The following is a 115,343-nucleotide window of genomic DNA, read 5'->3' on the forward strand; positions in this document are numbered from 1 at the left end:
TCTGAAGATCTGCAGCACGTTGGTAAGGATGGAGCGGTTGGTCAGCACAACACCGGCTGGGGTTCGGGTGGAGCCAGAGGTGTACTGCAAGAAAGCAGTGAGATCGATTGGTGCGGATTGACGCAGCGCAGCCAAACGACGACCGGCTTCAGTCAGCATGGGGTTCTCATAAGATTCCGCCAAAGAATCAGGCAAGGAATCTACGGAAAGGATGCGAGGGCGTTCGGCTGCTGGCAGGTTGGAAAAGTGCTTGCGCACCGCACCTGCGGATTTAGCATTAGTTAGGACAACTACTGGTTCGCTGTCTGCGAAAACTGCGTTGAGGTGATCGGCGTGGCCTGGCTCATTTGGGTCATAAAGTGGCACGGGAACCATGCCTGCGTAGATCGCGCCAAGGAAGCTGAAAATGTATTCCGGGCTGTTGTTTGCCAAGATTGCTGCGCGATCACCAATGGTGGCTACCTGCTGCAAACGGCCTGCAACTGCCTTGATGCGGGTATCAATTTCATTGCGGGTGTATTCAATCAGCTTGCCGTCACGGTTTTCGGAGAAGTCCCAGAAATGCATACGTGGTTCATCTCCGCCGCCTTCTGCGATGTCAGCCTGGTACATGAACTCGCCCATGGCTGCCAAAGTAAGGAATGGAGGAAGGTTGATTTCTCCATTTTCGTCGAAAAATGAACCAATAGCTTTATCTAAATCCATGTGAACCCCTCTTAAAATCTGTTTATGACTATTGTGATCATCGCCGAAGATGAACATTTCATTACTTTTGCAAACTAACACTACTTGAGTGGGTGCCTGTTCCTTAACCCAAGATCGCGCCGGGGAGGGGCGCGTCGACAAGCAAAAAATCTTTAACCGTTGTCGATGAGGTTTGTTGCCCAATCTACAATCCACGCGTTGGTGGTTGTGCCTGGGAAAACGTCCGGGTTGGTGGCGTATTGCGCGTGCACGCCATTGGCGGCAACCATGGCCATGGCGCGGTCAAGCGCGTTGCCGACGTTGACGGGGGCGTCACAAATCGCATCGTTGGGGGCGCAGATATCTTGCACGCGATCGTTAAGTTCGCCGAAGCCGCCCACACGGCCTCCGCGCATGGTCGCACCTGGAACGATGGGCTGAACCAGCAGGTTGAGGGGCTGCAACGCAACCTCCGCGCCAATACCGTTAACGAAAGTGCCTGGGAACTGGCCCACACCAGGCTCCCTGCGGCCATCAGCAACCAGGGCGACACCCCTGATGCTGTCAGCCGGAATGGCTCCTTGCCCCGAACCGATCTGCGCTGCCACATCGCCTGCAATGACCGCACCCTGGGAGAAACCGACGATGATGAACTCAGTTGCCGGGCAGTCGCGGTGCATGCTGACAAGCTCACTGGTCATCTTCGACAGACCCTCGTTGCGCGAATCGTCATACGTCATCTCATTTTGTGAGTTGATGTTGCGGAACTGCGCGGTGTACGGCAGCGTCCACACCTTGACGTCGTCAGCAGAATAGCGCTCCTGCAGTGGCTGCGTGATGGTCAACATGAACGACAACGGATTGGCAGTTGGGTTGATCGGATCATCATTAGCAGCCGATTCCCACGTGCCCGGCGCGGACAGGAACTCAACGTCCGGGCACCAATCAGGTTGAGCTGGTGGCTCCGTTGTTTCAGTTCCGGTTGGTTCGCCTGGTTTACCAATGAAATCGGAATCATCGGATGTGTTCACATACTGCACCACGCCCACGCCAATTAAGACGAGGACAATAAGTACAGCAATAACGGTGATGGTTTTCCTCATCGGTTAACAATACGTCCGATCTGCCGATTCCTTCAGCAGCGTAGAAATCTCCGCTGCCTGTTCTTCCTGCACGCTGGTGCGTCCCTGCACGATAAGTTGGCCCGCAACTGCATCAACGGTGACATTTTCGTCCTTGTTTTCAGAATTGCAATAATTCTGCGCGGTTGCGATCAGCTGATCTTCCACACCAGAGACGTCAATGTTTTTATCTGTTAGCTCATCCAGGAACGCTTGTGCCTCCGCGCTGCGTTCCACCGTCGCCTCGGGCAGGCCGTCGATTTCCTCGGCTGCGCCGTCCCGGGCTGTGCTTCCATTGCTTTGCGACGCCTGACCGCTTCGTTCCGACGTCCTTTCGGTACTGCTAGACCCGGAGGATTGCTCCTCAGTGGGCACTGTGCCGGTGGCATTACCGGTGGTGTCGTCACCTTCCACAGTGACGCCACCGCATGCGGCAAGACTGACACTCAGCAGTGCAGCTGCAAGGGTTGCTAGGATGCGCTTCACTATTAGCGAGACTCCTCAATTCGGCCGTTGACCTGACGGATGGTGCCGTGCTCAAAATCAATGGTTTGTCCGCCAGCGGTGATTGCTGACTGATCAGAGGTTGGGAAACCGTATTCGCCCTGCTCCCAGCCCTTAGCGCCCCACGCGTTAAAGATATCGCCGTGCAGAATCACGTGCGCGCCGGTGTTTGCAGACCAGTAAACGTTGCCCTTTTCAAATTCCTGGAAAGCGCCACCGTTGATCAGCTTCTCGTTGCCGGTTGGGAAACCAAGCTTTTCGAAGATGCCCTCTTCTGCATACTTCTTGGAGATCTCTCCACGCACCCAGTAGGACTGGTTGTTGGACGTGCGGAAGACGTAACCGCCCTGGAACTGCTGGCGCAGGCCACCGTTGTACTCAAGTGCTGCACCAGTTGGGTAGCCCAAGCTGCCCTTCTCATAATCCTGGGTGCCCCATGCGGCGATCATATCGCCAGGGATTTCCCATGGGCCGGTCTGTGCGGTCCAGTAGATGGAGCCATGCTCAAAGGTGACGTAGCGACCATTTCCATCTGGAGTGGTCAGCTCATTAGAGGTTGGGAAGCCCAGCCAAGAATCAGGTCCACCGAGCTCAGAGTAACGAGCATTGATGCGTCCAACCAGGCCATGTGCACCGGTGTTTGCGGACCAGTATGCGCGACCGTTAGCAAAGTCCTGGGCCTTGCCAGATGCAGCATCGTACTCGTTGGTCAAGCAGGTGCCCATGAAACCAGAAGCAACGGCCTCGGCAATAGCTCCAACAGGTGCGCACTCGGTACCGCGATCCTCGGTAGTCATGCCAAGTGCATTAGCGATGTGAGGGAACGCCTGAGTCATCTCAAATTGCCAGTACTCCCATGAGTGCACACCAGATGGGCGGAAGCTGGAAATAACATCCACGCCAGCCTGACCCGCGGCGTTAACGAAGGTCTGGGAGGTCATACGGGAGATAACTTCCAGGCCAACACCTGCCGCATTAGCAGGCCCAATGGCTACAGAACCCTCTTTACCGAAGTCGTCTGCACCGTTACCGGCAGAAACATAAATGGTCTTGCCCTTGAGCTTGGCCACGTTCGACTTTGGATCATTTTCTTTCCAACGCTCAGAACCTGCAGGTCCCCACATAGCGTTGACATCATATCCGCCTGCATCCGCTAGCGCTGCAGAAATAGCAATTGGCATACCAGTGGAGGTGGTGTCCAAGTAGCCGGAGAAGGAACCAACGAACTTGAACATGTCTGGGTAGTGGGAAGCAATGTTAGCTGCCGCGGTACCACCCATGGAGATACCAGTGATCGCACGGTCGGTGTTGGAGCGGAAGCCCTTATCCAGAATCGGTGCGAGTTCCTGGGTGAGGAAAGTCTCCCACTTGTAGTTCTTGCCGTTGTTTGGCTCATTCCAGTCAGAGTAGAAGGAGCTTTCACCACCAACAGGAAGCACGACAATTGCGTTCTTATCCGCGTAGTACTGCTCAATGTTGGTCTCAATGGTCCAGCCGCTCTGCTGTTCAATTGCACGCAGACCATCGAGGGCCCAAATTTCAGGGAACTCACGATCAGGTGATGAATACCAATCACGTGGAAGCAGCAACTGCACCTTGATTGGGCTTTCAGGCATAGCAGCAGACTGGATGGTCAAAGTGACATGCTTGGAGGTTGACCACTCCGCGCTGATCACGCGCACGCCCTCAGGCAGGCCAGCGATCTCTGGGTAGGTGATTTCACCTGCAGGAATTTCTTCAACGCGTGGCTTCAGGTAATCAGTCAGGCCATCGGTGATTCCACCAATAACAGCGTCTGAGGAGAGGTTGCTGGACTGAGCCATCGCCGCTGGTGCGGCCAGGGACATGCTCAACGCGAGTGCGGTTGGAACAGCGCCAGCTGCAATCCAGAGGGAACGGCGCCTGGACTTAGATGTGGCCTTGGCCTTGGTGGAACGTGCGGTGTCGCGCATGAAGTTTTCCTTCTCATTTGTTTTTTGGATACTGCAACATAGCCCGGCAATGAGTTAGGTTCGTCCCGAAAGTTCCCCGCTTCCGGCCCGACAAACACACGTGTGGGCTATGCCTTGAGAGTCTTCAGTTCTTTTCAGTCTGTCGTGATCTTAGATCAGAAAGTTACACATGTGGGTGTGCAATTCCCTTAATACAGGTCACAACTTCAGATTGCCCTCAATCTTAAGTTCAACTTTAGACTTTTTTCAATGCCACGCCGAAGTTTTTACATAGTTCCGTAAATAGCGCTTGCATCTTGCTGATACAAAAAGAGCGTTCGGGCGACATGTTTACTTAATTCGATTTTCACCCCCATTTTGGCTCAAATAGTATCCCCATTACGATTCTTAAATAGCACTTTTAGGGCTTTGTGGAGCCACATATTTTACTTTGATAGGAACACACTCAATGGACATCCTCCATCTCTTATGGGTGGTGTTAGGCATCGGCCTCATGCTGCTGCTCAACATCAAATGGAAAATCAACGCCATGCTGGCATTGCTGCTCGCAGCTTTGCTCATCGGCGTACTCGAGGGCTTCCCACTCATGGATATCCTCGACACCATTCAGACCGGGTTCGGATCCACCCTTGGTTCGCTGGCCATCATCGTCGTTTTCGGCGCGGTCATCGGCAAATTACTCGTGGATTCAGGTGCAGCCTCCCAGATTGCAGATACTTTGATCCGCAAAATGGGCGTGGGCAAAGTCAAAATTGCCATGGTTATCGCCGGAACTGTTTTCGGTTTGGCCATGTTCTACGAGGTGGCCTTCATTATCCTCGCACCACTCATCATTGCGGTTGCTGTGGAAGCCAAAGTCCCGTTCATGAAGATTGCGATCCCCGCAGTCGCAGCAACCACCACTGCTCACTCACTGTTCCCACCGCAGCCAGGACCTGTAGCGCTGGTTGATTCTTACGGCGCTGACATCGGAATGGTCTACATTTTGGGCATTGTCGTTGCAGTGCCCACCATCGCGATCACAGGTTGGGTGCTGCCAAAGTTCCTTGGAAACCTCGACTATCCAGTGCCAAAATTGTTGCGCACTGAAGATCCCGTCCCAGAAGACGAGCGTCCATCGTTCGCTATTTCCATGTTCGTGCCCCTGATTCCGGCTATCCTCATGATCGCCGCAACCATCTTGAACATTTGGCTCAGTGAAGGCAGCCTCGCCCACTCCATCGTCAACTTCCTGGGCTCTTCGGTTGTTTCCGTATCCATCGCGATGATCGCTGCTTTCTACTTCTTCGCCATCCGCCCCAAACGAGGCATCGACTGGGCTATGGACAGCTTTGAAGGTGCGATCAAGTCCATCGCCATGGTTGTCCTTATCATTGGTGCCGGTGGAGCTCTGAAACAGATCATCATTGATACAGGTATCGGCGACTACATCGGCAGCCTCATGAGCGCCACCTCCCTATCTCCGTATCTGATGGCGTGGTTGATTACTGTCCTAATCCGTTTAGCCACTGGCCAAGGCGTGGTGTCTGCAATTACTGCCGCTGGCATTATTTCTGGCGCGCTGATGGATCCCACCGGCACCCTTGTGGGCGTCAACCCAGCACTGCTCGTTTTAGCAACAGCGGCAGGCTCCAACACCCTCACCCACGTCAACGACGCCTCATTCTGGCTGTTCAAGGGCTATTTCGACCTCTCTGTCAAAGACACCCTCAAGACATGGGGCCTCCTCCAGCTCTGCAACTCACTTGTAGGCCTTGGCGTAGTCATGCTGCTTAGCATCTTTATTGGGTAAGGTACAGCGCCCACCACTTTTGGTTGTGGATAGTTTCGCTGTAAGCAAGGCCGTTCTGTGGATAACTTCGTAGCCCCTTGTTTTCTCTGTTAGCCTGCGGTTATCTGGGTTGCAATAGCAATCAGAAGGGGGCGGCGGTGAAAGAAATTGAAGCGATCATGCAGCGCATGGATGTTCTTATCGCTGACCCCTCTGATGGGGCGTTCAAAGAAGTCCTGCCGTTTGCCGAACTGCTTGAAAAGCTACAAAACAAAAAAGCGCTTTTCGACGCCGCCCTCGCCAAATCCGCCGAGCTCTCAGATGCCGGACGCATCATCGGAAAAACATCCCATATTGATGCCTTGGCGTATCTTCTAGATATCTCCAAGGCGGAAGCATTCAGACGAGCACAAAGGGCGGAAGAACACTACGGAAATCCCAGCCCCGAGCTGTCTGAAGAAGACCTTGCCAAAGAAACTCCCGCTGAAAAAGAGGCACGGGAGCAAAAAGAACGCCAAGACAAGATCAAGCAGGCTGAAGCAAACAAGCTTGCCCTCGATCATGGGATCTCTGCCGAAAAGCAAGACACCATCCGGTATGAACTGGAAAAACTCAACAACAACACGTCCTTGTCCAGAGCAACCTTGCGTAAACTCGCGATGAAAGAAGCCACAAACCGCTCCTTGGAAGATCTCCGAAACTGGACTCGTAACAAAGTCACCCGGATCAATCCCACTGCTAAAGATCCATTAGCGGCAGTAAAGAAACGTTCTTTAAGTATTGGACGCCAAGACCATGACGGCGGAGCTAGAGCATCACTGTATTTAGATCCCAAAGGTTTAGCGCTTTTGAAATCACTCATGTCCAAAGCTAAACCGGGGCATTTGCTTGAAGATGTACTCGACGACCCAGGCAAAGAAGACAAACGTACAAAACAGCAACGCCAATACGATGCCTTCGCTGATATTCTCCACCGAGCACACAGTGGCTTGCTTCCCGGCAGAGCTGGAGTGGGCACCATCGTGGTGTCTTTGTCTGCAAAGGATGTAGCCAACCTTGAAAGCGCGGGACCAGACCGCCGCTACCCCACCAGCACCGGCGTCAAACTAACTCCTTTGGAAATCCTGCGACTGGGAGCAGCAAAATATGATTTCGCCGCAGTCTTAGATTCCGATTCCGGGCGTCCCCTTCACCTAGCGCGCACCCAGCGCACCGCAACGCTATACCAACGCCTGGCACTTTTCGCCTCCGAGCTTGTCTGCACCCGCGAAGGCTGCGACTCCCCCTTTGATGAAAACGAAATACACCACATCAGATCCTGGTTAGATGGTGGACCAACAGATATTGAAAACCTCACCAATATTTGCACCCACGATCACGGAGCCAACAACGATCAGCGCGATGGCAAAGACAACATGGGCTATATGGATGTAGATCCCCAAACCGGTCGCGTTGGCTATCAACCCGCCAACCGACGAAGACCCATGCGTTTTAACGATTCCGCAGCAGCTACTGAATCAGGTGGAGCTCAAGCTAGGGTCTGATCTGCTTGGTTTATGCATGCTTGGTTGATGCATGCTTGGTTGATGCATGCTTGGTTGATGCATGTGAAAACCCACTGCCTATGGGCGGGCAGTGGGTTTTTAAGTGCTGGTGTTTACCAGGCGTTCATGACGTTGAGAACGCGTCCCTGGGTCTTTTCCAACTGAGAGTTGAACTGACCCCATCCATGGATACCAAACGCTGGGTAGTCCGCGGTTGGGTTTAGACCTTGTAGTCGCGCCTTGGCCTCCCAGATTCTGGTGGAGGTCATAGCCACGAATTCCAGTACAGAACCAGTCAGGCGGTGGTCTACACGAGTTCCGTCGTCTTGAGGGCTCCACAGGCCGGAAGCTGCAGAGATGTAGACGTCAGTGTTAGCCAATCCGCCCATGTTCCAGAAAGGATCGTTTTCAAAACGACGTGGGCTGATGATCGATCCATACATTGCGTTGACGTTGAAACCACCGGTATCCAGCATTGCTAGACGCAGCAGAGTCTGCATGCCAGGTGCAGTGGTGTTCAAGTATCCGGACCAAGACATCGCCTGGCGGAACTGTCCTGGGTGCTTTGCAGCAAGGTTCAGTGCAGCAGTGCCACCCATGGATAGACCCGCGATGGAGTTGTTGTTTCGCGCAACACCGAAGTTTTGCTCAAGGTATGCAGGAAGTTCCTGAGTCAGGAAAGTCTCCCACATGTAGATAACAGGATCTGAGGAGGAAAGAGATGCCTGTGAGTTCCAGTCTGCGTAGAAGGAACCTGCGCCACCAACTGGCATCACCAGGGTGATGTTGTGTGGGGCGTAAAGGCGTGCCGCGTTGGTATCTACAAGCCAAGCATTGGAGTAGTCGGTAGCACGCATACCGTCGAGCAGGTACAGACCAGCGTTGCCGCCGCGCTCTGCCGGTTGGATCTGAACAGGGATGTTGCGACCCATTGCTGCGGACCACACATCACAACGCTGAACCCAGTAACCCACACCATCCCAGTCACATGCACCGGTGTTGTCGGCGCGCAGCCAATCTCGGTTTGCTGCTTGTGCGGTTCCAGTTCCAACAACCATGAGGGCTGCCGCGGTGGCGATGGCCACTACTAGGGCGACGAGCTTGCGGCTTGCCTCACCAGCTCGTGTAAATACGGACATAATTCTCCTCCGGCAAAAATCAATATATCTCCATCGGCGGCGCGGACCGCTGATATCTCTAGATGCCTATCTTGTTTTTCCGACCACACGTTACCAAGTTGTGACACTCTTGGGTAGTTATCAAAGCCCAATGATTTGTGAATAAGTGTTTACTGAGAGCTATATAAGGGTTCTCCACGCGGTTCATCCAGGTTTATTTCCGCTGGCCAGGCAATAGTTTCTTGCCCTTCCTGGATTTCTGCTGGCATTGGATCAAATTCTTTTAAAAGATCTTCTGGATCATCAGAAATTTCCAACGTTCGTCCGGTAGTGAGTGCGTATTTAATATTGTCCACAAACCTGTGATAGCTCATTGGCTCACGATAAGTTTGGAAAAGATGTATCAACTCTGGATGGCGCAATGCTTGGCGTGCCTGATAGGTCTTTTCTGGATCAATCCAACCAGGAGTATAAGCCAGTGGTGTTGCTGATTCTGCGACCTGCCATTCAAGGTCCATCAACTTATCGTGGCCAATTCTTCCTCCCTCGATGCGAGGTTGGCGGGCAGCCAATGGTGTTGCAAGCCCAATTAGGTCAGTGACCCGAACATTAAGTGGTGCGTTCATAGAGGTCATGCCAAGATTTACGTGGAAAATTGTTGGTGGAATATTGGCCAGGTCTCCAGCTTCAATACCTTCCACTCGGGGGGTAGTAATCCAGGAATAGGTATCAGGATCAGCAGTTGCCAAGATATTTAGCTGCTGGCCTGTTGGGAAGACCAGAGTTTGATCGCGCATTACTTCTGCGTAATCATTCATGGAATCTACAGTGAGGAAATCCTCAGCATATAGCGGTGGATGATCTTTGTCTCGGTTGGTGAAATCGATCCAAAAATCGCGCTCATCAACAACATGCTGTCCGGTGTTTTCCCACTGATGCCCCTGGACAAAAATTACCGTCGACCACACCCAGGTGGAAAATATGAGAGCGAGCGCCACAAAATCTTGCCAACCACGATCAATGAGATTCACCGGCACCACGGAGACTGGCAATAAAATGGCAAACAATGGAAGCAGCAGCATGCGCCCGTGCATGAAGTCGCCACCAACGCGTATGACATAAAGGAAATGAACAAGTGCACAGATCACAAGAAGTGTGATGGCCATACCAGGTGTGCGCAGCCCTAATCTGCCACGGGGAAGTACCAACTGCTTATCTGTCTTCCATACGGTTAATGCGCCTGCAGCCAACAGCAAGGCCAACCCAAGCCACAAATTGTAAGGGCCAGTGAAATCTTCGACGTATTCCCAGCCTGTTCCCCACACTGCATCTGAAGCTGATTTAGCAACTGCGGTATGAGGGACCATAAGGCCGTAATAGCCCATGCGGAAGATTTGGTAGGCACCTGGAACTGGAATCGCTACGGCTAAAATTCCCAAAGCTACTTTCCATTTAGGTGCAGTAAGTAGGAGCAATACCCCAGTCAGGCCACCGTAGAGCGCAAGTTCTGGGCGCACCAACCAACTTAAACCAGACCAAAAGGCCAGGGCATACGTTAAAACACCTGTGCCCATCAGCTTATTCACCACTGACCCGGACGGCTTATTCTCAGCGGTCGCCCACAGCACTAACAGCAGCCACTGAATGGAAATCCACATCAATGACAAACCCCACTCCAGGCCTGAAGTGGCGAAATCTCGGGCAGGCGAAAGACTGAAGTATCCAATCACACCAGCAGGCAGCAAGAAGACGATGCGTTTGCGATGCAGGTGCGCGGTGCCGAGCACACCGATGATTGATGCGGCGGTGGTAAACAGCAGCGCAAGCCAAAGAGCAATATCTTCTAGCCGGTAGTCAGTAACTAAAGCAACAAGATATATGCAGTATTGCCACAGCGTGGAGGTGTTGGCTTCAACTCTTTCGCCAGCATTAAACACTGGCCCGTTTCCAGCGAGGAGATTGCGGACGGTTCGAAGGACAATCAGTCCGTCATCGCTGATCCATTTTCGGGTCCATCCAGCCCAGAATGCGAAAATTCCTGCTGTTAAAGCCGCTAGAAAGGTGGTAATCAGGGTGTAGTTTGGCCCCGATGAACTTCCAACATCGCTGTTAGAAGCATGTTCTTTTTCGGTTGCCTGAAGTGATGATTCGGTTTCTGAATCTGGCTGATTACCGGGCTCTATCTCCGGACGCTGTGGACTAAACGTCATGAGGCCACATGGTATCACCGCTAGTGGCCTCTAACGTTAATGGACATGCTGGTCAGAGCATGTCTATTCCTAAATAATTAAAACATCGGCATGATGTACACGGCCATCACGATGCAGAATACCCACGCGAGGGCAAGCACCTGCAGAACTCTGTCGCTGAGTGCTACTTCATCAGGTGCACCTCCATCGCCGGTGTCTACGCCTGCTGCGTAACGCAAAATCGCGATGGTAAACGGCACCATGGAGATTTGGTACCACGGGCCTGCGTCTGTGGACTGCTGAGAAAGGTCAAAGCCCCACAGCGCATAGGACATAACCACGGCGGTGGCTGCCATGGTCCACACGAATCGAAGGTAGGTCGGGGTGTAGCTTTCCAAAGATTTACGGATCTTTGCGCCGGTGCGCTCGTGCAGGAGGATTTCTGCGTAGCGTTTGCCGGAGGCCATAAATAGGGAGCCAAATGCTGCAACCAGCAGGAACCATTGGGATAGTTCGATGCCTGCTGCCACACCACCGGCCATTGCACGGAGCATAAATCCAGAGGAGACCAGCGCAATATCGATCACTGGCATGTGCTTCCAACCAAAGCAGTAACCCAACTGCAAGGCGATGTAAACACCAATGACGCAAGCAAGAGCTACGCCGTCAGTGGCCAAAAATGACAGACCGATGGCCAAGACGATAAGTGCCACTGCCATGCCGTAGGCCATTCCTACTGGCAATACACCTGCAGCAATCGGACGGAAGCGCTTGGTTGGGTGCTCGCGGTCAGCTTCAACATCGCGGGCATCGTTGACCAGGTAGATAGCAGATGCGCCGAAGCAGAACACGATGAACGCAATGGCAACGTCGACGAGTGTGCGCTGGTGGAAGATGGCATCTGCACCTGCAGCTAGTGGCGCTGCTAAAACTAGGGCGTTTTTCACCCATTGCTTTGGGCGTAGCGCCTTCACCATGCCATCGGCGAGGTTTTTTGGCGGTTGGCGTTTCTTATTGTCTTCGAGTGCCGTGGTGTGTGGCTCAGAAGTTAAGAAGTTTTGGGTATCACGGTGATCTTGCGAGGCGTGTTCGCTCACTTCGTTGCCCTTTCAATCTTATGGACGGCCTCTGCGGTTGCAGCTCCAAGCAGTGCGCCAGCTAGCACATCCGTTGGGTAGTGTACGCCCAGCACCATTCGTGACAATGCCATGATTGGAATTCCAAGTAGTGGCACGGGTGATTTGGTGATGCGCGCAAGATACACCATTGTGGCGGTCGTTGAGGTCGCATGTGAAGAAGGAAAGCTTAGCTTTGAGGGGGTGCCCACGCCAATTTTGATGGCTGGGTCATGTGGTCTTGCCCTGCGTACGACGCGTTTGATAATTACTGACGCTGCGTGGCTTGCCAGGGCCGCAACAAACAGCCCTGCCCAGGAACGACGACGCTTTTTATCTAGCACTGCGCCACCCGCACCGAGTGTTAGCCATCCTGCAGCGTGCTCGCCGAGCAAGCTTAGGCCTCTTGCAGTTGGCAAGATTCCTGGGGCATCCATCAGTTGATCTTGGATGCTTACCAAGATCTGTACTTCTTTATTGCTCATCAAAGACCTTTCCCCAGGCTTCGCGGCTGACTAGCTCAGGATGAGCTGCGCGGTATTTACGGCTGAGTTCTTCGAATCGCTCTGCTACCTGCTTTTGCAGTGCGCGTGCTTCTTTACCTAGTTCTTTGGCTTTGTCACGGTCGCGTTTGCGATAGACCACGCCGCGTCCATCTGCTGTGGTGACGGTTGCGCCGTCTACTCGGGACAAGCTGAACCAGCGAGCTTCAATGGGAGCAAAGTTTGCCTGTGGGACTTCGTGGTGGGAGGCATCTTCTTTAGACAGCGAGTGCTTTAGTCCCTTTGCTAGCCACATCGCCTTTTTAATTGGCGCGAGACGTCCACCGATGTCTTTGGTGGGAACTCCCGGCGCGCCGCTAGGCCTTGGTAGTTCCGTGGCGCTTGGTAGCACAACGGCGTCTGGGTAGGTTTTGCGGATTGCTGCGATGCGAGGCAGTGAGGTGTCCAGGATGGAGAACAGCTGGTCAGGGCCTGCAAGGAAGTCCTTCATCGCTTCGTTCTGGATTGCCACGGTGGAGTATTCCAGGCAGAGCAGGTGCTTGAAGGTGGCTTTTTGCATTGAACGCACAATGCCATCGACGCTGCCCTCGTGGTACATCGCTGCAACTACGAGGCGGTTGCGGAGATGGAAATAGGCTTGCCAGTCGATGGCGTCGTCTTTGTCTGACCATGCCATGTGCCAGATTGCGATTCCTGGCCACGTTGCAGTGGGGAATCCTGCTTTGCGGGCACGCAGTCCGTATTCGGCGTCATCCCATTTGATAAAGAGTGGGAGTGGTTGTCCGATTTGTTCTGCTACGACGCGTGGGATCATGCACATCCACCAGCCGTTGAAGTCAACGTCGATGCGGCGGTGCAGGTCGCGGGAGTTTGGTGCGTCTGGTTTATCGTCAAACTTGCCGCGATCGTGCAGTGGGTGTGTGGAGAAGTCGTGGTCGTAGTGCACGTGTGGTGCAGCAGTCCACATGAAATCGTGTCCGCCTACGACTTCACCCATGGTGTGGAGGTGGCTGCGCTCTTGGAGGTTGAGCATTTGTCCGCCGACCAAAATGGGTGACTTGGCGTAGCGTGCCACTTGTAGTGCACGCAGCACTGAATCTGGTTCGATGGCGATATCGTCATCCATGTACAGGATGTATGGGCTTTGGGCTGCACCGGCAGCGCCTTTGCCGTCCACTCCTCCTAGAGCTTCGAACATGATTCGGGAGTAGCCGCCTGATCCACCGAGGTTGCCTTGGCGGAATTCAAAGAAGCGATCGCCAAAATGCTCAACGGCTGCTTTGTAGCCAGGCTCATCAGCGGGGTGTTTATTACCCTGATCAGGCATGATGACGGTATCGATAACTGCATCAACTGCTGGGTCTGAGGCTAGTGCTTCCAGTGCTGCAACCGCGTCCGCTGGGCGGTTGAAGGTGGGGATGCCGACTGTTGCGCGGGCTTCGAAGGGGCCAACTTCGGTTCCATCTGGCATCACCTGTGCTTTGGGTGCGCATGGTGCGAACCAACCTGCTTCTTCGACGGTCGCATCTGTTTCGGCGGTGAGGTCGAACCAGATCCAGCCACCATCTTCGAAAGGCGCTAAGGAGACTTCGAATTCGATGTAGTCATCTTTGACTACGGATCCGGTGATTCCGATGCGCGCTCCATCGATCTTTGAGCGGTACAGGTCGACGCGTGCTTCGCCAGAGACTTTCAGTTTTAATACGACGGAGTCGAGTTGTGACCAGCGCCGCCAGTAGCTTGCAGGGAATGCGTTGAAGTAGGTCTGGAAAGACACTTCGGCACCTGCGGGGACGGATACGCTAAAACGGTCGTCCCATTCCAGGCGTTCTTTATTGCTTTCAGCTTCAAGCAGGTACAAAGACCTGACATCCGCTGGTTCGCCGCGCCTCGGCAGGAGCACTCGCTGTAGTTGCTCAACCGCCAGGTTTGTTGCGCTCATTGACGTATCTTCACCCTTCATTGAACTCACAATTTATCTTGCCTAAGCGTAGTATCCGCACCCCGCATTCACAGAACTTACGCGCCGAATTCCTCCATGGAAGATCCTGGCAATTATATGAAATTTCCGGTTTAGCTGGTCAATCTTTAAAAAATTTTGCTTTTCGACGCCCCAACCCGCCAATGTTGAGATCTGGTCACAATGTCAGTTTTTGATAGATTATTGCCCTTTGTCGGACGTACCCTGGCGGGCATGCGACTTCTTTCACTGCCCAAAACCAACAACACTGTTGCTGGACTTGCAGCAGGAACTTTGCTGTTGCTGTCCATTCCTTTAGCCCCTGATGCTGCTGCGCAAACCGCTGTCCAGGACACTGTTGAGATAACAGTGCTGGATATGGCGGATGAAATTGCGCCCGAGGATGAAGATTTTCTCAGTACAGAAACACCGAAGATTGATTTTCCTCCTGAAGTCTCGGCAGTCCGCTACATTACTTTCGAAGACAACTCCGACAACCTCAACGATGATGTTGAAGAGTATCTGCGGGCAGAACACCCAGAGTGGATCCAATCAGATTCTTTTGCTCCAGGCGAAGTCATTATTGCTGTCGGCTTTGACCCAAACACCATGGGCGCTTATGCAGGCAATGACGTTGCAGCTGCCACGGGAATTGCTGAACAAGACCGGATAGACGGCATTAATGATTCCATGCGTCCCATTCTTCAAGATGGCCGTACTGCGTTAGCCATGTACGAAGGTGCAAAATCCGTTGCTGATACTTCGGTTGTTGCAGAAAAATCTAGCGCTAGCGGTGGAGTTATCGCTGCTATTTTTGGTGGCATTGCAGCTCTTGTCGCCATAGTCGTAGCGTGGGCAGTAGGTTATGAACGCAAGAAAACTGCAGAAAAAGCACGCACAAAATTTGATTATGCATCAAATCATTATGGTGAAGTCGCCCAGCAACTCGACGGCATAAACGTTCGCGCCCACTCATTGACATCGCCTTTGGCTAACGATGAGTTGCGACGCCAGTGGGAAGACGTCAATACTCGTTTCCTTGAAGTCAATGAAATTTTCGGCAATCTAGATGGTTTGTCACATGCTTCGAGCAACAAAGCTTTCAGAAAAGCAGCCCCCGAGATCGAGAAAGCTCACACTGCGGTAACACAGATGGAGACCGCTCAGAAAAACATCGACACTCTCTACGATATGGAGCACGGCAACGAAGATGTTCGTCGCCGTGAGTTGACTCGCTTGCGTTCCGATATGCAGGAAGCTCGTCAAGATATCAATGACAAAGATGCGGTTGTTGATGATGTCCTGCGCACACTCATTCAACGCACGGAAACTATCACCCCAGCAGCCCCAGACTTCATGGATCAATATGCCCGTTTGATTCGTGATTACGCAGTCGCGCTCAAGGGGGTGGAGAAAAACTTGGAAGCAGTTGAACAGACCACTGATCGCACTACCCCAGCAATTTATGATGACAACTGGCGTGTGGGTACGGGCTATAACTCGTGGGTTCCGTACTCCATGATCAGCACGTGGCATGCCGCTGATGCCAGTGCAGCCTCTTCTGCTTCTTCCTCTGGTTCTTCCAATACCACGTTTAGCAGTGGGTTTAGCGGCGCCGGAGGTAGCTCCAGCTGGTAATGACAATCACGGGGATCACTGCCCCGATGGCCCAGCCCACAAGCACATCGCTGGGCCAATGGACACCTACATAAAGCCTGGATAGTCCCACGAGGAGAGCTAACACCCACAGCATTATTTTCCACCATTTGTTCGCAAAATAGCCTATTGCAACAGCACACGCTGCAACCCCCACAGCGTGACCTGAAGGCAGAGAAAAGTTTGTTTCTTCTACCAGGTGAAAAGCTATATCTGGGCGTGGTCTTTCCAATAGTTTTTTCAGAAAATGGCTTGCCAGGTTAGCAAGCCCCACAGCAAGTGGTGCGATGACATTTTTCTGCCACACACCCCACACCAATGAGTAGATAAACATCAGCGTCGGCCCTGTGAGCTGAGTAAATAAAATAATCATTGGTGTCAGCACAGCTATCCGAATGTCGATGAGTACATCTAGAATTAACTGATCCACTAGCGGTCCCTAGGTGAGAATGAACGCATAGCTCACAGCAACAGCGACTATGCCGGCCACTACTCCGGCGCAAATTTCAGCTAATGTGTGGTGCTTAATTTTCATACGTGACCAGGCTGTTACGGGAGTAAACAACAAAGCTAGAAGCCACCACATAGACACTGTTAAACCTAAGAAACTAACGAGGCAGACCCATAAGCCCACATGCACCGAGGCTTTAATTTTCATCGTCACCGCACTAAACACTGCAAGGAAAATCAGGGCAGAAAATACCCCATCCCATATCAGTTGCGGTGTTTCAAGTACTCCCAGCAGGAAAAGTAAGACGATGACGCACACAATGATCCCAACAAAAATTAGCCCCCGTTGAGATCGTGCAGTGACGTGGTGGTTTCCTACTTTGCCAAGGCGCATGAGGCTAATGATCAAGATCATGGGGACAACGCCTGTTCCCAGTGCCGCCACAATTCCTAATGTCCAGGATCTGGTCACACCACCCAAGATGAGGAAGAACACGATATTTAGTACCCACGGTGCACAGATTTCGCTGACCACTCGCGCAAATAATTCGCTTTGGTTTTTATGCTTCACGGCTGTTGTCACAGTATTCACCATATAGTGCCTGTTTTGTTCCACTCTGCGGACTGTGGTTCAACCACAGGTTTTATTCAGAACTCCTTCACTGGGGGTAATTGCTTAAGGCTATATTTTGCCAATTTCCCCATCAAGTGCTCGTGAAACGCATGCAAAGCATCATTTGCAGGAATCACAAACGGGGGCAAGTTGAATGAGCTGTGACACGTTATTGAGTAGAAAGTGAGTCAGAACACTTTCCATTGAAGGAGGATGCTTTGCCGGAACAGGACTTAACCACCTTAGCTACCAATTGGCTTCAATCTTTTGAAAAGGCCACCACAAGCTCCAGCGCTAATGAAGCTGCGGATGCTGTCATTGAGCTTTTTGAAGACGATGGCTACTGGCGTGATCTTTTAGCATTCACGTGGAATCTCACCACAGCAGAAGGCGTGAATGAGATTGCCGACATGATTCGAAACACTTGGCCATCAAGCAAGTTGCACAAGGTAGAACTCACCGACACCCCTGCTGATGAAGGCGACGGCGTGACCCGTGTGCATTTTTCTTGCGAGTCCGCAGACTTCAAGTGCACCGGCATTGTTCGCCTTCGAAATGGTAAGGCGTGGACACTTTTGACCTCTGCTCGTGAACTTTTGGATCATCCAGAACCAAAGGGACGCAAACGCGAATTGGGGGCAGTCCACGGACAAAGCGAGGACAATCGAAATTGGACCGACCGCAAGAATGACCGCCAGGCGGCCTTGGGAGTCACCGAACAGCCCTACACGTTAATTGTGGGTGGTGGACAAGGCGGAATTGCATTGGGTGCACGACTTAAACGTCTGGGCGTACCTACCTTGATTATCGATAAAGCCTCACGCCCCGGCGATCAATGGCGGAGCCGCTACCACTCCCTGTGCCTGCATGATCCAGTCTGGTACGACCACCTCCCATTCCTCCCCTTCCCAGATCACTGGCCCGTATTTACTCCAAAGGACAAGATGGGCGATTGGTTGGAACACTATGTCGGGATTATGGATCTTGATTATTGGACTCACACAGAATGCCTTCGCGCCGCATTCAATGAGGACACCAAGCAATGGGATGTCACCGTTAATAAAGATGGTGCTGAAACAACGTTGCACCCGACTCACTTGGTGATGGCTACTGGCATGTCTGGTAAACCGAACCGTCCTACTCTTCCTGGCCAGGGCAACTTCAAGGGAGAAATTCGCCACTCCTCCGAGCACCCTGGTGGAGATGTAGATCGCGGCAAGAATGTAGTAGTCCTGGGTGCTAATAACTCAGCGCATGATATTTGTGCCGACCTTTATGCCAACGGTGCACACCCAGTGATGATCCAAAGGTCATCCACCCACATTGTGCGCTCTGATTCGTTGATGCGAGAGGTATTCGGCCCTCTATATTCAGAAGATGCAGTGGAAGCTGGAATTGATACTGACACTGCTGATCTTTTGTTTGCTTCATGGCCGTATAAAGTTTTGCCAGGTGTCCAGAAGCAGGCCTTTGACAAAATCCGTGAAGACGACAAGGAATTCTACGACAAGCTTGAAGCAGCTGGGTTCTTGTTAGATTTCGGCGATGATGATTCGGGCTTGTTCTTGAAGTACCTGCGCCGTGGCTCTGGGTATTACATCGACGTTGGTGCATCTGAGCTGGTCGCCGATGGAAAGATCCCAGTTCGTTCCAATGTGAACATCGCAGATGTTAAGGAAAACTCTGTGGTTCTCTCCGATGGATCCGAACTGCCCGCAGATGTGATCGTTTTAGCCACAGGCTATGGAAACATGAACAACTGGGTGGCAGAGCTGGTGGATCAGGAAACTGCGGACAAGGTTGGCCCATGTTGGGGTCTTGGCTCCGATACCACTAAGGATCCCGGCCCCTGGGAGGGCGAGCTGCGCAATATGTGGAAGCCAACCAGCGTGGAGGCGTTGTGGTTCCATGGTGGAAATCTCCACCAATCACGCCACTACTCGCGGTACCTGTCCATGCAGCTAAAAGCTCGCTACGAAGGCATGGATACCCCTGTATACAGCAAGTAAAGTAAAAACTCTCCCACCTTGTGGGAGAGTTTTTTAACTTTTAGTGTCCGCGTTCTTGCTCGAGCGGTGTTCCATCTTGGAAGTATGGAACCAGCTTGTTGTCAAACATGCTGAGCGCAGAACCGATAGCCATGTGCATGTCGAGGTATTGGTAAGTTCCTAGTCGGCCACCGAACAGTACCTTATTAGTTGCAGCTTCTTCAGCGGCTAGAAGGCGGTACTGCTTCAGCATCTCGCGGTCATCTGGGGTGTTGATGGGGTAATAAGGTTCATCGTTGTTATCTGCGAAGCGGGAGAACTCTCGCATGATGACTGTTTTGTCTTTAGGGTATTTTTCTTCACGTTCTGGGTGGAAGTGACGGAATTCGTGAATGCGGGTGTAAGGAACATCTGCGTCGTTGTAGTTCATTACTGGGGTTCCCTGGAAGTCACCGGTTTCTACGACTTCGGTCTCGAAATCAAGGGTGCGCCATCCGAGTTTGCCTGCCGAGTAGTTGAAGTAGAGGTCTAGTGGACCAGTGTAAACAACTGGGGCATCTGGGTTGTTTGCGCGGAGTTCATCGCGGACATCGAACCAATCGGTGTCAAGGCGCACATCAATGAGCTCGTGGTCTGCCATGCGCTCTAGCCACGCTGCATAGCCGTCTACTGGGAGACCTTCATAGGTGTCGTTGAAGTAGCGGTTGTTGAAGTTGTAGCGAACTGGCAGGCGGGTGATGTTGCCAGCAGGCAGGTTTTTAGGGTCGGTCTGCCATTGTTTTGCGGTGTAGTCGCGGATGAAGGCCTCGTAGAGTGGGCGGCCGATCAGGGAGATGGCTTTTTCTTCGAGGTTGGTGGCGTCGGCGGAATCGATTTCTGAAGATTGCTCTTTAATGAGCTCACGAGCTTCATCTGGGCTGTAGTACTTGCCAAAGAATTGGTTGATCAGACCCAAACCCATGGGGAATTGATAAGCGGTGCCGTTGTGCATCGCAAACACACGGTGCTGGTAGCCAGTGAACGAGGTGAATTGGTTGACGTATTCCCACACCCGGGTGTTTGAGGTATGGAAGAGGTGTGCTCCGTATTTGTGGATCTCAATGCCAGTTTCTGGTTCTGCTTCAGAGTAGGCATTGCCACCGAGGTGGGAGCGGCGTTCAACGATGAGGACTTTTTTACCCAGCTGGCTCGCTGCGCGTTCTGCCACTGTGAGTCCGAAGAGGCCGGAGCCTACAACGATTAAGTCGTAATTATTCGATTCCGTCATGCATTCGACACTAACTTACATTCGTCGTGGTGGACATTTCAGACACCCTTTTTAAGGCCAGTTTCTCCAGTTAGCAGCACATATCTACGCCCAGCCACCTTTTTAAATTTCACAGACTATTACCAAGTTGCGACACACCCTTCGAAACTTCAGTCACATAGGTACCATTATCCCCAGAAGTGCACTAGGCTTCTCAGTTGTTTCATATAGTCTCAGCCGCACCAATATCATCAGGGAGAACATCGTGCAGCAACGACGCCGCATCAGCGAAGCTCGGAAGAAACCGATGCTCGCTATTATTTTGACTGCCGTATTGGGTGCCTCCGGCTTAGCAGCAGCCGGCACCCAATACTTGAATACGCAGGGCGAAGGCATCGGGCCAGTAGCCGTGCAAAACACCAGTGAATCGTTTAACTCCGGTTCCAATGTGGTTGTTGATGACCCAGCCATTACCGGCCAGGGTGAGGGCGAAGGTGCCCGAACCGTTAAGGAATTTCAAAGGGATGAGCAATTTTCCAGCTTTGCTCTGACTTGGACCGGTCAAAAAGACGTGACCGCGTTTGTTCGCGCCGAACAGCCTGATGGTTCCTGGTCTCAGTGGTACGACATGGAACCACTGACCAATGAGGATTCAGGTATCAACGGAACCGAGCTGATCTGGCACGGTCCGACCAACAAGGTGCAGGTATCTACCCTCAATATCGACCTGTTTGAGCAAGACGCAGCAGCAGCTGATGAAAATGGCCAGGACATCCCGGCCGCGGAACAAGCCTCCGAACCAGCTCCAGAAGCGCCGGAGATCCCAGTCGAGCCAGCTCCAGCAGCTGACGCCCCCGCAGAGATCCCCACAGAGATCCCTGCCGAAGCTCCTACTGCCGACTACTCCGCTGACACTGGCCTAGCCCCACTTCCGTCAAACTATGGCGATATCCAGCCTGTGGCTGATATTGATGAGGGCTTCAACGCTGTGTTCATTGACGGTAATGCTGACGCAGGCGTTGGTGTTGGCAATGTTGCTGATACTGACGGCATGCCTAAGGTAATTTCTCGTGCGGGCTGGGGTGCTGATGAGAGCTTGCGCTGCTCCAACCCAACTATCGATAATGGTGTTTCTGCGATCACGATTCACCACACTGCGGGTTCCAACAACTACACCGAAGCTCAGGCTGCTGCGCAGGTTCGTGGCGCATATAGCTACCATGCCAAGACTCTTGGTTGGTGTGATATTGGTTACCAGTCTTTGGTAGATAAGTTTGGCAATATCTACGAGGGTCGTGCTGGTGGCATGACCAAGGCTGTTCAGGGTGCTCACGCAGGTGGGTTCAACCAGAACACTTGGGCTATTTCCATGATGGGCGATTACTCTTCGATTACCCCGTCTGATGCAACCATTAATGCTGTTGGTGAGCTTGCTGGTTGGCGTGCAAAGGTTGCTGGTTTTGATCCAACTGGCAGCGATACCCATTACTCTGAGGGTACTTCTTACTCGAGGTATGGATATGGCCAGCGGGTTACGTTGCCTAATATTTTTGCTCACCGTGATGTTGGTTTGACGTCGTGTCCTGGTGATGCGGGTTATGCGCAGATGGATCGTATTCGTCAGATCGCTAAGACGAAGTACAACAGCTTGCAAAGTGGTAATAGTGGCACCACGACTCCGGCGACTTCAACGAAGCAGACGTCGACAAGCAATGCCCCTACAACCACCAACCAGCCTGCAAGCCCGGCTGAGCCTGAGCAGTCGAGCGAGGAGGATGTCCTGGCTACGCTGCTGACCGGCGGATCTTCCGGTGGCGCTGACTTGCTCAATGGTGCGAACTCTGAGCAGCTTCTGACTGGTCTTGGTTCTATCGCTGCGGTGCTGCTTGCTGCGTCTTTGGCTGATGGCAGCCTAAGTGGGCTGATCGGTAATGTGGGCAACAACAATGGTGTACCGGTTTTAAATGATGTGAAGCTCAATGAGATCATTCCGATCGTTGATACCGTGATCAACCTAACCGGTGATAACAAGTATTCACGTGGCTGGAATGAACTAAACAACACTCTTGGACCTGTGTTGGGTGCTGCAACTGGTGGCGAAACCACGGTGCAGTACGCAAGTGATCAAAACTCTGAGGTGTCGTTCGTGCCGTTTGAAAATGGCATCATGGTCTCTTCCCCTGAGGCTGGAACCCATGGTCTGTGGGGCGTTATCGGTGATACGTGGGCGCAGCAGGGCGCTGACTTAGGCCCGTTGGGACTTCCAACCAGCAATGAGTACCAGTCTGGTGATCAGCTGCGTGTTGATTTCCAGAACGGTTACATCACTTTTGATCCTGCGACTGGTAAGGCTGACATTCACCTAAACTAGCCCCACCATAAAGCTTGAGCCCCGCTACTTTCCCTGAGGTAGCGGGGTTCAACTTTTCCTGAAGCGCCCAAACCCCCAAATTAGGCCTGGTTATACGAGTGCTCCACCGCTTTGTTCCACGCGGCGTAGCGGCGCTCTCGTTCTTCCTCGCTCATGTCGGGATTCCACACTTTTTTCACCGCGATGAGTTGTTCGATTTCTTCGGTTGATCGGAAGAATCCTGATCCAAGTCCTGCTGCGTAGGCAACACCAACGGCGGTGGTTTCTACGTCGTCGAGGCGCTGGACATCGATGCCAAGGAAGTCGGCTTGCATTTGCATGAGCAGATCGTTTTGGACCATGGCGCCGTCAACGCGGAGGGATTCGAGGGTTTTCCCGGCGTCTTTGGCCATGGCGTCTACTACTTCGCGGGTTTGGAAGGCGTTGGCTTCAAGGACTGCGCGTGCGATGTGGTTGCGGTTGGCAAAGCGGGTGAGGCCGGTGATGATTCCGCGGGCGTCGGGGCGCCAGCGTGGTGCGAATAGGCCGGTGAATGCGGGGACTACGTGTACGCCGCCGTTGTCTTCTACTTCTCGGGCGAGGTTTTCAATTGCCGGTGCATTGGGGATGAGCTGCAGGTTATCGCGCAGCCACTGCACCAGCGAGCCGCCCATGGAAACGGAGCCTTCCAGCGCATAGAGGGGTTCTTCGTCCTGTTTTTGATATGCGATGGTGGACAGCAGTCCGTGCTCGGAGATTTTTAGGGACTTGCCGGTGTTCATCAGCAAGAATAGGCCAGTGCCGTAGGTGTTCTTTGTGGCGCCTTCGTGGAATCCGCCCTGGCCAAAAAGGGCTGCCTGTTGATCGCCAAGCACTCCTGTGATGGGGACATCGGCAAGCGTGCCGCGGTGGCGTACGGATCGGAATTCGCCGATGGAGGGGCGGATTTCTGGGAGCATCGACATGGGGATATCTAAGGCTTCGCAAAGTTCTGGATCCCATTGCCCGGTGCGGATATCCATGAGTAAGGTGCGGGAGGCGTTGGTGATGTCAGTGACGTGGAGGGCGTCTTCGCCATCATCACCACGCACGCCGCCGGTGAGGTTCCACAGCACCCAGCTGTCCATGGTGCCAAAGAGAAGGTCACCGTTTTCTGCGCGCTTGCGGGCACCTTCCACATTGTCCAGGATCCATTTCACTTTGGGACCTGCTGGATAGGAGTTGATCAAAAGGCCGGTGCGGTCGAGCCATTTATCTTGGCCATCTGGGCCTGCAATTTCTTGGCAGATTTCAGTTGTGCGGGTGTCTTGCCACACAATGGCGTTGTAGACCGGTTCGCCGGTGTGTTTATCCCACACAACGGTGGTTTCGCGTTGGTTGGTTAATCCTACGGATGCCACTTCGTGCGGGGTGATGTCGATGGACACCATCGCTTGGCTGACAACGGATCGGATGTTGTCCCAGATTTCTTCCGGGTCGTGCTCTACCCAGCCTTGCTGGGGGAAGATTTGTCGGTGCTCTTTGGAGGCAGAAGACACCACTTTTCCTTGGGCATCGATGAAGATGCACCGAGTGGAGGTGGTGCCTTGGTCAATCGCTGCAACGTACGCATTGGCCTTTGAGGTTCTCATGTGCACTATTTTTACACGTATCAGAACAGAAAACCTCTAAAACCACCATTCCAACACATCGGCCACGCCGGCGTCGTCGTTGGTGGCGGTGATGTGGTCGGAGACTGCTTTGACTTCTGGGCGAGCATTGCCCATGGCTACTCCCCTACCTGCCCATTGCAGCATCTCGATATCGTTGGGCATGTCGCCGAACGTTATAACGTCCTCGCGCTCAATACCTAAGCGCTTGGCCAGCATCGATACGCCCAACGCCTTGGTCACGCCGGGCGCTGCGATCTCAATCAGGCCACCGGACATGGAGAAGGTCACGTGGACTTGATCGACGGGGACGGCCGCGCGGACGATATCGAAAAGCTGCTTGGATTCCAGATGGTCGCTGCGCATCAACAACTTGGTGGCAGGTTTGGAAAGCACCTCATCTTCCGACACGGTTCCGTGTTCGGTTGAGGGCCAGGCGTGGCTGTATTCCGGGGTCACCAGAAACAGTTCTTGGGATGGATCGTAGGCGGATTCTCCGGCGCGCTCGGCGGCAATGCTGACGCCACCATGGGCTTCCAAAGCGGCACGCGCAGCCATGACGGTGTCCGTCATAACGGTTGGGCTGAGCGTTTGAGCTGCAAGGATCTCATCGGTGGCGGAATCATAGAGCACCGCGCCATTTGCGCAGATACAAATCGGCTTGACGGTTAATTGGTCCAGCACGTAGTGAATCCAGCGGGGCGGGCGGCCAGTGGATAGCGCAAAGGTTACGTCCTGATCGGTCATCCGCGCGATCACCTCGCGCAGGCGCTTGGGCACGCGCTCAGAGCTATTAATTAACGTGCCATCAACATCAGAGGCAACCAGCTTGGGCGCTGGCCCCGGGGCAATCATTTTTTAAAGAGTTTCCTAATCAAGGGGGTGCGTTTTTTGGCGGCCTTAGCGGCGCGCTTTGCTTGTCGACGTTCCTTTTCGGCGATTTCCAACATTTTCGCCTGCTCTAACGTTGGTGCGCCACCGCCAAGAGACTGTGGTCGCCATAATTCTCCACCGTCGAATGGGCCATATTGTTGTTCGTAGGCGGTGCGGGTTTCGTCGAGAAGCGTTTTCATCGCCTCATAGAGGCGCTGCGTGGCTTCTTCTGGATCGCCGCTGGGGTCGACGGGTTCGCCCACGCTGATAAATACCGGAATGTGTGAACGTCCCAGGTCGCGGTCGATGTCTTTGGTGATGATGCGCTGCCCGCCCCAAATAATTAGTGGCAGCAGTGGAACTTGGGCCGCGTCTGCGATGCGTACGGCGCCGGTTTTTAGTTCCTTAATTTCAAAAGACCTAGACACCGTTGCTTCGGGGAAGATGCCGACGAGGTGGCCGGCGTCGAGACGCGTTTGTGCCTCTTTCATCGAGCTTGCCCCGGCGGATCGGTCCACGGAAACGTGCTTCATCCAGCGCATCAGCGTGCCTACGACGGGGGTGTCAAAGATTTCTTTCTTTGCCATAAAGCGCACCAGGCGTTTGCCACGCACAAAAGCGGGGATTCCGCCCAAAATGAAATCGTAATAACCAGTGTGGTTGATGGCCAACAAAGCCCCACCGGTGGTTGGAATGTTTTCTGCACCAAAGATGGAGATGCGTACATCCTGGGCTTTCAACACCGCGCGAACTGCGTTGATGATGGTGCGCCCGTAAAATGGCTCCCGTGATTCGCTTGGGTGCGGAGGAACTTTAGCTAAAGAATCCTCAACAAAAAAGCCATTCCTTTTGATCATTGTGGCCACGCGCTTTCTGCTTATTTAACTGGCTTGAGCACATCTTTGCCCACGAATGGACGCAATGCCTCAGGAACAATCACAGAACCGTCTGCTTGCTGGTTGTTTTCCAAAATGGCAACAAGCCAGCGGGTGGTAGCCAAGGTGCCGTTCAACGTAGCAGCGATCTGTGGCTTGCCGTTTTCATCGCGGTAGCGGGTTTGCAGGCGACGTGCCTGGAAGGTGGTGCAGTTAGAGGTCGAGGTCAACTCGCGGTAGGTGTCCTGGGTTGGCACCCATGCTTCCGTGTCGAACTTCCGAGCAGCCGATGCACCTAAGTCTCCACCTGCGACATCGATAACACGGTAGGGAACCTCAATGGCAGCGAGCATTTCTTTTTCCATGGCAAGAAGCTGCTGGTGGACATCTTCAGCCTCTTCGGGCTTGCAGTAGACAAACATCTCTACCTTGTCGAATTGGTGCACGCGCAAAATACCGCGGGTGTCCTTGCCGTAAGAACCGGCCTCACGGCGGAAGCAGGAGCTCCAACCGGCGTACTTTACTGGGCCTTCATTAAGGTCAATGATTTCATCTTTGTGGTAACCAGCTAGAGCAACCTCGGAGGTACCAACCAGGTACATGTCATCGCGCTCAAGGTAGTAGATTTCCTCGGAGTGATCGCCTAAGAAACCGGTGCCGGCCATGATTTCAGGGCGCACCAACACAGGTGGGATCATCATGCTGAATCCGGCTTCGCGGGCTTTTTGAGCAGCCAACATGAGCATGCCCAGCTGCAGCATCGCGCCATCACCAGTCAGGTAGTAGAAACGAGCACCCGATACCTTGGTGCCGCGCTTCATATCAATAAGACCTAAGGATTCACCCAGCTCCAAGTGATCCTTTGGCTCGAAATCAAACGTCCGAGGCTCACCGATGGTCTCTAGAACAACGAAATCATCTTCACCACCGGCAGGTGCACCAGCAACCACGTTGGAGAGCTTCATTTGCAGCTCATTGACCTTTTGCTCCGCAGCTTCCTGCGCAGCCTCGGCTTCTTTCACCTTGGCTTTAAGCTCATTGGAGCCCTCTAGCAGCGCGGGGCGTTCCTCCGGAGAGGCCTGTCCGATCTTCTTTCCAAATGCTTTTTGCTCAGCGCGCAGATCATCGGCAGCCTTGATGGATTCGCGTCGAGATTCATCAGCACTAATCAGTTCGTCCACAAGCGCGGGGTCTTCGCCGCGAGTGATCTGGGAGGTACGAACAACGTCCGGGTTTTCACGGAGGAATTTCAGATCGATCATAAAGAACAATCTACCGTGATCATTAGACATTTGGACACTTAGGGCTTTGTTGGTTTGTTAGTGATCTTTAAAACTTGCCTCTCCAACCTCCTGTCTGGTTATGACCAGATGGGCTAAAATGAACACCATGCCTGCAGAACCCCTCAACAAGGACGCACTCCCCACCGCATCCGATGGGGCGGTACCTGACACACCACGTGCGGATGACCTTCCCAACCACGTGCTTGTCGACGGCCTCAAGCCCAAGCACCAACAGCTGCGCGAAATCCTAGAGGAAATCTGCACAACCCAACTCCACCCTGGGGATATGCTTCCTGGTGAACGCATCCTGGAGGAAAAATACGGAGTCAGCCGCATTACGGTGCGTCGCGCTATTGGCGATTTGGTTGCTTCCGGCAGGCTCAAGCGCGCCCGAGGCAAAGGTACTTTTGTGGCGCACTCCCCTTTAATTTCCCGCCTGCATTTGGCGTCTTTTTCTGCAGAGATGGCCGCCCAAAATCTGTCTGCAACCAGCAGGATCTTAAGTTCTTCCAGAGGTCCAGCCCCAGATGATATTGCGGATTTCTTTGGCACCGACCGAACGTCCCAGCACATCACGCTGCGTCGCCTCCGCTTAGGAAATGGTCGCCCCTACGCAATTGATCACGGCTGGTACAACTCCGAATACGCACCTGACCTGCTAGAAAACGACGTGTACAACTCCGTGTATTCCATCCTGGACAGGGTCTACGGTGTCCCGGTCACCCAGGCCGAGCAAACGGTCACCGCGGTTGCCGCGGACGAGGACACCGCAAAGCTTCTCGACGTCACCCCCGGTGCCCCTTTGCTCCGGATCCTAAGACAGTCACTTTCCGGCGACAAGCCCGTGGAATGGTGCGTTTCCCTGTATCGAACCGACCGTTATTCTCTAAAAACATTGGTCACACGCTCCGAAGATCTCTGACGTGAGCACATTTTGGTGGCATGATGGTGACAATCATGAGTACAAACATTGACACCTCGACGTCTCCAGAGGGTGAAACCAAGAAGAAATCTTCTTTCCGCACCGCGGCCTCTGTGCAGACCATGCTTGTTGCAGCATTAGCGGCAACAGCTGCTGTTGGCGTGTACTCCTACAACACGGATACTTCTGCAAACGGCGGGCAATCCCCTTCAGGAACTGAAACAAGCACAGTCGCCTCCACAACCACTGTTGCCTCATTTACCACCGCTGATGTGGGGCAATGTGCAACCTGGGATGTTAATGATCAAGGCCTTGTGTCTGGTTTTGAACAAACAAGCTGCGACCAAGAACACCGCTTTGAAATCTCCACTCGAGAAAACTTAGCTACCTACCCCAGCTCTGAATTCGGACCCGATGCAGAGCCCCCAAATTTAACCCGCCAGGCACAATTACGTGAAGAACTCTGTCAAGCGCCCACTCTTGCATATTTAAATAACCGTTTCGATCCATCCGGTCGCTACACCATCGCCCCAATTTTGCCCCCTGCCGAAGCATGGGCGGCTGGTGATCGCACCATGCTGTGTGGTTTGCAGGCGACCGACGCATCAGGCACACCCCAACTAACCGTGGGTCCAGTTGCTGCCAATGACCAAGCACGCGTGTTCAACACCGGCGCATGTGTAAGAGTGGAATCTTCAGCCGAGTTCCGCGAAGTAGATTGCGCAGAAGACCACCACCTAGAATCCATTTTGACCGTCAACCTTGGCGTACCATTTTCCCAAGGCGTACCCAGCACCGATGAACAAAATGGCTTCCTCGGAAATACCTGCACCCAAGCAGCCATTGATTACCTAGGTTCGGAAGAAGCCGTCTACCAATCCACACTGCAGATGTTCTGGCCCACCATTACTTCTAATTCCTGGTTGGGTGGATCCCATAGCGTGAACTGCTATTTAATGTCTCCTTCCACCGAGGGTGACGCAACATTTAACACCCTCAATGGATCAGCAACCGGCACGTTCACCATCAACGGTGAAGTTCCTCCACCACAGCCAGAGCGTGATCCACTGCGCGAAGATGCTAGTGCAGCTGCCGCAGATGTTGGTGTTCCAGTAGAAGAGAATTCTCCATGATTGAAGTCAGCGACGAACGCTTTGAAGAGCTGGTGGATTTAGCCTTCGACCAGGTTCCCCAACAGTTTTTAGATCATATGCGCAACGTGGTTTTGCTCATTGAGGATTTCAACCCGGATTCCCCCTATATCCTGGGCTTATACCACGGCGTTGCCCTCACAGAGCGCACCTTCAACCATGGTGGTTTGCCTGATTCCATCACGATTTACAAAGGTGCGCTGCAAAATTATTGCCATTCAGAAGAACAACTAGTGGAGCAGGTTCGGGTAACCGTGCTGCATGAGATTGGTCATTACTTCGGGCTCGGAGAAGAAGACCTGCATCGTCTGGGTTATGCCTAAGCCCATTGCTTCTCAACTAAATTTCTGCGGAGCCGTTTAAGCCGAACACGCATGCCACAACTTCGTGACGCCTGCTTAACCCCCTCAAGATGCCACCAAAAAATCAAGCTAAAACCCTGAAGCCGGTGCCCTGAAAGTGGCTATATCTTTGTACCTGAAATAGGTTTAAGATCAAAAGCAATAGCACTCGTGCAGCACCTTCTTGAGAAAAGAGATTTGCCATGAAACCTAAGCTCATCACCGCTGTTGCAGTTTTCTCGTTTTCTTTCGCACTAACCACCCCGCTGGCTCCATTCGCACAGGCCGCAACTGTTGCCATCAACGAAGACTATTGCTCCTACAACCTTGAAGCTGGGGACTACGAACTGATCGTCGCCGCAATTGAAAATGCCGCCTCCACGGATCTCAAACGGCTTTATCCTGATGAGTTCATTGATCAAGCAATCAGTGATTATCGGATGGTTGTGGTGGGAGCGTGGCCAGGTAGGGAAGAATTCCTCGCCGAGTTAAAGGACAGCTTGGAGGAGGCTGGTTTCACTAATGACGATTTCAGTATTTTGGACGACGCAGTATTGGGGTCAAAGAACGTCTTCTACTGGGTCCCTGGAGCCACCCCAGCTGAAGCTGCGCAGAACGTAAATCTCCTCGCTGATGAATCCATCGATGCTAGTCGCTATCCAAATACGCATCGTGTTCGCACAGCATTGAACACTGCCATCAAGACAGCGAACCAGGCGTGTGTGAATGGGGAGGAAATAACATTTTCCACTGATCTCACTCAGCCCGAGCTACCTACACCGGGCAGTAATGATTTCAGTTCTAGTACGTTTCGTTTTGGAAGTAGCCAGGCACTTCCATAACTGACAATAACTAACCTAACTATTCTTGCCACGGCAGCGGGCTATCAGTCCAGCGCACAACGTCCCATTGGCCAAATTTTTTCCCGTTGGGTTCTAGCACCACAAAGCGGCAGTTGCCCAGGTAGGTGTTGAAGGCAAAGTTGGGATCAACTCCGGTGGCATGTGTTGCCACAATGCGGATGACAGCACCGTGGCTGACAACTGCGACGTCGCGGTCATCATCCAAATCGTGGCTGTCCATGATCCGGTCAAGGGTTGGTTGGTAGCGGTTGAGTACGTCCTGATAGGTTTCACCACCAGGAAGACCTGCGGTTGGGTCGCCGTGGAGCCAGCCGTTAAGAGCGCGGGAGTAGTTCATGTGGGCTTCTTCATCGCCACGCATTTCAAAGTCACCGACATTGATTTCTTGGATGCCTTGAACAACATCAAGGGGAATCGCACCGGCGTGCAGGTCACGAGCCTTTTCAAAGGTGGAGGTGGCTAGCACTGCGGTTTGTTGGGCACGAAGCACAATTGAACTGTAGACGTGGGCTAGGCGTTCACCGGAGTAGGTGGCTAGTTCGTGGCCTACCTCGAGAGCTTGTTTACGGCCTAAGTCGGTGAGTTCCGCTCCCGGTGGGCGGGTGTCTAGGAGGTGTTTGACGTTGTTGTGGGTTTGCCCGTGTCGTAGCAAAATGATGCGGCCGGCCATGGCTAGTTAAGTTTCCTTCCTTCGCTTGCTGCGCGAACCCATTCGTCCGCCTTTTGTAGCTTAGCTAGTTGGTCGGTTTGTGGCGTGCTGTCTTCTGCGCGGTTAGACGGCCAGGATCCAACGAAGACGAGTTCTTCGGCGTGGAGATACAGTGCGCGGAGTGCTTCGGCGACGGGGATGTCGCGGATGTGGCCTGCGATGTCGAGGTGGAATCGGTAGGTGCCAAATACTTTGCGGGTGGGTCGCGATTCAATGCGGGTGAGGTCAACGCCACGGTTAGCGAATTCATTAAGCGCACGCACGAGACTGCCCGGCACATTAGGTAGGGAGAAGATAACTGAGGTTCGATCGTGTCCGGTGGGTTCCGCGACGGCGGTTTGCGCACGCACGGCAACAAATCGGGTGCGGGCACCGCGCACATCGGCGACATCATCTACCAGGCGTTCAAGGCCAAAAAGTTGGGCGGCACGCGAAGGTGCGGCGGCGGCATCAGCGGTTCCTTCGGCCACCATTTGGGCACCGGCACCATTGGAGCTTGCTGAAAGGTAGGTGGCTTCTGGAATGTTGGTTGCCATCCAGTTTTTGACTTGTTGGTACCCAACGGGGTGGGTGGCCAGGGTTTTTACGTCGGCAAGCGTTGTTCCAGGCCGGGCCATGATGGAAAAGGCGATGTCGAGTTCTTCTTCGGCGATGATTTGCACGTTGGAGCCCTGGTCAAGGGCGTCGAAGGTGGGGGTGACGGGGCCGTCGACGAAGTTTTCGATAGCAACCACCGCAAATTGCGCGACACCGCTGCGCACAGCGTCGACTGCTTCTTGCGGCGATTTCGCTGGTAGCTGCTCAATCTCACCGTCGCCGAACACTCCGGCGTCGGCAAATTTGTAGAGGGCTTCTTCGGTGAAGGTTCCGGCTGGCCCCAAATAGGCCACAACAGTTGGTGCGTCGCTCATGGTTACACAGCTTAACCCGCCGAACTAAGGTGGGTGTCCATGTCCGTTGCTCAATTAGCCAACCGCTTAGCCCAGCTGTCTCCCGCCGAGCATGGTTTTGAATGGTTCGACCCTGAAATCACCGCTGGCCATGGCGTTGGCCCGCTGCATGGCATGATCATTCCGGCGAAAGACTTAAACGATGTGGCAGGCATGCCCACGGCGTTCGGCAACGTCACCCGGCGCGCGATGGCAACGCAGACGGACCCGTTTATCCAACGCCTCATTAACCGCGGCGCGATCATCGCAGGCAAAACCCAAACCAGCGAGCTCGGCATGACAGCGTACTGCGAACCCATCGGCATGGAGGCTCCCGACAACCCCATCCTGCCTGGTCATACGCCCGGCGGATCGTCTGGTGGTGCAGCCGTTGCTGTTGCCAGATCGCTTGTCGACGCCGCCCACGCCTCAGACGGCGGCGGCTCCATCCGGGTTCCGGCCGCCGCATGCGGACTGGTCGGGTTTAAACCCGCCCACGATTCCAGCGGCGCAAACCCCTCCACGCAAGGGTTTATTACCCGCGATGTTGCCACCCAGGCGCGGCTGCACGCAGTTCAACCACGAAACCGGCGCCTGCGCATCGGCGTTCTCACTGAGCCCATCCACGCTAATTCGCTTGTCGACGCCTCCTTCCTGAGCATCCTCGAATCCACCGCCCACCTACTGGAGAAAGCCGGCCACGAGATAGTGTCCGTGCCCCTCCCCTATGGCGCTTGGGCGTTTGAAGCTTATACAGAAGTGTTCATGATGAAATCCGCTGGACTAACCAACCTGGGCAGCCCCATTACAAGATGGTTGAGTGAACAAGGCCGAATGCTTTCCCCCTCTGCACGACAGTCATGTATTGGCGCTTTTGATTCCGTGGCTGAGACTGTACACGGAGCATGGGACATCGATGTTTTATTGACCCCTACCTTGGCTTTTAGCCCTCCGAAGATCGGCCACTTTTCTTCCATGCCACCTGAGGAAGACTTCCGCGCGCAGACGCAATGGACACCATGGGCAACGCTGTTCAACATGACTGGTGACGCAGCAATCAGCATCCCGGTTGATGGTGTGGGCATTCATCTTGGCGGAGTGCGCGTAGGAAATGAAGACATCCTTGGGTTGGCTGCATTTGTGGAAGGAGCTGTGGCATGAGTGATTCAGTAATGTCGCCACGTCGGATCAAGGCGGAAATACTAATCGTTTTAGCCATCACCTTTGGCATGAGCGGTCTGCGATCAATCCTGCGCCTCATCGATGACTTGCTTGCACCGGTCGCGCTCAACGATCAACAAGTTGCGCTGAATGCCTCGATGGCTAACTCAACGTGGTTGGATCTTGCTCTGCAGCTATGTTCTGCCGGTGTGCTGTTTTTCTGGGGAGCACTGGCAATCTTCCTGCTTGGTGAGAGATTTCACTGGATCAAACCCAAAGATTGGGCATGGGGTGCAGGCCTTGCAGCGCTCATCGGCATTCCCGGGCTGATCTTCTACGCGAGTGCTGTTCACCTGGGACTCTCAAAACAGGTCGTGCCCACCACGTTGGAAACCTGGTGGGAAATCCCCGTGCTGCTCATATGGTCAGCTGCCAATGCCTTTGGTGAAGAAATCGTGGTGGTCATGTGGTTCTTCGCTAGGCTGCGTCAACTGAAATGGAGCGTGCCAGCAGTCATTGTGGCGTCTTCGGTTTTACGCGGTTCCTATCACCTCTACCAAGGATTGTCCGCTGGTTTCGGCAACATCATCATGGGTGCGGTGTTCGCCTACTTCTATCACCGCACAGGCAAAGTCTGGCCGCTAGTGATCGCGCACTTCTTGATTGATGCGGTGGCTTTTGTGGGCTATTCCGCCATCGGCGGGAATCTGAGCTGGTTGGGACTATAGCTTTCGAGCACATCCAAGTCAGCCGGGGACGGTCTGATGTCTGAGTATCCGAGAGGATAGATCACCGGCACTTAAATAAGACGTGATGGCACCAAGCTCTCACACCACCAAATACCGATTAATTAATAGGGTTAATCCCAACGAGCGCAGTTATGTAAAACATTAAGTTCTTTAATAAAATCCCAAGGTAGCCATCTAGAATTTTCTTAAAAATGGCCGCATGGACATTACTTTCCTGAGAGACAGATGTCCACCCAAGCAGTAAAATCTCGCCCGGCTTTGGCAGATTTAAATTGTGTGACCACCCCTAATACACACCCCCACCGATATTAGAACTTCATTATTTTTGCAGGTGAAGTGAGTTGAACATATTTGACTATACTCCGAAGCAATTTCCAGGTTATTTTAATGTGCAGATACGCAAAGTTTCTAATACGATCCTCATTGTTCACCAAAATTAAAGAATCAATAGGAAAACTCGATCCGAAGCTTCTTTTTTCGATACGCAGTGCTCCGACCTGACTCCACTCTTCGAATTTAGGAATGCAATGAACCCGACCTCCAAGCGGATCTCCGCCGCCGTCCTCAGCCTCGCTCTCGGATTCACCCTCGCAGGCGCCCCCATGCTCGCCCCAGTTGCTTCTGCCCAGATTTCGATCACTGCTGGCGAAGCGTCCACCGTTACACTCGGCAGTAACGTTTCTCTAACGATCAACAAGTACGACGGACTCCCTGTTACAGATCCTGCTGATCTCGCAAATCTGGCACCACTAGATGCAACATTCACGATTGAAAAGGTTCTTCTAAACAACAACCTCAACACCCTCGCCGGTTGGCAAGAGCTGTCAGGATACACACCGACTACTGCACCCAAAGACACTGCATTCACACCAATCTCGGTGACTACAGATGCTACAACTGGTCGAGGCGTAGTTAGAACCACAGATGATGGAACCATCATTGACGGTACTGATGTCGTGGATCCGACCTTCGTTGTTGGCGCCTATGTAGTAACAGAAGTTGCTAAGGCCGGATATTCTATTGCACCACCATTCCTGGTCACCCTGCCATTCACAAATTCAACTAACAACGACTGGAACTACAACCAGGTCGTTCACCCAAAGAACCAAGCTGATATCACTGTCGAAAAGGGCGTCGAAGACCTTGGCGCAACAATCGGCAGCACCCTGAACTACACTATCTCTGCACCACTTCCTGCTGGTAACCTAACCAGTCTCGAAGTGCTCGATGATCTCCCAGACGAACTGGGAACAGCCACCAACATTGTCGTGTCCACTCGAATTAACAACGGTGCACCACTTGTGGAACTACCTCTCATCGACACCACTCCAGTAACAACTGGTGGCACCGATGCAGTTCCAAATAATCTCTCCATTGTTTTCGGAGAACTTGATCGCGCCGAGCTCGAGAGCCGACGCGTTGGCAACCCAGGACTAGAGCTCGTTGTCACATTCAGCGCCGTGATCACTTCGCTCCCAACTAATGGAACCATCGTCAACCACGCTGTCATCAACCTTCCTGGCGGTTTGACCTTTAGCACCGATGATCCAAATGATCCAGACGATGGCGCACAGACCCACTTGGGTGATCTGATCATCCGCAACGTTAACAACGAAGAACCAGCAGTTCTCATCACAGAAGGTTCCGCAACCTACGAATTGTGGCGCTGCCAAGCCAACGGCGCTGGTGGTTTCAATGTGATTTCCCAGGTTTCCGCAGCTACTGATCCTGCTGGCCCAGCTGTCGATACCTTCACCACCACCGGAGGCACCATCACTCTTTATGGTGTTCAGGCAATTGACTGGGTCAATGGCGCTGCCCCAACTGCAGCAATTGGCCAAGATCTCTGTGTTGTTGAGCTGGAGTCTCCTGACGGATACGAGCTAAACCCAGAGCCAACTCAGGTTGAATATGTGGACCCACCGGTTGGCTACAACATGGAAGCTGATGTTATTCACCTCGCAAGCGATGATGTCATCACCCTCCCAGCTACCGGTGGCAACGGCACCATGATCCTGATCGGCGCCGGTGTTCTCGTGGCAGCTGCTGGTGGAGCTGCTGCGGTTCGTGGAAACCGAGCACGCAAGAACTAACATCCACTCCCTGATCAGATGCAGTTTCTATAAGTAACAGTGTTTGATCAGCCATCGCGCGACTAGATTCCCTGGTCGCGCTTCCGGCTTTAAGTGTTGAGAGATTTTTAAATGGGCGCCCACACAATTCCAGCTCCCAAGCCTGCTTCTTCTAGAAAAAGCACGCTTGGTTATCAGCTGCGCTTTGTGGTGGCGCCCATTGTTCTTGTTTTGGTTGGCTTGAGCATCATTCTCACACCTGTTGTGTCCACTCAGTTCCACAATTGGCAGCAGGCGCAAGAAGCGCAAGAGTATTCAGAGCGCATTCAGCGGCAGGAAGCTGAAGTCCTCAACGCGGAGCGCAGCCAAGCTAATGATTGGAACGCAGTCCCATCAACCTCAGCCGCAGTTGATCCGTGGTCTGGCCAGGTCGATCACAACACTCCGGAATATCAGCTTTACCTCGAACAACTCAATACTCTTCCAACTATGGCTAGGGTTCGTGTGCCTGCTGTTGGTATTGATTTGCCTGTGTATCACGGCACTGATGAGCACACCTTGGCTCAAGGTGTCGGCCATTTATTTGGAACTGATCTGCCTCTCGGCGGGGTTGGTAACCATGCAGTTTTGACCGGCCACACGGGAATCACAACGGCAACGCTTTTCGACAACCTCATCGATGTCACAGACGGCGATCTCATTGCCGTCGATGTCCTCGGTGAAACCTTGACTTACCAGGTCAACGACATCACGGTCGTCACTCCCGACCAAGTCGATGCCTTGTCCGCGGATTCTGACCGCGACCTTCTTACCCTCATCACATGTACTCCTTACGGCATCAATTCGCACCGACTGCTCGTCACCGGTGAGCGCGTTTTTGGAGCCGAACTCCCCGCCCAAAATTCCGCCATCTTTTCTTCTTGGATGTTGTGGGCGTTGGGCTTAAGTCTCGCAATCATTCTGATCACTTTGCTGTGGATCGTCCGACGCAAGAAAGGCCCTCAATGAAACGGGTTTTCCTTCTCTTCCTTGCATTTTTGGTGCTGTTCCCCTCAAATGCGCACGCGCAGAGCCCTCAAACCGGCTCCATCACCATCCATAAGGAAGCAAGCAGTTTCGATAGCCCGGGCTTAAGTCTCGCCGGAATCGAATTCCAAATAAACCGCCTCAGCGAGATCGATGTGATGAGCGAAGCAGGCCGCAAGGCCCTAGAAACGCTCAGCGTTGCTGACGTGCTTAAAGGGCAAACGCTTATCGACGCCCCCCTCTACCAACAAACCACCCTCGAGGGCAGCATCGGTGTCGCACGATTCACCGACCTCCCCATCGGCGCCTACTTGGTTCAAGAGCTTCCCAGCCGAACTGGCGATGTTTCACGAGCCATCACTTCCCCATTTTTTGTGAGCATCCCTTACTTCAGCGTCGACGGCACCTACTACAACGTTGAGGGCAAGCCGAAAATCCAGCCGATCACCCTCACCAAAAGTGCCGACGTCAGTTATATAAACGCAGGTGACAAGTTTGATTACACCCTCGATGCCGTCGTCCCGCTTCCCGATACCAACAGCGAGCTCCACCGCTTCGTCATCAAAGACACCGTCCCCGACGGACTTGAAGTCAACGATAACCCCCGAGTCACGATGCGCGGCCTTAACTACCAGTCCACACTGCAACAAGGCACTCATTACAGCTTTACCGTGGACAATAATCGCGACGTCACTTTACGATTCTCCCCCAACGGCCTCACCGAGCTAGCGCGCGCACGCCAACAGCATTTCGATCTCACCGTGCAATTCACCTTCGAATCCACCGCCTCCAAAGATCTAGCCGACGGCACCCGCCTCCACAACATCGCCTACTTCTATCCCGACGGCTACCCAGACACCGACGACTCCCGAAACATCCCCTCCAACGAAGTCATCCTCGCCGTTCGAAAAGACGACAACGGGATCATCGTCCCACCAATCCCGACGGTCCCTACCTTCCCCAGCACACCGGACACCCCTGGCTACGCCCCCGATCCAACAGATCCCACTGGCAGTACCAACGCTGAAAAAGTCCCCGAAAAGCGAAACATCCTGGCCTCCACAGGCGCGAGCGTTATCGCCATGATCGTCTTCGGCCTAATTCTTGCCACCATCGGTGTCGCACTGATCTGGAAGAGGCAGAGCAATGAACAGTAAACGATTCAATTTTCCGTCCAAAGAGGTCAAAATGTTTCGAGCAAAGATCACACGATGTATTGCAACAGTTCTTAGTGTGTTCTTGATTGCTGGTATCGTCACGCCTACAGTTTCTCAAGCCCAAACTTCTAGCCCGTACGACCCGCTGTCAACTTATCTAGACGATGCTTACTCATATGGCTATGGAGGCCTATTAGATCTTCGATTGTTAAATCAACATCTACGAATAGGTCCAGATAATCGTGCTCTTACCGTGGCGGAGCTGAATGGCGTAAACCAACTTTGGGAAGCGCTAGAAGATGACACTAATAATGAAGAGCCCAACACTTCTTCGATCAATCTTGGACTTTTAGAACTCATTAACGTCAACCTTGGCCAAATATCTCTTCCCCTATTGGGCGATGGAGGACTGCTTCAATTCGTCCTAAACGACGCCCAAGTTGGTGTTCTTAGAGAATTCGCTCATGCACCTTCGGTGAATCATGCGATTGGTGCAGTAGGTGTCGTAAGTGATTCGGGTGGTTTGGAAGTAACACAACCAGGCGAAGGCGCAAATGCAGAAATAAATATCCTGAGCTTGCTCGATCTTCAAAGCACTATTATCGCAGACACAGTTATCGATGAAGCCCACCTTTCACTCGGTGCATTAAGCGCTGGAGCAATTAAGCCTGACCAAAATCTTAATGAACTTCCTGCGCTAAACTGCGCCGCAAATTACACCGAATTTGATTACAACAAGCTTGACCCAAGCGAGGATCTTTTCGGAACACCGTCCGTACTTGAACAAGAAGATGGCCGAATCTGTAGCTCTTATCAAATCGCTGATGCTGAGCTAGTCATCAGTGCTCCTCTAGTCGGTGGCCTGGTGACTGAACTGGGAAGCACACTGAGAACACTTTTAGGCGGAGTCGAAAACACACTCAACTTGCTGCTCGGCTCTGACGGGGTACTAGAGGTCCTGGGTCCAGTTCTGGATCCAATTCTTTCTGTCACCGCTGAAGCTAGTATCGATGAAGACACCATTGTTAATTCGCTTCTAATCGATCCCCTGACTTCTTCGGATGAACTGGTAACAATCGATCTCGGCACAGGATTGATAAAAGTAGATCTTGAAAAACTACATACTGACGGTTTAAGCAATTTAGAGCCCAATACATCACTCTTGACTGCTGCGCAGTTGGCAAAAATCACAGATACTGTGACAAACCTCTTGACAGCAAGTGCCGTAGAAGAGCCAAACGGTCTCAACGCAAAACTAGATAAAATACTGCGTGGAGAAAATAAGCAGGGTGGTTTATATGCAACGGAACTTACCCTCGACGTATGTGTGCTTGGGGTTTTGGTTGACTGCTTGCTAGAAGTTGAGCTAATTGCCACCCTCGGAGGTCTGCTCACTGGAGCTACTGGAACCACTGACATAGACGAGTATCGAAATGACCCTTATGGAAAATACTATCGCTCCGGAGCTCTCGGTCTCATCCTCGGACCAGTTGTTGCAACACTTTTGAGCACAGTTGGTGGAATCGTTGAAGGCCTTCTCTTCGGAAACGATGACAATCCATCTGGTCTCTTGGGCGGCCTCCTAGGTGATCTCCAAACAGCAGTCATCAGTCCGTTACTTTCAACGCTGAATCCTGCATTAGTTCTAGTACTAGATCCGATTGCCAATATCATCATTAACCGACAGACTTTAGTAGAAGTTGAGCACGGCACAGTATTCACCGTCTCTGCGCTTGAAGTTAATATTCTGGATCTAGGAACATCTGCGAGCGATGTAATTCATCTACCATTGGCCACCGCATCTGTCATGGCACAACATTGGAAGCCATTCGAGATACAGCTAAACGTCGCCAAACAAGGTGATGGTCGTAATTTGCATAGCGGTGGTTTCACTTATGATCTGCAATGTGTCGATGGAACTACGCCGGTTTTCGAATCTGAACTAGTGGAATACACATCTAACAAAGTCGGAGAAAGATTTGAATATTCATCTGCTCAAAACCAGTTGCAATTAGTTGGCGCTACAGGGTTAACAAGCACTGCTCTACTTCCCGCAGGTTCTGAATGCCAATTGATGGCGAATCCTTCGTTGGCAACTGAGAAGTTTTCAGCTCTTCAACCGACAGGCACAACTCCTACAAGAACTCCATACACTTACTTCCTTGACACTAGCGATCAGGGCCTTCAGGTGTCGGCCGGAGAATCATTGTGGGAAACGATCACGGATCTAGATAGTCTCAGTTCTTATTCTGTTGAAGATGCGTGGAAGCAGCACTCCATCACTATTACGGTTCCTGAACAAGGGGATAAAATTCCTTTCAATATTGTTCACTCCTACGACATTGACACTCGAAATATTGAAGTCGTTGCAACGACCGATGGTGTGGCTCCAACTGATCCTTACGTCTTCGAATACTCGATTGACAGTGGTGCCACTTGGACACCAGTTGTGGATAATCTCATTTCAAATGTCCCGTTCATTGATGGGACTAGTTTGGAACCAATTCAGGTTCTTGTTCGCGAGCAGCTACCCACACCAGTACCCGATGTCTCTTGGATGATCGCGGATCCAGAAACTCAGTTAGACAGCACAGTAGAAAATGGGTATTCAACTGCTAAACAATTTGCTGCTGGGTATGGCCTCGATGCAGATTCCTCGACAACTCCGAATCTTCAACTCGTGGCGGCCAACGGAGTTCCCGTCGAGATCAACTTTGAAGCCATGCTTCCAAAGACCGGTCAGACAACATTGGTGTGGGTCATTGGTTTGGGACTACTCACAGCACTCGGTGCAGTGATCATGTACGTGCGGAGCAGGAAGCAGTAATTGTCTAAACATCAAAAGGTAGCCAAGGCCGGTAGTGCGGGGCGTGGGTCTCGTATTACTTCGTTGGTCTTGCTGATCGTAAGTTTGGCTCTGCTGTCGTATCCGGTGGTTGCTACAGTGTTGGCGGATTACAACAATAGTGAGAATGCTCGTCGATACGCGGAGGAGATTACGGAGTCCGCGACGCCAGAGACGATCCAGCAGCTGCGCAGCAAGGCGGAGGATTACAACGCTGACCTGTGGGCTACTGGGCACCCGGTGCGGCAGGAAAATCCGGAGGATCCTGCGTACCAGGGTTATAAGGAGCAGTTGCTGACTTCGGATCGCTCAACCACGATGGCTCGCATTCAGATTCCGGATGTGGGTATTGATCTGCCGATTTATCACGGTACGACTGATGATGTTTTGTACCGAGGTGCTGGCCATATGTACAATTCTGACCTACCGATTGGTGGAGAGAGCAGTACTTCGGTGATTACTGCGCATACGGGCATGGTGAATGCGAGTATGTTCGATAACCTGGGAAAACTTAAAGAGGGCGAGCCTGTTTACATTAATGTTCTTGGTGAGACTCTGCGCTATCGGATGACTGGCTACGAAGTGGTGAAGCCGGAAGATTATGATGCGGTGACGTACGAGGATGGGGTGGATAAGCTCATTCTGATTACCTGTACTCCGTACGGCATTAACTCGGATAGATTGCTGGTCACTGCCGAGCGAGATCACTCGCCGATTGAAGAAGGTGAAGTTCCTGATGGTTGGCGTTTACAGCTGTCGTGGTGGATGAAGCTGGACTTGGCGATTATTGCCACCATTATTGCGATTGCGTTGTGGTCAACAATCCGCCGGAGGAAGAATCTCAAAGTAGAAATTTCAGGATAATCCCTTAAATACATCTGTCCCGCCTAGGCGCTACTCTATTAACCATGGATTCACCAGGACAGGGCGAGATTGCCCGCGATAGTCAAGGACGCCCGATACTGGACCGGTATGGTCGGCCGGTTCGGGTTCGTCCGCAACCGCGGCAAACTCCCCCGGCTCCTCGAACCCCTCCGGTGAATGAAACGCGGGTCTATCAGCCAAGGCAAACGCCACCGCGCCAGACTCCTCCAAGGCAGACACCTCCACGACAAATGCCTCCTAGGCAAACCCCACCGAGGCAGGTTCCCCCACAACAGCATTACCAGCAGCCTGGTCAGATCGGACAGGTTCGTCCACAGCCGCCGGTGATTGCAAATGGTGGAGGGAGACGTCGAAAAGCAATATCTTTTAAGCCCCGTGGCTGCCTTGGCTCGCTCGCGGGCCTGGTGGCTGTGGTGCTGGTGCTCGCTTTTGTGGTCGCGCTGTGGGCGGATGCCAAGCTGAATCGCGTGGATGCGACGCCGGCGACGCAGGTGGCGAACACCGCTGGAACGAACTGGCTGCTGGTGGGTTCGGATTCACGGCAGGGTTTAAGTGATGAGGATATTGAGCGGCTGGGTACCGGCGGCGATATCGGTGTGGGGCGTACGGACACGATCATGGTGTTGCATATGCCGCGCACCGGCGAGCCGACGTTGTTGTCGATTCCGCGTGATTCTTATGTCAATGTCCCTGGTTGGGGCATGGATAAGGCGAACGCCGCGTTTACCGTGGGTGGCCCGGAGCTGCTCACGCAAACCGTGGAAGAGGCCACTGGCCTGCGGATTGATCACTATGCGGAAATCGGCATGGGTGGTTTGGCAAACATGGTCGATGCGGTAGGCGGCGTGGAAATGTGTCCCGCTGAGGCCATGTATGATCCGCTGGCGAACCTGGATATTCAGGCTGGTTGCCAGGAATTTGATGGCGCGACCGCGCTGGGTTATGTGCGCACCCGTGCCACTGCCCTGGGCGATTTGGACCGCGTGGTGCGCCAGCGTGAATTTTTCTCCGCGCTGCTGAGTACCGCCACATCCCCGGGCACGCTGCTGAATCCGTTCCGCACCTTCCCGATGATCTCCAACGCAGTGGGAACATTCACGGTGGGCGAAGGCGATCACGTATGGCACTTGGCAAGGTTGGCGCTGGCGATGCGCGGTGGAATCCAGACAGAAACCGTGCCGATCGCATCATTTGCCGACTATGACGTAGGAAACGTGGCGATCTGGGATGAAGCTGGAGCCGAAGCATTATTTAGCTCCATGCGCTAAAACCCCAGCTAATTACTCACAGGAAGTGTTCAGTGAACTTTTGGGCTAATTAATTATCTTCCCTAGAATCTTGGATACTTCCCTCCACGGATCGCTAACGAAGCAGTTTTATCGTTGGACTCATGAAAAAGCACCTCATGATTCCAGCGGCTCTGCTCATCGGTTCCCTCGCGCTTGTCAGCTGCGCACCGACGCCTGCCACGCAAAACGTCGAAACCGTCTCCGCCGCCATGACCGACACCCCGACCTACACCTCCTCATCACGGTCCGTGGAATCCACCGCCGGCACGGTCGCCGCCACCGAGGAAGCCGCGCTCACCCTGCAGGCCAACAGCCCCGGGGTGCCCGGCGCCGGAGGCACAAGATATAGCTTTAATTCACTTACGGTTTCCGAACAGGCCGCGGCAAGTGCCGTGCTAAAAGCCTTGCTTAACGACGCCTCCTCCCAACACTTCGCACACCCCTCCTACCTCGACATCTCAGGAACGCCTTCGGCGGATAACACCTGGGGAGTATCTTTCAGCGGAGACGCCGGATCAGCTTCGGCAATTTTCTCAGGCGGTGGCGTGGAAATCTCCGCCGTTGATATGCCACTATCCGCCGACTCCCTGCCCCAGATGAATTCCTTCTACAGCAGCCTGACTCAAGAGCAATTGGATGGTTTGGAATCCGGTATAGCTGTTTCTTCACTGAGCGCTGGCCAACAGGACGTGCTTTTAGATATGGTGGCTACCTCTGTCGGTTTGGCAGACAGTGAAACCACCGACACGATGATCACCAAGATCCGCGATTCCTTATCCGATACGTATCTATTTGGCACCGCCGATGAACTTTCGATAAGCGGCCCAGAGGTAGATTTCGAGGTTTCCCGCCAGGGCAGTGCGTTGAAGGTGACTTACCGAGACCCAAGCACCGATAGTTTGATCGCCGAAGAACGAGTGGACATTTCCGGTGTGGCTGCTGCACCCCCTGAGGTTGTTTAGGGTTTCTTGGTTGTTATGGTTTTTGTGGTTTGCAGGCGTTGATACTGCATTGATACTGCATATACGACCAAATCCATAGGTGTTCTGAGAATTCTTGGTCGCCAGTGCAAGTTTACTGGTCTAGATAACGCCGCATTTGACCAAAGCTTGCTCTCAGAACAGCTCGCTTGGTCGCCAGATGAAGTGAGGTGCAATTGTTGATTTTGAGCCCAGAAAAAGTGACCTCACAGAATCGCGTGTGAGAGCCTTTCCGGTCCAGGGTGATGCAAATACTCATCTGGAAAACCCGGTCGCTTAAATTGGCTGTCATGGACAGAAGAACAGGTTAAGGGAAAATGTGTGCTTCCCGCGGTCACCACTAGAGCCGTACATTACACAACAAGATATTGGCAAAATGGAGGCCAAAATCGAGAAATCTTGTTGTCTTATGTACATCAGCCTTCTGCCAAGACCCTCCCCTTTTCAACGGTCAGGGGTTGCCGGATCGCATTGTCGTGAGATCATTTCTTTGGCCTACAAAAAGCACACACCTCCCCCTCTTGTAGGAGAAATGGCAGCTCAACACACACAGAAACTGTTCAGCAATCATGCAGATACTTCCCTTTTAGCTTTCATCACCTTGCGAGCATGAAGTTTCAAGTTAGTTCTCATGCGCCTCAACAAACGAATCCCCGCAGCACTTTCCGGACTGCTGCTTTCCACTGCCCTTCTTGCCGGTTGCTCAACTTCTGGAACCGACGAGACCACGACAACGACCGTTTCCTCTGCTGCGGCATCAACCATCACTTCCACTTCTTCAGACTCTTCGGACTCTTCGGCCTCAAGCACAACCGCAGAGACCATCTCCAACACTGCGGACGCTGCCCAAGCATTTTTGGATACTTTGTCCACTGAAGAACAAGACGCCGTTCTCTACGACTACGACGCCGAAGAAAAGTCCACCGGCTGGTCCAACTTCCCCGTGACTTTCGTTGAACGCTCCGGTGTAAACCTCACTGATCTCACCGAAGAACAGCAGGCAGCAGCACTCAATGTTCTAAAGAACCTGCTCAATGATGACGCCTACCAAATGATCGAGGAGATCATGGCTGGCGATCAGTACCTCAACGATGAAAGCAACTCCACCGAGGATTCCCTTGGCCAGTACTACATCGCATTCTTCGGCGATCCAAGCAGTGATTCTGATTGGGCAATCCAATTCGGTGGCCACCACATCGGCATCAACGCCACCTTCTCTGATGGTGAGATCACTTTCGCCCCAACTCACCTTGGCACCCAACCTTCCAAGTGGACCAATGAAGACGGCGAAACCATCTCCGCTCTGGGCAATATGTACGACACCGCTTTCGCCTTCTACGACAGCCTGACCGAAGAGCAGCAAGAAGCTCTCTACCAGGGCGAAGAACTTGATTCCATGGTGTGCGCACCAGGCAGCACGTGTGACTACCCAACCGGTACTGGCTTGAAAGGTTCCGACCTCACTGATGAGCAAAAAGAATTGCTCATTGATGTCATCGCAAACTGGGTTGGTCTAGCCGATGAGGAAACCACCGAAACTGAACTCGACGCGATTCGTGAAACCTTGGATGACACCTACATCAACTGGTCTGGTGCCACCGAATACGACACCTCCACCGGCGAAGGCATCTACTTCCAAATCAGTGGTCCAAAGGTTTATATTGAGTTCGCTAACCAGCAGGGATCTGCAGGTGCCGATATTGACGGCGTCATCACCGCTGGTTGGGGGCATATTCACACCATCTACCGTGATCCAACCAATGATTACGCTAATTCTGTCACCCAGGAAGAAGCCAGCGGAATGATGGGCGGACCTGGCGGTGACGGTGGCGAAATGCCTTCCGGAATGCCTGGTGAAGCTCCATCAAATTAACAAGGCACTAGAATGATCCGCCGCTAAGTTGCACACCAAACTAGGCGACCAAATCCATAGGGGCTAACACGGTTCTTGGTCGCCAGATCAAATCTGCAAGCCTGGAAAACGTCACACACGACCAAAAATCTCCTTTGGATGAGCTGCCTTGGTCTCCAGGTGAAGTGAGGTGCAAATCTTAAAGATTGGGGCCAGAAAAGTGACTCCACAGATTCGCGTGTAAAGCCCTGGCAGAGCTTGGGTGATACAAATACTCGATCTCAAAATCCAGTTGCTTAAAAACCGTATTAGATCCCAGACAAAAGCGCGCACCCCATCACAGAAAAGGGGCACGCGCTTTTGGTGTGTTTATGTATTTTAGCGGATGGTCACCTGGCGGGACTTGATGTTTTCAAGCTGGCGGCGCTCATCGGCGTTGAGCTGTGCATCGTTGTCTAGCTCAGCAACGATCTTCTCGTTCAGTGCCACCAACACATCGGCGTAGTCGGTGTGTGAACGCTCAGGATCGAGATCCCACACTGGGACGACGATGCCGTGGGTGCGGAAAGCGCCAGCAAACTTGGTTTCTTCGCCTAAGTTGAGCTCGCCACGAGCTGCGATGCGTGCCAAAGCGTTGAGCAATGCGGTTTCGTTTTCGGTGCGTACCCAGCGGATATGCGCCTTGCCACCTGGGTTGACCCACCACACGGCACCTGGAACATCTGCTTCAACTTCGTAGGAAGGCAAGATGGAATCATTAGCTGCCTGCATGTGCTGTGCAACTTCTGGGGAGAGGTTGTCGTTGTCAGCCAACCACCAGTTGAAGTCTTGGTGGGCGGTGATGTTGAGGAGGGAGGCGTCGTTAAGCAAGCTCTTTAGCTCTGGCTGCGTGCCATCCGCTGTGGCGGTGGCCAGTGACTCGCCGGGTTTTGCGTTGATGACCCAGTTCAGCGCGAACGCGAGGTCCTTGCCCGGGTTGTTGGAGCGGATCGCCTGCTGCATTGCAACGAATGCCTCGCCGCCGAATGCTTCCTCGCGCACGAGCGCTGCGGCTGCACCTGGGAGGACGGTGCACAAGGTGATTTTGCGGTCGGTACCTGCAACGGTGATCGGTGCTGTTGCAGATGGAATGAATTCCTGCAGCGCCACCAGCTGTGGCTCCATTGCCAAGCCATCAAACGGGCGTGGTTCACGCTCAAGCGCTGCACGTTCAGCCGCGCGGGCTGCAAGTTTTGCCTGACGACGGCTCATGCCCTCCGGCAGCTGTTCATTCTTCTTATTCTTCTTTGCCATGCGCATTAGCGTACATGGCAGGCTCCGCGTCTGCGTTCAGAAGCTCCGCTGCACGGTCAGGATAATTAGTAGCCAGCATGTCAACGCCCTGGTCGCGCGCCCACAGCATGTCTTTTTGCTTATCGACGGTGAAAAGATAGGTGGGTAACCCCTTGGCCCCAATAATCTTCGGCTCCAATTTCGCCCGCTCCAGCGACAACCCCAAACCGGTGGGCACACCGCAGCGCAGATCACGTGGATTACCCCACCGCTCCCACGACCTGCGCAGATGAATCCGATCAAGGTGTGGGGCAAGGCGAGCCATGCGATACATCGCGGGAAGTGCAAAAGAAATGATGTGGATGCGTGGATCTTCCGTCAGCCCGCGATATTTTAAAATTTTTGTGATTTCTTCTTCCAGCATGACCGCGTAGCGCATCGGGTGCTTGGATTCTATATAAAGGTGCTTATCTGGATAATCCTCAAGAATGTCCAACAGATTGTTTAGAGTAAGCACCTTTTCTGGGGCTTCTTTGGTGCCAAAGTTCAAGCTCAGCAAGGATTCCAAATCTAAACGCGACACCCTGCCACGACCATTGGACACGCGATCCACAATGGGGTCATGGACGTTGACCACTTCGCCGCATTTAGTTAGCCGGACGTCAGTTTCAATTCCATGAATCGGTAACTCCAGAGCCGCCCGAAACGCAGACTCTGTTAACTCGGGAAAGCGAGACGATAAACCTCGGTGCGCAATGATCTTCATGAACACATCTCTCTTGGCTTTAACTACCTGCTATCGCCTCTAGTATCCCTCCAAACCGCACTCCTTGCAGCGTGAACGGAAATAAGTACACTGAAGCATTTTTGTGACTTGGACTACTTTCGCTTTTGATGGCTGGGGGCGGGGTAGGTGAGGAAGATTTTCGGACAACCGGATACAATCCCAAGATAGCAATCGATTGCATAGATTCTTGGGAAAGTTTGGCCGGTAATTTACCTGCCCGATTGGGTGGCAAAAATCCGGTTAGACGCAGCAGCAGGCGTAAATTATTCAGTGACAACCATTGGGTTTTAAAAAAGTTGTGGCTTAAATCTCAAGTTCTGTGTACTTTGATCATACTTATTCATTCGGATTTCTTACGAAGGATCACCTCCATGGACACTTGGGAACAAACACTTGGAGCAGGGCCACTGCTCGGCATCGCAGCCGGAGCCATTGCCCTCATCTTGGTTCTCGTCATCGTTTTTAAACTGCACGCTTTTCTCACACTGGTACTGGTGTCAATCGTCACCGCACTCGTTGCCGGTATTCCTGTCACCGCAGTTGTCGATACTTTGCTCGATGGTTTTGGTGGAACGCTTGCCTCGGTCGCCCTACTGGTGGGTCTGGGTGCAATGCTTGGTCGATTGGTTGAAACATCAGGTGGCGCAAAATCTCTAGCCGACACCATGGTGCGAATCTTCGGTGAAAAACGAGCACCTTTCGCACTCGGTGTTGCATCCCTAATTATGGGATTCCCCATCTTCTTCGACGCTGGCCTCGTGGTCATGCTCCCCGTGATCTTCGCAGTTGCTCGCCGACTCAACGGCTCCGTTCTCACTTTTGGCATCCCTGCAGCTGGCGCATTCTCCGTCATGCACGTGTTCGTCCCACCACACCCAGGACCAATTGCAGCTTCAGAATTCTTCGGCGCACAGGTTGGATATGTGCTGATCGCAGGCATCATCGTTGCACTTCCAACCTGGTACTTGACCGGTTACCTGCTGGGTAAGTTCCTTGGCCGAAAGTTCCCGCTTCCCGTACCTGACCTACTCAGTGGTGGAGCACAAGAAGACGATCAGCCACAAAACCCCGCTAGTGCTGCATCAATTATTGTCATTTTGCTCATTCCGATGCTGCTCATCTTCGGCAATACCGGAACGTCAATGGCCGTTTCCGCCGGTCTTCTTGACGCAGAATCTGCGGTAGTGAAAATTTTGGGATTCCTTGGCGAAACCCCAGTAGCCCTGCTGATCACCGTGATCATCGCGCTGTTCTTCCTAGGCAATCGACGTGGCGTTAATGGTTCCGCACTGGAAAAGACCGTCGAAGGTGCCCTCGGACCAATCTGCTCAGTCGTATTGATCACTGGCGCCGGTGGAATGTTCGGTGGAGTGCTGCGCACCTCTGGAATTGGTGGAGCACTTGCAGATTCCATGTCCGACCTGGGACTTCCAGTAATTGCAGGATGTTTCATCGTGGCAGCCGTCCTTCGCGTCGCTCAGGGTTCTGCCACCGTTGCACTCACCACCGCCGCAGCCCTTATGGCTCCCGCAGTTGCCGCCGCTGATTTCAATGAATTCCAACTAGCAGCAATTGTCATCTCCACCGCTGCAGGATCAGTCATTGCCAGCCACGTGAACGACTCCGGATTCTGGCTTGTTGGCCGACTCATGAACGCCGATGTCCCCACCACGCTAAAAACCTGGACCGTAAACCAAACCTGCATTGCGATTGTGGGATTCGTGATGGCCTATGCAATGTTCGGGTTGGCATCGCTTGTATAGTCCGCTGGTTCCGTTGGTTCACAGACTTTAAGTTCGAGACCTTAACTGCGATTTCTTATTACCGATACCAGTCGGTTTTGGTTGGAAATCCGACTGAAATCGGTGTTAAGAAATTGAGCTTGAGGTATCGGAGGTGCGGTATCGAACTTAAGAAATCGCACTTTAGACCCAACGCACTCAGAGCGCTTTTAAGGCGTCGAAAATCTGTGATGGGCATTGGCATAGGTGGGGCCCTGAAAAGACCTTAGAAGCGATTCTGGAGCCTTAAGATTTTTGGGATCAGCCACCAAAATTTACGCCACACAGACGGGACCAAACCAGGAGACCCAGAAACCTCGAAAAGCCAGAATTTGGGCATCTATGTTTGGTATCAAGCGCGATAAACCAAACCAGGAGACCCAGGATCTACGAAAATCAGAATCCTGGGTCTCCTGGTTTGGTGTGGCGCGTTAAGCGCTTTCCTGCAAGCGGCAAACACTTTTTTATCCGCTTCTACCTGCGTAAAGAGAAGCATCTTACACAAACCCCTTGACGTAAGGTGCATCACACTGCATGATGTTCACCATGAACCTGTCTGACAGCTGGACACCCCGACAGCCGGTGCTCTCTCGCACCAGTGCTGCGGAGGAAGTCTTCAATGCAATTCGTCAAGGAATCGAATCTGGGGAGATCCCACTTGGTTCCAAACTCAGCTCTGAAGCAGCGTTGGCTGCATCGTTTGGGGTGAGTCGCTCGGTGATTCGGGAAGCGCTTCGATCTTCAGCAACCTTGGGACTAACCAAGACTGAAACGGGTCGTGGAACTTTTGTTATTTCGGCGTCTCCTACCAATGATCTTGTGTTGGGTAATTTTTCATCCACGGATCTTTATGAGGCCCGCCCTCACATTGAGGTTCCTGCTGCTGGCCTTGCTGCCACCAGGCGGTCGAAGGATGATTTGCAGCAGCTTTTTAACATCATCGAGCAGATGGAAGCCGAAGATGATCATGTGGCTTGGGTGGAATTAGATACTGAGTTTCATGCAGCTATCGCTAATGCCAGTGGCAACTCGGTGTTCGCCAAGATTGTCGGCGATATCCGTGAGTCGTTGGCCAGGCAGTCTGAGACCGTGAACGTGGTGTCCGGTCGCAGGGAACCCTCCAATGAGGAGCACCGCGCGATCGTTGAAGCCATTGCAGCGCAAGATAAACAAGCTGCTGAAACTGCCATGGCATTCCATCTTTCTGCAGTTCAGGTGGCTGTGGATGACATCGTGAGGAAGCAATCATGATCCCAGCGCACGCCCCACTGGTGGGCCAAAGCCGTGGCGATTACATCGAATCCATTCACTACGGATCAGCTGTGTTGCTTGATGTGGATGGACATATCGAAACCTCCATCGGTGATACGGAAGCACTATTTTATCCCCGTTCTGCACTCAAACCGTTGTTTGCAGTCGGCATGGTTCGTGCAGGTCTCAAGCTCAACCAAGCACAGCTGACCTTGGCAAGTGCCAGCCACTCTGGATCCTTGGAACACCAAAAAGTAGTGCTTAGCACCTTGCATGATGCAGGGCTTGCGGAATCTGATTTGGGCAACTCTGTTGATCTTCCTTATGGAAAAGCAGAACGCGATGCTCACCTTGCAGCAGGTGGACGCCCTACCCGGCTGGCCCAAAACTGTTCCGGAAAACATGCAGCACTGTTGGCGCTGTGTGCTCTGAAAGGGTGGGATACCGAAACTTATCTTGATCCTGAGCACCCGGTTTCTGCTTTGCTTCGGGAGACTGTTGAGGAGCTGTGTGGAACGAGGGTGGCGTCGATAAGCATCGATGGCTGCGGAACCCCCGTCTATCCCCTAACGCTTGAAGCTTTGGCCCGGGGCTATGCGCGGCTGGCGAAAGCGCAGCCTGGAAGCGCTGAATACCAGGTCAAGGTGGCAATCATGAATCATCCTGAGCTGCTCGCCGGCGTTGGCCGCGATGTCAGCGCGCTGATGAGGGCGCTGCCCGGCGCGGTGGCCAAGGACGGATTTGAAGGAATCCAGGCAGTCGCGCTTCCCGACGGGCGCGCACTCGCCGTGAAAATTTCTGATGGTGGCGACCGCGCCCGCATGCCCATTACCGCAACGCTACTTACCCACGCTTTGGAAGAAGCGCCGGATGACCTGCGTGCTTTAACCCACCTGAATGTTACAGCGGGACCGGCGGAGGAACTCGTCGGCAAGCTATTTGCTCTTTAAGGAAAAACAAATGACCACTACTTTTTCAACCACCCGCACCGAACACGACCTGATTGGCGACGCCGAAGTACCAGCTCACGTGTACTGGGGCGTGCATACGATGCGCGCTGCCGAGAATTTTCAGATCACCGACCAAAAGCTTGCCGATAATCCTTTCCTCATCGCAGCTCTAGCCCGCGTCAAACAGGCCGCTGCCCGCGCTAACCTGCAACTTGGCCTGCTTGATCAGACTCGCGCTGAAGCAATTGACCAGGCCTGTGACCGCGTTGCTGCCGGTGAATTCAATGAACAATTCATCCTCGACCCCATTCAGGGCGGCGCTGGAACAAGCACCAACATGAATGCCAATGAGGTCATTGCCAATGTGGCACTCGAGATCCTTGGGCATGAAAAGGGCGACTACCAGTACCTTCACCCCAATGATCACGTGAATCTTTCACAATCCACCAACGACGCATACCCCACGGCGGTCAAGATCGCGACCTGTTTTGCCGCCCGCCCGCTGCTCGACGCACTGACCGAGCTTGAGCAAGCATGCCGCAGCAAAGCCGTGGAATTTCGGACCGTAGTGAAAATGGGACGCACCCAACTGCAAGACGCCGTGCCAATGACCGTGGGCCAAGAATTCGGCGGATGGGCTGTCACGCTGCGCGAAGACCACGATCGCCTCGAGGAATCCCTCAAACTCGTCACCGAAATCAACCTCGGCGCAACCGCGATCGGCACCGGACTTAACGCGCCAGAAGGATACGCCGAAGCCGCGCGCCGGCACCTGGCAGAACTCACCAACCTGCCACTGACCACCAGCCCGCACCTCGTGGAAGCAACCAGCGACGTCGGATCCTTCGTTCACCTATCCGGCGTACTCAAGCGCGTGGCCGTGAAACTCTCCAAAATCTGCAGCGACCTGCGCCTACTTTCCTCCGGGCCACGCGCAGGCCTCAACGACATCCAACTCCCCGCCGTGCAATCCGGATCCTCCATCATGCCGGGCAAAGTCAACCCCGTCATCCCCGAAGTAGTCAACCAAATCGCCTACCAAGTAGTCGGCTTTGATGCCACCGTCACCATGGCCGCAGAAGGCGGCCAACTCCAACTCAACGCATTCGAGCCCGTCATCATGCACTCCATCGGACAGTCCATGAAACACCTGGCCAACGGCTGCACCACGCTAGCCCGCAAGTGCATTGCGGGCATCACGGTCGACGAAGATGCTTTACGACGCCAAGTTGAACAATCAATCGGCCTCGTCACCGCCCTCAACCCAGTTCTTGGCTACACCCAATCCACCATGATCGCCATGGAAGCCCTCCACACCGGACGCGGCGTTGCCGAACTCGTCCTCGAACGCGGTCTCCTTACCAAAGCTGAACTCTCCGAACTTCTCCGCCCCGAACGACTCGCCAACCTCGCCTCCTAGAAACGAGAACACCATGTCAACTACTCAAGCACACGGGACTGTGGCTTCTGCTGCTGATTCTGCTTTTGATTCCGCTTTAACCGCAGGTGACAACGACTACCACAAGGGACTCAGCACCCGCCAAGTCAACATGATCGCCATCGGTGGCGCCATCGGCACCGGACTGTTCATGGGAGCAGGTGGACGACTCGCCCAAGCTGGCCCCGGCATTGTCATCAGCTACGCCATCTGTGGAGTCCTCGCATTCCTCATCCTCCGCGCACTCGGCGAACTAGTAATGTATCGCCCCAGCTCAGGATCTTTCGTGTCCTATGCTCGTGAGTTCTACGGCGAAAAAGCAGCCTTTGCCACCGGTTGGCTGTACTGGCTGAACTGGTCCATGACAGCAATCGTCGACATCACCGCCGCAGCCCTCTACATGAACTTCTTCGGCCGCTACGTTCCATGGATCTCTGCAGTTCCACAATGGGCCTGGGCTTTGGCAGCACTACTGTTGGTCCTTGGCATGAACCTCATCTCCGTGAAAGTCTTCGGTGAACTAGAGTTCTGGTTCGCACTGATCAAAGTCCTAGCACTCACTGCATTCCTCGTTGTTGGCTGCTACTTTGTCATCTTCGGAACCCCCATCGAAGGCCATGACACCGGCTGGTCACTTATCAGCAGCAGCGGTGGCATCCTACCGTCTGGAATCCTGCCAGTATTAGTCCTCATGCAAGGCGTTGTCTTCGCATACGCATCCATCGAACTCCTCGGCACCGCAGCCGGCGAAGTGGAAAACCCCGAAAAGGTCATGCCAAAGGCAATCAACACAGTGATCTTCCGCATCGCAGTCTTCTACGTCGGATCCCTAGTGCTGCTCTCCATGCTGCTGCCATACACCGCATACAAAGCAGGTGAAAGCCCCTTCGTGACATTCTTCAGCGCCATCGGAATCCCCGGCATGGACGTAGTCATGAACCTAGTGGTCCTCACCGCCGCGATGTCCTCACTGAATGCCGGACTCTACTCCACCGGACGAATCCTCCGCTCCATGTCACTAAACGGATCCGCACCCAAATTCGCCGGACGAATCAGCGCCAACGGAGTCCCCTACGGCGGAATCATCATCACCACCGTCATCGCAGCAGTCGGAGTATTCCTCAACGCACTTGTCCCAGCGCAAGCCTTTGAAATCGTGCTCAACTTCGCAGCAATCGGCATCATCGCATCCTGGGGCATGATCATGCTCTGCCACATCGCACTCGTGAAAAAGGCAGAACGCGGCGAACTGAAACGACCAAACTACCGCATGCCCTTTGCCCCATACTCCAGCTGGATTGTCCTCATCGCGCTCGTTCTCATCGTCGTGCTGATGGCTTTTGATAATCCAGTGGGCACCTGGACAGTCGCCGGACTTCTTGTCATCATCCCGCTGCTGATTGCCGGTTGGTACGCCTGCCGAGGACGCATCAACGCGATCGCAGCAGAAAGAGCGGCTGCTGTTTCTGAGTAATTAGCGCGGTGCACCAAACCAGCGGGCCCAGGATTCTGATTTTCGGAATCCTGGGTCTCCTGGGTTTCCTGGTTTGTCCCCACCAAACATACGTGCCAAAGTTTCGGGTTTTCGAGGATTCTTGTCATGTATGTTTGGTCGGATCTGCGTTGGGAGATTTTTGGAGCCCTATCCCAAAAATCTTAAGGCTCCAGAATCGCTTCTAAAGGCCTTTAACTGCTCGGTCCATACCAAAGTTCATTGCAGGTTTTCGACGCCTTAGAAGGGCCCTAAATGAGTTGGCCGCTAAAGGGCGATTTCTTAAGTTCGATACCGCATTACCGATACCGCAAGCTCAATTTCTTAACACCGATTTCAGTCGGATTTCCACCCCAATCCGACTGGTATCGAAGGTGCGAAATTGAGGATAAGAAATTGGAAACGCGGAATCGAAAGGGTGAAATCGCAGGTGAGGTCTCGAAGTTAACGCCGGCAAAGCAGCGCTACCTCAAATCGCGGGTTATTCCTCCCAGCTTTTCACCTTGCGCAGCAGCAGCCTGCTCTTTCGTTGGGATGCACCAAGTTTGCGACTCATCTTGTTGAGAACCTTGATGGCATCGTTGATGTGTGGGCCCTTGTTGAGCATGACGCATTCAGCACGAAGAGCCATGGCGGCGTCGGTGATTTCTGCGCGGGATGGGAGTCCGTTTTTGGCCATGTTTTCTAGAACTTGGGTGGCCAGAATGGTGGGGACGTGGGCGGCTTCGGCAAGAGCCATGATCAGTTGGGGGACTTCCGCCATGCGGTCAAAGCCGAGTTCAACGGCGAGGTCTCCGCGGGCGATCATGATGCCGAAGTTTTCGTGTCGCATGCCGGTGAGCAGGATGTGGGCGAGGCCTTCGTAGCCTGGGATGGTTTCGATTTTCAGTACGAGACCGAGGCGTTCTACTGCTGCTGGGTCGTCGATGTCTTCAAGTGCTTGGAGGAGGTATTCGACATCTGCGACGTCGCGGATAAAGGAAACCGCGACGATGTCGGCGTATTTGACCACAAAGCGCAGGTGTTGGAGGTCCTCTCCGGTAAGGCTTGGGAGGGGAAGTTCGGAGTCGGGCAGGTTGATACCTTTGTAGGCTGCCAGGTTTACGCCTTGTGGCCTAGCGCGTGTGATTTCTAGTTCCACGTCGTTGAAGCCGTCGGGCGTGGAGGCCTTGTCGATGCAGACTGCGGCGATGGCTCCGTCGTCGAAAAGCACTCTGTGCCCGACCTTAATTGCGCCGACTGCCTGCGGAAGTGTGCAGCTCAGGCGTGGGGTGCGGCCGGATCCGAGGGAGGGATCGTAGATTTGGTCTTCATCGGTGAGGATGAGGCGGTCGCCGACTTTGAGGTTGATGCGTTGGACTACGGCGGGGATTCCGTAGACGCGGGAGCGGTCATAATCGTGTTCTAAGAGAGTGCCGTTGGAGACGTAGGCTTTTTGTTGGCCTTCGGCGAGAACTGCGCCGTCGAAAGTTCGGGTGACGGTGAAAGACCTGCGGGACCCCCTAGAATCAGGGACGTTGATGACGCTGCCGACGCTTAATTTGCTGAACCATTCTGGGGTTACTTCGATGGGGAGTGCGGGGCGGCCAGGCAGGTTGGTGGGTACGGGGACGGGATCATAGCCGTGCGGGGTTATCCACAATTTTGCGGGAGTGAGCACTTTGCCGGTTTCGTTGCGGGTGACTCGTGCACGTCCAACTTCTGGACCGGGAGCTATTTCGCCAGTACGAACCTTCGGGCCAGCAAGGTCCATGCTCACGCGGATTTCGCGGCCGACTTCTTCTGCAACCGCGTGGACGTTGTCGATCATCTGCTTCCAGACGGTTTCATCATCATGGGCACAGTTGATGCGGGCGAGATCCATACCGCTTTTGGCGAATCCGCGAACCAATTCAATGTCGGTGGCAGCCTCCGTGGGGAGGGTAACCATGATGCACGATGGCGTGTCAGGCAAAGGTTCGCCGAGGAGGATTTCCGCGTGCTCGTCTAGGATTTCATCGGCATCCTCATAGGCATCAACCACATCAGATGGTGGATAAAGGGGGCCTTCACCAGCGAAAGCTCCAATAACATTGCGGGCAGCTTTCAGTCGGGCTTGGACGGCAGGTTCCGTGGCGGTTAAGCGGGTAGCGCCTACTGAAGCGAGGCGTTGCTGCAGTCCGCGGAGATCCTTGGTGCGCAGATGGGCATAGTGCATGAGGTTGCGGGCGCCCACATAGTGAGTCGGTGCGACTTTCCCGATGGCTTCGCTGTGAGTTTGTGTCACCTCATCAAGTTCTAGGATCAAACCATCAAGTTCAGTTTTGATCTCTTGGAGAATGTCCTGGTCAAACTCGTTCATCTGCGCTCCTTAGCTACAAACACTCAGTAGCTTCATTGTGCCCCCAAATTAAAAAGTTGGCAGTGCAAGTACTCAAATTGAAAGTTACTTGCGCTGCCAACTTTTCTGACCTTGTTTTAGAAGAACTGTTTCTGGATTTCACGCAAAGTGTTGGCGGAATGTTGGAAGCGTTCCATTTCGTGGTCAGTGATTTCTAGCTCTACCACTCGGCGGATACCACGACGGTTAATAATGGCGGGGGTGCCAATGTAGATGTCTTCTTCGCCGTATTCACCGTTCAACAGTGCGGAGACTGGGAGGGCAACGTCTTGGTTTTGCAGGACCGCGCGGGTGATTCGTGCAAGACCCATGCCGATGCCATAAGAGGTGGATCCTTTGGCGTCGATGATGTGATAGGCGGCGTCGCGGGTGTCTTCGAAAATTTTCTCCAGACGTCCCTCAAGGGTTGGGTCCTTGTCCAGCATGCGGCTAAGCGATACACCCGCGATGGTTGCAGAAGATAAAACCGGAAGCTCAGTGTCGCCATGTTCACCGATGATGTAGGCGTGCACAGAGCTTGGTGCAACCTCATACAGTTCACCCAGCATGTAGCGGAAACGTGCAGAGTCCAGGACAGTTCCGGAGCCGATCACGCGGTGCCAGTCCAGACCGGAATGCTTCCACACGGTGTAGGTAAGAATGTCCACTGGGTTGGAGGCCACGAGGAAGATGCCGTCAAAGCCGCTGGCCATGACATCATCGACGATGGTTTTCATGATCTTGACGTTTTTGTCCACGAGCTGCAGGCGGGTTTCACCTGGCTTTTGAGCTGCGCCGGCACAGATGACCACCATTGCTGCATCTTCACAGTCCGCATAGGTGCCTCTGGTAACACGGGTGCGGGAATCAGCCCACACAACACCATGGTTTAAGTCCATGACGTTGCCTTCGAGTTTCTTTTCATCAATGTCAATGATTGCCAGGTGATCCGCGGTGCCCTGGTTGATCAGTGCGTATGCGTATGCAACTCCAACATCACCTGCACCAATGAGGACGACCTTGTTGCCGACGGTTTCTTTCATTTTCGATCCCACTTTCTGATTTCCCTTAACCGGACAACCCACAAAGCAGCTCAGAAAATCAGCAAGAGCTCGTGCCCGGATTCCTTTGTTACACCTTTAATTATGCCCGATTATGTCCGAAAATGTGGTCTGACCACGTTCTATTTTTGTTGAAAAAATCACATGGCTTACACATTGCCATTCAGGCCAAACCAACTTATGCACTGCAGAACTACCTATGCTCTGCCAAGATGACCAAGTATGGTTTTGCTCCCCAGACTAGCGTCTTGGCTCACCGCCTGCTTGCCAGTCTCAAAAACTCACTCAAAAACTCACTCGCTCAGCCAGAAGCCGATCCTAAAAACCACCGTTCACCTCGCATCCCTTAGCGCGCAGTTGATCACAGAACTAGTCCCGGGAATCCGAATGTCCCGGACTCAAAAGCGAATCCTGCCCGCTCACATGGGTGCAGGGTTCATCGGCGCGGAGGTCGCATCGTGGTGGGCATTATCACCGTCTCTATTACCTAAACCATGGTGGGTAACCGCTGCCAACCTGGCAGTTTTGCAAGCAGTGGGGCATGCGGTGGCAACAGGAATCCACACAGTCCTCCCCACAACCAGCCGGCAATTATCCAAAATTCACATCACGACCGGCACAATCACTGCAACCACCACGGCTGTGGGGTTAATCAGACACCGCACCCAAATCCGACTCATCGGCACGAAAGATATTGGACCAAAAGACACCATCGCGGGAATTGTCTTCGGCACTTTAGGCTATGGCGCACTCCTGATCGGTGGCGAACTCACGCAGCACAGTATTAATAAAGTCAAACGCCACATCGAAAAATTCCTACCGCCGTGGATCAGTTTCATCGCAGCGGTTGCAGCCATCACTATAACCACCTTGACCTTGGCCGATCGCGTGTTGTTGCGGCGTATTCTCCACAATTCCGCAATCCAGGCAGAACGTCTTAATCGCCTGGTTTTCCCCGGAACCGAGCAACCGTGGGAACCGGAACGTTCAGGCAGTCCGTGGTCGTATGAAAAGTGGGGTGCGGTGGGTTCGCAAGGTCGCGCAGTACTCTCGGGAGGCCCGCGTAAAGATGACATCATCACTGTCACCAGGCTTCCTGCCGCAAGCGTGCATGAACCGATCCGAATTTTCATCGGCAAAATCCCAGGGCGTTCAATCAGTGATCAAATAAAACTTGTCATTCAAGAAATCCACCGCACCGGAGCGCTACGCCGCGACCACATCGTGATCAACAATTCCACCGGCACCGGCTGGATCACCGATTGGTCCGCCCACACCTTCGAATTCCTCACCGGCGGAAATTGCGCAACACTTTCCATCCAATACTCCTACCTCCCCAGCGCGCTGAGCTGGTACAAGGACAACGACGCACCCATCAACGCGGCGAGATTGCTTATCGACGCCCTCCTCCACCAACTAAATCTCCTCCCAAAGGCAAGCCGCCCGAAACTTTTTCTAGCGGGAGAGTCACTGGGGGCGTATGGGTTGGTGGAGGTGTGGGGAGACGTCGAAAAGCTTCTTGAGGTCGCGGACGGCGTGCTTTTAAGTGGCACGCCGCGGTTTTCGGACTCGATGAATGCGTTTCGCGCGCGGCGTGATGCGGGCAGCTCCGAGCGCCTACCCGTGATTGATAGTGGGCGCCACATCCGTTTTGCTGGTAATCCCGACCATTTGAAAATGGCTTCTACCTGGGAATTTCCGCGTATGATCGTGGCCCAGCATGCCTCTGATCCAATTGTATGGTGGGATGCCGCGCTATTTTTTCGGGCGCCCGAATGGCTGAAAACTCCCAAGCAGGACCACCAAGATGTGTTTCCGCGCCTGCGTTGGGTTCCGTTTGTGACCGGCTGGCAGGTGGCGTTGGATTTGCTGACTTCGACTGCGGTGCCTGGCGGGCATGGGCATAACTATCACGAAGAATTTATCGACTACTGGGCAGCACTTTTGGACCGCGACGTCACCCCCGAGCTGCGCCATGCCATTTCATATTGGATCCGGGCGAATCACATTAAACGCTAGGCCCTCAGATGGGTTGAAATTCCTAGAATGAGTGTTTGTATCGGCGGCGTCCGTTTAGGCGCTTGAGAGCGATTCTAGAAGGGGCCATTTTTGAGGCCCGTGGGATTATTGTGAAACCAGTACGTTTGCTGATCAAATTTTCACCACATCCGTGAGGTCCGACCTCAAAATCGAGCGAATTTTTGCATTACTGCGACACCCGCACGTCGATTCAACTTACCCCCGGCAAAAATTAGGCCGCTAATCTAAACCCATGACGCATGCGATCCTTTTTGACCTCGACGGCACCCTCGTTGATCACGCCTCCGCCGCCAGCGCCGCACTTCACGCCTGGTCACCGACCGTCGGCGTGGAAACAGACGTCGAGCGCTGGATCGAATTAGACAAATGGGGCTTTGCCCGTTTCGAGCGCGGCGAAACCACACATTTAGGTCAGCGGCGCGACCGCATCAGGGCATACCTGAACAAACAGCTTGACGACGCCACCTGCGATGACATTTACTCCGGCTACCTTAAAGCATATGAACAAAACTGGACTGCCTTTCCTGATGCGAAGGGCGTACTCGATCGTGCGGTAGCCACCGGAAAACCTGTTGGAATTCTAACTAACGGCGCAGCCCCCATGCAGCAGGGCAAACTTGATCGCACCGGTCTTGGCCTGCCAGAACTTGTCATGCTGGCTGCGTCTACCTTGGATTCCGCGAAACCACGCCCTGAAATGTATGCCCGTGCCCTTGCCCATTTGGGTGCAACGTCTGCAACGATCATCGGTGATGACTGGGTCAATGATGTTGAAGCCCCTCGAGCGCTTGGCTGGGAAGCATTTTATCTAGATCGTTCCGAAACTGATCCGCGCGCTGATATCCACTCGCTCGATCAACTCTTTCACTAGGCTGGTTTTTGTTAGAAACATTCTTGAAAGGACGGTTGTTTATGAAAATCGGCGTCATTCTAGGAAGCATCCGCGAAGGTCGGTTCGGTGCAGGTGTTGCAGATTGGGTCATGGAACAAATCGCAGCGTACGATGCCCCCGATGCAGAGTTTGAACTCCTAGACCTTAAATCTTTCAATGTTCCGCTGTTGGAATCCGCCACTGTTCCAGGTGCCGCCAACAAACAATACGACGATCCGCAGGTCACCGCCTGGTCCAAGGCTATCGATGCCTGTGACGCTTTCATTTTCATCACCCCTGAGTACAACCATGGTGTGCCCGGCGCGTTTAAAAATGCCTTCGATGTCTTAGGCAATGAGTGGCAAAACAAAGTTGTTGCTTTCGTTTCCTATGGTGCAGCTGAAGGAGTTCGCGCTGTTGAGCAGTGGCGCCAAATTGTCGGAAACTTCAATATTTTTGATATCCGCAGCCAGGTGACGTTTTCCACCTTCACGGAAAACAAGGACGGCGCTTTTAGCCCCAATGAACGCCGCGCCGGTGAGTTAGAACGACTTCTTGATAGCCTCCTATCGGCTCTACGCAAATAAGGTTCTGAAATACTAATGAGTGTGAAAGCACATGAATCTGTCATGGATTGGGTCACCGAGGAGCTCCGCAGCGGGCGGCTAAAACTCGGCGACCATCTCCCCAGCGAACGTTCCCTGTCTGAAACCCTTGGTGTTTCCCGGAGTTCGCTGCGGGAGGCACTTCGTGTGCTTGAAGCGCTCGGCACGATTTCTACCGCCACTGGTTCCGGGCCACGTTCCGGCACGATTATCACCGCGGCCCCTGGCCAGGCTCTTTCCTTGTCTGTGACTTTGCAATTGATCACAGACCAGGTCGGCCATCACGATATTTACGAAACCCGCCAGCTCCTCGAGGGCTGGTCCGCGCTGCATTCCAACCCCGAGCGCGGCGACTGGGCTGCCGCTGAAGCTTTGCTGGAAAAGATGGACGACCCCAGCCTTCCGCTGGAAGATTTTTTGCTTTTCGACGCCGAATTCCACGTTGTTTTATCAAAAGGCGCAGAAAACCCGCTGATCACCACTTTGATGGAAGCCCTTCGACTCTCCGTGTCTGATCACACTGTTGCCCGCGCGCGTGCCCTTCCCAATTGGTCTGAAACGTCAGCGCGTTTACAAAAAGAACACCGCGCAATTTTGAAGGCACTGCGTGCTGGTGAATCTGTACACGCAGCCGAGTTGATTAAAAAACACATCGAAGGCTACTACGAAGAAACCGCTGCAGCGAAGGCCTAAATGTCCCGCACTTTGTGGGCGGTCAGTGATCTTCATGTAACTTTCGCCCAAAACCAAAAAACCGTTGATGCACTCCAGCCCCATAATCCAGGTGATTGGCTGATCGTTGCCGGAGATGTAGCCGAAAAAATCCCTGATGTGGTGCGGGTGTTGTCAGGGTTAGCTGCACGCTTTGACACTGTCATTTGGGTTCCCGGAAACCATGAGTTATTCAACCGGAAAACTGATCGCATCAACGGCAAAGCTCGATACCGCGCATTGGTTGGTCAGCTTCGAGCGCTAGGTGTCATCACCCCCGAAGATCCCTACCCCGTCTTTGGCGGAGTCACTATTTGCCCACTGTTCACGCTTTACGATTACTCTTTCCGCCCCCTTGGCTTCACCGCAAAACAGGCCGTGGCTCAAGCAAAAGTGAAACTCGACGACGAGCTAGCTATTGCCCCTTACGTTGATATCCCACAGTGGTGTGCCGAACGACTCTCCTACACAGAAGATCGACTCAAAGCCACCAAGGGGCCAAAAGTCCTGGTCAATCACTGGCCACTTGTTATCGAACCCACCCACCGCCTCTTTGAAAAAGACATCGCCTTATGGTGTGGCACCACCGCCACCAGAGACTGGGCAGTGCGCTTTAATGCAGTGATGGCGATCCATGGACACCTGCATATTCCTGCTGAAACTCGAGTAGATGGAATAAGCCATGTGGAGGTGTCTTTGGGGTACCCCTTTGAAAAGCATCCACCACATTTAAAGAGGCCATGGCCTTTTCCGGTCATGCAGATCAACTAATTTTGCCCGATTGTGGGGGTAATTAGGCTCACCTGTTTCCTGGACCCCATTGACATTCAAAGGTGACGTGTCTTACATTCATGTGGTCTGACCATGAGGTTGGGCCAATCGGTTACAGCCCGTTTACTCCCGCCGTCCGTTCCAGAGAAGAGGTCACCATGACAACTGCCGTAGATCAAAACTCACCACCGAAACAGCAATTAAACAGACGCGTCCTGCTGGGCAGCCTCAGTGGCAGCGTCATTGAGTGGTTTGATTTCCTCGTATACGGAACCGTCGCCGCACTGGTATTCAACAAGATGTACTTCCCCAGTGACAATGAGTTCCTTTCCACCATCTTGGCGTATGCGTCATTCTCCCTGACCTTCTTCTTCCGTCCCGTTGGTGGCGTCATTTTCGCTCACATCGGTGACCGGATTGGCCGCAAGAAAACCCTGTTCATCACCCTCATGCTCATGGGTGGTGGCACCGTTGCCATCGGTTTGCTTCCCGACTACAACTCAATCGGCATCTGGGCACCGATCCTGTTGATGTTCCTGCGCATCCTGCAGGGCATCGGCATCGGTGGCGAGTGGGGCGGCGCACTGCTTTTGGCTTATGAATACGCACCTAAGAACCAGCGTGGTCTCTACGGCGCAGTTCCTCAAATGGGCATTTCCCTCGGCATGCTTCTGGCTGCTGGTGTGATCTCCCTACTTACCCTCATGCCAGATGAGCAGTTCCTGACCTGGGGTTGGCGTGTCCCATTCGTAGGATCGATCATCCTCGTGTTCATTGGTCTGTTCATCCGAAATGGCCTTGATGAAACACCAGAATTCAAGCGCATCCGTGATTCCGGCCAGCAGGTAAAGATGCCTCTGAAGGAAGTGCTAACCAAGTACTGGCCAGCCGTACTTGTTTCCATCGGCGCGAAAGCTGCAGAAACCGGACCTTTCTACATCTTCGGCACCTACATCGTTGCGTATGCAACCAACTTCCTGAACATCCGCGACAACATGGTCCTCCTGGCTGTTGCGTGCGCAGCACTCGTTGCCACCATTTGGATGCCACTGTTTGGTTCCTTCTCCGACAAGGTCAACCGCGCAGCCCTCTACAGGATCTGTGCATCTGCAACCATCGTGTTGATTGTCCCTTACTACTTGATTCTCAACACCGGCGAAATTTGGGCACTGTTTATCACCACCGTGATCGGCTTCGGAATTCTCTGGGGCAGCGTGAATGCAATCCTCGGAACCGTCATCGCAGAAAACTTCGCACCTGAGGTCCGCTACACCGGCGCTACCCTGGGTTACCAAGTCGGAGCAGCACTCTTCGGCGGTACCGCCCCCATCATCGCCGCGTGGATGTTTGAAGTTTCCGGCGGACAGTGGTGGCCAATCGCCCTCTACGTTGCTGCATGCTGCCTCATCTCGGTCATCGCATCGTTCTTTATCCAACGCGTTGCCCACCAAGAGAACTAAGATCTATTTTTAAACCTTCCGAAAGGATCCACCCATGGTGAAACGTCAACTTCCAAACCCAGCCGAGCTCCTCGAGCTCATGAAGTTTAAAAAACCAGAGCTCAATGGCAAGAAGCGTCGCCTAGACTCCGCGCTCACCATCTACGACCTGCGCAAGATTGCTAAACGACGCACCCCAGCAGCTGCCTTCGACTACACCGATGGCGCAGCCGAAGCTGAACTATCAATTAAACGTGCACGTGAAGCTTTCGAAAACATCGAATTCCACCCAGACATCCTTAAACCCGCAGAGCATGTAGACACCACCACCCAAATCCTCGGTGGATCCTCCTCCATGCCGTTTGGTATCGCACCAACAGGCTTTACCCGCCTCATGCAAACCGAGGGTGAAATCGCAGGCGCTGGAGCCGCAGGCGCAGCAGGTATCCCATTCACCCTGTCCACACTGGGCACCACATCAATCGAAGACGTCAAAGCTGCCAACCCTAACGGCAGGAACTGGTTCCAGCTTTACGTCATGCGAGATCGCGAAATCTCCTACGGGCTCGTCGAACGTGCAGCTAAAGCAGGGTTTGACACCCTCATGTTCACGGTGGACACCCCCATTGCCGGCTACCGCATCCGCGACTCCCGCAACGGATTTTCCATCCCACCACAACTGACGCCATCCACCGTGCTCAACGCAATCCCACGGCCATGGTGGTGGATCGACTTCCTCACCACCCCAACCCTAGAATTCGCTTCACTGTCCTCCACCGGTGGCACCGTCGGAGATCTGCTTAACTCCGCCATGGACCCCACCATTTCCTACGAAGACCTCAAAGTCATCCGTGAATTGTGGCCGGGAAAGCTCGTGGTCAAGGGCGTGCAAAACGTAGCCGACTCCGTCAAGCTTATCGACGAAGGCGTCGACGGCCTCATCCTCTCCAACCACGGTGGACGCCAGCTCGACCGCGCACCAGTTCCATTCCACCTTCTGCCACAGGTACGCAAGGAAGTCGGCAACGACCCAACCATCATGATCGACACGGGCATCATGAACGGCGCCGACATCGTTGCCTCCGTAGCAATGGGAGCAGACTTCACCCTCATTGGTCGCGCATACCTCTACGGACTCATGGCCGGAGGTCGCGAAGGTGTCGATCGCACCATCGCCATCCTACGCAGCGAAATCAACCGCACCATGGCACTACTTGGTGTTTCCTCGCTTGAAGAACTCGAACCACGCCACGTCACCCAGCTGGCCAAAATGGTTCCAGTTTCTGAGGCCACCCGCACAGCAGCAGCTGAAATCTAATAATCCAGCGAGCTAATTAAAGGCACCCATCCGATTGGATGGGTGCCTTTTCCTAATAATTACTAAAACTTACCTCAGCAATCGATCTTCAAATTATATTAGAATGTTTTTCTTAGATGGACCATTTCACCTAAAGGGTGATAAGGTTAATCCAAGACATAAGGATGCGTCATCTCAAATGGACGCGACATTGGCAAACCGGACGAGGTGGACTTAGTGCGCGTCCTTTTCGAAAATGAGGAACTCCAACGAGCCGCAGAGGATCCCTCCTATAAACCAAAACGTTGGAGTTCCGACATTCTCAAGGCATATCGGAGGAAGATTCAATTCCTTCGTTCTGCAGCAGATGAACGAGACTTAAGAGCCTTGCGGTCACTAAATCTCGAGCAATTGAAAGGTGATCGTTTTGGAACATCTTCGATTCGGTTGAATAAGCAGTATCGCCTTATTCTCAAGTTTCTAACCGAAGAAGATGGCCGAGTGGTCGTTGTTATTGAATTGGTTGATTATCACTAAAGGAAGGTGAACTCATGAATACTCCAATTGCGGCGGAGCTGTTCCCTGTAGGGGAATTGCTTGCTGAGGAACTAGACGCACGCGGTTGGACCCAGTCCGACTTTGCGGAAGTGCTTGGTCGACCTGCGCAATTCGTCTCAGAAATCCTTTCTGGAAAGAAGGAAATCACACGTGAATCTGCATCACAAATCGGTGCAGCCTTAGGAACCTCCACAGAGCTTTGGCTGAACCTCCAGGATTCATATTTCCTCTGGAAGCAATCTCAAGATTTGAAAATGCAGGAGAATCTTGATGCAGTAAAAACTCGGGCACAGTTACAAGATCTTGCGCCAGTTTCGCTACTTGCAAAGAGAGGTTTCATCACTTCCACTGACCTAGAGGTTCAGAAGCGTCAAGTCCTTAGCTTATTTGGAAAATCCTCCTTCGACGATCCCTCTGCAATCGGTTTTGCTGCTCGTCGAAGCAACGGCGACGAAGACTTCACCGCCCTACAACACTCATGGGCTGCATGCGTTAAAGCGGTAGCCAAGGAGCTGGATGCTGCTGCATTCTCACGGGACTTACTACATGACTTAGCTAAGACTCTTTCTAAAAGAATGCGCGAACCTAAAGCGTTTGCTGAATTCCAGAGCTTGTTCGCTACGGTTGGCGTCAAGCTTGTGTACATCGAATCCTTCCCTGGTGGGAAACTCGATGGGTGTGCCATGATGGTCGATGGGCATCCTGTAATCGGACTTTCTGGGCGCGGAAAACGCCTTGATAAAGTACTCTTCACACTTCTCCATGAAGTAGCCCATATCCTCCTCGGTCATCTAAGGGACAACGGAGAGGTGATCCTTGATGACCTCTCCGCCGATCACGGAGGTAAAGAGGCTGAAGCTGATCGATTAGCAAGTAAACTTGCCATCCCAGAGCCGTTACCAGAGATTCCAGCGAGATTGAACTCAACGTGGATTGAACAACAGGCTAATGAATTGGACATTGCCCCTATCATCCTCATTGGTCGGCTCCAGAAAGAAGGCTTCCTTTCATGGAAAACAACTTTGGTGCGAAACGCTCCCACAGCCATCCAATACTTAGAGCACTGGAAAGCACCCCTTCCAGTCAACCCCTAGCTCATTCACAAGTGAACGAAGGTGGACTAGTTTTGTTCCTTTGCCCGAATAAGATCCAGCGCAATCATGGCGCCGATGATCACTTTCCGGATGTCTTCAGGAGCTTCCGCATCAAAGTTCACGGCATAGGTACTTCTGCCTAAAAATCCTTTGGCAGCGCCGGACCATTTTCGGGACACATGCGCTGGAATTCGGTCGCCCATGCGGAATTCAAAGTCGAACCCGAGGAAGTTTCCATGCATTTCAATAACGCTGCCACCTGGTAATTCAATGTCCATGCGCTTGTTAAAGAAGGTAAAACGCTTGCGCACATGGGCAATCGGGGTGCCATTCGCGTCATCGATTTCGTAGGTGTCGCGCACAAAGTTCATAGGGTCACGCACCTGCATCAGTGGTGTGCCAAAAGCGTCCTCCAGGGTGAATCGGCGATCGCCTTTGACCAGCCGTGAGCCTAAGGATCCTTCCGTTTTGATTCTGATGACTACGTCGCCTTCTGGGTTGTAGATTTCAAAATCATTGCTCAAAAAGGAGGTGATTTGTTGGACAATTAAGGTGTCGTTAAGGAATGGGTTCATGGAGCCAACCTACTTAATTAACCATGCTGAAGACGCGACCACCAGCGCTTCTACTCCACGGTCAAGGGTTGGTTGGATATCGGGGGCAAATGCGGGCGAGTGGTTACCCGGCGCGTTTTTCCAATCTGCAAATCCACCCAAACCCCAGTAGGAATAAGGAACACCGAATGCATCGGGGATGATCGAGAAGTCTTCAGAAGCTGGGACTTGAGCCAGATCGACTGAGTTGTCGCCGAAAAATTTATCAAACGCCGCCCGAACCCGCTCGGTCACAGATTCATCATTGTTTGTTAATGGGTACTGGTCGTAGTACTTAAACTCTGGTGGCTTCGGGCAGCGCGCGGCTTCGCATTCATGGCGCACAATCCGCTCGATGGCCTCATGCAAATGCTTCGAAACATCCTTAGAAAACGCACGCGTATTGAGCTGCAGCACCGCAGAATCAGGAATGATGTTGGATTTTGTGCCCGAATGGAAACTGCCCACCGTCAGCACAGCAGTCTCACTAGCTGCAATTTCCCGAGAAATCACCGACTGTAAACGCGTCACGATAGCCGAACCCAACACAATCGGATCCACTCCCAAATTCGGCATCGAACCATGCGAACCCTTGCCATGCAAGGTGATCTCAATCGACGCCGCCTCCGACATCACCGCCCCCTCACGCGTGCCCACCGCCCCACCAGGCAAGGAGCCCAGCACATGCTGGCCTAGATAGACATCCGGCGTAGGAAGCTTATCGACGATTCCCTCCTCCACCATCATCCTCGCACCAGCTGCCGTTTCTTCCGCTGGCTGGAAAACGGCCATCAACGTGCCACTCCACGCATCCTTATGGGAGTTAAACGCCTCAACCGCACCCAACAGTGAGGAAATATGCACATCATGACCACAAGAATGTGCAACGGGAGTTTCTTTACCTGTGTTTTTATCTACCTGGGTAACCCCAGTTGCGGCGTATTCTTTGCCGGATTCTTCAGCCATGGGAAGGGCATCAATATCACCGCGTAAAGCCACAACTGGACCTTCGCCGTTTTCGATAACCGCAACGACGCCAGTTTCCCCAATGCGGGTTATCGAATCCACCCCATAAGATTCCAGCTCCGCAACTATCCGCTCTGATGTCTTAAACTCCTGCAAAGACAACTCAGGATGCTGATGGAAATACTTATACAGTTCTTCGCGGTAATCGCGGGTGTGATCGAGGTCAGCTAAAAGAGCTTTGATTGTCATACGCCCAAGGGTAATAGGGGGTGGAGGGGTGCGTCGACAAGCAAAAATCTTTTAAGCGTCCACCCCACATGGAATCCCCGTGGAGTGGTGGGGGCAATACCCGTCGGGGTTTTTATCCAGGTACTGCTGGTGGTAGTCCTCCGCCAGGAAGTACTGATCCGGGCTGATCACGCCGATCTCCGTGGTGATCTCACCAAAACCGTGCTGCTTCAGCGTCTTTCCATAGGCATCAACCACGGCTTTTACCCGAGCAGCGTCCTCCTCGGTCTCGGTGTAAAAAGCAGAACGATACTGCGTACCTACATCATTACCCTGGCGGAAACCCTGAGTCGGATCGTGTGCTTCCAACCCACTAGCGACCAACTTCTCGAGGGAAATCTTCGAAGGATCATAAACAACCTCAACGATTTCCGTGTGCCCCGTGCGACCAGAACACACCTCACGATACGTCGGATTCGGAGTGAAACCGCCAGCATATCCGACAGACGTGCCCTCAACGCCGTCCATCTTCCAATACATTTGCTCCACACCCCAGAAACAACCAAGACCAATCCAAATCCGCTTCTGGCCATCCTTCCACGGACCCGTAATCGGAGTACCCAACACCGTATGAGGCGCAGGATTTTCTAGAACAGGATGTTTGCCACCTTTAAGCGCCTCATCAGGGGTAACCATCACCGGCTCAGGAGTGAAAAACCATGCCATAACAGGAAAGTTCCTTTCTAGAAATTGAGGAAGCCTTATGCCATTCCAACCAGTACAGATTCACCATTATTCCCTGGGGGTCTGATAAATAGGTGACTTGAAAAGATTCGTTGCAATATCAACAAATAGGCCTATCATTGGGATGTAGCGCACGGGCACTTTTGCAAAGCGCCATCTGACGGATTTCCAAAAGGTGTATATGCTCGGTGCAGAAACCTACGAAAGGATTATTCATGGCTGTATACGAACTTCCAGAACTCGACTACGCATACGACGCTCTCGAGCCACACATCGCAGCAGAAATCATGGAGCTCCACCACTCCAAGCACCACGCAACCTACGTTGCCGGCGCAAACGCTGCACTTGAGGCACTAGAAAAGGCACGCGAAGAGGGCACCAACCCAGACCAGATCCGTGCACTGTCCAAGAACCTTGCATTCAACCTCGGTGGACACACCAACCACTCCGTTTTCTGGAAGAACCTCTCCCCTAACGGTGGCGGCGAGCCAACCGGTGACCTAGCAGAGGCAATCAACCGCGACTTCGGTTCATTTGCTAAGTTCCAGGACCACTTCAACTCCGCAGCACTGGGTCTCCAGGGCTCCGGCTGGGCAGTTCTTGGCTACGACCACATCGCAGGTCGCCTCGTTATCGAGCAGCTCACCGACCAGCAGGGCAACATCTCCATCGACATCACCCCACTTTTGATGCTCGATATGTGGGAGCACGCTTTCTACCTGCAGTACAAGAACGTTAAGGCAGACTACGTCAAGGCTGTTTGGAACGTCTTCAACTGGGATGACGTAGCACAGCGCTACGCAGCAGCTTCCAAGTAAGCTTTTACTCCCTCAAGCAATAACCACCCTGGGTTTTTCTAGGGTGGTTTTTTGATGCGCTTTTTTAAGGTGTGGTTTTTGGGGTGCTGGTTAGGTGGTTAGGTGGTTAGCCCGTGAGGATTCACCATTTTTCGGCGGTGGACAGCGGAAAATGGTGAATTGACACACTTTCAGAGCCAAAAAGCGTGAGGATCCACCATTTTTTAGCAGCAGGTTGCAGAAAATGGTGAATTGACACACCAGGGCAAGAAGACATCACTGACTCATGGAGCAATATGCAAATCCCCACCACAACCGTGAGGATTTTGAAGGTTTGTGGTGGATCCTTGCATTTTCAAGGTCTGAAACTGCACGAATCCACCACAAGTTCGAAGTTTCGTCCCCGATGTGGTGAATCCTTGCCCTGGGGTCTTGCAGGCAGCTCCCAGAAAATACTCGCCGTATCTAGGGCAGGGTGACTAGATCCCGAGTTGCAAATTTTCGTTCCGAAATGGAGGGCGAGAAGCGGATTTTAATCGAAAATTTGCGCTAATCAGGCCGGAGAATGCAAGTATTCGTTCGGTTTTCAGAACTCGCCGCCGACAATGAACGAATACTTGATCAGCAACCATTCAGCTATCACTCAAGAATCACACCAGCCCCAAAAGTCCCAAAAACCACGCCCTCAGAATCGCTTCTAACAGCCTAACTCCTCTAAATTGGGACAACAGCTCACCCGGCAATTTCAGCCCCTTAAAACGGCCACCGCAGCTTTAGCTCCTTTCCAGCGCATATCTAGATCCAGCAACAAACTCTCGGAAATTGTCCACCGCAGGAGCAGGTCCCGCATTAAGTCGCCACACTAAACCCAACTCCCTATAAGCAGGTGGATTAAGTGGGCGTTGCACAATTCCAACTGTGGGTAGGTATGGATCATCCATCGGCACTACTCCAACGCCTAGACCTGCGCTAACAAGGCCAGCGACGGTGGTTAGTTCCATGGATTCGAAAACCACGTTGGGTACAAATCCGGCCTTTTCAGCCAAGGCGTCCATTAAAAGCCTCGTGCCAAATCCTGCGCGCATCGCCACAAAGGGTTCACCTGCCACTTCCGATAATGGGATTTCTCCGGAACCTGATGCCAGCCTGTGATCTGCCGGAACAGCCAGAGCAAGGCGTTGGCGCAAAAGTGGCGCCCACCCTAGAGAAGTTCCCACTTCCGCCGGTTTGGGACCAACTAATGCGAGGTCAGTTTCATCGGCTAACACTCGGTCGACCAAGAGCATTGCTGCTGCTTGGTGGAGTTGGAATTCCACATGGGGATGTTCAGTTCGGAACGTGCGGATTAGTTCTGGAACCATCCATGTGCCAAGGGAGTGCATGAAATCAAGGCGGATGGTTCCTTTTTCGGGATCCATGAGTCGTTTGATTTCAGTGGCGGCAGAGTCAAATTCCGCGACAATTGCACTAGCGTGGGCGAGAAATGCGCGACCTCGTTGATTGAGGACGAGTTTTCGGCCGGCGCGGTCAAAAAGTGGGGTGCCCGCGTGTTTTTCTACACGTCCGATCCTTCTGGACAGTGTGGGCTGGGGGATGCCTAAACGGTCAGCGGTTTCGGTGAGGTGGCCTGAGTTTGCGACTGATATGAAGCTGCGAACATCATCGATTCGCATTTCTCCGCCATCATTGTTCATGGTCACAGCCTACATGCATAGAATGAATCAAAAACAGCTATTTCTAACATTTTACTAATATTGCCTGTTGGCGCATGATGGTGCCCATGAGCCAAGCGATAGATACCAAGGTCACGGAATACCAGGGAATTGAGCGCGGAACACGGAATTACAAACGCGCTGTGTTCGCCATGTTGGCTGCCGGGTTGGCTGCGTTCAATGGTCTTTATTGCACTCAGGCTTTGTTGCCAACAATGACGGCAGAGTTAGGCATTACCCCTACTCAATCTGCACTGACCGTATCCGCTACTACCGGCATGCTCGCGGTGTGTATTGTTCCGGCGTCAATTCTTTCGGAGAAATTTGGCAGGGGCCGGGTTCTTATAACCTCGCTTTCTTTGGCCATTATTGTTGGTTTGATCTTGCCGTTGGTTCCTAATATCACTGCACTTATCCTGCTCAGAGGGCTGCAGGGAGTGCTGCTGGCTGGCACTCCGGCGGTGGCTATGACCTGGTTGTCTGAGGAGATCCATCCAAAAGATATTGGGCATGCGATGGGAATTTACATCGCTGGCAATACGGTCGGTGGATTAACTGGCCGCATGATCCCTGCAGGCCTGCTTGAGGTGACTCATTGGCAAAATGCATTGCTGGGCAGTTCTGTTGCCGCGTTGATTTTCGGCGCGATCATGGTGATGTTGCTTCCCAAGCAGCGGAAATTCCAACCGAAGAATATCAATGTGCGCCATGAGTTTTCAGCGATGACTGCGCATTGGCGTAATCCTCGTTTGGCGTTGCTGTTTCTGACGGCGTTTCTCGGGATGGGCACATTTGTGTCGTTGTATAACTACTTAGGCTTTCGCATGATGGATCAGTTTGGTTTAAGTGAAGTCCTGGTTGGCGCGGTGTTCATCATGTATTTGGCTGGTACGTGGAGTTCTACTCAGGCAGGTGCGTTGAGGGAGAAGATCGGCAATGGACCAACGGTTATTTTCCTAAGCCTGACGATGATCGCCTCAATGGCCATGATGGGCATTAACAATTTGTGGATCACGCTTGTTGCCCTTTTTGTGTTCACGGCAGCGTTTTTTGCTTTGCATTCCAGTGCGTCGGGGTGGATTGGGATTATTGCAACGCATGATCGTGCGGAAGCCTCCAGCATGTACTTATTTTGTTATTACGTTGGGTCCTCGGTGGTCGGTTGGGGTTCGGGATTTGTGTTCACCCATTTGCCGTGGATTGCGTTCATTGGCTGGCTAGTCCTGCTCCTGTGCGGAGTCTTAGGCATTTCCATCACCCTGGCCAAACTAGCCCACAAGGTGAATTAATACGAATTTGTCCGTGTTTAAATCGGCGTTATTGTTGTTGCTATGAGCAACGATTCCACCTGGAGCAGTCGCACCTGGCACAGAAAAGCAAGCAGACCAGTATCTATTTGGTTGATAGTTTTAGTTGTCGCCGGTTTAATCCATCCGCTGCTTCCGGAATATCGTTGGGTGCTTATTCACCTTTTCACCCTCGGCGCCATCACAAACTCCATTGTTGTGTGGTCGCAGCATTTCACGGAAAAGTTCCTGCACTTAAAACTCGATGATTCAAAACGCCCTGCGCAGTTGATGAAGATTCGGTTGCTGAATGTGGGAATCATCGTCACGATCATTGGCCAGATGGTGGATCAGTGGATTGTTACGAGTGTGGGCGCGACGTTCGTGGGGCTTGCGCTGGCCTGGCACGCGGGTAGTTTGGCCGCGCAATTTCGCAGCGCGAAGCATGGCCAGCCGTTTGCTTCTGCAGTTGTGGCGTATGTTGCCAGCGCGTGCTGTTTGCCGTTCGGCGCTTTTGCGGGTGCGCTTTTATCCAAGGAGCTGTCGGGAAATCTGCAGGAGCGCGTGCTGCTTACCCACTCGGTGATTAACTTTTTGGGTTTTGTGGGGTTCGCCGCGCTGGGTTCCTTGTCTGTGCTTTTCGCTGCGATTTGGCGCACCAAAATCCGCCGCAATTTCACTCCCTGGTCAGTAGGCATCATGGCGATCGCCTTGCCGATCATCGTCGCAGGCATCCTGCTCGACAACGGTTATGTCACCGCCGCAGGCCTGGCCGCCTACGCGGCAGCATGGTTGCTGTGCATGGCGGGGTGGGGGAAGGCGTCGATAAGCAATTTAAGCTTTTCGACGTCTACCTCCTCCACCGCACCCCTTTGGCTCGTGGGCACCTTGGCGTGGCTGGCGGTGCAGGCCGTGATTCATAATGGCGAGCTTTACCATGTGGAAGTTCCAACAATTGCGCTGGTCATCGGCTTTGGCGCGCAGCTTTTAATTGGTGTGATGAGCTATCTGCTGCCGTCAACGATGGGTGGCGGCGCGAGCGCGGTGCGAACCGGAACGCATATTTTGAACACTGCGGGGCTGTTTAGATGGACGCTGCTCAATGGCGGACTGGCGATTTGGCTGCTTACCGACAACTCCTGGCTCCGCGTAATTGTGTCACTGCTCAGCATCGGTGCGCTGGCAATTTTTGTCATTTTGCTTCCCAAAGCCGTGCGGGCGCAGCGCGGTGTCATTACCAAAACGCGTGAACCCATCACCCCGCCGGAGGGACCTCGCCTTAATCAAATCACCGCCGGAATTTCAGTGCTTGCGCTTATTTTGGCAGCCTTCGGTGGGCTCAACCCAGGTGTAGCGCCGGTTGCATCCACTAATTCCGATGTCTATCCCGTGACCATTACCGCAGGTGATATGGTATTTATCCCCGATGTCATCGAAGTTCCAGCCGGTAAATCCTTAGAAGTCACGATGATCAACGAAGACGACATGGTCCACGATCTGAAATTTGCCAACGGCGTGCAAACCGGCAGGGTCGCGCCAGGAGATGAAATCACCGTCACCGTCGGCGACATTTCCGAAGACATGGAAGGCTGGTGCACCATCGCAGGCCACCACGCACAAGGAATGGACCTAGAGGTAAAGGTGCCGGCTCCGACTCAGCCATGACCGTCCCAGGTGACCAAAACTTTCACAAAAGCTCCTCGGTTTGGTCACCAGTGCAAATTCTAAAGACTACAAACCAGCGTGGAAGACCAAAAACGGCTCGAGAAAATCCTGTCTTGGTCACCAGTGCCACTTGAGGTGAAGGTTTTTAACCAACGTTGTTTATTCGCCATTTAAGCGACTCAATTTCCCGAATGAGTATTTGTATCAATTAGTGACCAAAAGGCTCTTAAAAGCGATTCTAGGAGGGCACTTTTTAGGAGCCCTTTGTCCAGATTTTGAGCAATGCGCACTGAGACCAAACACCGGTGCCAAGAATCTCGAAAAATCCAAATTGTTGGCACATATGTTTGGTTAAGCTCTTCCCGAACCGGACTGGCGTGACAAAAATTCTTAAAACCCGAGAATCTTGGCACGCCAGTTTGGTCTCTAAGAATCGACCCACCCGATCCCGATATCAAGCACCCAAAACTGGAGCAGAACGCGCACCTTTTCGAAGCCAATGGCGCACAGCGGCGGTAGCCCTGCAATCATCGCCGTTGTAACTGAGTAATTGAGCACGAGCAGCCTCGGCTTCTGGTTCGGGGGCAGTGGAGGCAATCAGATAGGCGTGCAGGCTGTCTTCACCTGCGAAATCTTCTTCCTCCCAGTGGAATCCAGCTGCGGGAGCTAGTTGTTTTAGTCCTAAACCACCGGGGCCAACCAGTTGGGATCGGGCTACGGCAAACATGTCATTCCACTGGTCAGAGCTGATAAAGCCGCGGATTTCCTGTTCGCTGGGAACACCTTTGACCTTACCGTAGAACCTGCGGGCGGTAGAGAGCATCCAGTGGTTTTCACCGTTGCTGGCATAGCAGTACACACCAAAGGTTTGTCCCTGTTGGCGGGCTTTGTCCCGGCGCGCTTTAAGCCAGGACCAGAATTGGGCGAAGTTTTCGCCTTCCGCCTCGCTGCCTAGATCAGACCAAATGACAAAAGGTATGTAGGTTTTGCCGTCCCAGGCTCCCCACAAGTAGGCACCTAGGTCGAGGTAGGCTTCTACGTCGACGTCGATTTCTACGTCGAAACGCGGGGCGGTGGTGTGCTCGGTGCGGCGAAGGACGGGGATGTCGTCTCGCCAGGCTGCGGCGATGTGGGAGATTTCGCCTAAGTTTGCCTCAATGAGCGCCGTGGTGGTGTGGATGCCTTTTTCGCGGTAGGTATCAGCGCGGTCGCCGGATAAGAAGAGGCTGATATCGTCGGCTGCTTTAAGTTCGGGTTCGCATTTGGGCCAGAATCTGCAGGTTGAGCATTCTTTCACTCGCCTGGGTGCAGAAGGGGTTGGGGTGAGCAAAGCGCGGTGTGCGGCTGGGGCGTAACGGGTGACATCAACAAGGTAAGCCCAATCGCGGTCTTGTCCCACAACAGCACCGAAGGACGATACGGGGGCAACTCCGGCTTCTTCAAGCCCCATCATCGCCAACGTGAGCCGGTAACCGTCGATGGTGTGGTGGCGTAATGTTGCCTTAACCTCCAAAGGTTGCCCCACGCCAAGACGGGAAACAGCGATCCCCTTCATTGTTTTATGTGGATCTGGGCGGGCCACCCGGTGGTTGCTCACCATCACTGGCATATAGGTGCCGTCAGGGTTGCGGACCAAAATATCGGCGATGACTTCCCATGGCACGCCATCCAAGGTGCCGCTAAACACTGCGCCGGTGATTAAAGTTTCGCCGGCTGCGATGGCTTCGAGGGTGTCAAACTCCGCTAATTCGGCTTCATTATCCAGATCAACCCTGGTGAAGTTATTCCGTCCCCGCTTTTTGGGTTGCTGCGGAAGTCTGTCCAAAACCTCCATCAAGCCCACTTCACGGCGGGCTCTGCGTTGCATCGTTGCAGGTAAAGGTGCGATTTCTGGGAAACGTATGCGTTGGACCTGACGGTACCTACATCCCACCAGATCACTTGGTGTTATCCGCTCTGACTGCATTCTTCCCACAATGACATGAGCTTATTGCAATATCGTGGGTAAAGTTGAATCGAGAAGTCGAGAAATAACCGACCGATGAAAGAGTTGAGGCATTAATGGGCATCTTCGAAGCTATTCGATCCGCACGCGCGAAGACCAAAGCTGAGATCAAAGCAGCCGAGGCGAAGGTAAAAACCGAGGCGAAAAACAAAGCAAAACTAGATCTCAAGCGTGAGAAACTTCTTGTTCAGCAGGAAAAGAATCTGCTGAAGGCTGAAGACAAAGGCTTAAAGAAGCGCAATAAGCATGAGCTGAAAATGGCGAAGAATATCCTTGAGCAAAAACGCCAAGGTCGCCTGAATAAAGACAAGGTGAAGCGTTGGGCGGGCACCGCTCGGGTTCTCACACCGTTGCTGTTGCCTATTATTTATCGCCTCTCCACCGAAGCACGCGACCAGGTGGTTAAAAGCCGTGCACGTCGTGCTGGTGTGACCGCTGAGCAGCTTAGCCAGTTTGCAGGTCATGCAGCAGCGTTGAAGGCTCGTATTCAAGGCGTGCGCGACACCGCGAAGAATTCAGGACTGCCCAGTGGATTTGTTCGCGATGTTGAAGAGCGCCTCGATGAGCTAGAGGCCGCTGCCAACAACTCTGAGTTCATGTCCCCTCAGCAGCGCCATCGTGCGCACCAGTCCATCGATCGTGATCTGAACCAAGTATCGGATCAGATTCAGGATCGACTGTTGGATAAGTAGAGGGGAGCGTCGAAAAGCAGCTTCCTAGAGCAAGCCCTGCTCGCGGGCGGCTGCAACGGCCGAGGTGCGCGAACGTACGCCGAGTTTGTCGTAGATGTGCACGAGGTGGGACTTCACCGTGGCCTCCGACAGGAAGAGGATGCGCCCGATATCGCGGTTGGAAGAACCACCCGCCACCAGCTTAAGAACTTCCAGCTCACGGGGGGTAAGCGAAGTCTTGGGGGTGCGCACGCGGGTCATCAAACGGTTAGCAACCATCGGCGACAACGTGGAATCGCCTTCCGCCGCAGAGCGCACCGCTGCCAACAATTCACTTGGAGGGGCATCTTTCAGCAGGTAGCCCAAAGCGCCAGCTTCAATTGCTCCAAGAATGTCGGCGTCGGTGTCATAGTTGGTCACAACCAGCACTTTCGGCGGGTTTTCAATGGTGCGTTTAATCGCTGCTGTTGCATCCGCGCCAGTAGAAACCTGAGTTCCCTGAACACCAGGCCCAAAACGCAAGTCCATCAAAATGACATCAATGCCACCTGCTTGGGCAGCCTGCACCGCGCCTTCTGCAGTGGAAACTTCACCCACAACCTCAATGTCCTCGGCGCTTTCCAGCACAGCACGAAGCCCGAGCCTCACAATTTCGTGGTCATCAGCAAGCAGCACGCGAATCATTGTTTGAACTTGGTCCTTCCCAATGGCGCATAGGGTTTTTAAGGGCACGCGCCTTCAAGAGTATCGATGGGTAGATTAATTGTATTTTAGTGTAGCCTTACTCGCCTTAAGTTGGAGAAATCAGTTGTCCAGTTCGGCCGAAAATTCGCCGTGTCCTGATGTTGGAGAACCTACCTCTGGATCAGTCGGCGGCTCCACCGGCAACGCCGCAGAAACCGCAGTACCCTGCCCATATGCAGATTCCACTATAACTTCACCATGCAACTCCACTGCTCGCTGATGCAACGCGCTAAGCCCAATGTGGCCAAGCCCGGCGGGGGTACTAGAAATTTCCGACGGCTCAAACCCAACGCCATCATCAACCACATCTAATCGAACTTCAGTGTCCTCATAAGTCAGGGTCACATGGCAGTTTTTCGCCTCAGAGTGCTTGGCCACATTCCCAATAGCGCCTTGGGCAATGCGCAACAATGTTGCTTCAGTTTTCATGGGCAATTGACGAACCTCACCATCAACAGAAATTACAAAATTAATCCCCAACAACGGTTCAGTGACGCGGTGAAGCGCACCTTCCAACGACGTCTTAGACAGCGCCGCCGGCTGCAACGCCGCAATCATCGCACGCGCCTCACTGAGATTATCTGAAGCCGTCTGCCTGGCAAGACGCATCTTTTTTACAATCGCGTCCTTAGATTTCTCCTCCATCTCCGCCGCCAGGATTTCCTGTTCAGAAACATGCAACAACATTTGAATCGAGGACAAGCCCTGCGCCACCGTGTCGTGGATTTCATGAGCAATGCGTTGACGTTCCTCCGCAATACCTGCGTTTCTTTCCGTCACCGCCAACTGAGATCTGGTCTCAATCAACTGATCAATCAATTGCTGCTTCTCATTATTAACGCGCCATAACGTCCGGAACGCATAATCAATGGCCACGGTAACAATCGCGGATACCAGTGGGCCCATCACGCCACCAAACGTCAACCCCACCGAATACTGGCTCGCCACCGCAACCGCCGTGGCACCAACAACCGCGATAATACCCCGCACATCGGGCATCACCTGCAGATATAAGAAAAACAGTGGGAAAAGCAAATAAATGGACACCGGCACGATCGGCACCATGACAATCCACACCAACGACAGCGCAAACAACCACGCCAACTGCACGCCGTGGCTAAAATCAACTCGTTTAGTGGATCCATAAAAGTAGAAAAATCCCCACACAAACAACAACACACACGACAGTGCAAACATCGGCAGCGTTAGGCGCGCCGAAGCCCCCAATCCCACCACCAGCAACGTTGCTGTCAAAATGTGAATACTATTGCGATAGCTCATCGCGCCCGGCTGATTGCCCCGCTTCACCAGCGTTTCAACATCGAGCTCATTGCGTCCTGACTCCGACACACGATCTAGGCTTGATTGCATGCGTCGTACATTACCTATTTTCCTCGCTGCCTCCATCATGCTCACTGCGTGCGCAGCGGAAAAACCGGCGGAAGAGGTCCCTGTTGAGGTTGCTCCCTCAGTTGCCCCCGAGGTAATCACCGATGGCCTGCCCATCGACGCGATGCCCGCCGTCGCGCGCACCGAGCAAACCGCATGCCCCTACCTGGACACCGACTGGGTCGCCGATACCAACGGCCAGCGTGTCACGGGTTACGGCATCGACGAACGCTTTTCGACGCCCTCCTGCGTCTACTATTCCTTCCCCGAAGAACCCCAACTCACGGTGATTGTCCGCGATATGGCAACCACCGATGAGGCAATCGCCGTTGTCGATTGGGCTGCCCCCATCGATTCCACCGAACCTGCCGAAGAACCCACCGGTTGGTCAGGTGGCCGTCGCGGTGGCAACAATAATTCCGGTGCACTCTACGCCGTCCAAAAAGGACCCACAGCAGTCATCGTGTTCACCAACCAAGACCAATCCCTTAAAGCGCAGCTGATTGCAGAGGAAGTTATCCAGAACTTGAATCTGTAAACGCGCCGTTTTAAGCGGTTGAGCGTGTGGGGTGGACTATTACCTCATTTTGGAAGAGTTATACGCTTAGAGAGGCTCCTAGCGGGGCTCACTTTGAGGCCAAAGTGATAGTTGTGAAACCTGCCAGTTCACTGATCAAGGACTCACCACAAACAGCCCGGGCGCCGTGCGAATCGGTCAAAAATTTGCACTGTTCAGGCCATGCAGCGAGAATCCCCACCACAAATCACAAAAATCCGTCAGTTTGTGGTGGATTTTTGCAGCTTAGAACGCTTAGAACGCTACATCGTTATACGGCATCAACGTGGACACCAATGGGAAAACCACTTCCATGAGCACAAAAAACACCACTGCGATGAGCGCGATAACAATTAGAAGTTTTACAAACCAAGGCCCCGGCAGGTAGTGCCACAACAGTGAATACACTTAGTTCTCCTCCAAAGCTGCCGGGCGTTCGCCACTAGACTTATCGATTTCTTCCGCCAACATAGCGTGTACAATCATTCGCTCTGCGTTTGAGAACTGCGGGTGGCAGGTGGTTAACGTCAACAGCGCTTCTGCCCCTTCTGCCACGGTAGTGTCAAAAACTCCTGGTATTGGATATGTGGCATCGATGCGGTCAGGGGTGGTGATGCTACGACCCAAAACAGAAGCATAATCCCCTTCTGCCATACGATTTACTTGTGTCTCATCAAAGCAATCTACTGCTTCTGCTGCCCGATCTGATCCGTTGGTAGATAAAGGCATCACGCGGTAGACATCCCAGGAGTTAAATGTTTCCACGACGATGGCATCACAAACTTCCAAGTTTCCCAGGTCATTGAACGGTGCCCCTTTACCTACGCGGTGTCCTGCGACAGCAAAGTTTCCTGCCTCACCTGGCATCTGTGAATCCACATAGCGACCTGGCCCTGCCAACAGATCTGCCTCATCAGTTCCCTCAATGATGGCAAAGTTAAAGTCAGAACCAAACGAGGGAACATACATCCGCGCAAAAGCTTCGCCGAGTTCTGGGGTTAGTTTCTGCCGAGGGTTCACCCGATCCCGCTCCTGCTCCCAGTCCTCATCAAGTTTTTGGCTTGCCGATTCCTGAAGTTTTCCAGATTCCACATTGGTCCAATACGCCTCATAGAAGGCAAAGAGCAACGCTAGGATTCCGATTGTCAGCAGGAGTTCACCGATAATCTGCGAAACACTAATCTGAGGCCGTGGCTTTCCTGCTCCCTTATCAGGGTGGGGAGATTCGGTGTTTAACGTGGCTGTCATCGTTGCTGTAATCGTCCAAAATCTTTGTTAGGCGAATCTCAATGTCCTTTTAGGTACCCGTACTTTCAGGCACGTACCATGAGACAAGTGCACGTGAGATTAATTCGTATCTCAAACATTGTACATCTGTTTAGCAATTGTGCTCACTGCTCGGCTGGGCATTTTTAGATCTAGGGTTGTCTTCACTTTAAACGCTGTGAAGTGCTGCCTGTCAGGAAAGGCGAACACAGTAGTGCTCGATATTTTGATTTATCCGGTGTCCGGTGTGATGAAGCTGTGGCATTTGCTGCTTCATAACGTTGTGGGATTGGACGATTCACTGGCATGGTTCGTTTCATTGTTCGGCCTTGTGATCACCATTCGAGCCATCATCGCGCCTTTTACGTGGCAGATGCTTAAGTCGGGCCGTGCGGCAGCTCACGTCCGCCCTCACCGAGCTGCGATCCGCAAGGAGTTTGAAGGCAAGTTCGATGAGGCGTCCATTCGGGAGATGCAAAAACGCCAGAGTGAGCTGAACAAAGAACATGGCATCAATCCGATCGCGGGTTGTATGCCGGGTCTGATTCAGATGCCTTTCATTCTTGGTTTGTATTGGGCGTTGCTGCGTATGGCACGTCCTGAAGGTGGTTTGGAAAACCCGATTATCAATTCGATCGGATTCTTATCTCCTGAGGAAGTCCAGTCTTTCCTCGAGGGGCGTATCAATAATGTGCCTCTTCCTGCATATGTGTCTATGCCCACGGAGCAGCTGGAGTATTTGGGTACCACGCAGGCTGAGGTGCTTAGTTTTGTGCTGCCGTTGTTTATTGCTGCCGCAATCATCACGGCTATCAACATGGCGATGTCCATGTACCGCGCATTCCAAACAAATGATTACGCCTCAAGTGTGTCCAACGGCATGATCAAATTCATGCTTGTGCTGTCCATCCTGGCACCGATCTTCCCGCTCTCACTCGGCCTGACCGGACCATTCCCCACGGCTATTGCACTGTATTGGGTAAGCAACAACCTGTGGACGCTTTTCCAAACCATCATCATGATGATCATTTTGGAACGCAAATACCCATTGAGCGAGGAATTTAAGGTCCATCATCTTGAGCAGCGCGATAAGTACCGCGCTAAGCAAAAAGAGAAGCGTAGTTTCCTGTGGACTCGTCGTAAAAACCGCGCATTGATGCTGCTCACACCCTGGAAAGCTTCATCGCTGCACGCGGAAAATGTTGAGCTCACCAGCGCGCGCACCAAGAAAATCAATGAGCAAAAGCAGGCTCAAAAAGAAATCTCTACCAAGCGCCGCGAAACGCAACGGGAGATGAACCGCGCCGCCATGGAGCGCTTAAAAAAGCGCCGCGCTGAGGTTAAAGCGAAAAAGAAAGGGCTTATCGACGCCTCCCCTCACGATCCATCCCCTGAAGAGAAGGAAGAAAACTAAATTGAATAGTCGGCAGGTGGCGCTGAGAGCAGCTGCCTTGCCAGATCCCGCGCGGTTTCTAGAGGGCTAATGTTTTGCACCAGTCGGGATCCTGCCAGCCCGCCATCTAGAAACACCAAGAGTTGGTTAGCCTGAGTAGTGCCTGGGTAACCGTTCTTTTCAGTCAGCAAATCTGTCAGTGTTTGATGACACCACTTGCGGTGCTCCAACACCGCTGCAACGATTCCCTTTTCACTATCGGTTTCCGGACGTGGGTATTCACTAGCCGCATTCTGGAAATGTGAACCTCGGAAGCCTTTTTCTGGTTCCTCTTCGATGCACTGATCAAAGAAAGCGATGATCTTTTCTTCCGGATCTTTGGCATTCGCAGTGCGCTCACGCCATGCTTCACGCCACAACTGATCAAGGTTTTCCAAGTAAGCAATCACCAACGCATCCTTGGAGCCAAAGAGTGAATACAGACTCGCCTTCGCCACATCTGCTTCACGAAGAATACGATCAATTCCGATTACTCGGATACCTTCCGTGGTGAACAGATTGGTTGCGCTATCGAGGAGACGCTGGCGGGGGCTTGGTCGATTGCGACGACGGTTTGCCCCGGCACTTGTTTTAGTTTTGCCTGAAGCGCTAGCAGCCACGTTCGGCCACGTCCTTTCGGGTAGATCTTTTAGTTGCCTACAACCAATATAGACAAACCGGTTCGTATAGTTTTAATCTACAGGCGAGTCTAGCCGGTTTTCTACCCCGAAACATACAAAAGACCTGTTGATACTTGAAAATATCAACAGGTCTGAAGAAGTTAAGATCGCTTTACTTTTTTCGAGTAAAGAACTGCACGATAGTCAACAAGATCACCGCACCGATCAGACATGTAATGAAGCTGAAGATCAGTCCGCCTCCGGCAACATCAACGCCAAAGACTCCAAGCAGCCAGCCGCCAAGCAGACCACCAATGATACCGACAACAATGTTTAGGAAGAGTCCCTGCTGGGCATCGGTGCCTTTAATTTTGGAGGCGATCCAACCAGCCAAACCGCCAATGACGATCCATGAAATCCAACCAAGGGTTAGCATTTGGTTCTCCTTTTCTTTCGGTCAATGTCCCCAAGTCTAATTGCATATTGATTTAAGGGTCGAACTTATTTCAATTATTCATTAGATCGTTATTAAACGTTAATAAGTCAGTATTAGCTTGCGGCTCTCGCTGCACTTGTCTTTCTACTTGCTCCCTGATGGGGCAGAGATGGGGTTTGGTAACGCATTTTAGACAAAAAATAACCCACCTATTTGAGGATCTATCGTTTCCAATAGACTAGCCTCGGTGGGTCCAATTATCTTCACTTTGTAGTTGATGATCACTAAAGTGCAAACTATCAAAAGTAGTGTCAGGAAAACAATGCAGAATTCGGTAGCATTTTGGGATCCGCTAAATAAAAACTCAGTGTCTTCCGAGCAAAAGCTCTTGTTGGACTCCAATGAAGTCTTGAGCCCTAAAAAAACTCGACGCACAACAAAACGCCCCGGCTTCCTTATCAACTAAAGAAACAGGGGCGCTAGGGAGCAAGTTACTTCTTCTCAGGTGGGCGAACCACCATCATTGGGCACGGTGCCGATTGCAGCAGCGCGCGTGAGGTGGAACCAAGAAGCATTCCCTTGAATCCGCCTCGTCCGTGAGAACCGACAACCAGAAGCTGTGCGTTTTCAGAGGCTTCTGCAAGTGCACGAACCGGACGATCACGGGTGATGATCTTCTTCACCGTCACACTTGGGTACTTCTCCACCAGCGGAGCGAGGCGTTCGATCAGCATGTCAGTTTGCTGACGTTCCACTTCATCCCACTGCTGCTGTGCGGCTGCAAGTCCAGCGAGTGATGCCTGAACCTGCATATCCATCCAGGTGTGCACTGCTACGAGTTCAGCGCCACGTGCTTCAGCTTCTGCGAAAGCGTACTCGGTTGCCTGTTGGGAGACTTCAGAGCCATCCACACCGACGACGACTGGGCCGTACTTGGTGTTTTCGTTGACTGCGCTGTCTTCGCGGACGACAACAACTGGGCACTTTGCGTGGCTGACCACAGCGCCAGAAACAGATCCCATGACCATTCCGGAAAGTCCGCCGAGACCGCGGGAGCCCATGACAATCATTGTGACATCGGGCGACATTTCCAGCAGCATATCGATGGGGCTGCCTTCGGCGATGGTGTGCCCAATCTTGATGTCTGGTGCAACCTCGTGGGCAATATCGCGGGCTTCGTTGACCTTTTCCAGAGATTCAGCCTGGAGATCATCAAAGAGCTCTTGCGGTGGAACCATTCCCTCTGCGTAGAGGAACTGAGGCATGGTGTAGCTGGAAGCCAAGCGAAGTGGAATGCCACGTTTGTTGGCGGTATTTGCAGCCCACCGAACAGCTTGTTTTGAGGCGTCCGAGCCGTCTACTGCTACAACGACGATGTCTTCAATGCTCATGTCGGTCGACCTTTCATTGATTGGTGAATCCTGCGTTACAGTTTGTGGAAACTCATGATCTCTAACACTTTTCAGTGTAGCGCGTATAGCCGATCAGCACAGGTGGTTAGTACCAGTATTTTTGAGGCTTTGGACACTATTGGTCAGATGCGTTCCATGCTGTTCCAAGTGCAGCGATGGAGCGGAACCTGACCTGCGGATCAAATGAATACGTAACTGTAATGATCTCATCTAACTTGTATCGATCGGCGAACTCTTGCAGCTGTAATACCACCGATTCAGCCGTTCCAATGAAAGTCATTTCCAATGAATCTTCGATGTGTTTCCACACCATAGGATCGAGTTTCTCCTGCAAATTTCGCACCGGTGGTGCAAGTTTTCCGCGAGAATTGGTCACGATTCCGGCGAACATTTGATGCAGAGTAGAAATTTGGAATTCGGCTTCTTCTTGTGTGTCGCACACCAAAACATTGGCTGCTGCCATGACATAAGGATGCACTGCTCGTTCACGATAGGACGCAATCGCAGGTCCCATCTGGAAGGGCGCAAAATGACTCGCAAAAGCAAAAGGTAGATCCAGTTGAGCAGCCATGGCAGCACCATTGAGCGAGGAGCCCAGCATAAATAGCGGCACATGGGAGTTTATGCCTGGGTGCGCGATGATATTCGGGCGTTTATCGGGGGAGTCCAAATAATTTTGGAGGGTTACGATTGTGGAGAGGACATCGTCGACAAGCGAACTTGCCCTACCCAATTCCCGCGCCGTGCCAGGGTCGGTGCCTGGAGCGCGCCCCAGGCCGGCCTCGATGCGCCCGGGGTACATGGCGTCTAGCGTGCCGAGTTCTTCGGCGACGTGCAGCGCAGAGTGGTTGGGCAGCATGATACCGCCGGAGCCCACGCGAATACGTGACGTATGGCCAGCAATATGACCCATGAGCAGCGTGGTGGCCGATGACGCCAGACTTTCTGAGTTGTGGTGCTCAGCCACCCAAAACCGCGCATAATCATGCTCTTCAGCGATCTGCGCGGCCTGAACCGTATGCGCGATGGCCTCGCCGGCCGTCATGCCTTCACTGAGCGCGACGAGATCAAGCACGCTCAATCGTGCTTTTTGGCCTGTGCCGACTACACTAGACACGTTAAAAATTTATCCCGCATTCACCACTGCAGCGTCAGTATTTGCAGGGAAAAGCAGGTCAAACAAGGTGCGACCAATTTGCGCGACCATAGCACCGAAATCAGTGCTGAAAAATTCGATGATTGGGTTGATGATTACGTTGAAGTCCATGCCTAACAGGGTAGTACAAAAGCCGAAAATGAAAGCGCCATTACCCATCCGCAATGGACTTAACCCCTCCCGCATCCGCCTGCCGCTAGATGCGGCGCCCATCCGCGCCATCGAGCTGGTCGAATATCTGATTTCCACGCAGCGCCACCGCCACCCCAGCGACAACGCCGAAGCGTTACAAGCGCGTTTCGACGAAGGCCTCGTGGTCAACCACTACGGCGAGCCTTACGCCCCAAACGATTTAGTGCAACCCGACGACGACATTTGGTTCTATCGCATGCCCGCCGCCGAACGCCCAATTCCTTACAAAATTCATGTCATTTACGAAGACGATGACATCCTCGTCATTGACAAGCCACCTTACCTGGCAACCATGCCTCGCGGACGTCACATCACTGAAACCGCCCTAGTGAAAATGCGTGTACTGACCGGAAACAACGATCTCACCCCAGCTCACCGCCTCGATAGGCTCACCTCTGGTGTGTTAGTCATGGTGAAAAAACCAGAGCTTCGCGGCGCTTACCAAACTTTGTTTGCCCGCCGAGAGGCCTCCAAAACATATGAAGCAATCGCAAAGTTCGTTCCTGGACTACTTGATGATGGTCCCGCAATTTGGGAATCGCGCATCGAAAAAGAGCGCGGTATCGTCCAAGCCTTCGCGGTGGAAGGCCCCGTCAACGCGCGCACAGAACTAGTATCGGTCACCCCGGTCGACGACGCCGAGCAAAGCATCCTCGAAGAAATGCACGGCCCTCTACCCCGCCAGGCACGTTACGTTCTAGCGCCCTCAACAGGTAAAACCCACCAGCTGCGCATCCACATGCGCGATTTCGCAGCCCCTATTCTTGGCGACCCTCTTTATCCTGTTCTCCACGACGTCGACGATGAAGACTACACCACGCCGATGCACCTCATCGCCCGTACACTCACCTTCGTGGACCCCCAAACCAATGTGGAACGTACCTTTGTGAGCAACCGTCCAACAGGAAGTTTGTAAGTAAAAGCTGTTATCAAGCAGCCCCTTTACCGATTTTGCGGGCATGTACGCACTGGTGTACATAGGTTTGGCTGGTAGGGGTGGAATCTCAAACCAGCACATACGACCAAATCCATCGGCATTCCCAAGGTTCTTTGGTCGCCAGGTCAAATATGCAGGCCCCGATAACGTCGCATCTGACCAAAATCTGCTCATTACATGCTGCCTTGGTCTCCGGATGAAATGAAGCGCACAACTCAAAATATCCATCTGACATTATGGCCCCTTAAACGAGCTGTAACCTCTCCAATTCCCACACATCGGTGCCAGTGTTGAATCTAAAGTCCAATACTGTATCCGTGGACTGAATCGACAAATCGGTATTTTCTCGACGAGGCGAGCACAAGTCAACAGTGTTTACCCGGTCGAATCCAATCCATTCCGTTTCGTTGCCATCTGACGATGCTTTGAGAACAAGCGCACTATAGGAATCGTCGAAACCAAACTTGGGTACTGTTGCTGCACTAATGTGTAGCGCTTGTTCAATTCGATCACGTGGTGTGTAGGGACAAATTATTGAAAACTCCGCCCATTCGTCACCGTAAATGTCTCGGAGACTAAAGGAAGTTGAAGATCCTGAAGCCAGCCTTAAATGATCTTCTAAGCGATCAGGACTACTACATCCTGTAAGTACTACAGCAGCAACGATTAAGACTCTAAGCATCCGTTTATCCGACACTGCCCCCCCCCGTTAGCTGACCTGAGTTCTCAGCTTACCCACACACCTTTAAAAATGACTGTAGCCCCCTTTTAGAAAGCACAGTGTGTTTCTAAAAGGGGGCTACAAATATTTGTTAAGTTTTTGGTCGGCGGTAACCTACTCTCCCACACCCTCCCGAGTGCAGTACCATCAGCGTAACCAGGCTTAGCTTCCGGGTTCGGAAAGGGACCGGGCGTTTCCCTGCTACTATCACCACCGACACAACCACACACCAAACCAACAATCTTATCGTTGGTTGTGTTGTGTCAGACACTGCATAATGGACGCGAACACACATTTTTATATGCTCATTTGTTACGTTGCGTTTTGGAACAACCCCCAAAAGGGGTGTTTGTTGTTATCGGTACATTAGTACCAGTCACCTCCACACCTCACAGTGCTTCCAGATCTGGCCTATCAACCCCATAATCTACAGGGAACCTCAAACGAAACCTCATCTCGAAACAGGCTTCCCGCTTAGATGCTTTCAGCGGTTATCCCTCCCGTACGTAGCCAACCAGCCCTGCTCCTGGCGGAACAACTGGCACACCAGAGGTACGTCCGTCCCGGTCCTCTCGTACTAGGGACAGCCTTCCTTCAAGTTTCAACGCGCGCGGCGGATAGAGACCGAACTGTCTCACGACGTTCTAAACCCAGCTCGCGTGCCGCTTTAATGGGCGAACAGCCCAACCCTTGGGACCTACTCCAGCCCCAGGATGCGACGAGCCGACATCGAGGTGCCAAACCATCCCGTCGATATGGACTCTTGGGGAAGATCAGCCTGTTATCCCCGGGGTACCTTTTATCCGTTGAGCGACACCACAACCACAAGTAGGTGCCGGATCACTAGTCCCGACTTTCGTCCCTGCTCCACCTGTCAGTGTCACAGTCAAGCTCCCTTGTGCACTTACACTCACCACCTGATTACCAACCAAGCTGAGGAAACCTTTGGGCGCCTCCGTTACATTTTGGGAGGCAACCGCCCCAGTTAAACTACCCACCAGGCACTGTCCCCAACCCAGATCATGGGCCAAGGTTAGACATCCAATCCGATCAGAGTGGTATTTCACCAACGACTCACACACAACTAGCGTCACATGATCACAGTCTCCCACCTATCCTACACAAACCGAATCAAACACCAATACCAAGCTATAGTGAAGGTCCCGGGGTCTTTTCGTCCTGCCGCGCGTAACGAGCATCTTTACTCGTACTGCAATTTCACCGGGCCTGTGGTTGAGACAGCAGGGAAGTCGTTACGCCATTCGTGCAGGTCGGAACTTACCCGACAAGGAATTTCGCTACCTTAGGATGGTTATAGTTACCACCGCCGTTTACTGGGGCTTAAATTCTCAGCTTCGCAAAGTAAACTTCACTAACCGGTCCTCTTAACCTTCCAGCACCGGGCAGGCGTCAGTCCGTATACATCAACTTCAACGTCTTCGCACGGACCTGTGTTTTTAGTAAACAGTCGCTTCCCTCTATTCTCTGCGACCACCACCAGCAAAAAAGATGCATGATCTTCCCACCAGTAGTGGCCCCCCTTCTCCCGAAGTTACGGGGGCATTTTGCCGAGTTCCTTAACCACAGTTCACCCGAACGCCTTAGTATTCTCTACCTGACTACCTGTGTCGGTTTAGGGTACGGGCCGAATACCACCATCGCTAGAGGCTTTTCTCGACAGCACAGGATCACCCACTTCACCCAAAAAGGGCTCCGCATCACGCCTCACACAAAAACAGTGCGGATTTGACCTACACTGCGTGCCACACGCTTACACCACAATCCAATAAGTGGCTAGGCTACCTCCCTGCGTCACCCCATCACTTAGCTACTACCAGATCAGGTCCCACGCAACCACACACCACCACAATCAAAGAAAGTGACAGGTGCTTATGGGTGGTTAGTATCACTGATTCACCATGGTCGCTGATACTCGGGTACGGGAATATCAACCCGTTATCCATCGACTACGCCTGTCGGCCTCGCCTTAGGCCCCGACTCACCCTGGGAAGATTAACTTGACCCAGGAACCCTTAGTCATCCGGCGGATACGTTTCTCACGCATCAATCGTTACTCATGCCTGCATTCTCACTCGCACACACTCCACCCAAGGTCACCCTCAAGCTTCACCGTAGTGCACGACGCTCCCCTACCCAACAATCCACAAGGGATCATTGCCGCGGCTTCGGCGGTGTACTTAAGCCCCACTACATTGTCGGCGCGGAATCACTCGACCAGTGAGCTATTACGCACTCTTTCAAGGATGGCTGCTTCTAAGCCAACCTCCTGGCTGTCTTCGCGACCCCACCTCCTTTTCCACTTAGCACACCCTTAGGGGCCTTAGCCGGCGATCTGGGCTGTTTCCCTCTCGACTACGAAGCTTATCCCCCGCAGTCTCACTGCTGCACTCTCACTTACCGGCATTCGGAGTTTGGCTGATGTCGCTAAGATGATAGTCCCGCTAAACCATCCAGTAGCTCTACCTCCGGCAAGAAACACACAACGCTGCACCTAAATGCATTTCGGGGAGAACCAGCTATCACGGAGTTTGATTGGCCTTTCACCCCTACCCACAACTCATCCCCTCAGTTTTCAACCTAAGTGGGTTCGCGCCTCCACAACCTCTTACAGCTGCTTCACACTGGCCATGGGTAGATCACTCCGCTTCGGGTCCAAGACATGCCACTAAAAAATCACCCTCGTTAGGATTCGGTTTCCCTACGGCTACCCCACACGGGTTAACCTCGCGACATGCCGCTGACTCGCAGGCTCATTCTTCAAAAGGCACGCCATCACACACCAAAGGTGCGCTCTGACGGATTGTCAGCACACGGTTTCAGGTACTATTTCACTCCCCTCCCGGGGTACTTTTCACCATTCCCTCACGGTACTAATCCGCTATCGGTCATATCAAGTATTCAGGCTTACCGGGTGGTCCCGGCTAATTCACAGCAGATTCCACGAGCCCGCTGCTACTCGGGGTATCAACAACCACACACACCACCATGGCCTTCATGTACAGGACTCTCACCTTCTACGGTAGGCGTTCCCACACCACTTCCACTAACCACGCGATATATGCCCACATCCGGCAGAATATGGATGTTGTTGCCCCACAACCACCTACATGCAACCCCTGCCGGGTATCACACACATAAGTTTTAGCCATCATCCACGTTCGCTCGCCACTACTAACGGAATCACAATTGTTTTCTTCTCCTACGGGTACTGAGATGTTTCACTTCCCCGTGTCAACCCCCACACCAGCTATATATTCACTGATGGGTAACCACACATTACTGCAGCTGGGTTTCCCCATTCGGACATCCTCGGATCAACGCTTAGTTGGCAACTCCCCGAGGCATAACGCAGCCTCTCACGTCCTTCATCGGCTTGATATGCCAAGGCATCCACCGTGTGCCCTAAAAAACAACAAACACAAAAAACCAACCACACACACAACACACAACCAAAAAAGATCATGCACTGCCATGGTGTTTGGCGCGTTCGGTCACACAACAAAATAAACAAAAAAATAAAGATGCTCGCGTCCACTATACAGTTCTCACACAACACACCACCCACACCACAACCAACACCACAAAGGCAATTGATTAAGCTGTGAATGCTCGATGTTAGAAACAACCCACACACACCACACACAGTGTGGCGCTTGCGATGTCATTCCAGACACCCAACAGCATGCCATCTAATTCAGCCAGAAGTATTGTTTCTGGTTTTTGTCACCCCAGGGGGTCATCTCCACCCGATTAAATAAGTGTTGGTGGCAACCACATCCGGGTTCCAACACCAACAACCACACACCCAAACAACTGCTCTAGTGGTGGTTTATATAAAGCTCCTTAGAAAGGAGGTGATCCAGCCGCACCTTCCGGTACGGCTACCTTGTTACGACTTCGTCCCAATCGCCGATCCCACCTTCGACAGCTCCCCCCAAAAAAGGTTGGGCCACTGGCTTCGGGTGTTACCAACTTTCATGACGTGACGGGCGGTGTGTACAAGGCCCGGGAACGTATTCACCGCAGCGTTGCTGATCTGCGATTACTAGCGACTCCGACTTCATGGGGTCGAGTTGCAGACCCCAATCCGAACTGAGGCCGGCTTTAAGAGATTAGCTCCACCTCACGGTGTGGCAACTCGCTGTACCGACCATTGTAGCATGTGTGAAGCCCTGGACATAAGGGGCATGATGATTTGACGTCATCCCCACCTTCCTCCGAGTTAACCCCGGCAGTCTCTCATGAGTACCCACCAAATGTGCTGGCAACATAAGACAAGGGTTGCGCTCGTTGCGGGACTTAACCCAACATCTCACGACACGAGCTGACGACAACCATGCACCACCTGTGAACCGACCACAAGGGAAAACGTATCTCTACGCCGATCCGGTCCATGTCAAGCCCAGGTAAGGTTCTTCGCGTTGCATCGAATTAATCCACATGCTCCGCCGCTTGTGCGGGCCCCCGTCAATTCCTTTGAGTTTTAGCCTTGCGGCCGTACTCCCCAGGCGGGGCGCTTAATGCGTTAGCTGTGGCACAGAAGTCGTGGAAGACCCCTACACCTAGCGCCCACCGTTTACGGCATGGACTACCAGGGTATCTAATCCTGTTCGCTACCCATGCTTTCGCTCCTCAGCGTCAGTTACTGCCCAGAGACCTGCCTTCGCCATCGGTGTTCCTCCTGATATCTGCGCATTTCACCGCTACACCAGGAATTCCAGTCTCCCCTACAGCACTCAAGTTATGCCCGTATCGCCTGCACGCCCGAAGTTAAGCCCCGGGATTTCACAGACGACGCGACAAACCACCTACGAGCTCTTTACGCCCAGTAATTCCGGACAACGCTCGCACCCTACGTATTACCGCGGCTGCTGGCACGTAGTTAGCCGGTGCTTCTTCTCAAGGTACCGTCACCCACAAGTGGGCTTCGTCCCAAGCGAAAGGAGTTTACAACCCGAAGGCCTTCATCCCCCACGCGGCGTCGCTGCATCAGGCTTGCGCCCATTGTGCAATATTCCCCACTGCTGCCTCCCGTAGGAGTCTGGGCCGTGTCTCAGTCCCAATGTGGCCGTACACCCTCTCAGGCCGGCTACCCGTCGACGCCTTGGTAGGCCATTACCCCACCAACAAGCTGATAGGCCGCAGGCTCATCCCACACCGCAAAAGCTTTCCACACCACCCCTACAGTGATGTGAGTATTCGGTATTAGACCCAGTTTCCCAGGCTTATCCCAAAGTGCAGGGCAGATCACCCACGTGTTACTCACCCGTTCGCCACTCATCCACCCCAGCAAGCTAGAGCTTCAGCGTTCGACTTGCATGTGTTAAGCACGCCGCCAGCGTTCGTCCTGAGCCAGGATCAAACTCTCCACAAAAAAACATGAAAAATGCTTAAGGCTTGTGAAAAGCCCAACACCTGACAAAAACAACAACACCCCCACCAACCACACACAAGGAGCGGTCAGAAAAAAGAGGGTGTTACTGGCATTATCAAAATAAATAATGATGTGTGTGGGTTTCTTCCCTTGACGGGGAACAAGACCACCCACACGACAATCATGCCAACAATAGTTTTATTGTTTACAGTGATGGATAATTTTGGCGATCCACCACCCGGCATGACCCACCACCTCACAAAAATATGTGAAATGGTAGTGACAAAAATAAAATAAATGGCACACTATTGAGTTCTCAAACAACACACGCACACCCCAAAACACACAACGTTTTTTGTTGGTTGATGTCTTGTTGGCAGCTTGTTCAACGTTACTTCATCTTGATGATGTTCACCAAATCGGTGATGTTCTTCAAAAATGGAAGGTTTGTTGATGTTTTGCCAGCGTTTGTTTTCCTAGATCCGCCACACAATCCACACTGTGGTGGGGCGTTGTTGGTCGCGCTGACTTCAATTAAGTTACACACCCTTTAATCAACCCGCAAACACACAGGTCAACGCGCTATTCATACAGCCCTCTGCTTTCTGCGACCTGATCGAGAAGTGCGTGAATATGGGAGCGGCTGAAGCCAAGGAGGATGGATTCGTCGATAAGCGGTGCTACATAGTTGGCCGCAAAAGCGGCATCTCGCCGCTCTTGGATGAGCGCTGAGGCCTGCGCGCTGACGAACATGCCAATCCCAGGTTGCTTATACAAGATGCCCGCATTGACCAGGAGCGAAATTCCGTTGCGTGCTGTGGCTGGATTAATGCGGTGAAACCTCGCGAGTTCATTGGTGGAAGGGATGCGCTGATCGACCCTGTAGGTCCCATCCATGATGGAATTTTCAATCAACGTGGCTATTTGCTTGTACAACGGCGCTGTCATCGCAATCCCAAAGGTTGGTTACTCATATAACTAACCTTAGGCGCTTCTGCCGAATCAATGCCGTTCAAGCGACACATCTTTTTGCCAATACCAACTGTTATGCAGTCTCTACCCTCCAAAAATAGACGCATATTCGCAAGATAAGGCATGCTTGGATAAATAGATTTTAACTCAACACTTACTAAACAGAATCGGAATTAGGAGCCATGCTTGAACGCACACAGGTATTTGTGGATACGTCCTACCTGCTCGCAAGCTTTTACAACTCTTGGGAGACAGGGGCACGTGCCCAATTAGAAATCGACCTCCCCGAAGTAGTCGGGGTATTAGGAAGGATGATTGAACAACAACTTAAACAGCCAGTACAACGCCAAATGTGGTACGACGGAATCCCAGACTCCGGGCCACACCGTTACCAACGAGCACTCCGAACCTGCGATGGAGTGCAACTTCGTGCTGGCCAACTAATTGAGTGGGGCGAACGTCGCACGCAAAAGGCCGTGGATACCCGCCTAGTTGCAGACCTAGTTCTTGCCGGAGTGCGCGGACAATGTTCTGACATCGTGCTCGTCAGTGGCGATGCCGACATGATCCCCGGTGTTCAAGAAGCAGCCAATGCAGGCTTACGTGTTCACCTATACGGTTTTGGTTGGGATTCCATGTCTTCCCAGCTACGACATTGCTGTGACACCACCACCATCTTGGACCCTCGAGAAGATTTTGCTGAATGCATGCAGCTGCAAGTCCTCGAAGGTCCTTTGCCTCCTGTTGTACGTGTGAAACCCATCAACGATGCAGAACCCATCGAGGATCTAGATTTCACACCAGTTCCTGGCGTGGCCGCTCCTTTTGAAGAGCACCCAACTGAAGCAGAGTCTGAAACCAGTTCGGAAGACCCTGCCGGAGAAACTCCTGAACATAAAGTTCACGCTCCGAAGGTTGAGGTTTCAGAAGAGAAGTTCTCTCCTCGCCCGGGCGAACCTGCCGAAGCGTTGTCAGATCAGATCTGTGAAGCTCAAAATGAGATCTCGAAGATCGAAGTCGAATCAGTTGAAATCACTGAGGAATCGTCCGGAAACGTACAAGCAGCCAAGGCGGAAGCTCCTAAGGTAGAAGCACCCAAAGCTGATGCTTCTAAAGTTGAACCACCCAAACCAAAGGCACCGAAGCCAGAGGCACCTAAACCGGAAGCACCTAAGCCTGAGGCGCCGAAACCAGGCGCCCTGAAACCCAAGGCACCTGCTGAAACCCCGAACCCAACTCCGGCCCCAGCCCCAGAGCATTCAGAAGTTGAAGCCGAAATCGAGGACTCACGTCCAAAAATCCCGAACCCTTCAATGATGGCTCCCCGCCGAAAGCTGCGCTCCCGCTACGTGCCACTTCCAAACGAGGTATGGGCAACTGCTGGGTTTCAAACTCCCTACGATGTCGGACAGCAGTACGCATCGTGGTGGTTTGAAAACGCTGCAACCAGCGTTCAGCGTGACCAAGCGCATCTACTTTCTGGCGGTGGACTGCCACCAGAAATCGATCGACCACTCCTCCAATTCGCCTGCGAAACCCTGCACGAATACACCCTCACCGAAGCCCAACGTGTTGCATTACGTGACGGCTTCCACTCGGGGATTCGTGGCGTTTTGCTGAACCAACGAGGTAGCTAGAAACTAAAAAACTGGGGCAACTTCTAAAAAGAGGTTGCCCCAGTTTTGTTATTTAATCTATTTCTTCTCGGTACCTTCGGTGCCTTCAGAATCTTCGGCTGCCGGGGTGGAGCCGGAGGGTTCGTCGATAAGCTCCTCGGCCTCCTCAACGCCTGCCTCGAGCTGGCCCTTAGACGCCGTCGACGTGCCAAGCGCCTCCGCGCGAAGCTCCTCTAAACGCGCCGAAGCACGCATATCAGTGCCGGACTGCTGAATCTCAGCCATGCGGTCACCCACCGTGTTCTGCGTAAGCTCCTGCGCGCCCAAAGCATCTGCATATCGACGCTCAATCTTGTCACGCACCGCATCCAGCGTCGGAACCGACGAATCCTGCGAACCAAACTGATTCAGCGAATCCATAGACTTAGTGACAGTTTCCTGCATCTTCGCCTGATCAGCCTGCGCACGAAGAGCATCAATCTGAGACATCTGCTCCTTCAAACGCATCTCAGATTCCTTCGACTTAGCCACCGCATCCTTCGCCGCAACCTCAGCCTGCTGATGAAGCGCAGTAGTCTGCTCCAGCTGCTGCTCAACAGCCACCAACTGGGAAGCGAAAACCTCGGCGGTATTATTAAACTCCTGGGCTTTCACACTATCGCCATCGTTTGCTGCTTTATCCGCCAGTTGAATCGCCTGACGAGCCTGATCCTGCAACTTATCGCGATCAGTAACCAAACGATTCAGCTTCATCTCAAGCTGCTTTTGCTGGCCAATAATCTGAGAAGCGTGCTGCATAATCTCCTGATGCTGCTTCTGCGCAGCCTCAGTAGCCTGCTGAATCTGCACCTTTGGGTCAGCATTCTGATCGATTTTGTTATCGAACGACGCCATGAGGTATTTCCAGCCCTTGCTGAGAGGATTAGCCATATCAGTCACTTCCCTGAGGTAAATTTAGAATTTGTTTGTTAAGTGAAAAATCTTTTCTACGCTCACAAGCAAATCGTTGAATTTGGTTTTCTTAAATCCGATTCGCTGCTCAAAACCCGAGTCTACGCAAAATTGCACCCCATTGAACCTCAATCTTAAAAAATGGGGGACGGATCGGGGTTTTCATCGAGGGTTTGGGGGATGTGCCCTTAGATGTGGCTCTGGTTGTGGCTCTGGCTTCTATGTGGTTTCCATGAAGCGGGCGCGGTTTGGTCTTGAGAGATCAAGATTCGCGGGGTGCTACGGGTTGCAACGGGGTGCAATTCGGAAAACCAGACCAGCGTGCCAAAAAATCCAGAAATTTGAGAATCTTGTCACCCCAGTTTGGTCGCGTACCGAAACGCCAAAAATTGCTCCCTGACCTCAGAAAAAGTGACGCTCTAGTTTCGCTTCTAACGGCTCAAACCGGCTACATCCACACTCACGTGTGTCCAACTTTTTCGACGTCTTAAATCGCCCACAAATCCGTCGACCGCACCGTCGCTCACATCCGCCCTCCCCAAGACCCCAAAACCCCATGACCCCGAAACCCGAAACCCCAGCATGACGAAAGCCGCCGGGAAGAAACTCTTCCCAGCGGCTTTCACCAAATTTAAGCTTCTGCAGAACCCTGTTGTTCTGCGATCTGACGACGAACATCATCCATGTCCAGTGCCTTAACCTGGTTGACCAGATCTTCTAGTGCTGGTGCTGGCATGGTGCCGGCTTCACGGTAAACCATGATTCCGTCACGGAAGACCATCAGAGTTGGGATGGACTGAATCTCCAGAGCTGCGGCCAGGCCCTGATTCGCCTCGGTGTCGAGCTTCGTGAAGGTTGCGTCGGTGTGGTTTTCGGAAACCTTCTCATAAGTTGGGGCGAATTGGCGGCAAGGTCCGCACCAGGAAGCCCATGCGTCTACGAGGACGATTCCCTCTCCGGTAACTGTCTTCTCAAATGTGTCTTCGGTTACATCGATGGTTGCCATTAATAATCTCCGTTCAAGATTTGTAAGGTCTGTATATAGACCAACTTTCAGCGGCTATTGGTTATTCCCGTCAGAGGATTTATTTCATTGATGGGTAGCTCGCCTGTTCCACTGCACATCGTACCTTGGTAAGTGTGCAGGTTTCAGGGGCCGCTGGGTTTCATCACATCGGAAGGAAAAGGAATTTGAGTACTAAAAATTACCAAGTCGAGGGTTTGACCTGCGAAAATGGCGCAGCTTCCGTAGAGGATGAAATCAGCATTGTTGCGGGTACTCAGGGAGTGGAAATTGACATTGAGTCGGGTCGCGTGGCTGTAACGGGTGAGGGTTTCACTGATGATCAGATCGTTGAGGCGGTCGCGAATGCGGGTTACAAGATCACCGAGCCTTAAGACAATTACACATTCATCTCATCAGACCTACTGAGATTTACACCCCTGAATTGGGGTGTGCGTTTAACGGCCGCCCCAGGCGCTCCGCCCGGGGCGGCCGCTTGCATTGCTTTTCGACGCCACCCTTTTGATTTTAATCACAAACGTTTTGCCAGACTGCGAGTAATCTGTTCGACCATGAACCTAACCCGGAACGACAGGCTCGATCGTCTGCCCGTAACGTCGAAACATAAAAAGCTCCTTGGTGGCTCAGGCATTGGCTGGGCTTTGGACGCCATGGATGTTGGCTTAATTTCATTTGTCATGGCCGCGTTGGCCGCGCATTGGGGACTAAGCCCCACCCAAACTTCACTACTTGGCTCTATCGGCTTTGTGGGCATGGCTATCGGCGCTTCCCTTGGAGGCCTGCTGGCTGACAAGTTGGGGCGTCGACAAGTTTTTGCTCTTTCGCTGTTGGTTTACGGTCTAGCAACTGGTGCTTCAGCACTGTCAGTTTCACTCGTCATGTTGATGGCGTTGCGTTTTGTCGTAGGTCTCGGCTTGGGTGCGGAACTTCCTGTCGCATCCACTCTTATCTCGGAATTTTCACCGCGTAAAGTCCGCGGACGCATGGTTGTCATCCTGGAGGCTTTTTGGGCTCTCGGTTGGATCATGGCAGCAATTATCGGCACATTTGTTGTGGCTGCTTCAGATAACGGCTGGCGTTGGGCATTGGCTCTTGGCTGTGTACCAGCAATTTATGCCGTGTACGTGCGCCTTGGCCTTCCTGAGTCTGTTCGCTTCTTGGAAAAGAAAGGTCGACACGAAGAAGCAGAAGCCATTGTCGCTTCTTTTGAGAAAGCCGCTGCATCTGAAGGTAAAGCTACCGATGACGCCACCGCTGTGGTTCATGACAATGCAGCAGAAGGATCAGTGTCCATTTGGTCATCCGCGTTGCGCAAGCGCACAGTCGCATTGTGGATCGTATGGTTCTGCATCAACCTGTCCTACTATGGCGCCTTCATCTGGATCCCATCGCTGCTGGTTGCGGACGGCTTCACACTGGTCAAGTCTTTCCAGTTCACGCTGATTATCACCTTGGCTCAGCTTCCTGGCTATGCAGCTGCAGCGTGGTTGATTGAAAAATGGGGCCGCCGAGTCACCCTGGCTACATTCCTAGCTGGCTCCGCTGTCTCTGCAGCTCTGTACGGTCTGGCAGATGTGGAGTGGCAGATTCTTGTCGCAGGTTGTTTACTATCCTTCTTCAACCTGGGCGCATGGGGCGCTCTGTACGCCATTGGACCGGAGCTTTACCCCACCAATGTTCGTGGAACCGGAACAGGCGCTGCCGCGGGATTCGGGCGCATTGCTTCCATTCTTGCTCCGCTCATCGTTCCACCTGTGATTGCTTTCGGTGGACATATTGCGCTATTTGCGCTGTTTGCCACAGCCTTTGCTGTCGCAGCTATCGCCGCCTTTACGCTGCCTGAGCAAAAGGGTAAGTCTCTGGCTGATTAGTCAGACCCTTCCACCAGTTTTTCACCTGTCCGACAATGGTTGGTTTCTGCATCTCGCGGAACTCTTCCAGGTTGCGGGGCAAGTTTGCAATGACTGTGGTGCCTTGAGTGCGAGTAACCACGATATCTTCACGCAAATGGATGGTATTTGGGTCAAAGTTTCTTGATGTCATCTGCTGTTCTCCTTAAAATCTCGATGATTTGCTCTGACTTGTCCTCTGGAGCGGCTTTCACCACTTCCCTCAGCTGGTGGAATTCAGTGCGGATGTTAAACACCTGAACTTCACGAGATTCTGGATTGCGGTACGCCTCCAGAATCTTTCCCCACGCTTCCTTGTTCTGCGCCACTTCCTGCGCGCCTTCATCAGTAAGGCGCGCCATTTTTCTGCCCATTTCATGGGAGATGGAAATCAGGCCTTCATCTTCAAGCATGGACAACGTTGGGTAGATGGTTCCTGGGCTTGGAGTCCAGTTGCCTTCAGTCTTTTCACCAATGGTGGTGATGATCTGGTAGCCATGCATCGGCTCTGATCCCAAAAGCATCAAGATCACGTGGCGTAGATCGCCTCGGCCTGCACGTCCACCGCGGCCACGTCCTGGTCGCCTGCCGTGGTGATGTCCACGGCGGTGCCCTTCAGCACCTCTACGAGCATGACGCCTACCTGGCCTTCCCCTGAATCCACAAGGTTCACTGTTTAGTTCGTCGAAACGCATATCGTTTCCTCCTTATTCTTGAAAACTTTCCGAACTAGAGTTAACGATATATCGCAACATATCTCTATGTCAACAACTTTGACAATTTTATTATAAATTTGCAGGTTAGTCTATATCGGTAAGTCTTGCCAAAGATAGGATCGCCTGGGCTGGGAGCCGTAGATTGCACATAGTTAAGTGAAGAAGTCTGGTGGATCCCAAGGACTTCCAGCTTTAAAAACAGAAGAACCAGACACCCATCCCGACTTGGGTCAAATTAGTGCTGTTTACCCCGTGTGGATTTAGGCGTTCGTGTACTTGACGGCAAGGGGCCAAACCAGGAGACCCAGAAAACACGTTTTCGACGTTTGTGGGTCTCTGTGTTTGGTATATCGCGCTCAATACCAAACACAGAGACCCAACATTTAAGCTTTTGAAGATTCTGGGTCTCCTGGTTTGGTCGCTCTCAAATTTAAGCCGTTACCCTAAAAAGTCATACCTCCCCAGAAGCGCTTTTAAGAGGTTTTCAAGGTCAAGTGCATACATAAGCTCATCCAGAAAAACCCGAGGCCTTAAACAAGCGATAAACACCGATCGCTCATTTTCATGCCAAACTAGTGCCAAAATTATCCCCCATGCCCAAAATCTGCACTTTTCAGAGAGCCAGTAGGAGATTGACCCAAGTCGGATCAAAAACAGGAAAACCAGACAGCCATGACGAAAGTCCTGGGTGTCTGGTTCCAATGGAAGTGTCCAAAGATTTTGAACGCTACGTGGTACAAATGTCCACTTTTAGCCGCGCGCCATATCCACGAAACGTGAGTAGTGCAGTTGGTGCGCCACTTGCACGGTGTCGATCGGGCCACCACGGTGCTTAGCCAAAATGATGTCAGCCTCGCCCGCACGCTCGTCATCTTTATCTTGAGAGTCTGGGCGATACAACAACATAACGATATCGGCGTCCTGCTCCAGCGAGCCGGATTCACGAAGGTCAGCAAGCTGTGGCCTTTTATCGGTACGAGATTCAGGTCCACGGTTTAGCTGGGAGATCGCGATCAAAGGCACATCGAGCTCTTTGGCCAGCAGCTTGAGCTGACGGGAAAACTCGGAAACTTCCTGCTGGCGGGACTCCACGCGTTTACCGGAGCTCATCAGCTGGAGGTAGTCCACCACAATCATTTTCAGGTCGTGTTTTTGCTTCAACTTTCGAGCTTTGGAACGAATTTCCATCATGGTGAGGTTGGCGGAGTCATCGATAAACAGCGGAGCCTGAGCCACCTTATCGAGCTTTTGCACCATCTTTTCCCATGCGGTTTCATCCATCTTGCCACCACGCATATCCGCCAGGCGGATCTCTGTTTCAGCAGAGAGCAAACGCATCACGATCTCTGACTTTGACATTTCCAAAGAGAAAATCACAGATGCCATGTTGTGTTTGATGGATGCAGAGCGCATGAAATCCAGTGCAATGGTGGACTTACCCACACCCGGACGCGCTGCGACGATAATCATCTGACCGCCACGAAGACCATTGGTGAGGTCATCGAGATCTTTAAATCCAGTGGGGATACCCGTTGCTAAGCCACCATCGTTGAGCATTTCCAGCTCAGCCATGGTTTCATCCAAAATATCCGCCAGAACTGCATAGTCTTCGCTTTGGTTCTTTTGAGAAACCGCGAACACTTCTTGTTGTGCGCGGTCAATGACCGCGTCAATTTCTGCGCCTTCGTCGCCCTCGTAGCCAAGCTGAACCACCCGGGTGCCGGCGTCGACAAGCCTGCGAAGCACTGCTTTTTCCGACACAATTTCCGCGTAGTAGCGCGCGTTGGCTGCGGTGGGCACGGACTGGATGAGGTCGTGGAGGTACGCGCCACCGCCCACACGATCAAGATCGTTGGTGCGATCAAGACGACCGGAGACAATCACGGGGTCGATATCGCGATTATCGCTGAACAAATCAATGATTGCCTGGAAAATCAGCTGATGGGACGGCCGATAGAAGTCCTCGGGGCTGAGAATATCCAAAATATCGATGACCGTGGTGGGACTGAGTAGCATGGCACCCAGCACGCCCATCTCCGCATCATTGTCATAAGGAGGGGAACGGAAATCGCGATACTCGCGAGCCTCATCCTTGCGCCCCTTGTTCTTGAAACCTTGGTTGTTTCCCCGCTGGCCGAACGCCTTTGCTGGAGAAAAATCTTCAAACGCCGGGGTAGGAGCGTCTACATGCGCGCCATCCGCAAAAGAATCGGTCGGTTCCTGCGGAGGTACATAATCATCATCAAAACTAGCGGCGTGTGTATCTGTAGCCATTTTCCTTCAAATCCCCAATCTGGTTATAGACCCACTCTAGTGCTTCGACGCAACATTCTATAAGCCGCGAAGCCCGCCCCAAGCTTAAGAATATTTGCTGACTTAAAGTGTTATTTCTTCAAAAACAATCCACAGGTTGAAAGGTTAACAATCATAATTATCCACAGTTTTTAAAAGTTGCACACAGATGTACGCTAGGCCTGTGGATAACTTGTGGACAACTCTCACCTAAATCAAGCAATATGATGCATATCTGCAGGTCATAACGGCATGTTGCATTGTGGATAACTCTTTCAAAACAGTGGATAACTTTCTCACCTGCAGTTTTAACTTGGTGTGATTATCCGCACGGCGCTTAAGCAGGGGTTATACAAAGAAAGAATGGGAGGTTAACTATCCACATTTCACGATAGTTATCCACAGGCGTGGGATAACTTAACATCAAGCGCAAAAACCAGCTGCAGCTGAGCTCGTTCTGGCCGCTTTAACTGTTGTCTCACGAGCCTGCTGGATTCGCAATCGGCGGTAGTCGCTGCTTAAGATCTGGAGTTTTTCACATGTGCATTTGCATGAACGAGGTCCGTCGAAAACGCACGAAATTTCACGGAAGCAACAATAGGGAGCTGTGAGTTAGGGGAGTCGGTGGTGAAATCCAGCGCAGAGTTTGGCCTATCACCAATCACAGGCCGTTTAAGCAACCATATTTTTGAAATATACATTTGCATCAGCTAGGGCTCGAAAGGCGCTCAGAAACGAGTCTAAGAGCGCACTTTTTCTCGGCCCCTTTGTCATATTTTGGGTCACGCCCACAGAGACCAGGTGAAACCAAACATACGTGACAAAAATCGGCAAAATTCCAAGATTTTGGCACGCATGTTTGGTTTGAGTCGAGCCAGACCGGACAGGCGTGCCAAGGATTCGTGAAAATCGAAATTTTTGTCACCTGTGTTTGGTTGTTCAAATGTCGACAGCACGATGAAAGCCTGACAGTCACAAATCTGACCCCAAATATAACCATCGAGCCTACAACCACTATCGTTCAAGGATCCGATTCACTTTAAACCCAACAGCCGCAAAAATACTTCAACCCCACTCCTGCTGTATGGAGTGGGGTTGAAGAATGCTGTTGTCGTTGGGTGACTTAACACTCTTGTGGAAAAGTCACCGCCGTCGCATGCGCGTTGTCGTTACGCTGCGACGACCTCAAACTTCACGCGGGAAACAATTCCGTCGGTGAGCTTTGCTTCTACCTGGTACTTACCAGTGGTCTTAACCAGGTTCTTCGGGAGAACAATGGCACGCTTGTCCAGGTTTGGACCGCCGGCTGCCTTGACTGCATCGACGATGTCGTCAGCCTTAACGGAGCCGAACAGTTTTCCACTCTCGGAGGTGCGGACTGCAACAGAGACACCTTCAAGTGCTTCCAGCTGTGCCTTTACTTCGCGAGCGTGGTCGAGGTCGCGGATTGCGCGAGCCTCCTGGGCACGCTTGATGCCCTCGATCTGCTTCTCAGCACCCGGGGTGGCAACGATGGCCAGGCCACGGGGGAGTAGCAGGTTACGTCCGTAGCCGTTCTTAACCTCTACGATGTCGCCAGCGACACCAAGGTTTTCAACGGCGGCGGTGAGGATCAGCTTCATGATCCCTGCCTTTCGTGGTTTTTGAGTGTTTGTGAATTTTTTTAAGAAAGAAAAGCTTTAGAACGGTGGTTCATCATCTGCGCCGCCAAATCCGCCGGAGCCGGCAGGTGGTGCAGAGTTCCAAGGGTCATTGTCCGGTGCAGCCTGTGGGCTACCTCCGCCGAATCCACCTTGGTTGAAGTTATTGCCCTGAGATTGATTCTGGTTTCCACCAAAACCACCCTGCTGCTGGTTTCCGCCTTGGTTTCCACCAAAGCCACCAGTGTTTTGACCGCTGAATCCACCCTGGCTGCCTTGGTTTCCACCGAAGCCGCCCTGTTGGTTTCCGCCACCGTAATTTCCGCCGGAGTTACCACCACGCGGTGTGCGCTGAACTTCTGCCTTAGCAAAAGTCAATGATGGTCCGACTTCATCAACCTCGACCTCAAAGATGGTGCGCTTCTCGCCCTCACGGGTTTCGTAGGAGCGCTGCTTGAGACGACCGGTGACGATCACGCGCATGCCCTTTGACAGGGATTCTGCGACGTTTTCAGCTGCCTGACGCCAAACATTGCAGGTGAGGAAGAGGGCTTCGCCGTCCTCCCACTGGTTTGTTTGACGGTTAAACGTGCGGGGAGTTGAAGCAATACGGAAGTTGGCTACTGCTGCACCCGATGGGGTGAAGCGCAGTTCCGGGTCAGCAACCATGTTGCCGACAACGGTGATGTTGGTATCTCCGATTGCCATAATCCTTCAACTACCTCTCTAGAGACTTAAAACGTTCTTTTACTTGTCGAGTCGCAGAACCTTGGTGCGCAGGACACCATCATTTAGGTTCAGAACACGATCGAGTTCGAGTACGGTTGCGGACTCGCACTTGAGATCGATGACGGCGTAAACGCCCTCTTCCTTCTTGTTGATTGGGTATGCAAGACGGCGCTTGCCCCAAACATCAACCTTCACAACGTCACCCTTGTCCTTGCGGACAACCTCGAGGAATTTATCCAGGGACGGGGCAACAGTGCGCTCATCCTGAGAAGGATCGAGAATGATCATAAGTTCGTATTGACGCACGGACCTCATCACCTCCTATGGTCTAGTAATTGTTTTTTCGGCCATGCCGTCGTTGGCATAGCAGGAGGGTCGTTGCGTCAGCAACCTATTCAAGGTACACCAGACGCGCCGAATTGTCGATTCCTTAATTATGCGTTTTCGTTTACTGTGCCCGCTTGCACACTATGCTCCGGCTCCAGTGGCCGAGCTTCAGCAGTGGAGATGCTTGCCAACGTCAACGCAGACGCGGCCAGCATGCCTACAAAGGTGGTTGAATTCTTTGACTTTTTCATCCGTTACCTGCCTTTCTACTTTCCCTAACGCATGTAGTTTGGGGAAAGTTCCCGCGGGTGGAGGGAGGCGTCGAAAAGCAAAATCTTTTATGCGGGCGTTGTGGCCCAGAAAACCGCAATGATCACCGGAATCACCGTGATAAGCACAATCGCGACGCTGAAAAGCGTCCAAATCTGCCGGTTCGATTTTTTATACATGAAGCTGGCAAACGCGCCGCCGAAAAAGAGAAAACCCAGAAACACGCTGGCCATCGTGACCAGCAACACTGTTGTGCTCAACTTACTTCCTTCAATGCTTTTCGACGCTTACCTGCGCCGAAGGGCCCGGCCAACAAATCGCGCCCGGCGTGCGCATCCATCACCGGATCTGCACGTCGTCCGAGCATCTGCCGGATTACACCCACTATCATGACCACAATGAAGGCATCTCGGGAAATCACGACGAGATCCAGCATTTCATGGGGGAGACCTTTGTTATCCTCGCCGAGCATGTGCCACATCAAAATTGGCCATACCATCACGTCCGTCACCATCCACGGAAACAGAATTTTCCACTGTGGAAACGCCAGCACAGCCAAAGGAACCAGCCACAAAGAATACTGCGGGCTCCACACCTTGTTGAACAGCAAAAACGCCGCCACAATCAAAAAGGCCAGCTCAGCGACTCGGGGCGTGCGCTGAACTTTGAGTCCAAGAATCAAAATAGCCACACACGATGCACCAAACAAGCCAAAACTCAGCACATTAAGCAGCACTGGATCATTCAAATCAATCGGCACGTTACGGTCAATGACCTGGTAAATCGTGGTCCATTCCGCGCCGCGTTCCCTATTTAGACGCAAAAACTCATTCCACGCCGCGGGATAGGCAATCATCACCGGAATATTAACCACCAGCCACGTCACTGCAGCTGAGACAGCCATGGTGATAAAAGGCTTAAGATTCTTATTTTTGATCGCCAGCACCAAATATGCGCCAAGCAAATATAGCGGCCACAACTTAAACGCAGTTCCTGCGCCGATGAGCACGCCTGCAAGCAACGGATTGCCACGCTTAACCGCAAGCATTGCCGCAATCACCGCCGCGATAGCCGGAGTATCCCAGTTGGTAAAAGCATGAACAGCAACCAGGGGAGAGGCCGCCACCAGCACCGTATCCCACACCCGATTGCCAGTCAGTTCCACCACCATGCGAATAACCAGCACCCAGAAAAATGCCAAGGCTAAGGCCGTGACAATGAAATAAAACCCAGATTCAGGCAGTGTATGAAATGGAATGGCATCCACAACCGGATACAAAAACCGAGTGATGATGCCACAAATCCACTGAAAAATTCCCCCCAACACCGGATATTCCATATACCTGGTGAGATCACCTTCCTGCCACGAAAAAGCGTAGGGAAATCCAGGCGCATCAATTCCGCGACCCCCATAAAGCGGAACGATGTCGTTATAGCAAGCAGAAGTATATTGACGGTTTCCCGACCAATTCAAAGAAACTACACCGGCATCACTTCTTGATCCTTGAATGCAATTAGCTTTGGTCAAAAACCCACAGGCTAAAAACACCAATGACGTGGTGATTAGAACACGCAGGGGAGTCCAAAACTTCTGGGTCCCCACCTGTGCAAAACGACCGAACCGACCACCGATTGCATTGATAAAATCCCGTGCCACCGGCTCACTATCACCGGGCGATACGCGCTCTACCTTCTGCAGGTCCACTTGCTGGTCCATCGGCGGTCGGCTCCTTAAAAGGTCGTCTTTTGTCTACGACCGGATCTTAGCCGATCCCTAAGAGATCTCCCGGGATAGTCAACCCAGGCAAGATTTCTACCTGTCCATTGCCAGGATCCTCAGCCGGTGCAGCTGGATCCTCAGCGGGCGTTTCTACTCCTGCGTTTGGATCTTCCTCAGGGTTTTCTTCTTCTGTTTCTTCTCCACCACCGGTATTTGTGTTTGGAGTCCACACATACTCTGGAACTGGTGGATTGCCGTAACCAAGTGCAGGTACCGAATCCCACGTTTCAAGCGGAGCGGTTTCTAGTGCATTGTCCATCGTCTGCTTCCAGATGGTGGCAGGGGAGTTAGAACCATACATGCTTCCACCCCAGGTGTTGTACAAGGCAGTGTTATCTGCCGTTCCCACCCAGACTGCAGTAGCCAGCTGAGGGGACGCACCCAACATCCAGGCATCCTTGTTTGAACCGGTATCACCAAGCTGCGTGGTACCGGTCTTTGAGGCAGACACCTGGCCATCAGCCAACGCATTTCCATTGGAGTAGGCCGCAATTGGGCCCATCGCCTTGAGGAGGTTCAAAGCAACCTTCTCAGAAACGCGTCGTTCGCCTTCGCCGTCTTCGAACTCATACAGCACTTCGCCACTTGCGGTTTCCACCTTGGACACAAAGTGTGGACGGTGCCATACACCCTCATTCGCGATAGTTGCCATCGCGGAAGCCATATCAAATGGGCGGGACTCATACTGACCCAAAATGATGCCCTCATAAGGGGTCTCACCGTTTTCCGTGAGCGTTGCAGGAATACTTGGCAAGGACTTTGCAATACCCAAAGCGTGCGCCATATCCGCAGTATCTTGCGAGCCATTTTCTAAATCCTGCTGCAAACGAATAAAGCTGGTGTTGTACGAATGCAGCAGTGCCTGCTCAATAGAACACGTACCACAACCAGAACCGCCGACGTTGCCAATCTGGGCATCACCAACAGTCACAGGTGCGGAACTATACGGCTGCGAAAGCGGAATACCCTGCTGAAGTGCAGCAGCTAAGCCAAAGATCTTGAAGGTAGAACCAGTTTGGATCGGAGCGTTGGCAAAATCCCAACCAGTTGCTTCCTCGCCACCGTAATAGGCACGCACAGCACCGTTAGAAGGATCAATAGACACCACGGCTGCACGGTTGTTCTCATTCAATAGCTCCATCTGTGCACGAACCGCATCGACAGCACCTTGCTGAGCGTTTTGATCAATGGTGGTGGTGATCTGCAAACCACGGTTTTGCACATCATCTTCAGTAATACCAAGCTCAGACAACTCAGCCATCACTTGGTTTTTAATCAAACCGTTAGTGCCTGTGGCCTCTGTATAAGCAGAATTGCTCGCAGGGTCTGTGGTTTCTGGGTAGGTGGCCACTGCACGTTCCTCAGCTGACAGAGCACCGATTTCTACCAAACCATCCATGACATAATTCCACCGTGATTCAGCCTCAACAGGATTAGTCCACGGATCCAACTGACTCGGCAACTGAATACTCGCCGCCAATACTGCACCTTCACTAGCAGAAAGCTCTTCTACTGACTTACCGAAGAATGCATGCGCAGCAGCCTGAACACCATAAGCATTCCGGCCAAAATACACAGTATTGAGGTAGGCCTCTAAGACTTCATCCTTTGACCATTCATTGGCCATCTTCGCGGAGTAGACCAACTCTTTGGCTTTACGGATAAGCGAACGCTCATCACCAACCACAGCCTTTTTCACATACTGCTGCGTGATGGTGGAGCCACCACCAGCAGAGGAATCACCCGTGATCACGCCGAGCGCTGCACGAGCATAACCGGTGATGGAAAAACCTGGGTTGGTATAAAACTCACGGTCTTCCGCTGCTACCACCGCATTTTTAACAGTGTCAGGCACTTGATCAATCGACACCATCTGGCGGTTGCCTTCCGGTGGAACAATACGCGCCAACTCTGTCTCACCATCTGAGGCATAAATTTGCGATACCTGCGGTGAGACCAGCTCTTCAGGCTCAGGAACATCCACCACGATATACGCACCCATAAACACAATCGCTGGAATCAAAATGACTGCAGCAATAACGCCAATGATGGTGTTTCGCGTGGCATGGCCTTTAGAGTCGCTCTTTAAGCGCCTTTTGCCACCGCTCTTTTTAGCGGGAGGATTTTTACTATTCGTCAACTGGTGTATCCGTTCAATCAGATCTGGTTCTTATCTGAAGCTTGTGCTGTAGAGAATACTGCGCCAAAGCCTATTCATCTGAATCTGAGAATCAGCTGGCTGTCGCGGTTTCCGCCTGAAGCAGGTGATTCCACTTGCAAGCAGGGCATACTTCCACAGTATGCACCGTTGCCTGCCGTCCATTTTTTAACAACTGTTCGATTTCTTCTTCACTACGTGCAGAGCCCGCAGCTTTACCAATTTCATCGCCATAAACCCACAAAACCACACGTAGATCTTCACTGCCACAAATCGGACAAGGATAATCTGCCGGCTGTCCGTGATATTTACTCGCAGTGACCAAGATGAACTCGGCGTCACAAATTGTGTCTTTTTGCACCAACCCCGCCCGAAACTGACGGAGTGTCTGCCTACGAGCTAGTTGGTGACTGATCTCATTTTGATATTGCACCACGCTTCAAAAGTGTAGTCCTAAGCCATCCAATGACACGACCATGCAAGGCACTCGTTTAGAATTGCATTTAACCGTATGCGTCACCAAGCTCTAGGACGGATGGACGCTGTTAAAGCTACACCTAATCTACACCCAAGCTACGCAGGCGTAACTTGTAGTTTTCCTGTGCAAATTATTGATTTTTCCGTTGATAGGTTATCCAACGGAAATTACTCCTTAATCCCGCTATGCTTACTAACATGCCTAATGTAAACGCTGAGGAGTTAGCAGTCCGCGTGCGACCCGCGCTGACTAAACTCTACGTTCTCTATTTTCGTCGCTCCGTGAATTCTGACCTTTCCGGACCACAGCTCACCATTTTGAGCCGCCTGGAAGAAAACGGCCCTTCCAGGATCAGCCGCATCGCGGAACTTGAAGATATCCGTATGCCAACCGCTTCCAATGCTTTGCATCAGCTAGAGCAGATGAACTTGGTTGAGCGCATCCGTGACACCAAGGACCGCCGTGGTGTGCAGGTGCAGCTCACGGAACACGGTCGCGCGGAACTAGAGCGGGTAAACAAAGAAAGAAATGCCGAGATGGCTCGCGTCCTCGAAATGCTCAGCCCTGAGCAGCTCGAGCGCACCGAAGAGCTAGTTGATATCATCACCGAACTTGCAGAGGTGTACGGTAACTGGAAAGAGACCGACAGCGGTTCTTAATTTTCCTCCCATCTCAACTCCGGAATTAGATGAAACAACCCCTTCGCGTACTTATATCTTGCCGTTCCGAAGAAAACTCGAATGGCAAACCGAGTGGCAAACGTAGTGAACAAAACGATGCTGTCTTCGAGTTCGCCGCGTGGCTGGCTCGTACTTCAGACATCAACGTTCGTGGAATCACAACTTTCATCCGCCCATGGCCTTCAGCCTCCATCAGCAAACTCGGAGGTAAGTACCATAAGTGGCTGAAGAATTTGGATTCTCACTACCGAAACATCACGTTAAAAGGGCTCAAAGAATCTGGAGTTGAGAAGTCCCAATGGGACGATAAAGTCTCAGTGTTTGTAGATGGCCCATCTGAATCCACGCTGCTTACCCATGCTGCAAAGGAATTCGACGCCGATCTCATCTTGCTCGGCTCCGACGCTGCCGCACCCAAAGGCCGCTTTTTGGCCAGCTCCACCGCAGACGCGCTACTTCACTCCTCGCCTGTCCCACTAGGACTTGTTCCGCGAGGAGTTAAACTTTCCAAAAAAGGTGTCACCAGGGTCAACTACGCTTTCACCAACGAAAGTGATGACTTCGATCAAGGGCTGCGCTACGCTGCAGAACTCGCCTCCACATGGAATGTGCCTCTACGCATTCTTTCTTTCTCACCTGAAGGAATCACCTCCGCGCCGACCAGCAGAAGTTTGGATATCTCTACCAAACTGTCTTCTGAATGGCGCGAGCTCACCCTCGCAATGCTCGACCGAGCCCGAGATGGGGTTTTAAAAGATCACCCTGATTTAAGTGTCAGCAGTGAAATCGGCTCAGGGTGGGGTTGGAATGGGGCAATTGATGCCCTGAAGTGGAAAAAGGGCGATCTTCTTTGCCTAGGTTCCCATCCCACAGATGCACTCTCTCGAGTTTTTGTGGGTTCGGAAACAATGGAAATTATCCGAAACTCTCCTGTTCCGACCATCATTTATCCCAGTCTTTAGGTTCCCAAACTCAAGGGGACTAGACTTAAAAGGTGCCTGTAGAGGAGGACAATTCCATGAACACCAACCCAGAGCATCCGGAAAATGACCTGGTCGACGATGCGGATTTTTCTAACCGCCCCAGGTCTTATAGGAACGATTTCGATTCGTTGGCCGATGCACCTGATCCGATGCTTGAACATGAGAAAAATAGACGTTCCTCCCGGCAAGCGATCATCTACTTGTTTGCTGTTCCACTTCTAACATTTCTCTCTGCATATGTGCTCGCGTGGGTTTCTAGGCTCCAAGGTGGCCCCATTTGTGATGCAGGGGACGCCGTATGGATTTGTTCCCGCGCAGCTGAGTTATGGTGGCCGATCATCACCAGTGCTGTAGCTTTTGGTGGCATGCTTGGATCCGCCTGGATTCTTTACGATAAGTACCGAAAGTTCCTGCGCTGGCGCCCGTGGATGGGTGTGTTGTGGGTATTGATCCCATTCAGCATGCTGTGGGGAACCTCAGTGCTTACACTGTCCATTTTGGGCCATTAAAACAGCACTTTAAAAAAAAATAAGAGTCGGAAAACCTAGCAATTTCCCTAGGTTTTCCGACATTTTTATGGAGCGGCCTACTGGGCGGCCTACTGGGCAGCCTACTGGGCAGCCTACTGAGCGCCCTTAGAACCTAGGACGACTTCAAATTCCAACAAAGTGGCACCGGAGGCAACAGGCTTCTTATCAGAGCCGTGTGCTCCGTGTCCGCCCTTTGCCTTCTCAGCATCACGCCAGGCGTTATAGCTGTCTTCATCTGCCCACTGGGTGACTACAAAGTAGCGATCCTCACCAGAAACAGGACGAAGCAGTTGGAAGCCTTCAAAACCAGGTGCGGAATCTACTGCATTTTGACGAACTGCGAAGCGCTTTTCTAGCTCTTCACCAGCGCCTTCGGGCACGGAAATTGCGTTGATCTTAACGATACTCATACCCAGCCACCATACCCGTTTTCAAAAAGTATCTAGGAATTAATTAGTGGATCAATTCCTTGCTCAGCAAAGTCTGCAGCCATCTCTGCGCAGGCTTCACGTTTGCAATGACGAGTTGCAACATTGGCGTAGCAATCAGGACACATCAGAACCAATTCACGGCATTCATCTTCGTTGATGCAGTGCTCAAACTTGTTGGTTGGAGTGTCACAGTGGATGCAGTGTCCGACGCGTTTGTAATCCTCGCCGAACTCCATGTGCATGCGTTTGTCAAAGACGTAAAGGGAGCCCTCCCACAGGCCCTTATTTCCAAATTGCTCACCGTAACGAACAATGCCACCATCAATTTGGTACACCTCTTTGAACCCGCGATTGATCATGAGAGAACTTAGGATCTCACAACGGATTCCACCGGTGCAGTAGGTAACCACTGGTTTGTCTTTGAGGTCATCGTATTTTCCGGACTCGATTTCTGCGATGAAATCATGAGTGGTTTCAACATCGGGGACGATCGCGTCTTTGAATTTACCGATCTGCGCTTCCATTGCGTTTCGGCCGTCAAAGAAGACCACCTCATCGCCTCGAGATTCCACTAGCTCATTGACCTGCGCGGGCTTTAGGTGGACGCCGCCGCCAACAACACCGTTTTCATCAACTTTGAGTTCATTAGGTGCTCCGAAAGCAACGATCTCATCGCGGACTTTAACACTCAGCTTCGGGAAATCTTCTGCGCCACCTTCAGACCACTTAAACTGCATGCGGTTAAACGCTGGGTACTCGCGAGTCCTTTTGATATACGCCTTGCAATCATCAATATCTCCGC

Annotated in this window: 98 protein-coding genes and 3 rRNA genes (2 of these 101 cut by a window edge); 46 read left to right on the top strand and 55 right to left on the bottom strand. The window is 52.6% G+C overall.

Translation table 11 applies throughout. The annotated features are described in order from the left end of the window. The 4 genes from N24_RS15050 to N24_RS15065 form a co-directional block, all read right to left on the bottom strand. Positions 1-705 carry the 5' end (the start) of a FadD32-like long-chain-fatty-acid--AMP ligase gene (locus N24_RS15050; RefSeq protein WP_096458948.1) on the bottom strand. It extends 1,152 nt beyond the left edge of the window, so 705 of the gene's 1,857 nt are visible here — the first part of the coding sequence; its start codon is at positions 703-705; its stop codon lies beyond the left edge, outside the window. Between the two features lie 152 nt (positions 706-857). Continuing rightward, a complete protein-coding gene (locus N24_RS15055; RefSeq protein ID WP_096458951.1) occupies positions 858-1,787 on the bottom strand; it encodes a cutinase family protein in 930 nt (309 codons plus the stop codon). A 3-nt stretch (positions 1,788-1,790) separates the two neighbouring features. Beyond that, entirely contained in the window at positions 1,791-2,291 is a 501-nt protein-coding gene (locus N24_RS15060; protein WP_096458954.1) for a DUF732 domain-containing protein, read from the bottom strand. A gap of 2 nt (positions 2,292-2,293) precedes the next feature. Further along, a complete protein-coding gene (locus tag N24_RS15065) occupies positions 2,294-4,261 on the bottom strand; it encodes an alpha/beta hydrolase-fold protein (RefSeq protein WP_096458957.1) in 1,968 nt (655 codons plus the stop codon). Between the two features lie 448 nt (positions 4,262-4,709). Between N24_RS15065 and gntP the strand changes: the two genes are divergently transcribed. Both gntP and N24_RS15075 read left to right on the top strand, forming a co-directional pair. Further along, entirely contained in the window at positions 4,710-6,053 is a 1,344-nt protein-coding gene (gene gntP / locus N24_RS15070; protein WP_096458960.1) for a gluconate permease GntP, read from the top strand. Positions 6,054-6,190: 137 nt separating this feature from the next. Next, complete coding sequence (locus N24_RS15075; protein WP_096458963.1) at positions 6,191-7,576, top strand: HNH endonuclease signature motif containing protein; 1,386 nt, start codon at positions 6,191-6,193, stop codon at positions 7,574-7,576. Between the two features lie 113 nt (positions 7,577-7,689). Here the strand turns inward: N24_RS15075 and N24_RS15080 are convergent, their stop codons facing one another. The 5 genes from N24_RS15080 to N24_RS15100 all read right to left on the bottom strand — a co-directional run bounded on the left by N24_RS15080 (position 7,690) and on the right by N24_RS15100 (position 14,443). Further along, positions 7,690-8,715, bottom strand: a complete 1,026-nt coding sequence (locus N24_RS15080; RefSeq protein WP_096458965.1) for an alpha/beta hydrolase — start codon at positions 8,713-8,715, stop codon at positions 7,690-7,692. A gap of 149 nt (positions 8,716-8,864) precedes the next feature. Next, on the bottom strand, positions 8,865-10,904 hold the full coding sequence (gene zomB / locus N24_RS15085; RefSeq protein ID WP_096458969.1) for a flagellar motor control protein ZomB: 2,040 nt from the start codon (positions 10,902-10,904) through the stop codon (positions 8,865-8,867). A 77-nt stretch (positions 10,905-10,981) separates the two neighbouring features. Next, the gene (locus tag N24_RS15090; protein WP_096458972.1) at positions 10,982-11,980 is read right to left on the bottom strand and encodes a decaprenyl-phosphate phosphoribosyltransferase; all 999 of its coding nucleotides are present in this window, start codon (positions 11,978-11,980) and stop codon (positions 10,982-10,984) included. Further along, on the bottom strand, positions 11,977-12,483 hold the full coding sequence (locus tag N24_RS15095) for a phosphatase PAP2 family protein (protein ID WP_096458975.1): 507 nt from the start codon (positions 12,481-12,483) through the stop codon (positions 11,977-11,979). The genes N24_RS15090 and N24_RS15095 overlap by 4 nt, the downstream gene beginning before the upstream one ends. Next, on the bottom strand, positions 12,473-14,443 hold the full coding sequence (locus N24_RS15100) for a glycosyltransferase (protein WP_167382141.1): 1,971 nt from the start codon (positions 14,441-14,443) through the stop codon (positions 12,473-12,475). Before N24_RS15100 ends, N24_RS15095 begins: the two co-directional genes overlap by 11 nt. 252 nt (positions 14,444-14,695) lie before the next feature. Between N24_RS15100 and N24_RS15105 the strand changes: the two genes are divergently transcribed. Next, entirely contained in the window at positions 14,696-16,099 is a 1,404-nt protein-coding gene (locus tag N24_RS15105; RefSeq protein WP_096458981.1) for a DUF5129 domain-containing protein, read from the top strand. Here the strand turns inward: N24_RS15105 and N24_RS15110 are convergent. Together N24_RS15110 and N24_RS15115 are read right to left on the bottom strand one after the other, a co-directional pair. Further along, the gene (locus N24_RS15110) at positions 16,068-16,547 is read right to left on the bottom strand and encodes a phosphatase PAP2 family protein (RefSeq protein WP_096458984.1); all 480 of its coding nucleotides are present in this window, start codon (positions 16,545-16,547) and stop codon (positions 16,068-16,070) included. The genes N24_RS15105 and N24_RS15110 overlap by 32 nt on opposite strands. Before the next feature lie 9 nt (positions 16,548-16,556). Beyond that, positions 16,557-17,150 (bottom strand): phosphoesterase, encoded by a 594-nt coding sequence (locus N24_RS15115; protein ID WP_231911036.1) that lies wholly within the window; start codon positions 17,148-17,150, stop codon positions 16,557-16,559. 248 nt (positions 17,151-17,398) lie between these two features. On the opposite strand from N24_RS15115, the gene N24_RS15120 reads away from it, so the two are divergent. Further along, a complete protein-coding gene (locus N24_RS15120) occupies positions 17,399-19,189 on the top strand; it encodes a flavin-containing monooxygenase (RefSeq protein WP_096458987.1) in 1,791 nt (596 codons plus the stop codon). Positions 19,190-19,229: 40 nt separating this feature from the next. On the opposite strand, the gene glf is transcribed toward N24_RS15120, so the two are convergent. Continuing rightward, entirely contained in the window at positions 19,230-20,435 is a 1,206-nt protein-coding gene (gene glf, locus N24_RS15125) for a UDP-galactopyranose mutase (RefSeq protein ID WP_096458990.1), read from the bottom strand. Between the two features lie 286 nt (positions 20,436-20,721). Between glf and N24_RS15130 the strand changes: the two genes are divergently transcribed. Beyond that, complete coding sequence (locus N24_RS15130) at positions 20,722-22,785, top strand: N-acetylmuramoyl-L-alanine amidase (RefSeq protein WP_096460307.1); 2,064 nt, start codon at positions 20,722-20,724, stop codon at positions 22,783-22,785. Between the two features lie 80 nt (positions 22,786-22,865). On the opposite strand, the gene glpK is transcribed toward N24_RS15130, so the two are convergent. The 4 genes from glpK to serS are packed head-to-tail and all read right to left on the bottom strand — an operon-like array spanning position 22,866 to position 27,423. Then, positions 22,866-24,395 (bottom strand): glycerol kinase GlpK, encoded by a 1,530-nt coding sequence (glpK, locus tag N24_RS15135; protein ID WP_096458993.1) that lies wholly within the window; start codon positions 24,393-24,395, stop codon positions 22,866-22,868. A gap of 36 nt (positions 24,396-24,431) precedes the next feature. Further along, positions 24,432-25,268, bottom strand: a complete 837-nt coding sequence (locus tag N24_RS15140; protein ID WP_096458996.1) for an HAD family hydrolase — start codon at positions 25,266-25,268, stop codon at positions 24,432-24,434. After that, on the bottom strand, positions 25,265-26,143 hold the full coding sequence (locus N24_RS15145; protein ID WP_096458999.1) for a lysophospholipid acyltransferase family protein: 879 nt from the start codon (positions 26,141-26,143) through the stop codon (positions 25,265-25,267). The genes N24_RS15140 and N24_RS15145 overlap by 4 nt, the downstream gene beginning before the upstream one ends. Before the next feature lie 20 nt (positions 26,144-26,163). Continuing rightward, a complete protein-coding gene (gene serS, locus N24_RS15150; protein WP_096460310.1) occupies positions 26,164-27,423 on the bottom strand; it encodes a serine--tRNA ligase in 1,260 nt (419 codons plus the stop codon). 127 nt (positions 27,424-27,550) lie between these two features. On the opposite strand from serS, the gene N24_RS15155 reads away from it, so the two are divergent. The 4 genes from N24_RS15155 to N24_RS15170 all read left to right on the top strand — a co-directional run bounded on the left by N24_RS15155 (position 27,551) and on the right by N24_RS15170 (position 30,700). Further along, positions 27,551-28,366 (top strand): GntR family transcriptional regulator, encoded by an 816-nt coding sequence (locus N24_RS15155; protein ID WP_096460313.1) that lies wholly within the window; start codon positions 27,551-27,553, stop codon positions 28,364-28,366. A 35-nt stretch (positions 28,367-28,401) separates the two neighbouring features. Further along, complete coding sequence (locus N24_RS15160) at positions 28,402-29,499, top strand: septum formation family protein (RefSeq protein ID WP_197702408.1); 1,098 nt, start codon at positions 28,402-28,404, stop codon at positions 29,497-29,499. Further along, positions 29,496-29,840 carry a metallopeptidase family protein gene (locus tag N24_RS15165; RefSeq protein WP_096459005.1) on the top strand — a complete coding sequence of 115 codons (345 nt, stop codon included), beginning with the start codon at positions 29,496-29,498 and terminating at the stop codon, positions 29,838-29,840. The genes N24_RS15160 and N24_RS15165 overlap by 4 nt, the downstream gene beginning before the upstream one ends. A 221-nt stretch (positions 29,841-30,061) precedes the next feature. After that, positions 30,062-30,700 (top strand): hypothetical protein, encoded by a 639-nt coding sequence (locus tag N24_RS15170; protein ID WP_096459008.1) that lies wholly within the window; start codon positions 30,062-30,064, stop codon positions 30,698-30,700. 19 nt (positions 30,701-30,719) lie between these two features. Here N24_RS15170 and N24_RS15175 read toward each other — a convergent pair whose 3' ends face one another. Together N24_RS15175 and pheA are read right to left on the bottom strand one after the other, a co-directional pair. Further along, positions 30,720-31,391 carry a histidine phosphatase family protein gene (locus N24_RS15175; protein WP_096459011.1) on the bottom strand — a complete coding sequence of 224 codons (672 nt, stop codon included), beginning with the start codon at positions 31,389-31,391 and terminating at the stop codon, positions 30,720-30,722. A gap of 2 nt (positions 31,392-31,393) precedes the next feature. Further along, positions 31,394-32,341, bottom strand: coding sequence for a prephenate dehydratase (pheA, locus tag N24_RS15180; RefSeq protein ID WP_096459014.1), 948 nt, complete (start codon positions 32,339-32,341; stop codon positions 31,394-31,396). A 39-nt stretch (positions 32,342-32,380) separates the two neighbouring features. Here pheA and N24_RS15185 point away from each other — a divergent pair, with 39 nt between their 5' ends. The 10 genes from N24_RS15185 (at position 32,381) to N24_RS15235 (ending at position 46,396) form a co-directional block, all read left to right on the top strand. Beyond that, positions 32,381-33,520 carry an amidase gene (locus tag N24_RS15185; RefSeq protein ID WP_167382142.1) on the top strand — a complete coding sequence of 380 codons (1,140 nt, stop codon included), beginning with the start codon at positions 32,381-32,383 and terminating at the stop codon, positions 33,518-33,520. Continuing rightward, positions 33,517-34,248: a CPBP family intramembrane glutamic endopeptidase gene (locus N24_RS15190; RefSeq protein ID WP_197702409.1), complete on the top strand. Its 732-nt coding sequence runs from the start codon at positions 33,517-33,519 to the stop codon at positions 34,246-34,248. The genes N24_RS15185 and N24_RS15190 overlap by 4 nt, the downstream gene beginning before the upstream one ends. A gap of 548 nt (positions 34,249-34,796) precedes the next feature. Next, positions 34,797-36,362: a SpaH/EbpB family LPXTG-anchored major pilin gene (locus N24_RS15195; protein ID WP_096459022.1), complete on the top strand. Its 1,566-nt coding sequence runs from the start codon at positions 34,797-34,799 to the stop codon at positions 36,360-36,362. A 111-nt stretch (positions 36,363-36,473) separates the two neighbouring features. Next, complete coding sequence (locus N24_RS15200; RefSeq protein ID WP_096459025.1) at positions 36,474-37,349, top strand: class C sortase; 876 nt, start codon at positions 36,474-36,476, stop codon at positions 37,347-37,349. Further along, a complete protein-coding gene (locus N24_RS15205; RefSeq protein WP_096459028.1) occupies positions 37,346-38,524 on the top strand; it encodes a SpaH/EbpB family LPXTG-anchored major pilin in 1,179 nt (392 codons plus the stop codon). The genes N24_RS15200 and N24_RS15205 overlap by 4 nt, the downstream gene beginning before the upstream one ends. A 31-nt stretch (positions 38,525-38,555) precedes the next feature. Further along, positions 38,556-41,351: an LPXTG cell wall anchor domain-containing protein gene (locus N24_RS15210; RefSeq protein WP_231911038.1), complete on the top strand. Its 2,796-nt coding sequence runs from the start codon at positions 38,556-38,558 to the stop codon at positions 41,349-41,351. Next, entirely contained in the window at positions 41,352-42,233 is an 882-nt protein-coding gene (locus N24_RS15215) for a class C sortase (RefSeq protein ID WP_096459030.1), read from the top strand. Between the two features lie 44 nt (positions 42,234-42,277). Further along, positions 42,278-43,522 (top strand): LCP family protein, encoded by a 1,245-nt coding sequence (locus N24_RS15225; protein WP_197702410.1) that lies wholly within the window; start codon positions 42,278-42,280, stop codon positions 43,520-43,522. Positions 43,523-43,644: 122 nt separating this feature from the next. After that, positions 43,645-44,505 carry a hypothetical protein gene (locus N24_RS15230; RefSeq protein WP_197702411.1) on the top strand — a complete coding sequence of 287 codons (861 nt, stop codon included), beginning with the start codon at positions 43,645-43,647 and terminating at the stop codon, positions 44,503-44,505. Positions 44,506-45,154: 649 nt separating this feature from the next. Further along, positions 45,155-46,396 carry a DUF3500 domain-containing protein gene (locus N24_RS15235; protein ID WP_096459039.1) on the top strand — a complete coding sequence of 414 codons (1,242 nt, stop codon included), beginning with the start codon at positions 45,155-45,157 and terminating at the stop codon, positions 46,394-46,396. 357 nt (positions 46,397-46,753) lie between these two features. Here N24_RS15235 and N24_RS15240 read toward each other — a convergent pair whose 3' ends face one another. Both N24_RS15240 and N24_RS15245 read right to left on the bottom strand, forming a co-directional pair. Continuing rightward, complete coding sequence (locus tag N24_RS15240) at positions 46,754-47,668, bottom strand: DUF5926 family protein (RefSeq protein WP_167382143.1); 915 nt, start codon at positions 47,666-47,668, stop codon at positions 46,754-46,756. After that, complete coding sequence (locus N24_RS15245; protein ID WP_096459045.1) at positions 47,652-48,413, bottom strand: glycerophosphodiester phosphodiesterase; 762 nt, start codon at positions 48,411-48,413, stop codon at positions 47,652-47,654. Before N24_RS15245 ends, N24_RS15240 begins: the two co-directional genes overlap by 17 nt. A 392-nt stretch (positions 48,414-48,805) precedes the next feature. Here N24_RS15245 and N24_RS15250 point away from each other — a divergent pair, with 392 nt between their 5' ends. The 5 genes from N24_RS15250 (at position 48,806) to N24_RS15275 (ending at position 55,328) form a co-directional block, all read left to right on the top strand. Continuing rightward, positions 48,806-50,197, top strand: a complete 1,392-nt coding sequence (locus N24_RS15250; RefSeq protein ID WP_096459048.1) for a GntP family permease — start codon at positions 48,806-48,808, stop codon at positions 50,195-50,197. A gap of 552 nt (positions 50,198-50,749) precedes the next feature. Beyond that, entirely contained in the window at positions 50,750-51,466 is a 717-nt protein-coding gene (locus tag N24_RS15260) for a FadR/GntR family transcriptional regulator (protein WP_096459054.1), read from the top strand. After that, complete coding sequence (locus N24_RS15265; protein WP_096459057.1) at positions 51,463-52,416, top strand: asparaginase; 954 nt, start codon at positions 51,463-51,465, stop codon at positions 52,414-52,416. Before N24_RS15260 ends, N24_RS15265 begins: the two co-directional genes overlap by 4 nt. Positions 52,417-52,426: 10 nt before the next feature. Continuing rightward, a complete protein-coding gene (locus N24_RS15270; protein ID WP_096459060.1) occupies positions 52,427-53,836 on the top strand; it encodes an aspartate ammonia-lyase in 1,410 nt (469 codons plus the stop codon). Positions 53,837-53,849: 13 nt separating this feature from the next. Beyond that, complete coding sequence (locus N24_RS15275; protein ID WP_096459064.1) at positions 53,850-55,328, top strand: amino acid permease; 1,479 nt, start codon at positions 53,850-53,852, stop codon at positions 55,326-55,328. Positions 55,329-55,827: 499 nt separating this feature from the next. Here N24_RS15275 and N24_RS15280 read toward each other — a convergent pair whose 3' ends face one another. Together N24_RS15280 and N24_RS15285 are read right to left on the bottom strand one after the other, a co-directional pair. Continuing rightward, positions 55,828-57,687, bottom strand: a complete 1,860-nt coding sequence (locus N24_RS15280; RefSeq protein WP_096459067.1) for a pyruvate kinase — start codon at positions 57,685-57,687, stop codon at positions 55,828-55,830. Positions 57,688-57,803: 116 nt separating this feature from the next. Then, a complete protein-coding gene (locus N24_RS15285; RefSeq protein ID WP_096459069.1) occupies positions 57,804-58,748 on the bottom strand; it encodes an L-lactate dehydrogenase in 945 nt (314 codons plus the stop codon). Positions 58,749-58,988: 240 nt separating this feature from the next. On the opposite strand from N24_RS15285, the gene N24_RS15290 reads away from it, so the two are divergent. The 9 genes from N24_RS15290 to N24_RS15330 all read left to right on the top strand — a co-directional run bounded on the left by N24_RS15290 (position 58,989) and on the right by N24_RS15330 (position 68,152). Beyond that, positions 58,989-60,785 (top strand): alpha/beta-hydrolase family protein, encoded by a 1,797-nt coding sequence (locus tag N24_RS15290; protein WP_096459072.1) that lies wholly within the window; start codon positions 58,989-58,991, stop codon positions 60,783-60,785. Between the two features lie 253 nt (positions 60,786-61,038). Further along, positions 61,039-61,677 (top strand): HAD family hydrolase, encoded by a 639-nt coding sequence (locus tag N24_RS15295; protein WP_096459074.1) that lies wholly within the window; start codon positions 61,039-61,041, stop codon positions 61,675-61,677. Between the two features lie 41 nt (positions 61,678-61,718). Then, positions 61,719-62,264, top strand: coding sequence for an NADPH-dependent FMN reductase (locus tag N24_RS15300; protein ID WP_096459077.1), 546 nt, complete (start codon positions 61,719-61,721; stop codon positions 62,262-62,264). 15 nt (positions 62,265-62,279) lie between these two features. Then, positions 62,280-62,975 (top strand): FadR/GntR family transcriptional regulator, encoded by a 696-nt coding sequence (locus N24_RS15305; protein WP_096459080.1) that lies wholly within the window; start codon positions 62,280-62,282, stop codon positions 62,973-62,975. Further along, on the top strand, positions 62,976-63,764 hold the full coding sequence (locus N24_RS15310) for a metallophosphoesterase family protein (protein ID WP_096459084.1): 789 nt from the start codon (positions 62,976-62,978) through the stop codon (positions 63,762-63,764). It abuts the gene before it with no gap. A 158-nt stretch (positions 63,765-63,922) separates the two neighbouring features. Further along, a complete protein-coding gene (locus N24_RS15315) occupies positions 63,923-65,224 on the top strand; it encodes an MFS transporter (protein WP_096460326.1) in 1,302 nt (433 codons plus the stop codon). A gap of 34 nt (positions 65,225-65,258) precedes the next feature. Next, entirely contained in the window at positions 65,259-66,521 is a 1,263-nt protein-coding gene (gene lldD, locus N24_RS15320) for a quinone-dependent L-lactate dehydrogenase (protein WP_096459087.1), read from the top strand. A gap of 216 nt (positions 66,522-66,737) precedes the next feature. Further along, positions 66,738-67,037: a type II toxin-antitoxin system RelE/ParE family toxin gene (locus N24_RS15325; protein ID WP_231911042.1), complete on the top strand. Its 300-nt coding sequence runs from the start codon at positions 66,738-66,740 to the stop codon at positions 67,035-67,037. Between the two features lie 14 nt (positions 67,038-67,051). Further along, positions 67,052-68,152, top strand: a complete 1,101-nt coding sequence (locus N24_RS15330; RefSeq protein ID WP_096459092.1) for a HigA family addiction module antitoxin — start codon at positions 67,052-67,054, stop codon at positions 68,150-68,152. Between the two features lie 26 nt (positions 68,153-68,178). Here the strand turns inward: N24_RS15330 and N24_RS15335 are convergent, their stop codons facing one another. The 3 genes from N24_RS15335 to msrA are packed head-to-tail and all read right to left on the bottom strand — an operon-like array spanning position 68,179 to position 70,665. Next, positions 68,179-68,727: an LURP-one-related/scramblase family protein gene (locus N24_RS15335; protein WP_096459095.1), complete on the bottom strand. Its 549-nt coding sequence runs from the start codon at positions 68,725-68,727 to the stop codon at positions 68,179-68,181. A gap of 9 nt (positions 68,728-68,736) precedes the next feature. Continuing rightward, on the bottom strand, positions 68,737-69,960 hold the full coding sequence (locus tag N24_RS15340; protein WP_096459098.1) for an amidohydrolase: 1,224 nt from the start codon (positions 69,958-69,960) through the stop codon (positions 68,737-68,739). A gap of 51 nt (positions 69,961-70,011) precedes the next feature. Continuing rightward, positions 70,012-70,665: a peptide-methionine (S)-S-oxide reductase MsrA gene (msrA, locus tag N24_RS15345; protein WP_096459101.1), complete on the bottom strand. Its 654-nt coding sequence runs from the start codon at positions 70,663-70,665 to the stop codon at positions 70,012-70,014. A gap of 233 nt (positions 70,666-70,898) precedes the next feature. On the opposite strand from msrA, the gene N24_RS15350 reads away from it, so the two are divergent. Further along, entirely contained in the window at positions 70,899-71,501 is a 603-nt protein-coding gene (locus N24_RS15350) for a superoxide dismutase (RefSeq protein ID WP_096459104.1), read from the top strand. Between the two features lie 752 nt (positions 71,502-72,253). Here the strand turns inward: N24_RS15350 and N24_RS15355 are convergent. Next, positions 72,254-73,174: a LysR family transcriptional regulator gene (locus N24_RS15355; RefSeq protein ID WP_096459107.1), complete on the bottom strand. Its 921-nt coding sequence runs from the start codon at positions 73,172-73,174 to the stop codon at positions 72,254-72,256. Between the two features lie 74 nt (positions 73,175-73,248). Between N24_RS15355 and N24_RS15360 the strand changes: the two genes are divergently transcribed. Beyond that, positions 73,249-74,481 carry an MFS transporter gene (locus tag N24_RS15360; protein ID WP_096459110.1) on the top strand — a complete coding sequence of 411 codons (1,233 nt, stop codon included), beginning with the start codon at positions 73,249-73,251 and terminating at the stop codon, positions 74,479-74,481. Between the two features lie 114 nt (positions 74,482-74,595). Continuing rightward, complete coding sequence (locus N24_RS15365) at positions 74,596-76,143, top strand: cupredoxin domain-containing protein (RefSeq protein WP_096460329.1); 1,548 nt, start codon at positions 74,596-74,598, stop codon at positions 76,141-76,143. 454 nt (positions 76,144-76,597) lie between these two features. Here N24_RS15365 and N24_RS15370 read toward each other — a convergent pair whose 3' ends face one another. After that, complete coding sequence (locus N24_RS15370) at positions 76,598-78,010, bottom strand: TM0106 family RecB-like putative nuclease (RefSeq protein ID WP_096459113.1); 1,413 nt, start codon at positions 78,008-78,010, stop codon at positions 76,598-76,600. Positions 78,011-78,204: 194 nt separating this feature from the next. Here N24_RS15370 and N24_RS15375 point away from each other — a divergent pair, with 194 nt between their 5' ends. After that, positions 78,205-78,840: a DUF6474 family protein gene (locus N24_RS15375; RefSeq protein ID WP_096459116.1), complete on the top strand. Its 636-nt coding sequence runs from the start codon at positions 78,205-78,207 to the stop codon at positions 78,838-78,840. A 24-nt stretch (positions 78,841-78,864) separates the two neighbouring features. Here N24_RS15375 and N24_RS15380 read toward each other — a convergent pair whose 3' ends face one another. Together N24_RS15380 and N24_RS15385 are read right to left on the bottom strand one after the other, a co-directional pair. After that, on the bottom strand, positions 78,865-79,503 hold the full coding sequence (locus N24_RS15380) for a LuxR C-terminal-related transcriptional regulator (RefSeq protein ID WP_096459119.1): 639 nt from the start codon (positions 79,501-79,503) through the stop codon (positions 78,865-78,867). A gap of 120 nt (positions 79,504-79,623) precedes the next feature. Continuing rightward, positions 79,624-80,934, bottom strand: a complete 1,311-nt coding sequence (locus N24_RS15385) for a sensor histidine kinase (protein WP_096459122.1) — start codon at positions 80,932-80,934, stop codon at positions 79,624-79,626. Between N24_RS15385 and N24_RS15390 the strand changes: the two genes are divergently transcribed. Further along, positions 80,933-81,490 carry a DUF2020 domain-containing protein gene (locus N24_RS15390; RefSeq protein ID WP_096459125.1) on the top strand — a complete coding sequence of 186 codons (558 nt, stop codon included), beginning with the start codon at positions 80,933-80,935 and terminating at the stop codon, positions 81,488-81,490. The two genes, N24_RS15385 and N24_RS15390, sit on opposite strands and share 2 nt — an antisense overlap. A gap of 273 nt (positions 81,491-81,763) precedes the next feature. Here the strand turns inward: N24_RS15390 and N24_RS15395 are convergent, their stop codons facing one another. Both N24_RS15395 and N24_RS15400 read right to left on the bottom strand, forming a co-directional pair. After that, the gene (locus N24_RS15395; RefSeq protein ID WP_096459128.1) at positions 81,764-81,916 is read right to left on the bottom strand and encodes a hypothetical protein; all 153 of its coding nucleotides are present in this window, start codon (positions 81,914-81,916) and stop codon (positions 81,764-81,766) included. Further along, positions 81,917-82,756: a class E sortase gene (locus tag N24_RS15400; RefSeq protein WP_096459131.1), complete on the bottom strand. Its 840-nt coding sequence runs from the start codon at positions 82,754-82,756 to the stop codon at positions 81,917-81,919. It abuts the gene before it with no gap. A 232-nt stretch (positions 82,757-82,988) separates the two neighbouring features. On the opposite strand from N24_RS15400, the gene yidC reads away from it, so the two are divergent. Next, positions 82,989-84,188 (top strand): membrane protein insertase YidC, encoded by a 1,200-nt coding sequence (gene yidC, locus N24_RS15405; RefSeq protein WP_167382145.1) that lies wholly within the window; start codon positions 82,989-82,991, stop codon positions 84,186-84,188. Here yidC and mcbR read toward each other — a convergent pair. The 5 genes from mcbR to N24_RS16395 form a co-directional block, all read right to left on the bottom strand. Further along, on the bottom strand, positions 84,185-84,826 hold the full coding sequence (gene mcbR, locus N24_RS15410; RefSeq protein ID WP_096459134.1) for a TetR/AcrR family transcriptional regulator MbcR: 642 nt from the start codon (positions 84,824-84,826) through the stop codon (positions 84,185-84,187). The genes yidC and mcbR overlap by 4 nt on opposite strands. Before the next feature lie 172 nt (positions 84,827-84,998). Next, the gene (locus N24_RS15415) at positions 84,999-85,262 is read right to left on the bottom strand and encodes a GlsB/YeaQ/YmgE family stress response membrane protein (RefSeq protein WP_096459137.1); all 264 of its coding nucleotides are present in this window, start codon (positions 85,260-85,262) and stop codon (positions 84,999-85,001) included. 491 nt (positions 85,263-85,753) lie between these two features. After that, a complete protein-coding gene (locus N24_RS15425) occupies positions 85,754-86,653 on the bottom strand; it encodes a universal stress protein (RefSeq protein ID WP_096459143.1) in 900 nt (299 codons plus the stop codon). 136 nt (positions 86,654-86,789) lie between these two features. Then, positions 86,790-87,791 carry an LLM class flavin-dependent oxidoreductase gene (locus N24_RS15430; protein ID WP_096459146.1) on the bottom strand — a complete coding sequence of 334 codons (1,002 nt, stop codon included), beginning with the start codon at positions 87,789-87,791 and terminating at the stop codon, positions 86,790-86,792. Positions 87,792-87,800: 9 nt separating this feature from the next. Next, on the bottom strand, positions 87,801-87,941 hold the full coding sequence (locus N24_RS16395) for a hypothetical protein (RefSeq protein WP_167382146.1): 141 nt from the start codon (positions 87,939-87,941) through the stop codon (positions 87,801-87,803). 28 nt (positions 87,942-87,969) lie between these two features. Between N24_RS16395 and N24_RS15440 the strand changes: the two genes are divergently transcribed. Further along, entirely contained in the window at positions 87,970-88,938 is a 969-nt protein-coding gene (locus N24_RS15440; protein ID WP_096459152.1) for a pseudouridine synthase, read from the top strand. A gap of 843 nt (positions 88,939-89,781) precedes the next feature. Here the strand turns inward: N24_RS15440 and rrf are convergent. The 4 genes from rrf to N24_RS15470 form a co-directional block, all read right to left on the bottom strand. Further along, positions 89,782-89,898 (bottom strand): 5S ribosomal RNA (gene rrf, locus N24_RS15445). A 128-nt stretch (positions 89,899-90,026) separates the two neighbouring features. After that, a 23S ribosomal RNA gene (locus N24_RS15450) occupies positions 90,027-93,118 on the bottom strand. Between the two features lie 430 nt (positions 93,119-93,548). After that, a 16S ribosomal RNA gene (locus tag N24_RS15455) occupies positions 93,549-95,075 on the bottom strand. Together the 16S, 23S and 5S rRNA genes form the textbook arrangement of a ribosomal RNA operon. A 582-nt stretch (positions 95,076-95,657) precedes the next feature. Continuing rightward, positions 95,658-96,023, bottom strand: coding sequence for a GntR family transcriptional regulator (locus tag N24_RS15470; RefSeq protein ID WP_096459155.1), 366 nt, complete (start codon positions 96,021-96,023; stop codon positions 95,658-95,660). Positions 96,024-96,229: 206 nt separating this feature from the next. Between N24_RS15470 and N24_RS15475 the strand changes: the two genes are divergently transcribed. Continuing rightward, positions 96,230-97,684, top strand: coding sequence for an NYN domain-containing protein (locus N24_RS15475; RefSeq protein WP_096459158.1), 1,455 nt, complete (start codon positions 96,230-96,232; stop codon positions 97,682-97,684). Between the two features lie 57 nt (positions 97,685-97,741). Here N24_RS15475 and N24_RS15480 read toward each other — a convergent pair whose 3' ends face one another. Together N24_RS15480 and trxA are read right to left on the bottom strand one after the other, a co-directional pair. Then, entirely contained in the window at positions 97,742-98,593 is an 852-nt protein-coding gene (locus N24_RS15480; protein ID WP_096459161.1) for a PspA/IM30 family protein, read from the bottom strand. A gap of 652 nt (positions 98,594-99,245) precedes the next feature. Continuing rightward, a complete protein-coding gene (gene trxA / locus N24_RS15485) occupies positions 99,246-99,620 on the bottom strand; it encodes a thioredoxin (protein ID WP_096459163.1) in 375 nt (124 codons plus the stop codon). 185 nt (positions 99,621-99,805) lie between these two features. Here trxA and N24_RS15490 point away from each other — a divergent pair, with 185 nt between their 5' ends. Together N24_RS15490 and N24_RS15495 are read left to right on the top strand one after the other, a co-directional pair. Beyond that, complete coding sequence (locus N24_RS15490; RefSeq protein ID WP_096459166.1) at positions 99,806-100,012, top strand: heavy-metal-associated domain-containing protein; 207 nt, start codon at positions 99,806-99,808, stop codon at positions 100,010-100,012. 177 nt (positions 100,013-100,189) lie between these two features. Further along, complete coding sequence (locus N24_RS15495; RefSeq protein WP_096459169.1) at positions 100,190-101,509, top strand: MFS transporter; 1,320 nt, start codon at positions 100,190-100,192, stop codon at positions 101,507-101,509. On the opposite strand, the gene N24_RS15500 is transcribed toward N24_RS15495, so the two are convergent. From N24_RS15500 to N24_RS15545, 11 genes are all read right to left on the bottom strand, one after another. Further along, positions 101,469-101,681, bottom strand: coding sequence for a hypothetical protein (locus tag N24_RS15500; protein WP_231911044.1), 213 nt, complete (start codon positions 101,679-101,681; stop codon positions 101,469-101,471). The two genes, N24_RS15495 and N24_RS15500, sit on opposite strands and share 41 nt — an antisense overlap. After that, complete coding sequence (locus N24_RS15505; protein WP_096459172.1) at positions 101,662-102,222, bottom strand: PadR family transcriptional regulator; 561 nt, start codon at positions 102,220-102,222, stop codon at positions 101,662-101,664. The genes N24_RS15500 and N24_RS15505 overlap by 20 nt, the downstream gene beginning before the upstream one ends. Before the next feature lie 771 nt (positions 102,223-102,993). Next, positions 102,994-104,517 (bottom strand): replicative DNA helicase, encoded by a 1,524-nt coding sequence (dnaB, locus tag N24_RS15510; protein ID WP_096459175.1) that lies wholly within the window; start codon positions 104,515-104,517, stop codon positions 102,994-102,996. Positions 104,518-105,704: 1,187 nt separating this feature from the next. Beyond that, complete coding sequence (gene rplI, locus N24_RS15515) at positions 105,705-106,157, bottom strand: 50S ribosomal protein L9 (protein WP_096459178.1); 453 nt, start codon at positions 106,155-106,157, stop codon at positions 105,705-105,707. Positions 106,158-106,214: 57 nt separating this feature from the next. Then, positions 106,215-106,883 (bottom strand): single-stranded DNA-binding protein, encoded by a 669-nt coding sequence (locus N24_RS15520; RefSeq protein ID WP_096459181.1) that lies wholly within the window; start codon positions 106,881-106,883, stop codon positions 106,215-106,217. 39 nt (positions 106,884-106,922) lie between these two features. Beyond that, positions 106,923-107,210 (bottom strand): 30S ribosomal protein S6, encoded by a 288-nt coding sequence (gene rpsF / locus N24_RS15525; protein ID WP_096459184.1) that lies wholly within the window; start codon positions 107,208-107,210, stop codon positions 106,923-106,925. 128 nt (positions 107,211-107,338) lie between these two features. Continuing rightward, positions 107,339-107,482 carry a hypothetical protein gene (locus N24_RS16400; RefSeq protein ID WP_167382148.1) on the bottom strand — a complete coding sequence of 48 codons (144 nt, stop codon included), beginning with the start codon at positions 107,480-107,482 and terminating at the stop codon, positions 107,339-107,341. Positions 107,483-107,569: 87 nt separating this feature from the next. Then, positions 107,570-107,761 carry a hypothetical protein gene (locus N24_RS15530; RefSeq protein WP_096459187.1) on the bottom strand — a complete coding sequence of 64 codons (192 nt, stop codon included), beginning with the start codon at positions 107,759-107,761 and terminating at the stop codon, positions 107,570-107,572. Next, positions 107,758-109,218 carry a glycosyltransferase family 87 protein gene (locus N24_RS15535; RefSeq protein ID WP_096459190.1) on the bottom strand — a complete coding sequence of 487 codons (1,461 nt, stop codon included), beginning with the start codon at positions 109,216-109,218 and terminating at the stop codon, positions 107,758-107,760. The genes N24_RS15530 and N24_RS15535 overlap by 4 nt, the downstream gene beginning before the upstream one ends. A 46-nt stretch (positions 109,219-109,264) precedes the next feature. Beyond that, positions 109,265-111,421: a transglycosylase domain-containing protein gene (locus N24_RS15540; protein WP_096459193.1), complete on the bottom strand. Its 2,157-nt coding sequence runs from the start codon at positions 111,419-111,421 to the stop codon at positions 109,265-109,267. Between the two features lie 91 nt (positions 111,422-111,512). Beyond that, positions 111,513-111,875: a DUF5318 family protein gene (locus N24_RS15545; RefSeq protein ID WP_167382149.1), complete on the bottom strand. Its 363-nt coding sequence runs from the start codon at positions 111,873-111,875 to the stop codon at positions 111,513-111,515. Between the two features lie 227 nt (positions 111,876-112,102). On the opposite strand from N24_RS15545, the gene N24_RS15550 reads away from it, so the two are divergent. Genes N24_RS15550 through N24_RS15560 form a run of 3 tightly spaced genes read left to right on the top strand, consistent with a single transcriptional unit; the run spans position 112,103 to position 114,089 of the window. Further along, entirely contained in the window at positions 112,103-112,576 is a 474-nt protein-coding gene (locus tag N24_RS15550; RefSeq protein WP_096459196.1) for a MarR family winged helix-turn-helix transcriptional regulator, read from the top strand. A gap of 29 nt (positions 112,577-112,605) precedes the next feature. Then, positions 112,606-113,559 (top strand): universal stress protein, encoded by a 954-nt coding sequence (locus tag N24_RS15555; protein ID WP_096459199.1) that lies wholly within the window; start codon positions 112,606-112,608, stop codon positions 113,557-113,559. 56 nt (positions 113,560-113,615) lie between these two features. After that, a complete protein-coding gene (locus tag N24_RS15560; protein WP_167382150.1) occupies positions 113,616-114,089 on the top strand; it encodes a hypothetical protein in 474 nt (157 codons plus the stop codon). Positions 114,090-114,202: 113 nt separating this feature from the next. Here N24_RS15560 and N24_RS15565 read toward each other — a convergent pair whose 3' ends face one another. Both N24_RS15565 and trhO read right to left on the bottom strand, forming a co-directional pair. After that, the gene (locus N24_RS15565) at positions 114,203-114,520 is read right to left on the bottom strand and encodes an antibiotic biosynthesis monooxygenase family protein (protein ID WP_096459205.1); all 318 of its coding nucleotides are present in this window, start codon (positions 114,518-114,520) and stop codon (positions 114,203-114,205) included. Between the two features lie 32 nt (positions 114,521-114,552). Further along, positions 114,553-115,343, bottom strand: the 3' portion of a protein-coding gene (gene trhO / locus N24_RS15570; RefSeq protein WP_096459208.1) for an oxygen-dependent tRNA uridine(34) hydroxylase TrhO. It continues 148 nt past the right edge of the window; the window shows 791 of its 939 coding nt (coding positions 149-939); its start codon lies beyond the right edge, outside the window; it ends in the stop codon at positions 114,553-114,555.

Source organism: Corynebacterium suranareeae, assembly GCF_002355155.1.
Lineage (GTDB): Bacteria > Actinomycetota > Actinomycetes > Mycobacteriales > Mycobacteriaceae > Corynebacterium > Corynebacterium suranareeae.

What these genes read in the sequence shown, in the direction of transcription:
- N24_RS15055 (WP_096458951.1), bottom strand. Translation starts at nt 1,787, where the DNA reads ATGAGGAAAACCATCACCGTTATTGCTGTACTTATTGTCCTCGTCTTA.
- N24_RS15065 (WP_096458957.1), bottom strand. Translation starts at nt 4,261, where the DNA reads ATGCGCGACACCGCACGTTCCACCAAGGCCAAGGCCACATCTAAGTCC.
- gntP (WP_096458960.1), top strand. Translation starts at nt 4,710, where the DNA reads ATGGACATCCTCCATCTCTTATGGGTGGTGTTAGGCATCGGCCTCATG.
- N24_RS15080 (WP_096458965.1), bottom strand. Translation starts at nt 8,715, where the DNA reads ATGTCCGTATTTACACGAGCTGGTGAGGCAAGCCGCAAGCTCGTCGCC.
- zomB (WP_096458969.1), bottom strand. Translation starts at nt 10,904, where the DNA reads ATGACGTTTAGTCCACAGCGTCCGGAGATAGAGCCCGGTAATCAGCCA.
- N24_RS15095 (WP_096458975.1), bottom strand. Translation starts at nt 12,483, where the DNA reads ATGAGCAATAAAGAAGTACAGATCTTGGTAAGCATCCAAGATCAACTG.
- N24_RS15100 (WP_167382141.1), bottom strand. Translation starts at nt 14,443, where the DNA reads ATGAGCGCAACAAACCTGGCGGTTGAGCAACTACAGCGAGTGCTCCTG.
- N24_RS15105 (WP_096458981.1), top strand. Translation starts at nt 14,696, where the DNA reads ATGCGACTTCTTTCACTGCCCAAAACCAACAACACTGTTGCTGGACTT.
- glf (WP_096458990.1), bottom strand. Translation starts at nt 20,435, where the DNA reads ATGACGGAATCGAATAATTACGACTTAATCGTTGTAGGCTCCGGCCTC.
- N24_RS15130 (WP_096460307.1), top strand. Translation starts at nt 20,722, where the DNA reads ATGCTCGCTATTATTTTGACTGCCGTATTGGGTGCCTCCGGCTTAGCA.
- glpK (WP_096458993.1), bottom strand. Translation starts at nt 24,395, where the DNA reads ATGAGAACCTCAAAGGCCAATGCGTACGTTGCAGCGATTGACCAAGGC.
- N24_RS15140 (WP_096458996.1), bottom strand. Translation starts at nt 25,268, where the DNA reads ATGATTGCCCCGGGGCCAGCGCCCAAGCTGGTTGCCTCTGATGTTGAT.
- N24_RS15145 (WP_096458999.1), bottom strand. Translation starts at nt 26,143, where the DNA reads ATGATCAAAAGGAATGGCTTTTTTGTTGAGGATTCTTTAGCTAAAGTT.
- serS (WP_096460310.1), bottom strand. Translation starts at nt 27,423, where the DNA reads ATGATCGATCTGAAATTCCTCCGTGAAAACCCGGACGTTGTTCGTACC.
- N24_RS15155 (WP_096460313.1), top strand. Translation starts at nt 27,551, where the DNA reads ATGCCTGCAGAACCCCTCAACAAGGACGCACTCCCCACCGCATCCGAT.
- N24_RS15160 (WP_197702408.1), top strand. Translation starts at nt 28,402, where the DNA reads ATGAGTACAAACATTGACACCTCGACGTCTCCAGAGGGTGAAACCAAG.
- N24_RS15165 (WP_096459005.1), top strand. Translation starts at nt 29,496, where the DNA reads ATGATTGAAGTCAGCGACGAACGCTTTGAAGAGCTGGTGGATTTAGCC.
- N24_RS15170 (WP_096459008.1), top strand. Translation starts at nt 30,062, where the DNA reads ATGAAACCTAAGCTCATCACCGCTGTTGCAGTTTTCTCGTTTTCTTTC.
- N24_RS15175 (WP_096459011.1), bottom strand. Translation starts at nt 31,391, where the DNA reads ATGGCCGGCCGCATCATTTTGCTACGACACGGGCAAACCCACAACAAC.
- pheA (WP_096459014.1), bottom strand. Translation starts at nt 32,341, where the DNA reads ATGAGCGACGCACCAACTGTTGTGGCCTATTTGGGGCCAGCCGGAACC.
- N24_RS15185 (WP_167382142.1), top strand. Translation starts at nt 32,381, where the DNA reads ATGTCCGTTGCTCAATTAGCCAACCGCTTAGCCCAGCTGTCTCCCGCC.
- N24_RS15190 (WP_197702409.1), top strand. Translation starts at nt 33,517, where the DNA reads ATGAGTGATTCAGTAATGTCGCCACGTCGGATCAAGGCGGAAATACTA.
- N24_RS15195 (WP_096459022.1), top strand. Translation starts at nt 34,797, where the DNA reads ATGAACCCGACCTCCAAGCGGATCTCCGCCGCCGTCCTCAGCCTCGCT.
- N24_RS15200 (WP_096459025.1), top strand. Translation starts at nt 36,474, where the DNA reads ATGGGCGCCCACACAATTCCAGCTCCCAAGCCTGCTTCTTCTAGAAAA.
- N24_RS15205 (WP_096459028.1), top strand. Translation starts at nt 37,346, where the DNA reads ATGAAACGGGTTTTCCTTCTCTTCCTTGCATTTTTGGTGCTGTTCCCC.
- N24_RS15210 (WP_231911038.1), top strand. Translation starts at nt 38,556, where the DNA reads ATGTTTCGAGCAAAGATCACACGATGTATTGCAACAGTTCTTAGTGTG.
- N24_RS15225 (WP_197702410.1), top strand. Translation starts at nt 42,278, where the DNA reads ATGGATTCACCAGGACAGGGCGAGATTGCCCGCGATAGTCAAGGACGC.
- N24_RS15230 (WP_197702411.1), top strand. Translation starts at nt 43,645, where the DNA reads ATGAAAAAGCACCTCATGATTCCAGCGGCTCTGCTCATCGGTTCCCTC.
- N24_RS15235 (WP_096459039.1), top strand. Translation starts at nt 45,155, where the DNA reads ATGCGCCTCAACAAACGAATCCCCGCAGCACTTTCCGGACTGCTGCTT.
- N24_RS15240 (WP_167382143.1), bottom strand. Translation starts at nt 47,668, where the DNA reads ATGGCAAAGAAGAATAAGAAGAATGAACAGCTGCCGGAGGGCATGAGC.
- N24_RS15245 (WP_096459045.1), bottom strand. Translation starts at nt 48,413, where the DNA reads ATGAAGATCATTGCGCACCGAGGTTTATCGTCTCGCTTTCCCGAGTTA.
- N24_RS15250 (WP_096459048.1), top strand. Translation starts at nt 48,806, where the DNA reads ATGGACACTTGGGAACAAACACTTGGAGCAGGGCCACTGCTCGGCATC.
- N24_RS15260 (WP_096459054.1), top strand. Translation starts at nt 50,750, where the DNA reads ATGATGTTCACCATGAACCTGTCTGACAGCTGGACACCCCGACAGCCG.
- N24_RS15265 (WP_096459057.1), top strand. Translation starts at nt 51,463, where the DNA reads ATGATCCCAGCGCACGCCCCACTGGTGGGCCAAAGCCGTGGCGATTAC.
- N24_RS15270 (WP_096459060.1), top strand. Translation starts at nt 52,427, where the DNA reads ATGACCACTACTTTTTCAACCACCCGCACCGAACACGACCTGATTGGC.
- N24_RS15275 (WP_096459064.1), top strand. Translation starts at nt 53,850, where the DNA reads ATGTCAACTACTCAAGCACACGGGACTGTGGCTTCTGCTGCTGATTCT.
- N24_RS15280 (WP_096459067.1), bottom strand. Translation starts at nt 57,687, where the DNA reads ATGAACGAGTTTGACCAGGACATTCTCCAAGAGATCAAAACTGAACTT.
- N24_RS15285 (WP_096459069.1), bottom strand. Translation starts at nt 58,748, where the DNA reads ATGAAAGAAACCGTCGGCAACAAGGTCGTCCTCATTGGTGCAGGTGAT.
- N24_RS15290 (WP_096459072.1), top strand. Translation starts at nt 58,989, where the DNA reads ATGGTTTTGCTCCCCAGACTAGCGTCTTGGCTCACCGCCTGCTTGCCA.
- N24_RS15295 (WP_096459074.1), top strand. Translation starts at nt 61,039, where the DNA reads ATGACGCATGCGATCCTTTTTGACCTCGACGGCACCCTCGTTGATCAC.
- N24_RS15300 (WP_096459077.1), top strand. Translation starts at nt 61,719, where the DNA reads ATGAAAATCGGCGTCATTCTAGGAAGCATCCGCGAAGGTCGGTTCGGT.
- N24_RS15305 (WP_096459080.1), top strand. Translation starts at nt 62,280, where the DNA reads ATGAGTGTGAAAGCACATGAATCTGTCATGGATTGGGTCACCGAGGAG.
- N24_RS15310 (WP_096459084.1), top strand. Translation starts at nt 62,976, where the DNA reads ATGTCCCGCACTTTGTGGGCGGTCAGTGATCTTCATGTAACTTTCGCC.
- N24_RS15315 (WP_096460326.1), top strand. Translation starts at nt 63,923, where the DNA reads ATGACAACTGCCGTAGATCAAAACTCACCACCGAAACAGCAATTAAAC.
- lldD (WP_096459087.1), top strand. Translation starts at nt 65,259, where the DNA reads ATGGTGAAACGTCAACTTCCAAACCCAGCCGAGCTCCTCGAGCTCATG.
- N24_RS15330 (WP_096459092.1), top strand. Translation starts at nt 67,052, where the DNA reads ATGAATACTCCAATTGCGGCGGAGCTGTTCCCTGTAGGGGAATTGCTT.
- N24_RS15335 (WP_096459095.1), bottom strand. Translation starts at nt 68,727, where the DNA reads ATGAACCCATTCCTTAACGACACCTTAATTGTCCAACAAATCACCTCC.
- N24_RS15340 (WP_096459098.1), bottom strand. Translation starts at nt 69,960, where the DNA reads ATGACAATCAAAGCTCTTTTAGCTGACCTCGATCACACCCGCGATTAC.
- msrA (WP_096459101.1), bottom strand. Translation starts at nt 70,665, where the DNA reads ATGGCATGGTTTTTCACTCCTGAGCCGGTGATGGTTACCCCTGATGAG.
- N24_RS15350 (WP_096459104.1), top strand. Translation starts at nt 70,899, where the DNA reads ATGGCTGTATACGAACTTCCAGAACTCGACTACGCATACGACGCTCTC.
- N24_RS15355 (WP_096459107.1), bottom strand. Translation starts at nt 73,174, where the DNA reads ATGAACAATGATGGCGGAGAAATGCGAATCGATGATGTTCGCAGCTTC.
- N24_RS15360 (WP_096459110.1), top strand. Translation starts at nt 73,249, where the DNA reads ATGATGGTGCCCATGAGCCAAGCGATAGATACCAAGGTCACGGAATAC.
- N24_RS15370 (WP_096459113.1), bottom strand. Translation starts at nt 78,010, where the DNA reads ATGCAACGCAGAGCCCGCCGTGAAGTGGGCTTGATGGAGGTTTTGGAC.
- N24_RS15375 (WP_096459116.1), top strand. Translation starts at nt 78,205, where the DNA reads ATGGGCATCTTCGAAGCTATTCGATCCGCACGCGCGAAGACCAAAGCT.
- N24_RS15380 (WP_096459119.1), bottom strand. Translation starts at nt 79,503, where the DNA reads ATGATTCGCGTGCTGCTTGCTGATGACCACGAAATTGTGAGGCTCGGG.
- N24_RS15390 (WP_096459125.1), top strand. Translation starts at nt 80,933, where the DNA reads ATGCGTCGTACATTACCTATTTTCCTCGCTGCCTCCATCATGCTCACT.
- N24_RS15385 (WP_096459122.1), bottom strand. Translation starts at nt 80,934, where the DNA reads ATGCAATCAAGCCTAGATCGTGTGTCGGAGTCAGGACGCAATGAGCTC.
- N24_RS15400 (WP_096459131.1), bottom strand. Translation starts at nt 82,756, where the DNA reads ATGACAGCCACGTTAAACACCGAATCTCCCCACCCTGATAAGGGAGCA.
- N24_RS15415 (WP_096459137.1), bottom strand. Translation starts at nt 85,262, where the DNA reads ATGCTAACCCTTGGTTGGATTTCATGGATCGTCATTGGCGGTTTGGCT.
- N24_RS15425 (WP_096459143.1), bottom strand. Translation starts at nt 86,653, where the DNA reads ATGAGCATTGAAGACATCGTCGTTGTAGCAGTAGACGGCTCGGACGCC.
- N24_RS16395 (WP_167382146.1), bottom strand. Translation starts at nt 87,941, where the DNA reads ATGGACTTCAACGTAATCATCAACCCAATCATCGAATTTTTCAGCACT.
- N24_RS15440 (WP_096459152.1), top strand. Translation starts at nt 87,970, where the DNA reads ATGAAAGCGCCATTACCCATCCGCAATGGACTTAACCCCTCCCGCATC.
- N24_RS15470 (WP_096459155.1), bottom strand. Translation starts at nt 96,023, where the DNA reads ATGACAGCGCCGTTGTACAAGCAAATAGCCACGTTGATTGAAAATTCC.
- N24_RS15475 (WP_096459158.1), top strand. Translation starts at nt 96,230, where the DNA reads ATGCTTGAACGCACACAGGTATTTGTGGATACGTCCTACCTGCTCGCA.
- N24_RS15480 (WP_096459161.1), bottom strand. Translation starts at nt 98,593, where the DNA reads ATGGCTAATCCTCTCAGCAAGGGCTGGAAATACCTCATGGCGTCGTTC.
- trxA (WP_096459163.1), bottom strand. Translation starts at nt 99,620, where the DNA reads ATGGCAACCATCGATGTAACCGAAGACACATTTGAGAAGACAGTTACC.
- N24_RS15495 (WP_096459169.1), top strand. Translation starts at nt 100,190, where the DNA reads ATGAACCTAACCCGGAACGACAGGCTCGATCGTCTGCCCGTAACGTCG.
- N24_RS15500 (WP_231911044.1), bottom strand. Translation starts at nt 101,681, where the DNA reads ATGACATCAAGAAACTTTGACCCAAATACCATCCATTTGCGTGAAGAT.
- N24_RS15505 (WP_096459172.1), bottom strand. Translation starts at nt 102,222, where the DNA reads ATGCGTTTCGACGAACTAAACAGTGAACCTTGTGGATTCAGGGGAAGG.
- dnaB (WP_096459175.1), bottom strand. Translation starts at nt 104,517, where the DNA reads ATGGCTACAGATACACACGCCGCTAGTTTTGATGATGATTATGTACCT.
- rplI (WP_096459178.1), bottom strand. Translation starts at nt 106,157, where the DNA reads ATGAAGCTGATCCTCACCGCCGCCGTTGAAAACCTTGGTGTCGCTGGC.
- N24_RS15520 (WP_096459181.1), bottom strand. Translation starts at nt 106,883, where the DNA reads ATGGCAATCGGAGATACCAACATCACCGTTGTCGGCAACATGGTTGCT.
- N24_RS16400 (WP_167382148.1), bottom strand. Translation starts at nt 107,482, where the DNA reads ATGAAAAAGTCAAAGAATTCAACCACCTTTGTAGGCATGCTGGCCGCG.
- N24_RS15535 (WP_096459190.1), bottom strand. Translation starts at nt 109,218, where the DNA reads ATGGACCAGCAAGTGGACCTGCAGAAGGTAGAGCGCGTATCGCCCGGT.
- N24_RS15550 (WP_096459196.1), top strand. Translation starts at nt 112,103, where the DNA reads ATGCTTACTAACATGCCTAATGTAAACGCTGAGGAGTTAGCAGTCCGC.
- N24_RS15555 (WP_096459199.1), top strand. Translation starts at nt 112,606, where the DNA reads ATGAAACAACCCCTTCGCGTACTTATATCTTGCCGTTCCGAAGAAAAC.
- N24_RS15560 (WP_167382150.1), top strand. Translation starts at nt 113,616, where the DNA reads ATGAACACCAACCCAGAGCATCCGGAAAATGACCTGGTCGACGATGCG.
- N24_RS15565 (WP_096459205.1), bottom strand. Translation starts at nt 114,520, where the DNA reads ATGAGTATCGTTAAGATCAACGCAATTTCCGTGCCCGAAGGCGCTGGT.